This is a genomic window from Microcoleus sp. MON1_C5 (genome assembly GCF_036701875.1).
Classification (GTDB): domain Bacteria; phylum Cyanobacteriota; class Cyanobacteriia; order Cyanobacteriales; family Microcoleaceae; genus Microcoleus.
In genome coordinates, this window is record NZ_JAUBRN010000007.1 from 1 (window position 1) to 115,343 (window position 115,343).

104 protein-coding genes, 2 tRNA genes and 1 pseudogene (1 of these 107 running past the window's edge) are annotated in these 115,343 nt (G+C 45.6%); 55 read left to right on the plus strand and 52 right to left on the minus strand.

What is annotated here, in order from left to right; translation table 11 throughout:
* Nucleotides 1–225 precede the first annotated feature (225 nt).
* Nucleotides 226–1,857, plus strand: coding sequence for an iron uptake porin (locus tag QUA71_RS04995; RefSeq protein WP_333282902.1), 1,632 nt, complete (start codon nucleotides 226–228; stop codon nucleotides 1,855–1,857).
* A gap of 367 nt (nucleotides 1,858–2,224) precedes the next feature.
* Nucleotides 2,225–3,505 (plus strand): serine--tRNA ligase, encoded by a 1,281-nt coding sequence (gene serS / locus QUA71_RS05000; RefSeq protein WP_333282905.1) that lies wholly within the window; start codon nucleotides 2,225–2,227, stop codon nucleotides 3,503–3,505.
* Nucleotides 3,506–3,546: 41 nt separating this feature from the next.
* Here serS and QUA71_RS05005 read toward each other — a convergent pair whose 3' ends face one another.
* Entirely contained in the window at nucleotides 3,547–4,563 is a 1,017-nt protein-coding gene (locus tag QUA71_RS05005) for a hypothetical protein (protein WP_333282907.1), read from the minus strand.
* Nucleotides 4,564–4,809: 246 nt separating this feature from the next.
* Here QUA71_RS05005 and QUA71_RS05010 point away from each other — a divergent pair, with 246 nt between their 5' ends.
* Together QUA71_RS05010 and QUA71_RS05015 are read left to right on the plus strand one after the other, a co-directional pair.
* The gene (locus QUA71_RS05010; protein WP_333282910.1) at nucleotides 4,810–5,763 is read left to right on the plus strand and encodes a hypothetical protein; all 954 of its coding nucleotides are present in this window, start codon (nucleotides 4,810–4,812) and stop codon (nucleotides 5,761–5,763) included.
* 297 nt (nucleotides 5,764–6,060) lie between these two features.
* Nucleotides 6,061–6,243, plus strand: coding sequence for a DUF6999 family protein (locus tag QUA71_RS05015; RefSeq protein WP_333282913.1), 183 nt, complete (start codon nucleotides 6,061–6,063; stop codon nucleotides 6,241–6,243).
* 133 nt (nucleotides 6,244–6,376) lie between these two features.
* Here the strand turns inward: QUA71_RS05015 and QUA71_RS05020 are convergent, their stop codons facing one another.
* On the minus strand, nucleotides 6,377–6,514 hold the full coding sequence (locus tag QUA71_RS05020) for a hypothetical protein (protein WP_333148305.1): 138 nt from the start codon (nucleotides 6,512–6,514) through the stop codon (nucleotides 6,377–6,379).
* 317 nt (nucleotides 6,515–6,831) lie between these two features.
* On the opposite strand from QUA71_RS05020, the gene msrA reads away from it, so the two are divergent.
* The 4 genes from msrA (at nucleotide 6,832) to QUA71_RS05040 (ending at nucleotide 9,042) form a co-directional block, all read left to right on the plus strand.
* Nucleotides 6,832–7,485, plus strand: coding sequence for a peptide-methionine (S)-S-oxide reductase MsrA (gene msrA / locus QUA71_RS05025; RefSeq protein ID WP_190731749.1), 654 nt, complete (start codon nucleotides 6,832–6,834; stop codon nucleotides 7,483–7,485).
* A gap of 172 nt (nucleotides 7,486–7,657) precedes the next feature.
* Nucleotides 7,658–7,963, plus strand: a complete 306-nt coding sequence (locus QUA71_RS05030; protein WP_333282917.1) for a hypothetical protein — start codon at nucleotides 7,658–7,660, stop codon at nucleotides 7,961–7,963.
* 121 nt (nucleotides 7,964–8,084) lie between these two features.
* Nucleotides 8,085–8,426 carry a YtxH domain-containing protein gene (locus QUA71_RS05035; RefSeq protein ID WP_006632275.1) on the plus strand — a complete coding sequence of 114 codons (342 nt, stop codon included), beginning with the start codon at nucleotides 8,085–8,087 and terminating at the stop codon, nucleotides 8,424–8,426.
* Between the two features lie 37 nt (nucleotides 8,427–8,463).
* Nucleotides 8,464–9,042 (plus strand): DUF948 domain-containing protein, encoded by a 579-nt coding sequence (locus QUA71_RS05040; RefSeq protein ID WP_333282920.1) that lies wholly within the window; start codon nucleotides 8,464–8,466, stop codon nucleotides 9,040–9,042.
* Between the two features lie 17 nt (nucleotides 9,043–9,059).
* Here QUA71_RS05040 and QUA71_RS05045 read toward each other — a convergent pair whose 3' ends face one another.
* The 3 genes from QUA71_RS05045 to QUA71_RS05055 all read right to left on the minus strand — a co-directional run bounded on the left by QUA71_RS05045 (nucleotide 9,060) and on the right by QUA71_RS05055 (nucleotide 12,012).
* The gene (locus QUA71_RS05045) at nucleotides 9,060–10,847 is read right to left on the minus strand and encodes a cellulose-binding protein (protein WP_333282923.1); all 1,788 of its coding nucleotides are present in this window, start codon (nucleotides 10,845–10,847) and stop codon (nucleotides 9,060–9,062) included.
* A 170-nt stretch (nucleotides 10,848–11,017) separates the two neighbouring features.
* Nucleotides 11,018–11,518: a DNA-binding response regulator gene (locus QUA71_RS05050; protein WP_333282926.1), complete on the minus strand. Its 501-nt coding sequence runs from the start codon at nucleotides 11,516–11,518 to the stop codon at nucleotides 11,018–11,020.
* A 287-nt stretch (nucleotides 11,519–11,805) separates the two neighbouring features.
* Nucleotides 11,806–12,012, minus strand: coding sequence for a type II toxin-antitoxin system VapB family antitoxin (locus tag QUA71_RS05055; protein WP_333282929.1), 207 nt, complete (start codon nucleotides 12,010–12,012; stop codon nucleotides 11,806–11,808).
* Between the two features lie 338 nt (nucleotides 12,013–12,350).
* Here QUA71_RS05055 and QUA71_RS05060 point away from each other — a divergent pair, with 338 nt between their 5' ends.
* The 3 genes from QUA71_RS05060 (at nucleotide 12,351) to QUA71_RS05070 (ending at nucleotide 15,180) form a co-directional block, all read left to right on the plus strand.
* Nucleotides 12,351–14,330, plus strand: a complete 1,980-nt coding sequence (locus tag QUA71_RS05060) for a DUF262 domain-containing protein (RefSeq protein WP_333282932.1) — start codon at nucleotides 12,351–12,353, stop codon at nucleotides 14,328–14,330.
* 273 nt (nucleotides 14,331–14,603) lie between these two features.
* The gene (locus QUA71_RS05065; protein ID WP_333282934.1) at nucleotides 14,604–14,783 is read left to right on the plus strand and encodes a BrnT family toxin; all 180 of its coding nucleotides are present in this window, start codon (nucleotides 14,604–14,606) and stop codon (nucleotides 14,781–14,783) included.
* A gap of 100 nt (nucleotides 14,784–14,883) precedes the next feature.
* Nucleotides 14,884–15,180: a hypothetical protein gene (locus tag QUA71_RS05070; protein ID WP_333122947.1), complete on the plus strand. Its 297-nt coding sequence runs from the start codon at nucleotides 14,884–14,886 to the stop codon at nucleotides 15,178–15,180.
* A gap of 119 nt (nucleotides 15,181–15,299) precedes the next feature.
* Here QUA71_RS05070 and QUA71_RS05075 read toward each other — a convergent pair whose 3' ends face one another.
* Together QUA71_RS05075 and argB are read right to left on the minus strand one after the other, a co-directional pair.
* Nucleotides 15,300–15,491 carry a DUF4926 domain-containing protein gene (locus QUA71_RS05075; protein ID WP_445243751.1) on the minus strand — a complete coding sequence of 64 codons (192 nt, stop codon included), beginning with the start codon at nucleotides 15,489–15,491 and terminating at the stop codon, nucleotides 15,300–15,302.
* A gap of 235 nt (nucleotides 15,492–15,726) precedes the next feature.
* Nucleotides 15,727–16,638, minus strand: a complete 912-nt coding sequence (argB, locus tag QUA71_RS05080; protein WP_190663671.1) for an acetylglutamate kinase — start codon at nucleotides 16,636–16,638, stop codon at nucleotides 15,727–15,729.
* 250 nt (nucleotides 16,639–16,888) lie between these two features.
* On the opposite strand from argB, the gene QUA71_RS05085 reads away from it, so the two are divergent.
* Nucleotides 16,889–17,680 carry an HAD family hydrolase gene (locus tag QUA71_RS05085; RefSeq protein WP_333282942.1) on the plus strand — a complete coding sequence of 264 codons (792 nt, stop codon included), beginning with the start codon at nucleotides 16,889–16,891 and terminating at the stop codon, nucleotides 17,678–17,680.
* Between the two features lie 105 nt (nucleotides 17,681–17,785).
* Here the strand turns inward: QUA71_RS05085 and mreD are convergent, their stop codons facing one another.
* From mreD to QUA71_RS05100, 3 genes are all read right to left on the minus strand, one after another.
* Nucleotides 17,786–18,352, minus strand: a complete 567-nt coding sequence (mreD, locus tag QUA71_RS05090; protein ID WP_333282945.1) for a rod shape-determining protein MreD — start codon at nucleotides 18,350–18,352, stop codon at nucleotides 17,786–17,788.
* Nucleotides 18,349–19,155 carry a rod shape-determining protein MreC gene (mreC, locus tag QUA71_RS05095; protein WP_333282948.1) on the minus strand — a complete coding sequence of 269 codons (807 nt, stop codon included), beginning with the start codon at nucleotides 19,153–19,155 and terminating at the stop codon, nucleotides 18,349–18,351. Before mreC ends, mreD begins: the two co-directional genes overlap by 4 nt.
* A gap of 87 nt (nucleotides 19,156–19,242) precedes the next feature.
* The gene (locus tag QUA71_RS05100) at nucleotides 19,243–20,250 is read right to left on the minus strand and encodes a rod shape-determining protein (RefSeq protein WP_006632285.1); all 1,008 of its coding nucleotides are present in this window, start codon (nucleotides 20,248–20,250) and stop codon (nucleotides 19,243–19,245) included.
* A 330-nt stretch (nucleotides 20,251–20,580) separates the two neighbouring features.
* Here QUA71_RS05100 and QUA71_RS05105 point away from each other — a divergent pair, with 330 nt between their 5' ends.
* The 8 genes from QUA71_RS05105 to QUA71_RS05140 all read left to right on the plus strand — a co-directional run bounded on the left by QUA71_RS05105 (nucleotide 20,581) and on the right by QUA71_RS05140 (nucleotide 27,658).
* Nucleotides 20,581–20,940 (plus strand): single-stranded DNA-binding protein, encoded by a 360-nt coding sequence (locus QUA71_RS05105; protein WP_190663675.1) that lies wholly within the window; start codon nucleotides 20,581–20,583, stop codon nucleotides 20,938–20,940.
* Nucleotides 20,941–20,987: 47 nt separating this feature from the next.
* The gene (locus QUA71_RS05110) at nucleotides 20,988–21,509 is read left to right on the plus strand and encodes a tetratricopeptide repeat protein (RefSeq protein ID WP_190663676.1); all 522 of its coding nucleotides are present in this window, start codon (nucleotides 20,988–20,990) and stop codon (nucleotides 21,507–21,509) included.
* Between the two features lie 77 nt (nucleotides 21,510–21,586).
* The gene (locus QUA71_RS05115) at nucleotides 21,587–22,192 is read left to right on the plus strand and encodes a hypothetical protein (RefSeq protein ID WP_333282950.1); all 606 of its coding nucleotides are present in this window, start codon (nucleotides 21,587–21,589) and stop codon (nucleotides 22,190–22,192) included.
* A gap of 137 nt (nucleotides 22,193–22,329) precedes the next feature.
* Nucleotides 22,330–23,634, plus strand: a complete 1,305-nt coding sequence (locus QUA71_RS05120; RefSeq protein ID WP_333282953.1) for a TldD/PmbA family protein — start codon at nucleotides 22,330–22,332, stop codon at nucleotides 23,632–23,634.
* A 242-nt stretch (nucleotides 23,635–23,876) separates the two neighbouring features.
* Complete coding sequence (locus QUA71_RS05125; protein WP_333282956.1) at nucleotides 23,877–24,701, plus strand: DUF3153 domain-containing protein; 825 nt, start codon at nucleotides 23,877–23,879, stop codon at nucleotides 24,699–24,701.
* Nucleotides 24,702–24,901: 200 nt separating this feature from the next.
* Nucleotides 24,902–25,291: a LapA family protein gene (locus QUA71_RS05130; RefSeq protein WP_333218580.1), complete on the plus strand. Its 390-nt coding sequence runs from the start codon at nucleotides 24,902–24,904 to the stop codon at nucleotides 25,289–25,291.
* A gap of 73 nt (nucleotides 25,292–25,364) precedes the next feature.
* Entirely contained in the window at nucleotides 25,365–26,180 is an 816-nt protein-coding gene (locus QUA71_RS05135; protein ID WP_333282959.1) for a segregation/condensation protein A, read from the plus strand.
* A 317-nt stretch (nucleotides 26,181–26,497) separates the two neighbouring features.
* Entirely contained in the window at nucleotides 26,498–27,658 is a 1,161-nt protein-coding gene (locus QUA71_RS05140) for an NDP-sugar synthase (RefSeq protein ID WP_333282962.1), read from the plus strand.
* Nucleotides 27,659–27,759: 101 nt separating this feature from the next.
* On the opposite strand, the gene speA is transcribed toward QUA71_RS05140, so the two are convergent.
* The 3 genes from speA to QUA71_RS05155 form a co-directional block, all read right to left on the minus strand.
* Nucleotides 27,760–29,769: a biosynthetic arginine decarboxylase gene (speA, locus tag QUA71_RS05145; protein ID WP_333282965.1), complete on the minus strand. Its 2,010-nt coding sequence runs from the start codon at nucleotides 29,767–29,769 to the stop codon at nucleotides 27,760–27,762.
* 325 nt (nucleotides 29,770–30,094) lie between these two features.
* Entirely contained in the window at nucleotides 30,095–31,252 is a 1,158-nt protein-coding gene (locus QUA71_RS05150; protein ID WP_333282968.1) for a helix-turn-helix domain-containing protein, read from the minus strand.
* A gap of 149 nt (nucleotides 31,253–31,401) precedes the next feature.
* The gene (locus QUA71_RS05155; protein ID WP_333282971.1) at nucleotides 31,402–31,992 is read right to left on the minus strand and encodes a DUF3611 family protein; all 591 of its coding nucleotides are present in this window, start codon (nucleotides 31,990–31,992) and stop codon (nucleotides 31,402–31,404) included.
* A 167-nt stretch (nucleotides 31,993–32,159) separates the two neighbouring features.
* On the opposite strand from QUA71_RS05155, the gene QUA71_RS05160 reads away from it, so the two are divergent.
* The 5 genes from QUA71_RS05160 (at nucleotide 32,160) to QUA71_RS05180 (ending at nucleotide 34,522) form a co-directional block, all read left to right on the plus strand.
* Nucleotides 32,160–32,330, plus strand: coding sequence for a hypothetical protein (locus tag QUA71_RS05160; RefSeq protein WP_333282973.1), 171 nt, complete (start codon nucleotides 32,160–32,162; stop codon nucleotides 32,328–32,330).
* Nucleotides 32,331–32,684: 354 nt separating this feature from the next.
* Nucleotides 32,685–32,978, plus strand: coding sequence for a hypothetical protein (locus QUA71_RS05165; protein ID WP_190663686.1), 294 nt, complete (start codon nucleotides 32,685–32,687; stop codon nucleotides 32,976–32,978).
* A gap of 103 nt (nucleotides 32,979–33,081) precedes the next feature.
* The gene (locus tag QUA71_RS05170) at nucleotides 33,082–33,510 is read left to right on the plus strand and encodes a heavy metal-responsive transcriptional regulator (RefSeq protein WP_190663687.1); all 429 of its coding nucleotides are present in this window, start codon (nucleotides 33,082–33,084) and stop codon (nucleotides 33,508–33,510) included.
* Between the two features lie 456 nt (nucleotides 33,511–33,966).
* Complete coding sequence (locus tag QUA71_RS05175) at nucleotides 33,967–34,305, plus strand: DUF6972 family protein (RefSeq protein WP_333218586.1); 339 nt, start codon at nucleotides 33,967–33,969, stop codon at nucleotides 34,303–34,305.
* Nucleotides 34,295–34,522, plus strand: a complete 228-nt coding sequence (locus tag QUA71_RS05180; RefSeq protein ID WP_445243752.1) for a hypothetical protein — start codon at nucleotides 34,295–34,297, stop codon at nucleotides 34,520–34,522. Before QUA71_RS05175 ends, QUA71_RS05180 begins: the two co-directional genes overlap by 11 nt.
* A 72-nt stretch (nucleotides 34,523–34,594) precedes the next feature.
* Here QUA71_RS05180 and QUA71_RS05185 read toward each other — a convergent pair whose 3' ends face one another.
* From QUA71_RS05185 to QUA71_RS05195, 3 genes are read right to left on the minus strand one after another with little or no spacing between them, the layout of a single operon-like run.
* Complete coding sequence (locus QUA71_RS05185) at nucleotides 34,595–36,352, minus strand: GTPase (RefSeq protein ID WP_333282980.1); 1,758 nt, start codon at nucleotides 36,350–36,352, stop codon at nucleotides 34,595–34,597.
* 13 nt (nucleotides 36,353–36,365) lie between these two features.
* Nucleotides 36,366–38,879, minus strand: a complete 2,514-nt coding sequence (locus tag QUA71_RS05190) for a GTPase (RefSeq protein WP_333282983.1) — start codon at nucleotides 38,877–38,879, stop codon at nucleotides 36,366–36,368.
* Nucleotides 38,880–38,915: 36 nt separating this feature from the next.
* Nucleotides 38,916–40,115 (minus strand): hypothetical protein, encoded by a 1,200-nt coding sequence (locus QUA71_RS05195; protein WP_333282986.1) that lies wholly within the window; start codon nucleotides 40,113–40,115, stop codon nucleotides 38,916–38,918.
* A 217-nt stretch (nucleotides 40,116–40,332) separates the two neighbouring features.
* On the opposite strand from QUA71_RS05195, the gene QUA71_RS05200 reads away from it, so the two are divergent.
* The 3 genes from QUA71_RS05200 to QUA71_RS05210 all read left to right on the plus strand — a co-directional run bounded on the left by QUA71_RS05200 (nucleotide 40,333) and on the right by QUA71_RS05210 (nucleotide 43,637).
* Nucleotides 40,333–41,808: an ATP-binding protein gene (locus QUA71_RS05200; protein WP_333282989.1), complete on the plus strand. Its 1,476-nt coding sequence runs from the start codon at nucleotides 40,333–40,335 to the stop codon at nucleotides 41,806–41,808.
* A complete protein-coding gene (gene xth, locus QUA71_RS05205) occupies nucleotides 41,805–42,590 on the plus strand; it encodes an exodeoxyribonuclease III (RefSeq protein ID WP_333134152.1) in 786 nt (261 codons plus the stop codon). The genes QUA71_RS05200 and xth overlap by 4 nt, the downstream gene beginning before the upstream one ends.
* Nucleotides 42,591–42,761: 171 nt before the next feature.
* Nucleotides 42,762–43,637, plus strand: a complete 876-nt coding sequence (locus QUA71_RS05210) for an SDR family oxidoreductase (RefSeq protein WP_333283207.1) — start codon at nucleotides 42,762–42,764, stop codon at nucleotides 43,635–43,637.
* Between the two features lie 102 nt (nucleotides 43,638–43,739).
* Here QUA71_RS05210 and QUA71_RS05215 read toward each other — a convergent pair whose 3' ends face one another.
* Nucleotides 43,740–44,861, minus strand: coding sequence for an EAL domain-containing protein (locus QUA71_RS05215; protein WP_333282992.1), 1,122 nt, complete (start codon nucleotides 44,859–44,861; stop codon nucleotides 43,740–43,742).
* 477 nt (nucleotides 44,862–45,338) lie between these two features.
* A tRNA-Pro gene (locus tag QUA71_RS05220) sits at nucleotides 45,339–45,412 on the minus strand.
* Nucleotides 45,413–45,503: 91 nt separating this feature from the next.
* On the opposite strand from QUA71_RS05220, the pseudogene lipA reads away from it, so the two are divergent.
* The 3 genes and pseudogenes from lipA to QUA71_RS05235 form a co-directional block, all read left to right on the plus strand.
* Nucleotides 45,504–46,379, plus strand: a pseudogene (lipA, locus tag QUA71_RS05225) (lipoyl synthase); the annotation flags it as partial.
* Between the two features lie 785 nt (nucleotides 46,380–47,164).
* The gene (gene sigC / locus QUA71_RS05230) at nucleotides 47,165–48,430 is read left to right on the plus strand and encodes an RNA polymerase sigma factor SigC (RefSeq protein ID WP_006632309.1); all 1,266 of its coding nucleotides are present in this window, start codon (nucleotides 47,165–47,167) and stop codon (nucleotides 48,428–48,430) included.
* 267 nt (nucleotides 48,431–48,697) lie between these two features.
* Nucleotides 48,698–49,225: a transcriptional repressor gene (locus QUA71_RS05235; RefSeq protein WP_333218594.1), complete on the plus strand. Its 528-nt coding sequence runs from the start codon at nucleotides 48,698–48,700 to the stop codon at nucleotides 49,223–49,225.
* Between the two features lie 177 nt (nucleotides 49,226–49,402).
* Here the strand turns inward: QUA71_RS05235 and QUA71_RS05240 are convergent, their stop codons facing one another.
* From QUA71_RS05240 to QUA71_RS05255, 4 genes are all read right to left on the minus strand, one after another.
* Nucleotides 49,403–50,995: a peptidoglycan-binding protein gene (locus QUA71_RS05240; protein WP_333282997.1), complete on the minus strand. Its 1,593-nt coding sequence runs from the start codon at nucleotides 50,993–50,995 to the stop codon at nucleotides 49,403–49,405.
* A 985-nt stretch (nucleotides 50,996–51,980) separates the two neighbouring features.
* Entirely contained in the window at nucleotides 51,981–52,157 is a 177-nt protein-coding gene (locus tag QUA71_RS05245; RefSeq protein ID WP_006632312.1) for a hypothetical protein, read from the minus strand.
* Nucleotides 52,158–52,613: 456 nt separating this feature from the next.
* On the minus strand, nucleotides 52,614–53,075 hold the full coding sequence (locus QUA71_RS05250) for an SH3 domain-containing protein (RefSeq protein ID WP_190656764.1): 462 nt from the start codon (nucleotides 53,073–53,075) through the stop codon (nucleotides 52,614–52,616).
* A 196-nt stretch (nucleotides 53,076–53,271) separates the two neighbouring features.
* Entirely contained in the window at nucleotides 53,272–54,780 is a 1,509-nt protein-coding gene (locus tag QUA71_RS05255) for an AAA family ATPase (protein WP_333283001.1), read from the minus strand.
* Nucleotides 54,781–54,874: 94 nt separating this feature from the next.
* Between QUA71_RS05255 and QUA71_RS05260 the strand changes: the two genes are divergently transcribed.
* From QUA71_RS05260 to QUA71_RS05280, 5 genes are all read left to right on the plus strand, one after another.
* Nucleotides 54,875–55,774 (plus strand): helix-turn-helix domain-containing protein, encoded by a 900-nt coding sequence (locus tag QUA71_RS05260; protein WP_333283002.1) that lies wholly within the window; start codon nucleotides 54,875–54,877, stop codon nucleotides 55,772–55,774.
* A 127-nt stretch (nucleotides 55,775–55,901) separates the two neighbouring features.
* A complete protein-coding gene (locus QUA71_RS05265) occupies nucleotides 55,902–56,186 on the plus strand; it encodes a DUF5661 family protein (RefSeq protein WP_333283005.1) in 285 nt (94 codons plus the stop codon).
* 73 nt (nucleotides 56,187–56,259) lie between these two features.
* Entirely contained in the window at nucleotides 56,260–56,979 is a 720-nt protein-coding gene (locus tag QUA71_RS05270) for an SDR family oxidoreductase (RefSeq protein ID WP_333283008.1), read from the plus strand.
* A gap of 68 nt (nucleotides 56,980–57,047) precedes the next feature.
* Nucleotides 57,048–58,106 (plus strand): SDR family oxidoreductase, encoded by a 1,059-nt coding sequence (locus QUA71_RS05275; protein WP_333283010.1) that lies wholly within the window; start codon nucleotides 57,048–57,050, stop codon nucleotides 58,104–58,106.
* On the plus strand, nucleotides 58,106–58,360 hold the full coding sequence (locus QUA71_RS05280) for an SDR family oxidoreductase (RefSeq protein ID WP_333283013.1): 255 nt from the start codon (nucleotides 58,106–58,108) through the stop codon (nucleotides 58,358–58,360). Before QUA71_RS05275 ends, QUA71_RS05280 begins: the two co-directional genes overlap by 1 nt.
* 88 nt (nucleotides 58,361–58,448) lie before the next feature.
* Here QUA71_RS05280 and QUA71_RS05285 read toward each other — a convergent pair whose 3' ends face one another.
* From QUA71_RS05285 to rpmH, 6 genes are all read right to left on the minus strand, one after another.
* A complete protein-coding gene (locus QUA71_RS05285) occupies nucleotides 58,449–58,961 on the minus strand; it encodes a YceD family protein (RefSeq protein WP_333283016.1) in 513 nt (170 codons plus the stop codon).
* Between the two features lie 101 nt (nucleotides 58,962–59,062).
* The gene (locus QUA71_RS05290) at nucleotides 59,063–59,536 is read right to left on the minus strand and encodes a R3H domain-containing nucleic acid-binding protein (RefSeq protein WP_333067524.1); all 474 of its coding nucleotides are present in this window, start codon (nucleotides 59,534–59,536) and stop codon (nucleotides 59,063–59,065) included.
* Nucleotides 59,537–59,547: 11 nt separating this feature from the next.
* Nucleotides 59,548–60,696 carry a membrane protein insertase YidC gene (gene yidC, locus QUA71_RS05295; protein WP_333283019.1) on the minus strand — a complete coding sequence of 383 codons (1,149 nt, stop codon included), beginning with the start codon at nucleotides 60,694–60,696 and terminating at the stop codon, nucleotides 59,548–59,550.
* A gap of 203 nt (nucleotides 60,697–60,899) precedes the next feature.
* Nucleotides 60,900–61,292 carry a PH domain-containing protein gene (locus QUA71_RS05300; RefSeq protein WP_333283022.1) on the minus strand — a complete coding sequence of 131 codons (393 nt, stop codon included), beginning with the start codon at nucleotides 61,290–61,292 and terminating at the stop codon, nucleotides 60,900–60,902.
* On the minus strand, nucleotides 61,264–61,668 hold the full coding sequence (gene rnpA, locus QUA71_RS05305) for a ribonuclease P protein component (RefSeq protein ID WP_006632319.1): 405 nt from the start codon (nucleotides 61,666–61,668) through the stop codon (nucleotides 61,264–61,266). The genes QUA71_RS05300 and rnpA overlap by 29 nt, the downstream gene beginning before the upstream one ends.
* A gap of 42 nt (nucleotides 61,669–61,710) precedes the next feature.
* A complete protein-coding gene (rpmH, locus tag QUA71_RS05310) occupies nucleotides 61,711–61,848 on the minus strand; it encodes a 50S ribosomal protein L34 (RefSeq protein WP_006632320.1) in 138 nt (45 codons plus the stop codon).
* 291 nt (nucleotides 61,849–62,139) lie between these two features.
* On the opposite strand from rpmH, the gene QUA71_RS05315 reads away from it, so the two are divergent.
* A complete protein-coding gene (locus tag QUA71_RS05315) occupies nucleotides 62,140–63,237 on the plus strand; it encodes a DUF4365 domain-containing protein (protein ID WP_333283027.1) in 1,098 nt (365 codons plus the stop codon).
* 243 nt (nucleotides 63,238–63,480) lie between these two features.
* On the opposite strand, the gene QUA71_RS05320 is transcribed toward QUA71_RS05315, so the two are convergent.
* Complete coding sequence (locus tag QUA71_RS05320; protein WP_445243753.1) at nucleotides 63,481–63,735, minus strand: HlyD family secretion protein; 255 nt, start codon at nucleotides 63,733–63,735, stop codon at nucleotides 63,481–63,483.
* Nucleotides 63,736–64,012: 277 nt separating this feature from the next.
* Complete coding sequence (locus QUA71_RS05325) at nucleotides 64,013–64,285, minus strand: MarR family transcriptional regulator (protein WP_333283030.1); 273 nt, start codon at nucleotides 64,283–64,285, stop codon at nucleotides 64,013–64,015.
* Between the two features lie 167 nt (nucleotides 64,286–64,452).
* On the opposite strand from QUA71_RS05325, the gene QUA71_RS05330 reads away from it, so the two are divergent.
* From QUA71_RS05330 to QUA71_RS05365, 8 genes are all read left to right on the plus strand, one after another.
* Nucleotides 64,453–65,115, plus strand: a complete 663-nt coding sequence (locus QUA71_RS05330) for a class I SAM-dependent methyltransferase (protein WP_333283033.1) — start codon at nucleotides 64,453–64,455, stop codon at nucleotides 65,113–65,115.
* A gap of 217 nt (nucleotides 65,116–65,332) precedes the next feature.
* A complete protein-coding gene (locus QUA71_RS05335) occupies nucleotides 65,333–66,718 on the plus strand; it encodes a hypothetical protein (protein ID WP_333283036.1) in 1,386 nt (461 codons plus the stop codon).
* A gap of 24 nt (nucleotides 66,719–66,742) precedes the next feature.
* The gene (locus QUA71_RS05340) at nucleotides 66,743–67,453 is read left to right on the plus strand and encodes a M15 family metallopeptidase (RefSeq protein ID WP_333283039.1); all 711 of its coding nucleotides are present in this window, start codon (nucleotides 66,743–66,745) and stop codon (nucleotides 67,451–67,453) included.
* Nucleotides 67,454–67,738: 285 nt separating this feature from the next.
* Complete coding sequence (locus QUA71_RS05345; protein ID WP_333283042.1) at nucleotides 67,739–68,812, plus strand: glucose-1-phosphate thymidylyltransferase; 1,074 nt, start codon at nucleotides 67,739–67,741, stop codon at nucleotides 68,810–68,812.
* Nucleotides 68,813–69,041: 229 nt separating this feature from the next.
* Nucleotides 69,042–69,575 carry a hypothetical protein gene (locus QUA71_RS05350; RefSeq protein ID WP_333283045.1) on the plus strand — a complete coding sequence of 178 codons (534 nt, stop codon included), beginning with the start codon at nucleotides 69,042–69,044 and terminating at the stop codon, nucleotides 69,573–69,575.
* A gap of 10 nt (nucleotides 69,576–69,585) precedes the next feature.
* Nucleotides 69,586–71,715 carry a glycosyltransferase gene (locus QUA71_RS05355; protein WP_333283048.1) on the plus strand — a complete coding sequence of 710 codons (2,130 nt, stop codon included), beginning with the start codon at nucleotides 69,586–69,588 and terminating at the stop codon, nucleotides 71,713–71,715.
* Nucleotides 71,716–71,879: 164 nt separating this feature from the next.
* Nucleotides 71,880–72,950: a glycosyltransferase family 1 protein gene (locus QUA71_RS05360; RefSeq protein ID WP_333283051.1), complete on the plus strand. Its 1,071-nt coding sequence runs from the start codon at nucleotides 71,880–71,882 to the stop codon at nucleotides 72,948–72,950.
* A 93-nt stretch (nucleotides 72,951–73,043) separates the two neighbouring features.
* Nucleotides 73,044–74,126 (plus strand): glycosyltransferase family 1 protein, encoded by a 1,083-nt coding sequence (locus QUA71_RS05365; protein WP_333283054.1) that lies wholly within the window; start codon nucleotides 73,044–73,046, stop codon nucleotides 74,124–74,126.
* Between the two features lie 184 nt (nucleotides 74,127–74,310).
* Here the strand turns inward: QUA71_RS05365 and petG are convergent, their stop codons facing one another.
* Nucleotides 74,311–74,430, minus strand: a complete 120-nt coding sequence (gene petG / locus QUA71_RS05370; protein ID WP_006632329.1) for a cytochrome b6-f complex subunit V — start codon at nucleotides 74,428–74,430, stop codon at nucleotides 74,311–74,313.
* A 180-nt stretch (nucleotides 74,431–74,610) separates the two neighbouring features.
* On the opposite strand from petG, the gene QUA71_RS05375 reads away from it, so the two are divergent.
* Nucleotides 74,611–74,991 (plus strand): c-type cytochrome, encoded by a 381-nt coding sequence (locus QUA71_RS05375; RefSeq protein ID WP_190656795.1) that lies wholly within the window; start codon nucleotides 74,611–74,613, stop codon nucleotides 74,989–74,991.
* Between the two features lie 145 nt (nucleotides 74,992–75,136).
* Here QUA71_RS05375 and QUA71_RS05380 read toward each other — a convergent pair whose 3' ends face one another.
* From QUA71_RS05380 to QUA71_RS05400, 5 genes are all read right to left on the minus strand, one after another.
* Nucleotides 75,137–80,455, minus strand: coding sequence for a DUF4347 domain-containing protein (locus QUA71_RS05380; RefSeq protein WP_333283059.1), 5,319 nt, complete (start codon nucleotides 80,453–80,455; stop codon nucleotides 75,137–75,139).
* A gap of 677 nt (nucleotides 80,456–81,132) precedes the next feature.
* Nucleotides 81,133–81,492, minus strand: coding sequence for an NIL domain-containing protein (locus QUA71_RS05385; RefSeq protein WP_333283062.1), 360 nt, complete (start codon nucleotides 81,490–81,492; stop codon nucleotides 81,133–81,135).
* 155 nt (nucleotides 81,493–81,647) lie between these two features.
* A complete protein-coding gene (gene cysW / locus QUA71_RS05390; RefSeq protein ID WP_333283065.1) occupies nucleotides 81,648–82,526 on the minus strand; it encodes a sulfate ABC transporter permease subunit CysW in 879 nt (292 codons plus the stop codon).
* On the minus strand, nucleotides 82,516–83,376 hold the full coding sequence (cysT, locus tag QUA71_RS05395) for a sulfate ABC transporter permease subunit CysT (protein ID WP_333283068.1): 861 nt from the start codon (nucleotides 83,374–83,376) through the stop codon (nucleotides 82,516–82,518). The genes cysW and cysT overlap by 11 nt, the downstream gene beginning before the upstream one ends.
* A gap of 89 nt (nucleotides 83,377–83,465) precedes the next feature.
* Nucleotides 83,466–84,611, minus strand: coding sequence for a sulfate ABC transporter substrate-binding protein (locus tag QUA71_RS05400; RefSeq protein ID WP_333283071.1), 1,146 nt, complete (start codon nucleotides 84,609–84,611; stop codon nucleotides 83,466–83,468).
* Between the two features lie 365 nt (nucleotides 84,612–84,976).
* On the opposite strand from QUA71_RS05400, the gene QUA71_RS05405 reads away from it, so the two are divergent.
* On the plus strand, nucleotides 84,977–87,133 hold the full coding sequence (locus QUA71_RS05405; RefSeq protein WP_333283074.1) for a WD40 domain-containing protein: 2,157 nt from the start codon (nucleotides 84,977–84,979) through the stop codon (nucleotides 87,131–87,133).
* A 126-nt stretch (nucleotides 87,134–87,259) separates the two neighbouring features.
* Nucleotides 87,260–87,332 (plus strand) — tRNA-Thr (locus QUA71_RS05410).
* Between the two features lie 605 nt (nucleotides 87,333–87,937).
* On the opposite strand, the gene QUA71_RS05415 is transcribed toward QUA71_RS05410, so the two are convergent.
* The 10 genes from QUA71_RS05415 to QUA71_RS05460 all read right to left on the minus strand — a co-directional run bounded on the left by QUA71_RS05415 (nucleotide 87,938) and on the right by QUA71_RS05460 (nucleotide 102,939).
* Complete coding sequence (locus QUA71_RS05415) at nucleotides 87,938–88,678, minus strand: hypothetical protein (RefSeq protein WP_333283077.1); 741 nt, start codon at nucleotides 88,676–88,678, stop codon at nucleotides 87,938–87,940.
* Nucleotides 88,679–89,051: 373 nt separating this feature from the next.
* A complete protein-coding gene (locus tag QUA71_RS05420) occupies nucleotides 89,052–90,503 on the minus strand; it encodes a hypothetical protein (protein ID WP_333283080.1) in 1,452 nt (483 codons plus the stop codon).
* A gap of 363 nt (nucleotides 90,504–90,866) precedes the next feature.
* Nucleotides 90,867–92,000 carry a virulence-associated E family protein gene (locus QUA71_RS05425; RefSeq protein ID WP_333283083.1) on the minus strand — a complete coding sequence of 378 codons (1,134 nt, stop codon included), beginning with the start codon at nucleotides 91,998–92,000 and terminating at the stop codon, nucleotides 90,867–90,869.
* 324 nt (nucleotides 92,001–92,324) lie between these two features.
* A complete protein-coding gene (locus tag QUA71_RS05430) occupies nucleotides 92,325–93,515 on the minus strand; it encodes a tyrosine-type recombinase/integrase (RefSeq protein WP_333059989.1) in 1,191 nt (396 codons plus the stop codon).
* Nucleotides 93,516–93,848: 333 nt separating this feature from the next.
* Nucleotides 93,849–95,738, minus strand: coding sequence for an aminopeptidase P family protein (locus QUA71_RS05435; RefSeq protein WP_333283086.1), 1,890 nt, complete (start codon nucleotides 95,736–95,738; stop codon nucleotides 93,849–93,851).
* A 16-nt stretch (nucleotides 95,739–95,754) separates the two neighbouring features.
* Complete coding sequence (locus QUA71_RS05440) at nucleotides 95,755–96,924, minus strand: pyridoxal phosphate-dependent aminotransferase (RefSeq protein WP_333283211.1); 1,170 nt, start codon at nucleotides 96,922–96,924, stop codon at nucleotides 95,755–95,757.
* Nucleotides 96,925–97,011: 87 nt separating this feature from the next.
* Nucleotides 97,012–100,053, minus strand: a complete 3,042-nt coding sequence (locus QUA71_RS05445; protein WP_333283089.1) for an SMC family ATPase — start codon at nucleotides 100,051–100,053, stop codon at nucleotides 97,012–97,014.
* A gap of 220 nt (nucleotides 100,054–100,273) precedes the next feature.
* The gene (locus QUA71_RS05450) at nucleotides 100,274–101,449 is read right to left on the minus strand and encodes an exonuclease SbcCD subunit D (protein ID WP_333283093.1); all 1,176 of its coding nucleotides are present in this window, start codon (nucleotides 101,447–101,449) and stop codon (nucleotides 100,274–100,276) included.
* Nucleotides 101,450–101,642: 193 nt separating this feature from the next.
* Nucleotides 101,643–101,969 (minus strand): DUF433 domain-containing protein, encoded by a 327-nt coding sequence (locus tag QUA71_RS05455; RefSeq protein ID WP_333283213.1) that lies wholly within the window; start codon nucleotides 101,967–101,969, stop codon nucleotides 101,643–101,645.
* A gap of 76 nt (nucleotides 101,970–102,045) precedes the next feature.
* Nucleotides 102,046–102,939, minus strand: a complete 894-nt coding sequence (locus QUA71_RS05460; protein ID WP_333283096.1) for an ion channel — start codon at nucleotides 102,937–102,939, stop codon at nucleotides 102,046–102,048.
* 112 nt (nucleotides 102,940–103,051) lie between these two features.
* Here QUA71_RS05460 and QUA71_RS05465 point away from each other — a divergent pair, with 112 nt between their 5' ends.
* The gene (locus QUA71_RS05465; protein WP_006634523.1) at nucleotides 103,052–103,372 is read left to right on the plus strand and encodes a hypothetical protein; all 321 of its coding nucleotides are present in this window, start codon (nucleotides 103,052–103,054) and stop codon (nucleotides 103,370–103,372) included.
* A gap of 304 nt (nucleotides 103,373–103,676) precedes the next feature.
* Here the strand turns inward: QUA71_RS05465 and QUA71_RS05470 are convergent, their stop codons facing one another.
* The 4 genes from QUA71_RS05470 to QUA71_RS05485 form a co-directional block, all read right to left on the minus strand.
* Nucleotides 103,677–105,011 (minus strand): hypothetical protein, encoded by a 1,335-nt coding sequence (locus QUA71_RS05470; RefSeq protein ID WP_333283100.1) that lies wholly within the window; start codon nucleotides 105,009–105,011, stop codon nucleotides 103,677–103,679.
* 551 nt (nucleotides 105,012–105,562) lie between these two features.
* Nucleotides 105,563–106,084, minus strand: a complete 522-nt coding sequence (locus QUA71_RS05475; protein WP_333283102.1) for a hypothetical protein — start codon at nucleotides 106,082–106,084, stop codon at nucleotides 105,563–105,565.
* Between the two features lie 289 nt (nucleotides 106,085–106,373).
* Nucleotides 106,374–106,727, minus strand: coding sequence for a hypothetical protein (locus QUA71_RS05480; protein ID WP_190693740.1), 354 nt, complete (start codon nucleotides 106,725–106,727; stop codon nucleotides 106,374–106,376).
* Between the two features lie 387 nt (nucleotides 106,728–107,114).
* Nucleotides 107,115–108,215 carry a saccharopine dehydrogenase NADP-binding domain-containing protein gene (locus QUA71_RS05485; protein ID WP_333283106.1) on the minus strand — a complete coding sequence of 367 codons (1,101 nt, stop codon included), beginning with the start codon at nucleotides 108,213–108,215 and terminating at the stop codon, nucleotides 107,115–107,117.
* Nucleotides 108,216–108,462: 247 nt separating this feature from the next.
* Here QUA71_RS05485 and QUA71_RS05490 point away from each other — a divergent pair, with 247 nt between their 5' ends.
* On the plus strand, nucleotides 108,463–108,645 hold the full coding sequence (locus tag QUA71_RS05490; RefSeq protein ID WP_333283109.1) for a hypothetical protein: 183 nt from the start codon (nucleotides 108,463–108,465) through the stop codon (nucleotides 108,643–108,645).
* 61 nt (nucleotides 108,646–108,706) lie between these two features.
* Here the strand turns inward: QUA71_RS05490 and crtO are convergent, their stop codons facing one another.
* Nucleotides 108,707–110,404 (minus strand): beta-carotene ketolase CrtO, encoded by a 1,698-nt coding sequence (gene crtO, locus QUA71_RS05495; RefSeq protein WP_333283112.1) that lies wholly within the window; start codon nucleotides 110,402–110,404, stop codon nucleotides 108,707–108,709.
* Between the two features lie 26 nt (nucleotides 110,405–110,430).
* On the opposite strand from crtO, the gene QUA71_RS05500 reads away from it, so the two are divergent.
* Entirely contained in the window at nucleotides 110,431–110,700 is a 270-nt protein-coding gene (locus QUA71_RS05500) for a hypothetical protein (RefSeq protein WP_333283115.1), read from the plus strand.
* A gap of 137 nt (nucleotides 110,701–110,837) precedes the next feature.
* Here the strand turns inward: QUA71_RS05500 and QUA71_RS05505 are convergent, their stop codons facing one another.
* Nucleotides 110,838–111,938 (minus strand): tetratricopeptide repeat protein, encoded by a 1,101-nt coding sequence (locus QUA71_RS05505; RefSeq protein WP_333283118.1) that lies wholly within the window; start codon nucleotides 111,936–111,938, stop codon nucleotides 110,838–110,840.
* A gap of 150 nt (nucleotides 111,939–112,088) precedes the next feature.
* Between QUA71_RS05505 and QUA71_RS05510 the strand changes: the two genes are divergently transcribed.
* The 4 genes from QUA71_RS05510 to iscB form a co-directional block, all read left to right on the plus strand.
* Nucleotides 112,089–112,415 (plus strand): YbjQ family protein, encoded by a 327-nt coding sequence (locus QUA71_RS05510; protein WP_190656844.1) that lies wholly within the window; start codon nucleotides 112,089–112,091, stop codon nucleotides 112,413–112,415.
* A 269-nt stretch (nucleotides 112,416–112,684) separates the two neighbouring features.
* Entirely contained in the window at nucleotides 112,685–113,308 is a 624-nt protein-coding gene (locus QUA71_RS05515; protein WP_333283122.1) for a hypothetical protein, read from the plus strand.
* A gap of 324 nt (nucleotides 113,309–113,632) precedes the next feature.
* Nucleotides 113,633–114,784: a sulfate ABC transporter substrate-binding protein gene (locus tag QUA71_RS05520; protein WP_333283125.1), complete on the plus strand. Its 1,152-nt coding sequence runs from the start codon at nucleotides 113,633–113,635 to the stop codon at nucleotides 114,782–114,784.
* Nucleotides 114,785–115,076: 292 nt separating this feature from the next.
* Nucleotides 115,077–115,343, plus strand: the start of a protein-coding gene (gene iscB, locus QUA71_RS05525) for an RNA-guided endonuclease IscB (protein ID WP_333283129.1). Its footprint extends 1,020 nt past the window's final position; 267 of the gene's 1,287 nt are visible here — the first part of the coding sequence; it begins with the start codon at nucleotides 115,077–115,079; its stop codon lies beyond the right edge, outside the window.

Consider the following 115,343-nt stretch of genomic DNA (forward strand, 5'->3'; position numbering starts at 1 on the left):
GGAAGAAGGAAGAAGGAAGAAGGAAGAAGGAAGAAGGAAGAAGGAAGAAGGAAGAAGGAAGAAGGAAGAAGGAAGAAGTCCCCTGCCCCCCTTGGGGGGAAGGAAGAAGGAAAAAGGCAAAGGCAATAATACCAAGGGTTTCAGCGATTAAGAACGTCCTAACAGTCTAGAAGGTAACTGTATTGCTAATTCTGGCGATCGGTTCCTTATGCGGAGCTTTGTCCTATGCACATCCAGCATTTTCCTCACCTGATTACTGCTTTTATACTGGGGTCACCTGCGGTATTTGTACTAACATCATTCCCAATTTTTGCTGCACCAATTGATAGATTAGCTGCTCCTGAACCGTTAAAGACCTTGGCAGAAAACCCCTTCGCGCAGGTGAATTCTGTCTCTCAACTCTCGGATGTAAAACCGACTGACTGGGCGTTTCAGGCGCTGCAATCTCTAGTAGAACGCTACGGCTGCATTGTCGGCTATCCGGACGGCACCTACAGAGGAAACCGCGCGCTGACGCGGTACGAATTTGCAGCAGGATTGAATAGCTGTCTCGATCGAGTCAGCGAACTAATTGCCGCCGGAACAACCAACCTGATTACTCGGGAAGATTTAGCGATCGTCCAAAAGCTGCAAGCAGAATTTGCAACTGAATTATCGGTGTTGCGGGGTCGAGTCGATGCTCTCGATGCACGCACAGCAGAACTAGAAGCGAATCAGTTTTCGACTACGACGAAGCTGAATGCGGAAATTATCGTGGTGGTAACAGATACCTCCGGCAACCGTGTTGGGGATTCGCGCGATCGCACCAACACTATTGTTGCCAACCGGGGGCGATTAAATTTTGAAACCAGCTTCACCGGTCGCGATATGCTGAGAACCCGTTTGGAATTCGGCAACTTGGGCAGGATTGCCGACTATACGGGTACAAATATGACGGCCTTGAACTTTGATGGCAATGTCGATAACACAATCACCGTCCCTCACGTATTGTATGTGACCCCGCTGACCTCTAATCTGGCGCTGACCGTCGGCCCGACAGGTGTTGGGTATCCCGATATTACGGATTTGCTGACTCCTCCCACGATCGCCAGCGATAGTCAGGGAATTCCCTCGAAGTTCGGACAATACAATCCCCTCTACCGCCGGGGAGGTGGCGGTGCTGCTGTCAACTGGACGCTCGCCAAAAACCTCACCCTGACTGTGGGCTATGTAGGCGGAAATCCCAATCTCTCGCAGCAAAGTAACGGTTTATTCAACGGTTCGTACAACGCTCTGGTTCAGCTTGCCTACCGGGGCGATCGCGGAGCAATTGGCGTAGCCTATTCTCGTACCTTTGCGCCAAGCGGTAAAGCCGACCTCACAGGCGGTACGGGCAGTTTTCTGGCTGCGCGACCGTTTGGGGACAATATTGCTACATCCAGTGATTCTGTAGGCGTACAAGGATTCTACCGCCTTGCTCCCCGGTTGCAAGTTCACGGCTGGGGCGTTTATACTCGCGCCAATGCAGAAAATTCCGGTGTTAGCAGCGTTTCTGATGGTAGAGGTGGCGTGGTTTTGCTAAATGTTGACGGCGACGATCGCGCCGATATTGTGTATGCAGCGATCGGGATAAGTTTCCCAGATGTGGGAGGTGAAGGCAACCTACCCGGGATTTTGGTGGGTTTGCCAGGTCGCGTGACGAGCAGTAATGTGCGCCGCGAGCGAGATACTTCTTATCACGTTGAAGCCTTCTATCGCTTTCAGGTCAACGACAACATTTCCATCACTCCTGGTGTTTGGGCCGTTGTTAATCCTGAGAATGACAGCCGCAACGACACTCAATGGGTTTGGTTGCTCCGCACTGGCTTTAACTTTTAACCGGAAGATATTTTAGTAACCTAGTCCTGGACGCAAAAACCCAGTTTCTTGACGTAATTGCCTCATTTGAGACGATAATCGCGAGAAACTGGGTTTTTTAGACTGATAGTGCGTCCAGGGCTTCAATTTCATGCCACACAACAAAAAACCCCTGCCATCGCTGGCTGGGGTAGAAAATTATCAGGGTGCATCTACTAATATTTGCAAGTATAGCAGACATTTGTGGGGTGTCACCCTCCAGGGGTGACACCCAACTAAAATTTTAAGTCAGAATAAATTATGATTCAATATGCCAATGATTAACAAAGCTTCTATATCATCTCGTTCTGTCCCAGCCGCTCTAAAATTTAAGATTTAGAATAAATCTGTGCTAGACCTCAAATTAATCCGAGAAAACCCGCAAGCCGTGCAAGAAAGCCTCAACCTGCGCGGAGGTAACTATGAAATCGAGCCGATTTTGCAATTAGACAAACAGCAGCGGGAGTTGGAAGGCAAGCGATCGCAACTGCAAGCCCGCAGCAACGAAATTGCCAAACTCATCGGTCAAAAAAGAAAATCGGGTTTAACCCTCGAATCTCCCGAAGTTCAGGAACTGCAAGCAGAAGGCAACGCAGTCGGCACCGAGTCGAACCAACTGCAAGCACAGGAAAAAGACCTAAAAGCTCAAATAGAAGCTTTATTGCTACCGCTGCCAAACTTACCGAGTCCGTCAACGCCGATCGGCAAAAATGAAGAGGAAAACGTCGAAATCCGGCGCTGGGGAGACGAATACATACCCCAAAATTCTGGTATTTTACCGCACTGGGAAATCGGCGAAAAATTAGGAATTATCAACTTTGAACGGGCAGTAAAAATCGCTCAGCCCCGCTTTGTCAGCTTAATGGGAGCCGGGGCAGCCCTGGAAAGAGCGATTATTCAATTCATGCTCGATCGCCACACAAAAGCCGGTTATGTAGAAGTAATTCCCCCATTTTTAGTTAACACTGAATCCCTCACCGCTACGGGTCAATTACCCAAATTTGCTGAAGAAAGTTTCAAGTGCGACCAAGACGATTTGTGGCTGATTCCTACTTCAGAAGTTCCGGTTGTCAATTTGTACAGAGGTGAAATTTTGACAGCAGAACAGTTGCCAATTTATCACTGTTCTTATACTCCTTGTTTTCGGCGCGAAGCTGGCAGTTACGGCAAAGATACGAGGGGATTAATTCGACTGCACCAATTTAATAAAGTTGAATTGGTAAAACTCGTGCATCCGAGTACCTCCGAGGCAGAGCACGAAAAGTTAGTGCAGGATGCCGAGGGAGTTTTGCAGGCGCTGAAATTGCCTTATCGGGCGATCGCACTGTGTACCGGCGACTTGGGTTTCGCGGCAGCCAAAACCTACGATTTAGAGGTGTGGCTGCCATCTGCGGGCAAATACCGCGAGATTTCCAGTTGTTCCAACGTCGCAGATTTTCAGGCGCGACGGGCGAATATTCGCTTTAAAGAAGCGGGTAAAAAAGGCACTCAATTTGTTCACGCGCTGAACGGTTCCGGTTTAGCTATAGGCCGCACAATGGCGGCTATTTTGGAGAATTACCAGCAGCCAGACGGGACAGTAAAAGTGCCGGAAGTGCTGCAATCTTATTTGGGTCGCGAGACTTTGTAAGCTGTTTGTCGTCACTCGGCGATTGAAACCGCCGAGTTATCTTACAGTTTAACTAATGCTTCCTTGATATCGAGCCCCAAAAATCTATCCAGCGCTAAATACATCCAATAAACAGATAGCTGATTATCACTGCTAGTCTTCTGAAATCCCAAAGCTAGGGACTGTTTTTCGTACATGGGGTGAATCATCAGCGTGTACAAGTCGCAAAGATTCGGAAAATCTGTTTGCATTTCGCCTAAAGTTTTCTGTGCGTCTTCAAGAAAAGCAATTCGGTATTCTGACAAATACTGCGGATCGATCATCCAACTGCGGACAAATACTGACTGGCAATTTATATCTCCTGGTAGCGCCATCTGGAAAGGATCGATATCGGAAATAGAACTTAAATGAAGCCCTTTACTAGGAGCATTAAAAAAATTTACTTCAGATTCGCTAGCTGTGGGATAAAGTAAGTAAAATCCGACTGGATTGAGATTATCTGAGCGGCGCAAAACTCGCATTCCCTTTGAGTATTGATTGGCAAAAAGCCGCAGGATTTTAGCAATTTTGTGGGGGACGGCGTTAGTGTTGCGGTTCATCCAGTTGTAATTAGTGGCTAATAAATTGGCAACGGGAATCGCGTCGCACCGAGGGTTGAAATCATCTAATTGGAGTTGTACAGGCTGTTGAGGTTCGGCGGTCTCTAAAATTTCTGAAACTGGTTGGATTTGAATTGCCGTAGCGTTACCATCAAAGTGTTTTGCGATTAATCCGAGTGCTGCTAATTTATCTAACATCATTCCGGCAGCGCGATCGCTCCCGCGATCGGAATCGCAGTAAAATAGTTCGGCTGCTTCCCGGTGAGTGCACTGCACTTCTGTTGCTGGCACTTCCAGTTTCGCCAGCGGTGGTTTGAGACGGGGCTGGCTTTCCTGAAGCTGTTTCACCGATAAGTAAACCCAAAGCCGGATAAAGCATTCAGCCCTAGTGCGAGTTACGCCTACTCGTTTCATCAACAGCGAAACAGCCGTGCGGCGTTGAGAAGGAGAATACCAAGTATCTAGTTTTGCAATATCCATTTCAGTCGGGAAGCAGCGAAGGAACTCTAGTTACATATTGGCTCAATTACATAAAACTTCACCCCGCTTCAGGTTATTGGTTGCCGCTGTTGCTCAACTTCCCTGATTTCCGGCGACTCTACAAGATAGCTGGTTCTTCCTTGCAAGTTCACTGCTTCACAAAGCACAATCAATTTTAGATATTTTCTGGCTTGATTTAACAAAACAACCAACCCGACTAAATTAGCAACTTTAGAGGTTTACGTCATGTACAGTGCTTATATCAATCGGATTGGAAAATTTTTGCCGGGAGAACCGATTAATAATGATGAGATGGAAGAGGATCTCGGCAAAATTGCCTCGCGCCCTTCGAGAGTCAGTCAGCCAATTATCAACAGCAACGGCATTCAACAGCGCTACTACGCGATCGACAAACAGCAGCAAACACTATATTCTAACAGCCAAATGGCAGCGTTTGCCGTCCGTGACGCGATTTCTCAGTCAAATCTGGAACCAGGGGCGATCGACTTACTGGCCTGCGCCACTACTTTACCAGACTTATTAGTACCGGGATTTGCCAGCACAGTACACGGGGAACTTTCCGAATTATCTCCCCTAGAAATAGTGTCAACTCAAGGAGTTTGCTGTGCCGGAGTTAGTGCTTTAAATTACGCCACCTCTCAAATCGAACTCGGCAAAAAACAAACAGCAATTGCCGTCGCTTCCGAATTTCCCTCGCGCCTGTTCAAAAACACCAAATTTGAAGCAAAGACTTCAGTGCAAGCGGGAAAACCCCTGCCTTTAGATACAGAATTTCTGCGCTGGATGCTCTCCGACGGTGCCGGAGCATTGTTGCTCCAAAACCATCCTAACGCGACAGGAATCAGCTTAAAAATAGAATGGATTGAGCGAATTTCCCACACCAACGCCTATCCTGTTTGTAGGTATTCAGGATTAGCCAACGAAACATCAACTAAAAGCTGGTTGGGTTATTCCTCTTACCTCAATGCAGCCACAGCGGGAGCTTTTGACTGGCGGCAAAATATTCGCTTGCTGGAAAATGTAATCAAATTAGGCGTTGAAGGTTGGCTGCGGTTGATAAAAGCCGGGAGAGTTTGTCCGCAGGAAATCGACTGGCTGCTGTGCCACTATTCGTCTCACTTTTTCCGGGAACAAATTGTAGAACTTCTGGAACAAGCAGGCTGCATGATTCCTGAATAAAAATGGTTTACCAACTTGAACAGTCGGGGAAATACAGGCGGCGCCTCGATTTATTTAATCTTAGAGGGATTATTCAATTCTGACAAGTTGCAGCCTGGACAGACAATCTTTTGTTTCGTGCCGAAAAGCGGCAGCTTTACAACGGCATACAGGATGTTAACTGCTGTGGAAAATACCCATAAACCTATGATTATATCAAATTTATAACTTTCTTGAGGTTTCCGAATCTTCGACTCTCGAAAGCGTTAAAGCGGAACAACCCAACTCTCCGCAAGCTTATTTGTTGCGGCAGTTAGTATGGATTTGGCTTACGTCAGCGATATTACCGGAAATTGCGAGTGGAATCATGTAATTGTCAACCGCCATCCGCTAGCGCCAAACAGTCCGTTTAATGCGGCACCCGACTTGTTTTTGCACGGGATAATTGCGGAATATCTCTATCAGTATTTAGAACTGCCAAAAGAGATGAGCAATGTTTAAAAGTAGGGTGGTACTTATTTAGGCTGCAACCCCTAAGCACTTACGAATATAAGTAGCGCGTCAAATAACTTTTTGCGTAAGTCCTGAAGTTGGAGATAATGGTTAATTTTTCAAGTAAAATTAATAGGAGAACTCAAGCTGCTGCTAGCTGTGCTTGTTCTGCTGCTTTGGGCAAAGTCTGATTTACCACAATCCACTTGCCTGTAATTGGGTCGCGGTAAGTAATAAACGGATTAGATTTTAAAGGTTGACTGCAAGGTTTAGCGGCCATTTCTACACACTCTCCATAAATGGTATTGAATAACTACTACAACACCATACTTTAAATAATCGGCTGTTTTGCCTAAAATTCAGGTGATTTATACCTCAACAATAGGTGATATTTTAGGTATGTTTTGGTGACATATAGCACGGCCTAATGTGATTTAAAACTGCGTTGGCAGTGAGCAGTATCACCAAAAACCTTCCGTAAAAAAAATCTGCCTTCTGGCTTTTACCTTCTACCTTCAAGAGGGCGACTATTTTTAGTGTAGATCTGATATTATTAAGTAAGGTAAAGACGTTTATCAGAGATCCCCTCACAAACTTATGGTGCTATTTGGATTTGGCAAAAAGTCGAGCCTGCCCTCTCCCCAAGAGGCCTTGCCGGGACGGGCAGAGTCGATGTCGGTACCGGCAACTCACTTTGTTAACGGCAATCCGCTCAAACCTCCCTTTCCAAACGGCATGGAGACTGCCTTGTTTGGCCTGGGCTGTTTTTGGGGAGCAGAACGCAAATTTTGGCAACAAAATGGAGTTTTTTCGACGGCTGTTGGCTACGCGGCCGGGATTACTCCGAATCCTACTTACAACGAAGTTTGCAGCGGGATGACGGGACATAATGAAGTAGTTCTGGTTGTGTTCGATCCCAAAGTAATTAGTTACGAAACGCTGCTCAAAGTTTTTTGGGAAAGTCACAATCCTACTCAAGGAATGCGTCAGGGTAATGATTCGGGTACTCAGTACCGATCGGGAATTTACACGTATTCAGCTAGCCAAAAGCAGCTAGCTGAAGCTTCGCGCGATGCTTACCAGCAGGCTCTGACGGCGGCCGGTTACGGCAAGATTACCACTGAGATTATTGATGCTCCTGAGTTTTATTACGCAGAAAGCTATCACCAGCAGTATCTTGCTAAAAACCCGAACGGTTATTGCGGCTTGGGCGGAACTAAGGTTTGTTTGCCTGCTATGTCTCAGGCTTAAAAATTGACCCAGCTTATGGATAGGGACACATAGTTCAGGAAAAAACATTGTTGTGTCCCTACACAAAAAATCGGGACACAACAATGTTTTGTCCCTACGAAATATCTGGTGGGGCGGGCTAGAAGCCCGCCACAAAAAGCAGAAGATGTTAGTAATTGAACATAGGTAATAAATGCTGACTGCTGTTGTAATTATCAATCTACTAATATCTGGGGTCTGCTTTTATATAGCTGCGAAGGTGTGGAAAATCAGGCGGACGATCGCACGTTTGGAAATTCGGATCGCAGGAATGGAACGCCGCAGCAGCAATGTCCTCAGCAAATCGCCGGATTTCCTTGGTAAAAGGCAGCAAGGTACCCGCCAACTGCGACGGCGCTATCAACAACTGGAATTGCAACTGCAACAGGTTCAGCAACTTTTGGGATTGCTGGGTTTCGGACGGATGCTTTGGTCCAGGCGCAATCGACGTTTGAGGTAAGCTATCCTAAAACTGCCGCCCCTGCTGACTCCGTAGGATTGTCCACCATATTTCTACCTTTGCAAAGGGCCGCGATCGGGCAAACTTGCCTAAAATTGGTGTATGGAGAGAAGTTATAAAAATGTCAACTAAACGTTCAGGATTATTTATTGGCGGTTTGCTTGTGGGTTCTGCGATCGGGGCCGTGACTGGGTTGCTGATAGCACCGCGACCGGGCAAGGAGACGCGACAGATATTGAAAAAATCGGCCGATGCTTTGCCCGAGTTGGCGGAAGATTTATCGACTAGCGTGCAGTTGCAGGCCGATCGACTTTCAGAAACTGCAATCCGAAATTGGGACGAAACTTTGATTAGACTCAAAGAGGCGATCGCGGCCGGTTTGGAAGCGACTCAGCGGGAACGCCAAACACTTTCGGAAGCTGAAGCCGAAGTGAGTCCCCCGTCGCGCCCTCCCATCCGCTAAATGACATGAAATCCCAAACCCCCAATCCCAGATTCAAGTGAGCGATCCCATATTTTGGCTAGGACTTTCGATTTTGCTAGTGGCAGTTAGCCTGACTGCTGTTTTAGTGACTTTAATACCTGCGGTGCAAGCGCTGGCCAGGGCGGCCCGCAGCGTGGAAAAGCTCGCTGACACGCTTTCTCGCGAATTTCCGCCCACTTTGGAGGCGATTCGGTTGACGGGGCTGGAAATTAGCGAGTTGACGGATGATGTCAGCGAGGGAGTACAAAGTGCGGGCGAGGTTGTCAAACAGGTCGATCAAAGTATTGGTAGCGCCAAAAAGCAGGCGCAAAAGGTGCAGGTAACTACTCGCAGCGTGGTGAGTGGGATTAAGGCTGCTTGGAAAACTTTAACTCGGAAGCCGCCGATTTCTGGGACAAATCGCCGGTCAACAGATAGATTGTCGCCGAGTCAAAGAAGTGCGCTTTCGCTAAGGGATTCGGGTTTGGAGGATAGGTATTCTGGGGTTTACGGTGCGGGTGGGAGTAATGGGGAATCGCCCCGGTTGAGGGGTAGCGAGGGTTCGGGTTTGCCAGGGGATGCGGAAGATTTTGAGGAAGTGTCGAAGGATTCTTGATTCCACCCAATTCCCGATCATCCCTCAACAGCACACCTATCCCACCAGCAAGGATTCTTATCAATAAAATCCATCAAAGCATCATACTTAGGCGAATCCTTTTGTTCCACATATTCCAAAGCCCCCCAACTTCCCCACTTACTAAATGAACTCACATCCACAAAGTGCATGAAGAGACTACCTCCAGCTTGTTTCCAACTATTCAGTAATTGGGTGTAGATCTCATACATTTCTGGACGCCTATTTAATTCCATAAAAAACTTGGTCAGTTTTTCGTTATTCTCCACTCCTTCAATACCTACAATATGTTGGCCGCCCTCGTAAACAAATAACTTGAGACCTTTTTTTTGAGCCACATCTAAGTAATACCTAAAGTCCTTCTCCACATCGGGCAAACTATCATTGGATCCCGGGATTAACCCGCCCTCTCTTAATTGCTTAAAAGCTTTGCCAAACCCGCCATCGGCGTCATTCAACCAAGATTCTACTGTGCTGACACTTTCTTTCCCGCCCAAGTTGCCACTAAAATATCCCGCTATAGCATAGGCATCTATGCCGTGTTGATAACAAGGTTTATTGCCCTCAGCTACCCAATAGGGACAATCTAAAGCATAATTTCCTAACTCTCTCCAAGCTCTTTGAGTTCCTAACACGCAGACAACTCGATTGTTTTGATCCCCAAAGACGCCTTTCCATATATCGCACATTTGAGCACTACGCATTCCGTGCCATTGCATAAAAGCATCGCCTTTATCTCCCCACCTCGCTTTACCTTGTTTCAAAGCATAAGTCGCTTGGGGGAATGACCAATTCCAAACCTCATTAGAATACTCTACATTAACTTTCAGCTTGGGATCTAAACTATCTTTGACCATTTTAGCAAAGTTGGTCATATATTCATCCGTCGCCTGATGCGGCATATTAAACCAGGGTTCTGCTTGGACTTTGTTAGATAAATTCACCATAACTTCTATGGGAACATTTCCTCGGTAAGAATAGGATACACTCTCTGGTTTAGGTCGGTTTGACCAGTCTTTTTGTTCTGAACCATTTGTCCCCATCCAGTCCATAAAACGCAAGACTCTAAATTTTTTAATTTTGTCTATAAACAGCGGATTAAATATTTCACCACTTTGATAAAGCTGTTCATCTTGGGAGCGAACAACTTTAATATTGCGGATATAGTTCCCTGTTTTCTTGGGATCGGTAGCAGTAATTATAATCATGATGCCTCCGCCTTGTGTGGCATCTACATTAATGATATCCCTCCCGGGTTTCGACGCAGCCTCATCTTTTTTGGAATCAAAGCTATATTCGATCGCACCTTCACCCTCATAACTAACAATATATTGCCCTGAAGGATAGCGATTGGGGATTTCCCTAAGTAATAGGGTACTTACCCTAGTATATTTAGGAGCTTCTTCGGGAGATGGGAGAGATTTCACCCACCCATTTTCATCAAGATTTAAAAGATTATACTCCTCTGTATCCCATTCACCGTTACAGTTTGGTTGTCCGCTGACGCATTGAGTTATCCATTGTCTAGAAGATTTGAAAGCATCTAAAAAGGGTAATTGTGTGGAGTAGTCAGCAATACCATTAAGCCCAACTCCTAAAGAAGAGCGAGAATTTGACGTATTTTGTACATCTGCACGCACAGCTACTTTGTTATCTACTTGCCGTGCTGCTGTGGGAGCAATATTAGTGGTTAAAGCCCAACATCCGGGAATGAAAATGACAAAAATTAATAAACCCAGCACAAAGCCCAGAGCTTTATTTTTTGATAGGATACTTAATCGAGACATAAATTTGACTAATTTGAGTGTTTTAGGTAAAATCGAAGCGGGTGAGGCAGTTTTAATTTTGATATTTTATCAAAAACTTCCTTCTCAAACTATCAGCTATAAGATTATTAACATTTTTGCCTCTCAGTGAGGGGCGAGATCCCTTTCTGTCCCCAAGTGCGATCGCCCATCTAACCGTCTTTATCCAAATCTTCTGTTTTTGGAGCTTCTGAAGTTGAGGGAAATTCTAGTCGAATATTAATATCAATTGATACTGTACTTTCTTTAAAACCTATATTAACTATTTTTACTAATGCTTCTGTAGGTACAGAATTATTTATTTTAAATTCAGGAGAAGACTGAGTTTTATATCCGGCTTCCTGTAGCCGATCGCAAATATTGCGCCAATTTCCTACAGGTTCGTTAGGTACATGTGCGAGTTTTTTAACATATTGGTATAAAGTCTTACACAGATAAACCTCTGCACTTTTCGGAGTCTGAAACATTTTTTTAGCTATTTCGGCGGGACTGCAACCGGAAAGTAGTCCTCGGAGATAAAGCTTTTCAGTTTCTGTAAGTCCCCTTCGCGATCGGGGAGAGATTTGCCGTTTAGCTTCTGCAAAAGCTTGGTACAGCCTTTCTAAGTCCCAGTGTTTGGCGGCTTCGGCAAATAAGTCTTCTTTTGATGCCATTGTCGGGCGTGGTGAGATGTGGCTAACGATAGCATAACCGAAATTGCTAGCGTTTGTTAGTTGTGTGCTAGCTTTACTTACTGTATTGTTATATACATCAAACATAGTTGAGTTTGTTGGGGCGGTGGGACGCCGAGTCGGAATACTGAGATTCAACAATGGGCGCGATCGTTTTTGACAAGAAATCATTTATTTAATACAAGCAAACACGCGGTAAGTCTCTGTACTTGTCCCGGTTCAACACGAGGAAATAACGTGTCTAATTTTTTTACGCCGGATTTTAATAACTAATTTCCGCTTGTTTGTCGCTGTTGCTTGTAGTTATAATCTTCATCGTAGTCAATAGTACCGAGCAATTCCAATATTTTTAGTTGCTTGCGACGTTGAATGTACTCGCATAAAGCCGCTTCAATTAATGTATTAGGTGTTGGATGATTACTCAAATCAAGGGCTTCTTGAAGAAGAGTTTTGTCAATTTCGAGCGTAGTTACCATGTATTTTCCTCATGCAAGTAGGGTATGACGCAATTGTCACCGAACAATGCTGTATTTTTAGTGTCACACTGAAAATATATCAATGGGCGATCGCATCTGAACTCAGAACTTCCGGCGTGACTCGTCGCCAAGTTTCTCCCCAAAGAAAGAAATCCTGATTCGGCGTAATGCACCAACTTCCATGTATAATTGCCATATTGATTAGATTGTGATGGAAAAAAATATTGGGTTTTCTTGCGTTAACCCAACGGACGAGAAAAGACTGAAAAAATGGCCTTAGTGGTAAACCACTAACATCAAGCCTTAAATAACTTTACTGGAAATATACCTCAAAAAATATGAAAGCATCAGAAACTAAACTACAAAAAATCCTAGAAGGAACCCAACAATATCTTGTTCCGCTATTTCAACGTCCTTATAGCTGGGAAAAACAACAATGGGAAAACTTATGGAATGATCTGATAGACTTGACAGAACAGGAAACTATAACACCTCATTTTATGGGTTCTATTGTCACATTACAAACTATTTCTGTACCTGAAGGAGTATCTAAATATTTATTGATTGATGGTCAACAAAGACTAACAACTATTTTAATTTTATTGGCTGTTGTACGCGATCGCGCCAAACAACAAAAAGAAACAAATAAACTAGCAGAACAAATTAATAATACTATTCTAATTAATCCTTATGAAACAGGTTTAGAACTATATAAACTACAACCTACTCAAGCAGATCGCTGGAGTTTTCATCATATTATCGATCATGGTTCTCCTAATTCTGAAACCTCTTTAATTAATGAGTGTTATCGCTTTTTTGACAAAAAAATAAGTCAGAAAAACATTGAATTGAGCTTGATTAAAACAGCCATTATTAGCGGTTTTTCCTTGGTTAGTATTCTTTTAGACAAAGACGAAAATCCGCACTTAGTTTTTGAAAGTTTAAATGCTAAAGGAAAACCATTAAGTCAAGCTGACTTAATTAGAAACTACTTTTTTATGAAGATTAATGAAGAAGAACAGCAGAAAAATTATGCCAAATATTGGGAACCGATGCAAGCTGCTTTAGGTGATAATTTGACTGAGTTTATTCGTCATTATTTAATGAAATATGGTCGGGAAGTTAAAAACGACCAAGTTTATTTGACATTAAAGGATAGGGTTAATGTCAAAAATGCTTTAGAATCTTTAGAAGATTTAGCTAAATTTGCTGATTACTACAATAAACTAATTAATCCTAGTCAGGAAACCAATAAATCTATTAATAGTTTGCTGATGCGGATCAAACGACTAGAATTAACTACAGTCTATCCATTTCTACTCAATTGTTATGATGATTACAGCGAAGGTAAATTTTCAATTGATGAATTTGTCGAAGTCTTAAAGATTCTTGAAAATTTTATTATTCGGCGTTTTGTTTGTAACCTTCCCACTAACTCCCTAAACAAAATGTTTCCTTCTCTATACAGTCAAATCAAACAAAAAATAGATCAAAATTTTATGGTGGGATTAAAGGAAACTCTTAGTAGCAAAAACTATCCCAAGGACGAGAAGTTTAAATCAATGTTAAAAGAAGTAGAACTTTATGGTGTTAAGAAGTCAGAAAAGGCTAGACTAATTTTAGAATCAATCGAACAATCATTCGGTCATAAAGAAGGGGTATCTTTCAATAATCTTTCAATTGAACATATTATGCCCCAAAAGCTAAATAAAGATTGGGAAAAATCTTTAGGGGAAGATTGGGAAATAACTCACGAACTTTTATTACATACGCTGGGAAATTTAACTTTAACAGGATATAATCCCGAACTTTCTAATCATCCTTTTCCCAAAAAGCGGGAGATTTTACTAGAAAGTCATCTGGAATTAAATCAGTATTTTCAAGAAAAAACAACCTGGAATAGAGAAGATATTGAACAGCGATCGGAAGATTTAGCCGAAATTGGCCTGAAAATATGGCCCTACTTTGGGGAAGGATCGGGACAAGAAAAAGTTGAGGGTATAGTTAGGGGAACAAAACCGAAAGTTTTGTTTGTAAATAGCAAAAAATATACTGTTAAAACCTGGCGTGATGTGTTGGAAACTACCCTAAATATTGTTGCTGATTTAGATGAAGATAAGTTTCAGGAACTTGTTCAAGATTATCCTCGTTTTGTGAATTGGAATGATCAAAATTTAAGATCTTCCAGACAACTAGAAAACGGGGCATTTATTGAAGTTAATTTATCTGCTGAAGATATTAATTCATTTTGTTTAAAAGTTATTGAAAGAGTAGGATTAAGTTCCGAAGATTGGCAAGTTGAAACGTTTCTGCGATAATTGGTTCGCCTTGCAAGATTTCAGGGTGACGTGTGACATAACGCGAAACAGATTGTGTAGTCATCGGAGATTAACAGGACAGATCCATCTTTATTATAGCTTAAGCTAAAACTCGGTAAAAGATTCAGGCCGGTGGTCATCCCAAGTACCAAAGTGGGCCCCTATCCCATCCTAAATCTCACGCGGGCGAGATCCCTTTCATTCCAAAAGTGCGATCTGCCTTATTGTCCGAAAGTGCGATCGCTCTTATTTAAAGAATGTTAATATCGAAGCATGGATAGTGTGTACAGACTGCAAGGCGTTGAGTTTGAATGGGACACAAACAAATTTCAGATTAACCTAGAAAAGCATGGCGTTAGCTTTGAAGAAGCCGCAGAAGTTTTCTTCGATCCATTCTATCAGGAGGGAGATGCAACGGCTAATGACGAACAGCGTAACTTTATCCTGGGTTAGTCCCGCACTCAACGCCTATTACTGGTTGTTTATGTAGAACGCAGCTTCCGAATACGCATCATTTCAGCCCGTCCTGCTACCCGCACTGAAAGGAAATTATATGAACAATTCTGAAGAAGAAATAAAATTGCAATTGCGACCTCGTACAGCGGAAATAGTCTCGCTAAACATTCCAATAGATACTTTAGCATCACTTGAGAAAATAGCGGCAAATCGAGATATGTCTGTAGAAGCATTGCTTAAGTTTTATATAGGGCAAGGTTTACGGGAAGACTTAGCTAAAGTTTTTTCAGAACGCTTGCTAGACAAAACTGCTCAAGTTTTGGCTAGACACCTTGAGTCAGCCGAAGAAATATCAACTATTATTCGAGAAATTCAAGCTGAAACTGCACGTTAAATGATGGCGCGATTTAAGTACAAAACTAAAAGGCGATAGCCCTTATTTTCCGAAAGTGCGTGAAGCGCAGCTATCCCGTAGGGAATCGCCCTTATCTAACTTCTATTCCCCTCACGTTACTAAGCAACTGCAAGTTCATATTGCAGAACTAAAATTTCATCAGCTTTTAACATAGCTATAGCATATTCAATCCCTTGACTATCAGCAAACTCCACTAAATACTGACATTCCTTTCCCGTATCATACACTTCAACAATAGTTCCCACAAGTCCAACTGGCAAACTAGAAATAGATGCGTATTCTGGTTCCACTAGCGCTAATCGCGTATTTGAAATCGGCTTGAGAATCGCAACAGAATCCAAAACTCTAAAGTGTTTGATCATAGTTTAAGAAAAGCTGAAATCCCACAACGGTTAGAATTAGTTGAAGTCATTTCCCAGAAGTACCTTCTCAAGGTTTTTAGGGGCAGGTTTAGTTAGGATATACCCAATCGCAGCCAGTTTACCCCTTTCACGCACCCGCCCTCCCCACACTAGGATTTATACCTTACTTAGGCCTTAAATTCGCGCTGCTAAACTCAGAAGCCACAATCATCGACCCAATCCCCGCATCTGTAAATATTTCTTGCAGCAAAGCATGAGGAATTCTACCGTCAATAATGTGAGCACCATTCACACCCTGGGCCAAACTCCGCACACAACAATTAACTTTCGGAATCATCCCCCCAGACACAACTCCCGACTCAACCAACTGTCTCGCTTCCTGAATATCTAACTTAGCAATCAGACTCTCTGGCTTGTGATAATCCTCCAAAATTCCCGCGGTATCAGTCATCAAAATCAACTTTTCCGCTCCCAAACCAGCCGCAATTTCTCCAGCCACCGTGTCAGCATTAATGTTGTAAGATTGACCTTTTTCATCCGCCGCCACGCTCGACACCACCGGAATATAACCGCTGTTCACCAAAGACTCCAAAATCTGGATTTTCACGCCGCTGACTTCACCCACAAACCCAATTCCTTCCCGGCCATCTGGACGAGCTTGAATCAGATTGGCATCCTTGCCACACAATCCCACTGCTTTGCCGCCAGCTTGGTTGATTAACGAAACAATTTCCTTATTTACTTTCCCCACCAAAACCATTTCTACAACTTCCATTGTCGCCGCATCAGTCACTCTCAAACCATCCTTGAATTGCGGCTCAATTCCTAATTTTTCCAGCCAAATATTAATTTCCGGGCCGCCGCCGTGAACCACAACCGGACGCATCCCCACGCAAGCTAGCAGCACAATATCCCGAACCACCTTGTCTTTGAGATTGCTATCTTTCATCGCCGCACCGCCATATTTGACGACTATGGTGCGACCGGCAAAGTGTTGAATGTAAGGCAGTGCTTCGGACAGCACCTCTACTCGATTAGTGTCCGAATTCCTAACAAAATCGCTTTGTTTGAGCATGGGTAAATTACAAAAGACTAAAAACTCAATTTTAAACTTTAATGGCTAAAGCACATATCAACAGCCTCAAAAATCACTTTTTCCCTGAATTTTATCGACGCGCAGGCTCGATCGATCGCCCTTATTGAACCCAATACTCAAAAAATTAATAGGTTTTTTTAATAACCTTATTTAAAATAATGTATTATAACTTATACATTTTTTGCTAAAGTCAAGAAATGTATAACTCCCTTGATTTACTTAACGTTTTATGTTAAATGCTGTCGCCCAAAACTCCGAAAACCTTCAGTACAAGCTACCCTCAGAGGCTGACTCGTCCCCCCGGATGACGGTATTTTGCGATTTAGACGGGCCCATAGTCGATGTGTCCGATCGCTACTATGCCACATATCAACAAGGATTAGCCGATACTCAAGCAGCTTATCTCGATCGGGGAATCAACCTCAACCTTCAACTACTCAGCAAACAGCAGTTTTGGCAAATGAAACAAAACCGAGTGCCCGATGCTGAAATAGCCAAAAGTTCCGGCTTGTCGGGAGAAGAAATTCACGTTTTTCTCGGATGCGTGAGTCGGATTGTCAATCAGCCAGACTTGTTGCACTTAGATCGCATCCAGCCGGGAGTGCAATGGGCGATCGGACTTCTGCACTCCCGCGGCGTGCGGCTGATTTTAGTCACCCTGCGGCCGAGAAATCAAGCCGTTCAACTGTTACAAAATTACGGTTTAGCCAGACTGTTTACCAGCATTCGCGGAACTCAGATGGCGGATGCCGCCTATCACAACTATACAGCCTTAAAAACTGAATTGTTGGCTGAAGTTGCAGAAGAATTTGAGTCATCGCTGGGTTCGGCTTGGATGATCGGAGATACAGAAGCAGACATCCTCGCAGGAAAAGCATTGGGAATACCTACAATTGCCGTTACCTGCGGAATTCGCAGCCGCTATCAACTCCAAAAGCACCAGCCTAATTTCATTCTCAGCAACTTGATTATTGCCGTTAATCACTTATTAGGTTCCGGCCAACAAGTAATAGTAGAATGACTACAGTTAACAGTAATTAGTTAACAGTTAACTGTTGACTGTTAACTGTTGACTAAGGACTAAGGACTAATGACTAAGGACTAATGACTGATGACTAATGGCTGACTAAGGCTTTTCTACATTCCTGGTCATTTCCCACAAGCGATTGAGCGGAAAATAAATCACCGGAGCCCAAAGACTGCTAAGAATAGCAGAACACAAAGCCACTCGCTGGTGATAGCTCCAAATTTCCAGTAAAGCCCGATCGCCCATAGTAAAAAATTGCAGCCCCATCACCGTTTCCGCTACCACCGCCATCCCAAACACAATTAGCGCCATCGGGATCGGATCTCTCTCAACAATATCTACCGGAATCGACCAGGTTTTTTGCAAAACAACTGTTAAGACTCCTACAACAACTAGACTGACAGCATGGGTGGGATGAGGAGCCGTCATCGCATCTTGAAGAAACCCCAAAACCAAGCCCATGCTAGCAGCTCCCCAAACTGTACGTTTCCGCTTAATACTCCAAGCTACCAACCAAATTAACAGCCAGTTCGGTCCAATTCCCAGCAATTCCATTCCCGGCATCCGAGTCGGCAATATCAGTATGCACAGCATCACAGATAGAAATGTAACTGCGAAGTTGAGAAATTGGCGCAATCGCGAAGACATCCGAGATAAAGCTTTCATTGTTGCTGTGCTCCCTCAGATGCTGCTGAAGATTGACTCGGCGAATCCTGTGGTTCGGCTTGCTTAGAGTGGGGGTAAACCACCGCCCACTCCAGAGCATTCATTGGTGCAGAGAACTCAACAACAGCTTCTGGAGCCGGAGTTTTATTCATATCCACCGAAACCACTTTTCCCACCGGCAAACCAGGAGGGAACAACTGACTGTAAGAAGAAGTTGAAACCACATCCCCAGGCTTGACATTGGGAACATTCTCAAAAAACTCCATCACAGCCTTATTTCCGCCTTTCCCGCGCATAAAACCCATGTGGCGACTGCGGGTAATTCCCACACCCAATTGACTCGTAGCGTCGCTGACTAACAGCACCAAGCTAGTATTAGGAGTAACGCTGACAACCCGGCCTACCAAACCGCCAGGGCCCATCACAGTAAAATCTGTTTTGATGCCATCGTTACTGCCGCGCCCCAAGGTTACTTGCTGCCACCAGTGGTCCGCGCTGCGACCGACAATAGGAGCTACAATTCCTTGAGGTTTCTTACCCGAAACGTAACCTAAAAGCTCTTTTAGCTTCTGATTTTGATTTTCTAATTCTAATAGCTGCGCTTGCAATTCTTGAGTGCGCGCCGAGATGAGTTCCTCTTGCCCAGAGCCGTTGGCGTGAAACGGACGAGTCACCCAATTGTAAACTTCAAATACTGCCGCACCTTGTGTTTGCCGAACTCCCCAAGCGGCAGTTACAGCTAAACCTAGAAGAGCAATTTGCAGCCGCAGATCCCACCACTTTCGGAATGTATTTTTTAGCATAATTTCACTAATCTAAAATTGTTAAGTCAGGATTTTAGATTTGAGATTGCAGCCGTATTTCTAAATCCACAATCCCAAATTTGTTAACTACATATTACGCGACGACTGCCCGCTGAAAACCCGTTCCAACTGTTTGTTTTCCAATACCCTACCAGTTCCCAAAACCACGCAGCACAGCGGATCGGCTGCCACGTGAGTGACAATTCCTGTTTCGTGACTGATCAGAGTATCTAAACCTTTCATCAGCGCGCCACCACCAGCCAGCATAATTCCCCTGTCAATAATATCTGCTGCTAATTCCGGGGGGGTGCGTTCCAAAGTACGCTTGACAGCTTCCACAATTACTGAAAGCGGTTCCGACATACTTTCGCGAATTTCTGGGCCTTTGATAGTAACAGTTCGCGGCAAACCAGACAGTAAGTGCAAGCCCCGCACTTCCATCATTACATCGTCATCCTCTGGAGTTGGATATGCAGAACCCACCTGAATCTTAATTTCTTCAGCAGTGCGTTCGCCGATGACCAAATTGTGAACTTTTTTCATGTATTGGACGATCGCCTCATTGAGTTCGTCGCCGGCTACCCGCACAGACTCACTGATCACCGTACCTTGCAAACTCAAAACCGCAACTTCCGTCGTACCTCCGCCTATATCTATAATCATATTGCCAGTCGCCTCAGCAACAGGCAGTCCAGCCCCGATCGCCGCAGCGATGGGTTCATCAATTAACCGTACTTCTCTAGCACCGGCCTGAGTCGCCGCCTCAATGACAGCACGCCTCTCTACTCCGGTGACACCGCTGGGGATGCCAATAATTATCCGCGGCGAAACTAAGCTTCGGCCTTCGTGAACTCTGCGGATAAAAGTCTTGAGCATCAGTTCCGCCGTATCGAAGTCTGCAATTACCCCGTCGCGAAGCGGGCGCAGTGCTATGACATTCCCTGGCGTGCGCCCGAGCATTTTTTTGGCTTCTTCTCCAACAGCCAGCGGTATTTTTAAATCTTGGTCGATCGCCACTACAGAAGGTTCCTGCAGAACAATACCTTTGCCCGATACATAAACGAGCGTGTTAGCAGTACCGAGGTCGATACCCATATCTCTAGATAACGAAAATCGATTGAGAAGACCCACTGATTCGTACCCCCCCCAAAAACTAAAATACTATTGTGTGCAATAATGTTGTTACAAAAGTGTAACCGAGGTGGATTCTATTACGTTTTTCATCCTGAGTCTAGTCAGAAATGTACATTGTCGAGCTCAGGTTGAGCGCAGACTTGCCAATCATCCACTATCAATATGTTCTGCTAACTGGGTGTACAATCAGGATGAAGCCTCACAAGCGTTGTTCCAAGTTCAGTTTGGAGGCTAATGCGCGTGTGGACTGTTTAACTACATCACCGATCGACCACATTCCCAAAAAAGTTTATGAGTCTTAATGTTGTGACTTTAGTAGGCCGCGTCGGCGGCGACCCGGACGTTAAGTATTTTGAGTCGGGTACAGTTAAGTGTAGTTTGACGCTGGCAGTGAATCGCAGAACCAAGAACAGCGATCAACCAGACTGGTTCAATCTGGAAATCTGGGGCAAAACAGCGCAGATTGCGGCTGACTACGTTCGCAAAGGCTCTCTAATTGGCGTAACAGGCTCTTTGAAGTTCGATCGCTGGCAAGACCGCAATACGGGTTCAAATCGCTCGAAGCCGGTAATTAAAGTAGACCATTTAGATTTGCTGGGTTCCAAACGCGACAACGAGTCCGGTATGTCGCAACACAACAGCGAATTCTAGCGTTTGGGGAATTTGGGAATTAATATTTGTGAATTGGGTGGGTGCTCGTGACTCCAGAAAAGTTAGAAATTGTTCAAACTGAGTACCAAGCTGGGCAAGTAGCTTTTGAGAGTGGCCGGTATGCTCAAGCTGTGCAGAGTTTAGAAACAGCTACCGGTTTAGTCGATCGAAATTCCCGGTTGGGCGGTGAGGTGCAGATGTGGTTAGTGACAGCCTACGAAGCCTCTGGCAATACAGAAAGGGCGATCGAGCTTTGCCGTGCGCTCACCCGCCATCCCCGCCAAGAAACTCGCCAGCAAGCAAAGCGCTTGCTGTTCATTCTCGAAGCTCCCAAACTCACTATCCCTCCTGAATGGATGGTGAAAATCCCTGATTTGGCAGCTTTAGATGAAAATCAATCAATCAGTTTTCAAGCTAATCCAAACGCTGATATCAAGTACGCTAAACCCAAGCCAGTCGTACCAGAGCCTGTAGATTTGAGTCAGGTTAATACGAAAGATAATAGGTTTATCTGGGTGGCGTTAATTGCGATCGGGCTAATTTTAGGCGGATTATTTATTAGTTATTAATCATTTTTTCATTCGCACCAACTCTATCTCTAGGGTGCGCCTCGGCGCACCTCACCCCTACTGAGAGAAGTTAAGCAATGCCTTTTAGCAATTATAAAAGTATCAGCGCGGTCGCCAAAGAATTCCAAATTAATTACCGACGGGATAATTTCAGTGTCGAAACAGAATTTGCAGTCAGCGAGGTTTTTCGGAATGAATTAGAATTGATTTTCAATGACGGAGTATTTGACAACTCGGAAATCGCCATTTGTGAAAATATAATTTATCCTGTATTAAAAGAAGTTTGGAAAAATTATCGCAGTAATTTTCTCCTCTGGAGTCACCAAACCTTAGTCTATAATGAGAATCTGTCAGGAATTCCAGATTATATATTGGCGAAGCGCTCCCCCCTCGGCACAGTAGTTTTTGACAAGCCCTATTTCATATTAGTTGAAGCCAAGAAAGAGAGCGCATTTGATGAAGAATGGGGACAGTGTTGGGCAGAAATGATCGCCGTGCAGCGACTTAACAATGAACCCGAACAAACTATCTTTGGTATTGTTTCTAATGGGGCAATTTGGCAGTTTGGCAAGCTCACATTAGAAATGTTTACTCAAAATAAATTTTTATATACAATTCAGGACTTAGAGCGACTGTTTGCAGCCGTTAACTATGTTTTTAAACAGTGTGAATTACAATTATAGGAGAAGGAAGAAGTAAGAAACGACACTGATTTTGACACGGATACACGGATTAATTATCGAGCATGAGGCAGGAGTCAGATGTTGAATAGCGATAATTGCTAAAATAAAAAAAAGACAAAACCAGAAAGGCGATTATTGTGAGCGATTCAACCGTAGACCAGATTTTGAAATTGGCCTCTCAGCGCGCCGATGCGGCTGAGGTATACTACCTGTCGAGTCAAGACACCCCCATCGAATTTGAAAACAATCGCCTCAAATCCCTACAAACCAAAGCACTGCAAGGCGTAGCACTCCGGCTGATTTACCAAGGCAAAATCGGTTTTGCTAGTTCTACAGATTTAACGCGGATAGAGGATTTAGTAGATGCAGCGATTCAAACAGCCGAAATCGGCGACCCCGCAGAATTTGAACTCGCCTCCAACTTCCACCTAAAAGGCCCGGAAACCACCTACACTCCCCCCACAACTCAAGAATTAGTCGAAAACGGCAAAAACCTGATCGAACAAGTTCACGCCTACAATCCCGATATTATGGTAGATGTCGGCTTTCACGTCCGCAGCGGCAAAGTGAAAATTGCCACCACGCAAGACCTGTATGCCGAAAGAAGCAGCCAAATAGTCAGCGGCTCGATCTCGGGAAATTTGGTCAAGGGAGAAGACTTTATGCAAGCATACAGTTACGACGTTGCGCGCGATCGTCCCCTGGACACCAACAGCATCCTCGAATCACTCCTCGAAAAATACCGCCTCGCCGAACATTCAGCCACCATCACCAGCGGTTCCTACCCAGTATTATTTACCCCCAGAGCCGCCGCTAGCACCCTCGGCGGCCTCTTTGATACCATCCTTTCAGGTCAAGCAGTAGTTCAAAAAGCCTCTCCCCTAGCGGACAAAATCGGCGAAACCTTATTTGACGAACGCTTTACCTTTTTTGAAGACCCCACTTTAGGCCCTTCTGCTTGTCCCTTTGACGACGAAGGTACACCCACCACCCGCAAAATCTTGATAGACAAAGGTACTGTCACCGGATTTTATTGGGATCGCAGGTGGGCAGCTCGCGCCGGTGTACAATCAACCGGCAACGGTTTTCGTGGCGGATTGTCTCGCCCAGGCCCTGATTTGACTAACTTTTGCATTTCCCCCGGAAATACCGCCACTCAAGACTTGATTGCTAGCATGGACGAAGGTCTAATAGTAGAGCAGGTTTTAGGTGCCGGTCAGTCCAATCAGTTAGCTGGCGAATTTTCTGTCAATTTGGACTTAGGCTATAAAGTAGAAAAAGGCAAAATTGTGGGTCGCGTCAAGAATACAATGGTGGCAGGCAGCATTTTTGAAGCGTTTAAAAATTTGGCAGATTTGAGTAGCGAAGCCGAATGGGTAGGCGGTGCAGCCTATTTGCCGAGTATGCTGTTTCAACAGTTGGGTGTAGCTTCGAGGCAATAAGTTCAGTGCGGTTAATTCCAGGTGACGCTGATACTGTTGCTAGAAAAATCTTAGCACTCACATCAAAAAAACCCGGTTTCTGCCACAAAGCATCTGTGAAACTGCCCTTCGCTAGCCCATAAACCGCGTTTATGGTATGCAGTTCGCAAGTCCAGACGTGGAAATAAAAAGACATAAATACTGCCGCAAATTCAACGCTTTGCTAATTCATGCAAATAGGGAAAAACAGGGAAAAAGGTACAATGAAAGAGCAAAATGTCAAGGATGGAACTCGGAAGAAGAAAAAGCACTTTTTCTTTCTTTTACCTTTGGTTTTTTGCCTTTTAACTCTAGTGACTGGATGCGTTCAGTACGATGTCGGGGTTAACTTTGAGAGTCAAACTCGTGGCGAAATCGTGCAGCACATTAAACTGGGGGAAAGGTTGACGAGCTTCAGCAGCGAAACTGTTGCAGAATGGTTGAAAAGCGTAGAAAGCCGGGTGAGGTTGCTGGACGGAAAAACTAAACGGCTTTCCCCCACAGAAGTTCTAGTGAGGATTCCTTTCAATAATGGAGCAGAGTTGCAAGACAAGTTCAACCAATTTTACAATCCGATCGCACCAACCACAAAATATCGGACCGCAAGTCCGCTAGAAACAGATTTGCCGAAGTTTGAATCTCACCTTAGTGTCAAGCAGAATAATTTGTTATTGGTGCTGCGAAATCGGTTGAGTTTGGAATTGGATTTGCGCTCTCTTTCACTGCTTTCTTCTAATGGCAGTCTGCTGCTGAGTCCGGGGGGACTTTTGGAGCTAGACTTTAGCTTGAACACGCCTTGGGGCGCAAAAAGTATTGAAACAGTCGCCGGTGCGCTGGTTCCCGAAACCTATCAGCAAGGAAAACAGTTAGTTTGGAAGCTCAAACCCGGAGAAGTTAACTATTTGGAGGCGATATTCTGGATTCCCAGTCCCGTAGGAATTGGGGCGCTGATTATTGCCTTATTTGTGGCTGCGGGCATTGCTTTGAAATATCAAATATTGCCAGCACTCTTAATCGGCAAGAAACCCCAAAACATCGGTCAAACCTAAAGAGGATATGTCCTGCTGGGGCGGGTTAACCAATCTCTTCAATCAACTCTCACAGTTCCAATAAACCCGCCCCTCCCCGGATATTATGGTTAATTGACCAGATTTGAGCTTATCAAAAAAACTAGCAGTATCTGCCAAAAAACAGTTGACAAATGATCAAGAATTTGCTTAACCTGAATTGAGAATTAGGAACAGAGAAAATGCGAGCGCTAAATTTCTTCTTCATCTTTCTGATTTGCTTGGCTCTAGTATTTTTCAGTATCGAAAATACACAGCCCGTCGCGATTCAAGTTATCCAAGGCGTCCAAGTTAAAGCTCCGCTGTGCGTAGAACTAATTGTAGCGACCGGATTAGGGGCAACACTAGCGTGGCTGTTCAGTCTGTGGTCGAGAATGCAGCGAACCCTCGCGTCGCGCCAACAGCTCCGCCAAGTTCGCGAAAAAGAGCAGCGGATTCAGGAATTAGAACAAAATCTTGAACGCTATAAAGCAGAAGTAGAAGCCAAACAACCTTTGTTAGAAAGTGCAGAACCGATAAGTTTAGAAATAGCAGCCATTGAGGGCACAACTGCTGAAATAACCGCCAATTAACTTGATATGCTCTCTCGTTTTCTCAGAGGGAAAATCTAAAATCTAAAATCTAAAATCTAAAATCTAAAATCGAATGGCCGTTTCCCGAGACCAAGATGGCTTAGAAACGATTTCCGAGGGGATCGCAATTTTAATTGACCTAGCCGAACGGGGAGAAATTGATCCTTGGGACGTTAAGGTAATTGAAGTGTTCGATCGATGTCTGAGCAAGCTTACGAACGCCTGCGATGCAGATCAGAGTAAGGATTTCTCCGATTTGTCCCACTCCGGCCAAGCGTTTTTGTACGCTTCAATGCTGGTGTTGCTCAAAGCAGAAAGTATCGTCCTCTCCGAACCCCCCCCTAATCCCGACTCGGCCGACGAGGCGACGCTAGAAGACGCAGAACACTCAGGCGGGCGACACTTGCCGCAGCATTTAGAGCGGCAATTGCGCCGTCGCGGTGTAGCTCAACTACCGCAAAAGCGCCCGGTGACTCTCCCAGAACTGATTGAGCAGTTGCAGCTAATGAAAGCAGCAATGGAGCAGACTGTGACCCCCAGGCGTCGCCCTACCTCAAAAATGCGATCGCAAGCGGCCCAGGCTATCTTTGAGCTAGCTCACCAAGAAAATCTCGTAGAAACTGCTAGTGAACTCGAACGGTTTCTGGCTCAGCGGGGCCCGGAAATTGACGAGGGTTGGCTGGACTTGGACAAATTGCTAGAGCTCTGGCACCATAACGATTTGCACTCTCCTGTCAACCCAGAACCCCCGGTATCGACTGAGGAAGTTCACTTGCCAAATCATGACCGCGTGGGTATTTTTTGGGCCTTGTTGCTGCTATCGGCTCAGTCTAAAGTAGAGTTGCTTCAAGAGGAGTTTTACCAAGACCTGAAAATCCGCGCGCTTTGAGCTTGCAGGGTATTAGGTTCTCGGGGGAAACTAATAACTATGGCACTGCGTCGGTTAAGATTCCAGACAGAATCTCGCTCTATGGCATTCTGTTGCTGAGTCCCGAATGCGGAGAGCGGGAGTGTGAAGTTCTTGGTGATTCCCGATACCTGGTTTCTTAAATCCAGGTAAATTCGGAATAAATGATTGATAGCCTGGTACGATGTCGCCTATAAACAGGTCAGGATTTTGCTGTGCTCGATCGATTCAACGATCGCAACCGCTAGCATCTAATTGTTGAGTTTATATCAATTAACAGAGGGTTGAGGAAGTTAATAATGAAAGCGATGATTCTGGCGGCCGGTAAAGGCACTCGCGTCCGTCCCATTACTCAGACAATACCCAAACCGATGATTCCCATCCTGCAAAAGCCAGTGATGGAGTTTTTGGTCGAATTGCTCCGCCAGCACGGATTTGACGAAATTATGGTCAATGTTTCCCACCTGGCAGACGTGATTGAAAACTACTTCCGCGACGGTCAAAAGTTTGGGGTACAAATTGCCTATTCTTTTGAAGGGCGGATTGAGGATGGAGAAATGATTGGAGAGGCTCTCGGTTCGGCTGGTGGCATGAAACGAATTCAGGACTTCTCGCCGTTTTTTGACGATACTTTTGTGGTGCTGTGCGGCGACGCTTTGATTGACTTGGACTTGACTGCTGCTGTGAAGTGGCACCGCGAAAAAGGGGCGATCGCTACTATTGTTATGAAATCGGTTCCCCGCGAGGAGGTTCCCAGTTACGGAGTGGTGGTAACAGACGAGTCTGGCAAAATAAAAGCTTTCCAAGAAAAACCTTCTGTAGAGGAAGCTCTGAGTACCGACATTAACACTGGTATTTATATTTTTGAACCGGAAATATTCGATTACATCCCTTCGGGCGAGGAATACGATATCGGTTCGCAGTTATTCCCCGCGCTAGTAGCAGCAGGCGCGCCTTTTTACGGGATTAGCATGGACTTTGAGTGGGTGGATATCGGCAAAGTTCCTGACTATTGGCGGGCAATTCAGAGCGTGCTCCTGGGACAAGTTAAAAATGTTTCTATTCCAGGAATTGAAGTCCGCCCCGGCATTTACGCTGGTTTGAATGTAGCTGTTAACTGGGATAAGGTTGATATTACTGGGCCTGTTTACATTGGCGGGATGACGATCATTGAGGATGGAGCAACAATTATCGGCCCGACAATGATCGGCCCAAATTGTTGGCTTTGCAGTGGCGCCACTGTGGAAAACAGCGTGATTTTTGAGTATTCCCGTTTGGGCCCGGAGGTGCGGTTGGTTGACAAACTGGTGTTCGGGCGCTACTGCGTTGATAAAACCGGGGCTGCGATCGATTTGCAAGCGGCGGCTCTCGATTGGCTGATTACTGACGCTCGCCAAGTTTTACCGACTCAAGACGGAGAGGAGCGGCGGGCGATCGCAGAAATTCTCCGTCCTGAATAATTGGTAATGGCTCAAGGTAAGGTGCGCTAGGCGCACCCTACTTTTACATTGATGATCTCAGCTTTTAATTCTGGTAATGTGCTTAGGTTCCACCCTACATTTTAAGACTGAAGATAAGTATATTGGCTGAGACTCCGCTCGTAATTTTGCAGCAAAAGTTGGGCCTCGGAAAGAGTAATTTTATTTTGCTGCAAAGCTGCTTCTGTCTGACGGCGGATGCTTTCAACCAAATTTTCTGAATCGTACTGTACGTAGCTGAGGACTTCTTTCATAGTGTCTCCTTTCACAACGTGTTCGATATGATAGCCAGAAGGTGTTAGCTGAATGTGAACTGCATTAGCATCGCCGAATAAGTTGTGAAGGTTGCCCATAATTTCTTGATAAGCACCTCCCAAAAATAGCGCCAAATAGTAAGGTTCTCCAGGTTTGAGAGTATGCAGTTCCAAAACCGACTTCACATCTCGCAAATCAATAAATTGGTCGATTTTGCCGTCGCTGTCGCAGGTGATATCGGCTAAAATACCGCGCTGAGTTGGTTCTTCTTCGAGTCGGTTAATTGGCATAATAGGGAACAATTGGTTAATTGCCCAACTGTCCGGTACTGACTGGAAAACAGATAAGTTGATGTAATAAATGGACGCCATCACCTTTTCTAGGTCTTCCAAATCCTCCGATACATATTGTTTTTGCCGCGCGATCGCCTGTATTTTATCGCAGCAAGCCCAGTACAACTGTTCGGTTTTCGCCCGTTCCGCCATTCCCAAATAGCCTAAGTTAAATAAACTGACTGCTTCTTCCTTGAATTGGATAGCATCGTGATAAACTTCTTGGTAATTTTCGGGACTGATAGATTGGTAAATTTCGTAGAGATTGCGCGGAATTTGGTGCGCGTTTTCATCTACTGGTTCTGGTACTTCTCTGGGGACATCGCTAGTACCGAGTACGTCAAAAACTAACACTGATTGGTGAGAAGCGATCGCCCGCCCGCTTTCGCTAATGATAATTGGAACCGGGATTTTGCGCTCGTCGCAGGCATCTTTCACTCCCGCTACTACGTCGTTAGCGTAGTTTTGCATATTGTAGTTTTTGGAAGCGTGGAAGTTTGTTTTAGACCCGTCGTAGTCAACGCCGAGTCCACCGCCTACGTCCAAGTAGTTCATATTAGCTCCCAATTTAGCTAATTCTACATAAATGTGGCTGGCTTCTCGAATGGCATCTTTGATGACACTAATTGAGGAAATTTGAGAGCCGATGTGGAAGTGCAATAACTGCAAACAATCGAGCATTCCAGCTTTTTCTAGTTCGCCGACTGCACGGATAATTTCAGGAATTGTCAAGCCAAATTTTGCCCGATCGCCCGTGGAACCTCCCCAGCGGCCAACGCCTTTGGTAGTGAGTTTTGCTCGCACTCCCAAAATCGGTTTAATTCCTAATGCTTTGCTCGCGACAATTGCGAGTTCTACTTCCTCTATTTGCTCCAGTACAATTACGGAAGTTTGCCCTAGCCGCTGCGCCAAAATAGCAGTTTCGATGTATTCGCGGTCTTTGTAACCATTACAAATTAACAAAGCGCCTGGGTTTTTTAAGGTCGCCAAAGCTATCATTAATTCCGGTTTGGAGCCGGCTTCGAGCCCGAAGTGATGGGGTTGACCGAAACGCACCAAATCTTCAATTAATTGTCGGTGCTGGTTGCATTTAACTGGAAAGACACCGCGATAGACATTTTTGTAATTGTACCGAGCGATCGCTCTGGCAAAACACGAATTTAAGCGCTCGATCCGGTCTTCCAAAATATCAGAAAATCGAATCAGCAGGGGCAAAGCCAAATTTCGCTGTTTCAGGGATTCTACCAGTTCGCACAAGTCGAGGGAACCGCCGCGATCGCCCTTGGGAGAAACTGTAACGTGACCGGCTGCATTGATCGAAAAATACGGTTCGCCCCAACCTTGAATGCGGTAGAGTTTCTCACTATCTTCTATTGTCCAAGATTTTTGTGGCAGTTGAGCCGCCGTTACCAAAGCACTGTCTGGTGCGGCCAAACTCGTGACTGTTGGCGAGTGAGTCGATAGGGGATCGAGATCGGAGAAAGCAGCGGTGGCTGGGGAACTCATCTTATCGGAAACCTCTTTGAGGAGTGGTCAAATAGATAGTTTATCGCACATATCGGGTTTCCTGATGCAGTAGAAAAATCACTTTGGGTACACGGCCCGGCGATTTTAGATTTTAGATTTTAGATTTTAGATTTTTAGATTAAAGATTTTAGAATTGACTCCACAGATGGATGAAAATCGGGGATTGAACTAAAATCTCAACCGTGATTGCTCTCCAGGACTCATTTCTTCAAGCAAGTATCCGTATGTAGGTGAACTCGGAAACCGGGTTTGCGAGTTCACCTGCGCCAAGAGAGTTGTCGGACGATCGCTCGCCCGACACACACTAACCAAAAATCACCTCCGGCGGCGCCATGTCAGCCCCCATCATCAATGCCCCGTTGCTAGACTTCTTCAAGCCCGGTTGAGGTGCTTTTTCTGGGGTCTTCTGAGCCGGTGCAACTGAGGCTGGCGGTGTCACCTGCGTTGGAGGTACTGCCTGTGCTCCTGGCACCACGGGTTGCTGCGACAGCCAACCCAAACCCCCTACAGCCCCAGCCATCAAAGCGGTGTAGCCGATGTACAAATGCACCGGACGCATTTGAAAGCCTTCGCTTGAGTCGGAATCAGAAACAGACACATTCATACTGGGAATTGGACTCGGAGCGGGTTTGGGCAAAGCATTCGCCATAGCGCTGCCGTCTAGTCCCAAGGCGTCGCCGAGTCTGCGGATAAAACCTCTAACGTAAATATCTTGGGGCAGTTTGTCGATTTCCCCATTTTCGATCGATTCGATGTGATGCAGCGGCACGAGAGTTTGACTGTGGAGTTGCTGCAGGGATAGGGAGCGAATTTGCCGTCCCTTACGCAATTCTCTACCCAACTCCCGCAGGCACTCTTGTCGCTGTTGAACGGCTAAAGCTGCTTCTTCTTCCTTGGTGAGTTTTTTCGGCTTCTTGGGAAAACCGAACCCTGGGAAGGATTTTCCGGGGACGGTGACAGTTGCAGGTGGAGCCGACTCGACTTTAATGTCGTCTTGGGGCGCCTGTTTGCTGTCTTCGGAAGTGTTAGTGTCTCGATCGGAATTTTCTGTGTCGGACTCGATTTGGGGGGGGGCTTCCACACTAGCGCTGCGCCAATAGAAGACAGGAACAGCTACTGGTGGCTCCAATTCTTTAATTTCTGTCACCGTCTCAATGGCGGGACTTAAAGCAGTAAAACTCTCTTGGGCTACTTGCGGTTCAATTTTGTTTTGTTTGGGAAATCGGTCAAATGCGAGCTTGACGGCTTCTCTGCTAACTGCTCTAATTAAAATTTCGGCAGCGGAAGCTGCTTCGCCCAACATTGTTTGCAAGCTAGCTAGAGCGTGGCTATAGGTGTCGCTACACAGGAGTTCAGCTTCTATTTGACCCAGGACAGAACGAAAACTTTCTTGAGAAATTTCAATAGTTGGGTGATCTGTCACCCCAAAATAAGCCTCTGGTTTCAGTGCCATGATATTCATTTTGTCTTCGTAGAAGGTATCTGAGTACGTTCTTCGACACGTTGGCAGTGATTCCGGATGTCGGTTGGGGGAGAGTGGGAGAGTGAGGGAGAGTGAGATAGTGAGGGAGTGGGAGAGTGGGAGAGGTGCAATTCCCACTTATTGATTGTCTATTGCTTGTGGATGCGATCGAGCAAAAAAAGAGCCCCGAAAATCCCGACAAAATGGGCAACAGTGGCGTGAGTATTGGCGAGTACCACAAATATATCTAGGGGCTGAATAAATCGGCCCACATCAACTGCGGCACCGAACAAGGCTTGCGGCTGAGCTAGAGATTTGGCTAAGAGAGTGCCGCTGATGGCTTCTGCGCCGATCAGCGTCAGCACCATTCCCGATAAGTTGCTCCAAAGTGCCAGCCGCACTTCTTTGATGGTGTCTGCTTTTTTGGGACGGACAGCGTTAGCGGGCGATCGCAGTTGTCTCGACAAGCGGGTGAAGCGGAAAGAGCGATATACGCTGTAAGCGAGTACGGCCAGCCCGCAAATGGCAAAAAATACGCCCCCGCCGGTGCCGGCACTGGTTGAACCCGCAGCGGCGGTACCGCGGGGGATGGCGAAGGGGATGGCAAAGAGCAAAATGATCGCCGCTACCACCCCTAGCACTACCTGTACCCAGAAGCAAACCCAGCCTGTTGTACGAAGGGCAAAGGCTACTCGCTGTACCGCGACAGGAAGCTTATCGTTATCTAACTGATTAGTCATATTTTGAGCGGGTATAATTAATTGGCATTAGTTGGCGGCAGTTTTTTCTCTTCGGGGACGGTTGACGGCGGTTAACCCTCTTTATAATAGAAGTAGCAATGTTTAAGATTTGTAACTAACATTGGATTTCACATTTGAATAGCGTCGATCGCCAGGTACCCACAGCAATGACACAACTACAACCCACCGTCTCTCCCAAACTGGAACAGCCAAAGTTTGGCTTCAACAGCTACGCGGAACGCCTTAACGGTCGAGCCGCGATGATCGGTTTTTCTCTAACTTTAATTATCGAGTATGTCACAGGCCAGGGCTTGCTGTCCTGGTTAGGTCTCAACTAATTTTAGCAATGGCGCGGTCAGCCTTACACTTTGTCTTGACTCGAACGGCAGCGGGTGTTAGTTCTGCTGACCGCGACAAATTCGGGAATTGATTAAAATATTAATTACAAACAAGCCGATCGACTTCTCTGTCGAGAGAGATCTGTTCCCGAATGCAATAGCTGGCTTTTGGAGGTGTATATGGGGTGGAATTTTGATTTGACTAGCTTGGCAATTTTGCCTCGCTCCCGTACAATTCCCCACAGGCGAGAAGATTAATTGAGGTGAAGCTAGTCTTTGAGCTAGAAATCCCGATCGTTCCGCCAACTCTAAGTTTTAGAGATTGTAAATAAATATAGAACAGAGTAAAACCAAATGAATGCTTCGTGGACGCGACTTTTGAGGTCAGCTTACCGTAAAGAGCCAATTACCAGCTTTGTTGTGACAGTGGGCGTTGTCGATGCAGCCATCGGCAGCATCGGTGCCAGTGGCTCTTTATTGGCTTTTGGGCTGGGCACTGCTGGGGTGGCGATGGCTCTCCGCTGGTGGCAATTTTACCGCTCTGGAGCCGAACAACCCGCACCTGCTCCTGAATACTATCTTCCTCCTCAGTCTTCTAGACCTCAGTTGCCCGTGCTTAATGTGTCTAAAAAAAATCCTCCTTATTAAGATTACCGGGCAATGGTGACTGGGCGAGGTGCCGATCGACTCTCTGGATCTGAGGCACTCAAAGATAGGGCAAGAAAGTCTTTCGATCTTGGATGCTTGGTTTATGAATATTTCTGTTGCCGAGAAACTGTACAAAATTGGCTCTGTAGCTGCCTGTAGTGGTTTGTCGGTGAAAACTGTTCGTTACTATGAGGAGATGGGCTTGCTGTCTCCTGCGGTAAAGCGCTCGCCCGCTGGTTATCGCTTATTTGGCGAAACGGTATTTAACAGGTTGGCGTTTATTAAACGATCTCAGACTCTGGGTTTGAGCCTTCAGGAGATTAAGGATATTTTACAAGTTCGCGATCGGGGGGAGTTGCCTTGCTCTGAAGCGAAGCAGCATCTCACGGCTAAGGTAGAGGAAATTTCCGTGCAAATTGCAGCCTTAGAAACTTTGAAGAGCGAGTTGCAAGGCATTCTCAACTGCTGGCAAGAGCAACCCTCCCAGGCGAGCATTACTCGCACGATTTGTCCGAACATTCAGCGGGATTGAGCAGCGGAAAGATACAAAAAAAGAAGGGAAGGAATTATCGGTTTCCTTCCCTTGATGGTTTTGTTGGTGGTTTTGTTGGTAGTTTTGTCGATCGTGTTGAGCTTTTAACTGTTTTCGCAGAGTTTGCTGTTGCTTTTTGAGTTGCCGAGCCCTGGCTGAGCCGCCTTTACCTTTGGAGTTTCTACCCTCGCTGCGAGGAGACTCCCAACTTTTTAGTCTCATGTTTTTAATTGTATGCACTACTTATATACTACACCGCTAGATTTTCACTGTCAAGTATTTTTTAGAGCGATGTTTTCTAGTATCAACTTTTGACTGATGGGGATTTGCTACAGACATAGCGATGGTGCGCCCATTGCCTGCGGCTGGTTACGCCTACGCGCTTTTTGACAATTTGGGACGTAAGGGCGATCGCATGATTTAATTAATCATACTGGTATGCTCAGTAATTAATTAATGAGTGGAATTAATCGCCAAATCACCCTTGACAGCAGGCACATTGCTAAACACTTGCCAGACACGCCACAAATGAGAAGACTGCTTAATAAAGGACGTGCTGCTCATATTTTTAACGATGAGGCTACTATGAATCAGGTAGCTCAAGCCATAATAGAAGATGGAGAATTTACAGGTACGATTCGGGGCTACGATCGTTATGGTATGTTTTTTGCTGAATCAATAGGTTATAGAGTTGACCCGGATGGTAGCCGTCTTTTACTTTATTACGGAGAGATAAAAGTTGATGCAGAAAACCGATACCACGTTACGCCTCGAAGCCGATTTAGTGAAGAATAACTGGGAATTCACAGAGGTATGGATCGATCCAACTCTTTCACCGCCTTATCTGCTTTTGTTACTAAGTGACGCTGAGGGAAATTGTCGGATATACGATCCGGCTGAGGGTTATAAAGTTGTGTTTTCTAGTCAGAGTTATGATGAGGCGCAGTATTGGCTGTTAGAGGATGAGTATGAACCCGTAGAAGGGCGGCTGAGAGTGTCGGAGTTAGTTTGAATGATGCAAGTTGAAGGGGCGATCGCACTTTGTGACAAGTTGGGACGTAAGGGCGATCGCTCTTTATCAGATTCAAGTATTCGGATTAACTGTTGCATTGGTGATGTACTGGATAATCGTGTCAAAATCCTTACGGATTTCTGCCAATTGTTTTACCCAAGTATTAGAAGCATAAATCACTTCCTCTTCCTTCTGGCGAGCGGCTGCAATTTTCTTCTCAATCTCTCCGTAAACCTGTTGCTCAAATTCAAATAGCTGTATTTCAATTTGATTTTCCAAGTCTTGTGCTGTTGATTGAAATTGACTCGTAATATCGCGACGAACATCAGACATTTGCCTTTCTCGCTCATGTTCTTGTCGCATTTGTAAAATATCTACTCCTACCGAAACAAGTGCTAGAGCCGGCCCCAGGAATTTAGCAGCATTGCCGATGTTTTTGGCCATACCAACCGCCTGCCAAGGCTTAAACTTAAAGCCGACAAATTTTCCCACAGCCACAACACCTTGATGTAGACCGCTTCCTGCTACATCTATAGAACGTAGAAATCCTTGTTCAGCAGCGGTTTTTGCAAAACTCCTCGATGCCAAAGTGGTCAGCTTCACCCCGGCCGTCTCACCGATGCCTTTAAGCAAGTTAACTTGGCTTTTTAATCGCTCCATATCCATACCAGCCCCGAGATTTTGGGCTGATATATTTTGATTTTTATCTAGGCAAGCAACAAAACTCTTGACTAGATCACCTTCTAGCACTTTTTCCACCTCCTGCGGGATATCTTCAACTGCTACATTAAGAGCTTCTTGCAGTTTGGTTTCTGCTTTCTCATAGTGCTTCTGTACATTCAGTTCAGCTTGTTTATGAAGCCTTTCAAAGTTCTGATCGCTACCTACTGCTGCGGCAAGAGTGTTACCTTCGCTAGCAACTCCTGATGACATCTCAAGGGCTATATTTTTAACTTTAGTTCGCAGGCGATCGCGCTCTTTACGCACTGTGCGAGATAACCGTGTCAGCACTTCAAAAAAAGCAGAATCTTCGCTAGAGTTGCGAGTAAAGCTCAACTGAGCCTCATCAACGCAGCTTAGAGCAATTCGGACAGGTGTATCAAAACGAGCAAGGGAGCCACGACGCTCTACAAACTGATTGAGAGCATCAATAAAAGTTGAAAAACGGCTGATTTCCGTCAGAAAATCATCTTTGCCGTCAATGCCTTCACAGTAGTCTTTTGCATCAATAAAGCTGATAGGAAATTCATCAAGACTGTAAGGCTTCAGTGCCTCGGCAAGACTTGTGCGGTAGTTGGCCATCTTTTGCTCCTCTTCTCCTGCTTCATCAGACATTTTATTGATAATCAGCATCATTTTCCAGCGGTAGCCTTTTTCATAGGCTAACTTCTTGAAATTCTCTGCTGTCAGTGAGTCAAAGAGCATATAGGTGAGGCAGAAAACCAGCAAGTCTGATTTGTTGATCGCCTCATAAGTAATCTCATCGTGATCTTCGCGGTCTGTAAAAAGTCCAGGCGTATCAATTAGCTTGATGCCGTTCCAGTCATAATTGGTAGTTTTATCAGTAGCAATATCAGCATCAATACGGATATCGCGCTGTCCTGTCATGCCAGAAATGATGGTTGATTTACCTGCACTGTACTGCCCCACAAAAGCTACGCCGAGAATCCCCTGCTCTTGATACTCTTTTAATTCATCGTCCACTTTTTGGCGGATAGCTGTTAGTTCCGATGTATTTCCCTGCTCCAGTAAGCTCTTAAATTTTACTAGCGTATTTTGGAAAGATGCACCGACTTCCGCAGCTTTAAAGTTGGGGTTGTTCTGAGTCATGGTAGTTTAGTCCTTATTTGGGAGATTTGAGATCGCTAAAGGAAATATCCTCTTGAAGGATGTGTTTAATATCCTCTAATGATTTTAGTTGTTGAACTTGGGATTTTGTGACAATCTTCATGTTGCGCCCGAAATCTCGTTCGACTGTAGCAATGGTTTGGTTGATATACTCATCTGTCAGAGTTTCATGTTTTCCAGCACACCAGTCAAGGATTCGCTTGGCATAAGCACGATTTAGATAATTTTCTGAATCCGATAACTTCTTTTTTGCTTCTTCAAGATGAGTCGCGAGCCCATCTAGTCCTGCTATCAATTCTTCAAAATAGATATTGATATTTTTGGTTACAAAATCAGAATATTTACCAAATTCCCGCTGAGTATGCTGTAGAGTGTTTTGCTTCTGAGTCTTGAGCTGAATTTCCAATGAAGTTGAAATATTTTGAACAGCCTCGCGTCGCTTTTCATCTCTGGATTTAAACATTCCGGCAATCCCGCTAACCACAGCAGTTAAAATCCCGATAGCGGGGGCAAAAGGAAGGGCGACGAAGAACGCTATAATTCCTGCTATCCCTAGAAGGTTTCCACCAATTCGGACAAAATCTTGAAAATTGTTTGAATCCTGCTCATTAAAGATGAAATCACTGCTGCCAAGTTGAGATATTAGCTGTAATTCATTTCCTATTTCCTCAAGAGCTTCCTGAACTTCCTTATTAAATTTTTTGCTAGCCTCTTCATAAGCTATTTTTAATCGATTTTCAAATCGAAGGGATTTTAGTTTTTGTTCCCATCCCAGCTTCATGGTAACTTCGTTACGGTTCCAATGATCTTCTGCAAAAGATGGAACGGCTTCTATAGCATCTTGAAAAATCCTCTCGATTTGTTGCAATAAAGAGTCTTTAGCATCCTTAGCTGCTGTTTGGATGTTCTTTTGGATTTCCTCACGCTTATTTTTCAGCGTCTCTGTCCATTTTTCATAGACTAAAGCTTGTTGATTAACCCACTTATAAGGATTATCAATAGCGCCTACGGTAGAACCTAGCAGAGTTTGAGAGCGACGAATTGCCCCATGATTAACCAGAGATACACGGATTAAATCAAGAAAATCCTGTATCCGACTTGCCTTAAAAAGCTCCTGTTTCTTCTTTGCGTGTTCTGGTTTGCGGGAAAGCTGCGCCGCCAACAGCATCACAGGAACAATATCGAAATAGTCATTAGCATAATGCTCACGAGCGTAGCGGCGGATACGTTGAATGTGCCCACCAATACCGCTTTGACCCTCCATAACAAACTCTTTATCAGGGTTCTGTAAAAAATGCTCCAACCGTCGAGGATCGCTCAGATTTTTCTTGATATTCAGCAGAATAATTAGTGGCTTAGCTTTTTCCTTCAATAATCGTAAGAAAGCAAACTCACTTTCTTGGATACTGTCATTTGTCACCACATAACAAATCACATCTGACTCGTCGATAATACTTTTAGCAATTTCTTCATCACTTTTGCCACCCGGAGCCCCAATCCCAGGAGTATCAATGATCCGAAGATTCTTCCACTCATACACCCGATTCAACCGAGTTGTGCGCTGCTTGCCTACACCGATCGCATCCCACCCATCATTTGTAACGATGGCGTGAAGAGTGCTTTTTCCTGCCTTAGTTCTGCCCATAAAAGTGATGCTGAAATGATTGAGAGCGCGTTCCTTGGCCCGAAGCGACTCCCGTACACTCTTAATTTCTTTAATAATCTCGGCACTCAGAGAGTTTCTAGTATCCTCAAGTTGCTTTGCGACTTCCTTAGCAGTAGTAGCTTGATCTTTACCACCTGTTTTATGTTTGATGTCTTCGATAGCAACTTGAATATTTGCGTCCAAATTGTTAAGTGCTGATAAAGTGCTTTTAAGTGCCAATTCTGCAAATTTGTAATCCTCATCAGCGATGACTGCACACTGACGAATCGCCTCGTCATATTCTTGCCCCGTTAACAGAATTTCTCGCCGCAGTTGCTCAACTTTTTCCTCACACCCAGTGAGCTTTGCTACATTATCCACCAATGCGCGTGAAAGTAGAGAATCAGCCCCTGCAAGGAAACGCGCACAGAAAGAGACTTTCTGTTGTTGGTTGTGTTCGCCTATGAATCGGGTATCAGCGAAGGCTCCTGCTTCTGCAAGCTGTCGCTGTACTTCTCCCGGTGACCAGTTCCAAATCCCTGCTACTTGTTCCGCCATCTCCCGCTCTAATGCTGAACAGAAACCGTCAACATAGGCGATAACCAACATTTGGGACATGGCCTCACTTTGCTCACCGGGCGACACTTTCCGAGCTAAATCTTCTACAGAAAGGTGGTTTTCATCTTGAGCCAGAATTTTTTCCATCTCAGCTAGAGTGCGTTGAGAAGCGCTGATCTGCATTGCTAGTTCGCGTAGTGCTTTCGACTCTTCACTATGAATCTGCTGATCCGCACAGACCATGTGTGTGACTAATAGGAATGGGTAGTCTAGGTGTTCGGTGGTTCTTGAGCTTAGGTCAGACATTTTAATTTCTTCAATATTTGGATTGGTTACAGTAAGTCAATCACCCAAAGACACGTTTAGCTCCCAATTTTTATCCTTCATCTCTTGATATGAGTAGGTCAGATCGCCTCGCCTACCGATCTGAATTGTGTAAAACTCTGCTTTTCTTATACCATTCACTTCGATAGAAAATTGGCAGTGGTTATCAGATATTATTTTACCTATGCCTAACTCTCCAGTCGCAATAGTTTCTCCTTTATGATCTTTTACTAGCACCTGCCTACCACTTTTAATATCCCCGTAACCTCCTTTTCCATTACAAAACTGACCCACTCCACCGAAGAAGTCATCCTTGAGTGTTAGTGATCCTTTAATATTGTGATTGAAACCTAAAAAAGGTATTCCTTTAAAGGTTATAGTTGCTAAGACAATAACTCCTACTACAATCCAACGTTTTTGACGCTCGGGATTTTCATTAATATAATTTTGGCCGATGTCTAACAATTCTTTAAATTTTCGTTCTCTAAGCAAATCAATAATCGGAGTCAATAGATCAGTCAAATTTGCAAATTTATCTGTTGATAATTTTTTTGAATCTGAACTAACTTCTGCCTTTAGCTCAAACTCTCGATTCCACGCCGGAAAATCCTCACCCGCCTGCTGCCCGTAAACCTTCACAGAAGCGATCGCGCCCGCCTTCAAATTCGTCAACTCCCTGCGGACAATCCTGATAGAAACCTCCTCATCAGGAACCACATCCGACTCCAGCATCACTTGCAAACAACCGTCTTGCAAACTCGCAGTCGCCGTAATTCCCTTATTTTGCAACGGAAGATTTAACAAAGATGCGATCGCCTCCACATCCCCAAGCTTAGCCCGTTCCTTCAAACTAAGCTGATTTGACTCCGTATTCTCACTAGAACTTGCCCGCCCCTCTGTGACATTTGCAACAGGCAAATTTTGCCCCGCCACTTCAAACTCTTGACTCCACGCCGGCACCTTCGCGCCCGTCTGTCGCCCGTAAACCTTGACTTTCTCAATGGATGCAGCCCCCAAACCAGCGATCGACTTACTCACCCACGGGGCCAAGACTTGCTGACTAGGCGCTTCTGCCGCTTCCAGCATCACCTGTAAACAACCATCCTTAAGGGAAGCTGCGGCGGTGATGCCCTTGGCTTGTAGCTGGCGGTTCAGCAGAAGCGCGATCGCCTTTGCATCTCCCTGTTTCGCGAGTTCCAAAATATTCGGTTGTGTCATAACCGTTAGATACCAGTAGCGCTTAGCATAACCTTTTACTGTCTTAAGTATAAATTCTTTCCTAAATACCAAAGCTTGTCAAGCCATATAAAGTCATATTTAGTAGTTGTTTTCCATCCCAACTAGGTCATAAAAAGTCACATTTAGTTGGTTGCTACTGAAAAAGTCATATTTAGTTGGGTTACAATCAGGTCAACCCCTTGCATCTGGCTGACCGATGGACGTTGAAGAAGCCTTAGAATTTGTTGACTATCTAGCTTTGACTACTACGGGAAAACATTTAGATAGTCTGCAAAAAGCTATATTACGTGGCGCTTGGAACAATCAGAAATATAAAGAAATTGCACAGCATCACAACCGTTCAGAGAAATACGTTAAAGAGGTTGGCTTTAAATTATGGAAACTTTTATCAGTTGCATTAGAAGATGAAGAGGTTTGCAAAGCAAATTTTAGAGAAAAATTTGAAAATTGGCGATTTTCCAATATCTCATGTTTCGGGAAAGACTATATACAAATTGGTAGCGTCTCCGCTGAGACTTTGCACTCCCTAAAAATCTCACAACCTGAACCGCAAGACAAGGATAGATTTAACGAAAAAACAAGCAATTCCGAACCGAAAGTACATTTAGATTTAGCTGATGCACCAGAACCTAACCTATTCTATAACCGCACATCCGAACTCACCACCCTCGAAAACTGGATTTTGGGCCGCACCCGCCTCATCACCATTTTAGGCTTATCCGGTATTGGCAAAACCGCCCTTACTCTCCAACTAATCTCACAAATTCAACACAAATTCGATTACATCATCTGGCGAAGCCTCCGCAATGCGCCACCCCTGGCCTCACTCGAAACCGACTTAATTAAATTCCTCTCCCAGCAGCAAGAAACTAACCCCCCCAACCCCCCCTTATCAAGGGGGGGCGAAGAGATTCAACCTCTTTCTCCCAGGCGCGGCGAAGAGATTCAACCTCTTTCTCCCCCCCTTAGCAAGGGGGGGTTGGGGGGGGTAATCAACTATTTACGATCGCACCGCTGTCTGATCATCCTCGATGATGTGCAAACAATCTTCAGCAGCCAACAACTCGCAGGAAATTACCAACCCGGATATGAAAATTACGGCGCATTCTTTAAACAAATAGCAGAATCATCCCACAACAGTTGCTTAATTCTCCTGAGTTGGGAAAAACCCAGAGAAATCGCCGCATTAGAAGGCGAAAACCGCCCCTGCAAATCTCTGCAACTCAACGGTTTAGGCGCGGAAGCACAAGAAATATTCAGAGAAAAAGGTTTAGCAGAACCGGAGAAATGGTCAGAACTGATCGACCTTTACCGAGGCAATCCCCTATGGTTAAATATAATTGCAACTATGATTCAAGACTTATTCAGCGGTAGCGTTTCCGAATTCCTCTCCTATGATACCCTATTCTTAGGTGACTTAGAATCTCTCCTGCACCAGCAGTGCGATCGCCTAACCGCATCCGAACAACAAGCTATGGGTTGGCTAGCAAGTACCCCCGAACCAGCAGACATCTCAAAAATACCAGAAAACCTGCAAATATCACGAGCAGAACTATTAAATGTCATGCAATCTTTAGGACGACGGTCATTAGTTGAAACAGTACAACAAAATGGGCGATCGCACTTTACGATCGCGCCCGTAATCAGAGAGTATATAACAAACAAAAAATGAAAATCGCCACCTGGAACGTCAACTCAATCCGCACCCGCCTAGAACACGTTACTAGCTGGCTGCAAACAAACTCCCCAGACGTTCTTTGCCTCCAAGAAACCAAAGTTATAGACAAAGACTTCCCCCTAGAACCCTTCACCAACCTCGGCTACAACTGCTACATTTCCGGTCAAAAATCCTACAACGGCGTTGCCATTTTTAGCCGATCGCCCATGTCGGAAATCAGCAGCGGATTTGCCCCCCTTCTCGGCGACGAAACCGCAGGTATTTTTGACGAACAAAAACGCCTAATAGCCGGGGTTATAGACGATATTTGCATTATTTGCGTATACGTTCCCAACGGTTCCGAAGTTGGCAGCGAGAAATATGAGTACAAACTAAAGTGGCTCAAACTGCTGCAAGAATACCTCAAAATAGCACTAGATAAATCCCCTAACTTGTGCATTTGCGGCGACTTCAACATCGTCCCGGACGATCGAGATATCCACAATCCCAAAGCCAATGCTAACTCCGTCGGCCTATCAGTAGCCGAGCGCCTCGCACTCACAGAAATCATAGAATTAGGATTAAATGACCCCTTTCGCAAATTCACATCAGAAGGAGGTCATTATAGCTGGTGGGACTACCGCGCCGCCGCATTTCCCCGCAACAACGGCTGGAGAATCGACCACCATTATCTCAGCCCTCCCCTGTACGAACAAGCAAAAAACTGTACAATAGATGTTGCTCCCAGAAAATTAATCAAACCCAGCGACCACGCCCCCGTAATTGTCGAAATTTGATTTATAAGTTATAAGGTTAATAGAAACTGAAATATTGCACCATTCTCAATAAGCCTTTTATGGGCGGGCAGGATGCCCACCCCACAAGAAAATTCACTCTTTGTGGAACAGGCATCTTGCCTGTTCTTGAGAAATGTGCAAGATGTAAGTAACAACCAACAACTAAAAATCATGTTCTTAGTAACCGGAGCAACAGGCGCACTAGGCCGCCGAATTGTACGAGAAATCAGACAGCAAGAAAAGCCTGTCCGCGCATTCGTTCGCCTCGCATCTCGCTACTCAGAACTAGAAAACCGAGGCGCCGAGATTTTTATCGGCGACTTAAAACAAGACAAAGATATTAAAAAAGCCTGCCAAGGAGTGCAATACATCATCAGCACCCACGGCACCGGCGGCGATGTTCAAGCAGTACACTACCGCGCTAACATAGAATTGATCGACTGCGCCAAAGAAGCCGGAGTGCAGCACTTTGTCTTTGTGTCGGTACTGGGAGTCGATCGAGGATACGAAGATTCCGCAGTATTCAAAGCCAAGCGAGAAGTTGAAAAATACCTGCAAAACAGCGGATTGAATTATACAATCTTGCGGCCGGCCGGTTTTGCTTCCAGCTTGTTACCGCTAGCAGAAAGATTTCGAGAAACCGGACTTTACCTGCTGATTGGCGACGGCAAAAACCGCACATCTGTTGTCAGTACCGACGACTTAGCCAAGATTGCCGCAGAGTCGCCAACAGTCGAAGGCGCCCGCAACCAAATTCTGCGAGTCGGTGGCCCGGATGTGCTGACAAGGGATGACATTCCCCGCATTTTTGCACGCTTATTCAATCGCGAACCGATGGTAATCAATCCGCCCCTGGTTGTGTTTGACGGTTTGAGAAATGTCTTGGGTTTATTGAATCCTCAAGCTCAAAAAGACTTAGGAACTTTGCGCGTATTGCTGGGTAACGAGTATTTCTGCACTCCCGAAGAAGTGCAAAACTTGGAATCAATTTACGGCATGAGAATGGAATCCTTAGAAAGCTTTCTGCGGCGCAATTTGAGCGTTTAAAATGCTAGTTATTTTCGTTACCAGGCATAGCCTGGTAATGAATATCCGGAGGCTCGGCCTGCGAACGAGCGAATGTAGCGCCAAATCGCAACTGAAAACCATTTAAGCAGAAATAGGTAGTGGTTCAGCACCAATATAGCGGGTAACTGCGATCGGGGGAGAAGTCGGCTTAGCAATCAAATAACCTTGAACCAAAGTTGCTCCCCGTTCCCGCACCCACTCAAACTCCTCCAAAGTTTCCACACCTTCAGCAACAGTTTTAATTTCTAATTGAGCAGCAATTTCTAACATCTTTTCCGTAATGAGTGCCTTATAATAATCTTGATGGACGTTGCGAATCAATTGCATATCCAACTTAATAAAATCTGGACGCAGTTGGTGCATCAAATTTAAATTAGAAGAACCGCTGCCAAAATCGTCCAGGGCAATTAAAAATCCCGCCTCTCGGTAAAACCTCAGAATCTTAATCAAGTGATCGATATCAGGAGGGTGCTGAGATTCCGCTACTTCAAAAACAATATTGCTGTGAGGAATTCCCGCTTCATCAATAGCCTGTACTGTTCTTCGCAGGCACGTAGCGGGATCGTAAACTGAAGTCGGAGAAAAATTAATAAAAAGTAGTTCTTTGAGATCGTAAACATGGGCTTCGCGGATAGCGCGAGTCCGGGCTAAAACATCTAGTTGAAAAATTAGGCCTGCTGATTCTGCTTGGGAAAAAATCCGACCCGGATAAATTAAGTTTCCTTGCTCGTCAATTCCTCGGAGCAGGGCTTCATGGGCAAAAATTTTAGAAGTATCTGAGGTATAAACAATGGGCTGAAAATGTGTAGTAATGCGTTCTTGGGACAATAAATCTAACAGCCAATCAGAGTTACTAAAATTAATAAAAGAGTCTAAGGAAGTGCTGCGATAAAAATCGCTAAGTTTGGGCTGTTCAACTTCGGCCATCCACAAAACTTTTGTCTCTTTCAACTCTTGAGTTGTCAGCACCGATGATGCTAGAGCGTTAAAATTTTCTCTCGCTATTCCCTCAAGGATAACGTACAAACACTTGCTCTCTTCTAAAAGCTTGAATTCAAGTTTAGCCTTAGCGAGTGCAGAAATAACCTTGGTCAGCGTATGATATACTGGAAACCACAGGTATAGACCTCCGCTGCCCTCTATTTTTGCGGGTAGTGTTTCGCAGCGAGAGCATGAGCCGAAGGCTTTGCCACTTATTTGCATTGGAATATCCTCCGGTTTTGGGTTAATTTAAGACACGCTAACAATTAACTTTTATTATAAGCTCATTCACCTATTAATTCATCTATCTCAAGATGTAAATCGTGATGAACTTGTATTTAAGAATTCTTGCAGTATTTATACTTGCCTCCGGTTTTAAACTTTGGTCAAAGTTTTCAGCATTGAGCAAGTACGTGTGATTAAACACAGTCCCAAATCCTCACAGAGGGAGAAGGCAAAGACTTGTTGGCTACTCTCTACTGCTGCTGTGATTCTTTACGCCTTATTCTCTAATTCCCTCTGCCAAAACAGTCGCTACAGTTAATTTTTTACCAAAGGCAAATTAACACGCCCGTGAAGCGCAGCTATCCCGTAGGGAATCGCCCGATCCATTAATTTATCCCAACCACAAATATACACAGCCGGACGATCGCCCAAAACAAACTCACTTGCTGCAGAATATCCAATTTAATTTTATAATCGGGATGACAGGATTTGAACCTGCGACCCCCTCGTCCCGAACGAGGTGCGCTACCAAGCTGCGCTACATCCCGAAATTAGTCACTATATTTTTAGCTTATCACATTCAAGTTAAAATTTAGCAAGCTCGTATATAATGATTTGTAAAACACTACTCAGGCGGAGACAGACGTGACAGTTAAGCCCCAGTGGTTGCGAGTTAAAGCCCCCCAGTGGGAGCGCGTCGGCAACGTCAAAGAAATTTTGCGGGATTTATCCCTGAATACGGTTTGCGAGGAGGCGTCGTGTCCGAACATCGGCGAATGCTTCAACGCAGGTACTGCGACATTTTTGATTATGGGCCCGGCTTGTACCCGCGCCTGTCCTTACTGCGACATCGATTTTGAGAAAAAGCCCCAACCATTAGATCCCACGGAACCCCAAAGATTGGCGCAAGCGGTGCAGCGGCTCAAACTCAACCACGTCGTGATTACCTCTGTCAACCGGGACGATTTGCCGGATGGGGGCGCGTCTCAGTTTGTCGAGTGCATTCAAGCAGTGCGATCGGCAATGCCCGATACAACTATAGAAGTTTTGATTCCCGACTTGTGCGGCAACTGGCAGGCTTTAGAAATCATTCTCGCAGCCCGGCCAGAGGTACTCAACCACAATACCGAAACCGTAAAGCGACTTTACCGCAAGGTGCGACCGCAAGGAAAGTACGATCGCACCTTGGAACTATTGCAGCGAAGCCGCGAACTCGCACCTGGGGTTTACACCAAATCCGGCATCATGGTGGGACTGGGGGAAACAGACGCCGAAATTCGGGAGGCGATGCAGGACTTACGGGCTGTCGGCTGCGATATTTTAACAGTTGGACAGTACCTGCAACCGACTCAAAAGCACTTGAACGTAGAAAACTTTGTGCCTCCGGAACAGTTTGATGCTTGGAGAAAGTTTGGCGAATCTTTGGGATTTTTGCAAGTTGTCGCTTCTCCCTTAACTCGCAGTTCCTATCACGCCGAACAGGTGAGGGAACTCATGAAACTTTACCCACGCTAGCAATTTTAATTTGAGTTGACTCGCGCCCGATCGCACCATTCTCACTAAAACCCGCTTAACCCGGTAACAGCGAGGAAAAACCTGCGCTTACTATGCAGGCAGAGTGCAAAAAACCCGGTTTCCGATCTTGGTGATCTTGGAAGATTTCACCGGGCAAGCAGCAGCCAACAGCAAAACAATTATCGACCGATCGCCCCCTCAAAGTCGCGACTTACGCAAAAGACATCCAGAAACCGGGTTTCTTCCTCAAACTTCTAGGTTTTAATCCAGAAGTTTTGTCGAGAAACCCGGTTTTTGCGTCAGTCGCTAACTCGGTACTGCGGACTGTAAAAACTCTGAAGCTCATATTCTGTAATGGATTAAACTTCTGCGTTCACTAGGATATTTTTAATCTAGAGCGCCGAGTTATATAAAGTTTTATTAAAAAAATGGCTAATTTTCCGAAGTGATCGGGAACCTGCTTATCGGTGATGAAGATTAACTTAACTTCTGACTAACGTCACTTGTTTCTAGCCAGTCACTATCTATACTAGCTACATAAACAAAGAAGTACAACACACTTTCCGGGCATTCAACCTGTTACATCAGAAAGTTCTTAGCGTTTTCCAGAATCTTGGTAAAACAAGTGGGGCAGCAAAAGTTCGATCGAACAACAGCAGAAAAGTCAGGAAAGTTAGTAAAGAAACACAAAGCGGTGATGCTTCGTTTTAACAAAGTGGGCATCATAATTATAAATAACCGCTAAGCGTAGCATCTTTTCACCCGGAGCAACTGAGAAAATCACTATGCCAGCCACCTCTTTTTACGCTGAAGCTGAATTCGACGAACAACTGCGAGTCAATCCCTTGCAAGGTGATGTGTTGGATGAAGATGCTGAAGAAGCTGGAGACGAACTGCTCGACCAAGACCCAGCAGAGACAGAAGATGCAGACCCAGCAGCAAAATTGCAAAAAAATGCCAGCCGCCGCACTACAGATTTAGTGCGCCTGTACCTTCAAGAAATAGGTCGGGTTCGTCTCTTGGGTAGAGACGAAGAAGTCTCGGAAGCTCAAAAAGTTCAGCGCTATATCAAATTGCTGGAATTACGCAACACCGTCGCCTCCCAGGAAGAAGGGCTAATTGGGCGCTTCGTGCATTTAATAGAAGTGCGCGATCGGTTAGCAGCACAGTTGGGGCATAAACCTTCCCTGGAACGCTGGGCATTAACCGCCGGTGTCGGTGACGTGCCAGAACTCAAGCGAATTATGTCCGAAGGCAAGCGCCAGTGGGCAGAGTTAGCAGAGATGACAGTAGAGGCGATCGAAAGAGTTCAAGCCGAAGGCGTCGAAGCGAAAGACCACATGATTAAGGCGAACCTGCGCCTGGTGGTTTCGGTGGCGAAAAAATATCAAAATCGCGGTTTAGAATTGCTCGACTTAATACAAGAAGGTACTCTCGGACTGGAGCGAGCTGTAGAAAAGTTTGACCCGACGCGGGGCTATCGGTTTAGCACCTATGCCTACTGGTGGATTCGGCAGGGAATTACGCGGGCTATCGCCACTCAAAGCCGCACCATTCGCCTCCCCGTCCACATCACCGAAAAACTTAACAAAATCAAAAAAGCCCAGCGCAAAATTTCTCAAGAAAAAGGTCGGACAGCTACGATCGAAGATATCGCTGTCGAGTTGGACATGACGGCGCCCCAAGTCCGAGAAGTTTTGCTGCGAGTCCCCCGTTCTGTTTCTTTGGAAACTAAAGTGGGCAACGAAAAAGATACAGAGTTGGGCGACTTGCTCGAAACCGACAGCATCTCCCCAGAAGAAATGCTGATGCGAGAAGCTCTGCACCGCGACTTGCAGCAACTGCTGGCAGATTTGACCAGCCGCGAGCGAGATGTAATTCTGATGCGCTTTGGTTTGGGCGACGGACACCCCTATTCGCTGGCAGAAATCGGTCGCGCGCTCGACTTGTCCCGCGAGCGAGTCCGCCAAATTGAAGCCAAAGCTTTGCAAAAACTCCGCCAACCCAAGCGTCGCAACCGCGTGCGCGACTATCTGGAGTCTCTGACTTAAATTTTGCCGGCCAGTCAGCGCGATTAATCAGGGAGCAAGGCATTCGGCACTTGTGCAGAAGGCATGAGGCATTCGGCAGAAGTAAAAATATTTACTTCTAAACAACTTCTCTGTCCTCTGCAGCAAGTCATAAAGCTTGTTAAAAGTCAAAAAATATCAAAAACCAAATTTTTTCCTCAATCTTTTTTCAATAAGCTGCGATATTTGCAAAATATCTCGATCGTTGTGTATTATTGTCAATAGGCAGACTTTCTTGAGAGGGTCACTATGGCACTTTATACCGCGTCCTCATTCAAATCCGAACTCAATGACAAAGGCTGGCGGATGACTCCCCAACGGGAAACCATCTTGCACGTGTTTCAGAACCTCCCCAAAGGCAATCACCTGAGTGCGGAGGATTTGTACACTTTGTTAAAAAATCGCGGAGAAAACATTAGCTTGTCCACCATTTACCGAACTTTAAAGTTAATGGCAAGGATGAGCCTCCTCCGCGAACTCGAACTCGCAGAAGGTCACAAACACTATGAAATAAACCAGCCTTACCCGCATCACCACCACCACCTAGTCTGCGTTCAGTGCAACAGAACGATCGAATTTAACAACGACTCGATTCTGAAAATTGGCATGAAGCAAGCTGAAAAGTCTGGGTTGCACCTGCTAGACTGCCAGCTAACGATTCATACGGTTTGCCACGAAGCTTTGCGGATGGGATGGCCGTCTTTGGTTTCCAGCAATTGGTCTTGTCCGAGGTCGATCGCCCACAACGGCAGCAGCGCCCCGGATTCAGTCGAGTGATAGTACACTATTTTCGCATTTCAAGTACGGCTTGTTACAAGTTTTAACAAAAATCGGTAGCCCAAGTGCGATCGCAGTTACGCAGAAACCGGGTTTCTTAAGAAAAATACATCATTTCAGGAAGGAGTTGGACAGCAGAAACCCGATTTCTTTGATGTAGCATCCGCAAGCCTGGGGCTAAAAAGTTTGGCTCAACAAATCGTCGCTGCTAACCCCGTAACTGCGCTGAGCTCGATCGAGGGCGTCTCTCGTCGGAGTATCAAAAACTCCGCTGATCGAGCCTGTGTAAAAGCCGAGGTCTTGCAGCCGCCTTTGTAATTGCTGAATGCTCGATCGAGAGTTCAAACTACTGCTAATTGGAACAGCAGGAACAGCAGGAACAGCAGGAACAGCTAACCGCCCTGCTAATCCGTTTTGGATCTCCGCCAAAGTTGCCGGAGTGGCAATACCCGTCGCCGGTGACAAATTGCGTTCCTGCTGAAACGACAGCAGTGCAAACTCGGTCTCGGCTCCAAATACTCCGTTCACCGGGCCGGGGTTTTTGCCCAGACTTCTGAGCGAAGACTGAAGTTGTCGGACAGCAGGCCCAGTATCGCCCCGTCGCAGACCAGTGGCGATTTGCGGCACAGGCGCTGCTGCCTGCCTGTTGCCTTGCCGCAAAGCCGATCGAGTGCTGCGATCGACCCTTCCAGTCCCGAACAGCCCGCTATCTCTCTGAAAGCGGATCAAAGCTGCTTGAGTTGGTCGATCGAACCAACCGTGAATCTGGCTCCTGTAATAACCCAATTCTTGCAGCCGCCGCTGCACAAATTCTACTTGTCGGCCTCTGTCGCCCAACTCCAGAAAATCTCCGGAATTAGTCTGTTGGTCATTTTCCTCAGTCAATGAGGTAATTTGAGCTGCCCTCATCTGGGCATCGATAGCAGTCAAAGTAGCAGTGTCAGCGCAGCCGTCAGAAACCAGATTGTAATCTTGCTGAAAACGAGTCACAGCGTAGAGAGTGCGTTCGCGAAACTTGCCGTCAACGCCGCCTTCAAAATAGCCCAAAGCTTTTAATTGCCGCTGGATCAAGTCTACCGTCGCCCCTGTGTCCCCGAACCGCAGCCCTTTGCAACCGCCATTTCCCGAAATATTCCCTGGAAGCGTAACGGGGGGAACAGGCCGGGTGGAACCAAACAGCAAAGCTAAAGTTTGCCTATCGGCAACTCCCGTCACCCGCAGTCGATTAATTCGCTGGAAGTATCTAACCGCATTTTGAGTAACTTCGCGAAAACTCCCTGTGGGACGCGCGCTGAAGTAGCCTAGCTGCTGCAACCTGCGCTGGAGAGCAGAAACACCTGCACCTGCGTCTCCAAAACGCAGCTCCCGATAATTTGTATAAATAGTATTAAAAGGTCGATCGTCCCTGGCAAAACTGTTGAGGGCTATCACAGTAGCTCGATCGGGCCTACCAGTCAGCGACAGTTGATAGTCTCGCTGAAAGTTAGTCAGCGCTTGTTTAGTAACCGGGCCGAGTTGACCAGTCGAAGATCTGGGAAAATAGCCGAGATCCCGCAACCTGTCTTGAACCGCTCGCACATTCGGATAAACCGGATCTATTTGAGCAAAAGCCGAACCGGCTGCACTCAAAACCGACAGCATCAAAGCCAGAGACAGCAAACGGACGTAAGTCTGACTCGATAGGTTTTGCCACTTGATCTCATCAAAAATTTTCGACTCTGCGGGTGCTTCGCAAACAAGAGCAAGTTCGAGGTAAGCAAGAGATTCCATAATTTTTTAGTGTGAAATTGTGGGTGGGTTGTGTGAGCAAGCTGCCAAAAATGATTTTTGGCACGCTTGGCTTGGATTCTACCAACGCTAAGTTCTACATGAAAAGCGCGAAGCACCCGTTTTTTTTTTTAAATACCGTCAAAAATAATTACAGGTAATAACCAAGATAGCATCGCTGCTTCTAGAGACGCGAGACTCAGCAAAAAAGTTTGCAGGCATAGTCTTAGCCTTTAACGCCAAAAGAGAATAAGTTGTGGGGTAGTGCTGGCTAATATTTTATCTGGCTGCCGCTGAAATTACCACAAGACTTGCGAGCAGGCTGTCATCACCTTAATTTGTTGTCTGGTAAAGAGCCTGAAATCGCAGGTTTTTTGTTAAGAAACGCGCCTTCTTCATGTGGCGATTGCGTCTAGGAAAGTACCGCTGATTAACCAAAAAACTAGCCACTAAAAATCCCCACTTTTGCTAGTTGCAAATAGGGCGGGGATTTTTTGATAAGTTGACTTTGTAGTGAAATACCTAACACTAACCTTGCGGTGAGCGTGTAGGCTTCGTGTCTTATTTGCCGTTGCTCTGTTGGGGATATCCATTGGTGAATATTCGTCACTCAAGACGATCCAAGTCTTACACAGCATCTTTGGCTTTGCAGCCTTTATCCCTTCGTAGGGAACCCACGCAGAAACCCTGTTTCCCAAGGCAAAAAACTATTCCGTATGACAAACTTGGATTGTATTTCACATGTTTGACGTATCCCAATAACCAGCGGTTTGTCTTTTCCCCTTTTCTCTCGCAGTTATCCTTGGTAAGCATACTAATGCTACTGTGACCTGTTGTTTGCAGCCGAGTGGGTGGGTCGCAACCACTTATATCTTACCATCTTTTTGTGAGAAATCAGGAAATTTTTGATTATTTCATAGACCTTGCTTGGCTTATATCCCAACGCCCAATTGAGTACAATTACAGCGTGGGACTTACGCCAATTGAGTTAAATTAAGCCGAACCGATCGCAAATTACAGCTACTCCCGCTGCAAAAACAGTAATTGCGATGGCTACCAGCGGGTTTTGCCCTCTGCTCACCGCAAAAGAGGTAACGACCCCAGCTCCCAAAGCCGCAGTAACAGCAGCAGTCGCTAAATCTCGATCGGGACGTTTGTCGTACATATTTTTTATTGTTGGTAGCTGTTAAGCTGAAAACTTACATCTTGTAATCCAAGCTACCACTCTTGCCTCTGCGCCAGGGACAACAGCCTGGGTTTTGCAACTAACCTTAAAATTTTGCTAAGTTTCTTAACATACTCTCCTGAATAACATAAGTTAGGATTATGTATTTTCGAGTTTTTCTGTTGAGTTTTAGCTGTTGAAACCTTTTGTCTGCTGGGCTTTTATGTCAAATTCAGGATTTTGCAGGGGCGAGCGCACCCGCAGTGTCAGCGCATCAAACTGCTATCCCAAATATCGTAAATAAATTTAACTTGACTTTTATTTATAAATATGTATCTCGCTATTTGGAACTACAGACAGGGAAAAACCCAGGGTTGGTAAACAACCTGCACACTACAATTGCTTCGCTGCCCTCACAATCACAGGAGTATATTTTTTGTCTATTTTGTCTAAGTCCTACTCGCCCTCAACTCTTTCAGTATTGCCACCTTTGACCCAACCTTCGCGATTGCCATCCTCAATCCGAATTCGCTGCCACTCTTTGTCGGGCGACTCTTCCAAAACTACGACTTTTTCCTTGTAACCAACACCGCCAATGCGGTTCGAGTCTCGGCTACCAGTATCCCGGAGAATTAAGCCGATCGGCTGAGTCACCACAGCTCGGTAAGCTCCCGGTTCCAGGGGTTTCGGAGACGGGGCATCGCTAGATGTAGAAACTGGGCTAGCCTGGGCTGTTGACTTGGGCCCAGCGCCGGCAACCTGAACTGCTGTTTTGTCGTTGGGAAAAACAGGTTTTTCGGGCACAGTAGTTAGCTTAGCGGCAAAGTAAAGTGCAGCAGCCACGCTAGCACCTGCCATCAGGACGATCGCGAGCAGAAAACCCACTAAAAATTTGAAAACGCTATATACACTGTTCATAAAACCGCAAATGAAGGAAGAAGGAAGAAGGAAGAAGGAAGAAGGAAGAAGGAAGAAGGAAAAAGGAAAAGGGAAGAAGGAAGAAGGAAAAGGGAAGAAGGTTGACTGTTGAGTGTTGACTGCTGAATGTTGAGTAAAATCTGGTAACTGCCAACTGACAACTGGTTACTAACTACTGACTACTGACTTCAAAAGCTTAACCTTGAATCCGGCGGCTCAAACTGCCGTATCTAGAAGCAAGGCGAGCTTTCCCCGCAGCGGCCCAATCTTGGAGAAACTGGATTTGTTCTTGAGCCGTTCTGGCTAAAGGCACCATCTGACTAGCTGATTCTAAAATATCATCTGTGGTAAAGTCTCGATTTTGGCTAAACCCAATGTGCATTGCTTCAATCAAAGTTTGCTCGATTTCGGCCCCTGAAAAATCGGGAGTTTCGTAAGCCAAGCGCTCTAAATCGTAATTTTTGATGCTGTGCGATCGCAACCGCAACAAATGTACCTCAAAAATCGCCCGCCGTTCCTCCTGGCTGGGCAAACCGACAAAAAATATTTCGTCAAACCTGCCTTTTCTCAGCATTTCTGGCGGCAAAGACTGGATGTTGTTGGCTGTTGCTACCACAAACACCGGGGAAGTTTTTTCGGCCAACCAAGTAATAAAAGTCCCGAACACCCGACTGGTTGTCCCGGAATCCCCTTTACCGTCTAATCCCGCAAAAGCTTTGTCAATCTCGTCAATCCACAGCACGCAGGGGGCCAAAGCTTCCGCTAGCTGAATCATTTGCCTGGTGCGGGATTCTGATTCCCCGACTAATCCGGCAAACAAGCGCCCGACATCCAACCGCAGTAAAGGCAAATGCCAGTGGTGGGCGATCGCCTTTGCTGTTAAGGATTTTCCGGTTCCTTGAATTCCGACTAACAACAAACCTCTGGGATGCGGCAAACCGTATTGGCGGGCTCGTTCGGTAAAAGCACCGCCGCGCCGCAGCAGCCATTCTTTGAGATTGTCCAAACCGCCGATATCGGAAATATTTTCGCGGGCTGGGTAAAAATCCAGAATTTGAGTTTGGCGAATTGTTTGGCGCTTTTCTTCTAAAATCAGTTCCGCGTCGTCGGGATGGAGTTCGCCTCTGGTGGCGATCGCCTTTGCCAAAACTCGGCGGATTCGTTCGAGCGACAGCCCTTGACAGGAGCGCACTGTTTCGTCCAGCAAACGCCCTTCAATAGCTTGTCCGGTAGCCCCTAATAGCCTTTCTACCTCAATTTTGATTTCCGTCGCCGCAGGCAGGGGAAACTCCAAAACAGTCATCACTTCGCTGAGGTCTTCCGGGATGGAAATTAAAGGAGATACAATGACAATATTTTTGGGTACAGATTTGAGGAGTCTCGCCAAATTCCGCAGCTTGCGGGAAATCGAGACATCTTCCAAAAACCGCTGAAAGTCGCGCAGAATAAAAATTGCCGGCGCGGAGGCGGGCAATTTTTCTAGAAATTCCAAAGCTTGCAGCGGATTGCGCTTGCCAAAACCGGTATCGTTGGGATTGCCTTGGTAGCCATCAACAAAATCCCAGATGTAGACAGCGCGAGAACCCTGTTTTTTGGCGCATTGGGCGATCGCCGCTTCTACGCGCTCTTCTTCCCGTGTGGGAATGTAAATTAGTGGGTAGCGCGATCGCAGCAGTAGTTCAAACTCGTCGCTAAAAATAGTCATTAGTCAGTTGTCAGTGGTTAGTTGTTAGTCAGTGGTCATTAGTCAGTGGTCATTAGTCATTTAAGGTGGCAAAATACTTACTAAACTACTAAACGTGATTAGAGAACGCCTTCCAGTTTATACCATTCACGATGTAGCGCTTTCGACGCCAGCAAAAGCTTTTGAGGTTATAGGCTTAGAAGAAGCTTTTACGCTGGGGAAAAGAAATGTATTTTCTGCTCATCGTCACGATTACTATGAGGTATTTTGGATTACTCAAGGGTCTGGCACGATCGCGATCGACTTTACCGACTACGAGATTCGTCCTGCAACCCTTTGTTTTCTCTCCCCAGGTCAGGTTCATGCCTGGACGATCGCCGAACCGATTGTGGGGTATCTACTCTCGTTCACGGGCGAGTTTTTCTTAACGGGAGTACAAGACCCCAACGAACTGGCAGAGATGCCGCTGTTTTATACGTTAGGCGATGCACCACTTATCCAGTTGAATGATGAACAAGCTGAGACGTTCCATAACCTGGTGCACAAAATCGAGCAGGAATACCAAGCGTCCTTCCTGGAGAGGGATGCCATGTTGCGCTGCTATTTGCGTATCCTCCTAATCGAAGCGAAGCGTCTATACAGTCCAAACACCACACTGCATCAGTTTGAGGCTGGGTTCTTACTAACTAAGAAACTTTTGGCGCTGATTGAAGTTCACTACCTCACTACTTTATCGGTCGCCGAGTACGCAGACCTGCTTCACGTCACTGCGAATCACCTGAATGAAACGATCAAACGAACGATGAACAAGACTGCTGGAGAGGTGATTCGCGCCCGACTGTTATTAGAAGCTAAACGCTTGCTGCGCTACTCAGATATTGCCATCTCCGAGATCGCTTATCACCTCAACTTTGAAGACCCCTCTTACTTCAGTCGCTTCTTCAAAAAGTACACACGCCTTTCACCCAGAGACTTCCGCGATTTGTTGAAATCATCTCCTCAATTTGAACCATAAAAAGTACCAGCAATCCTCCTCTCTGTCCTAACAGTCACCGTTTCTGCTTCGTTACCTTTAGAAAGTAGGTAGGAACAGCAAGTCTGAACCCCCTAAAAGCATTAATAATTTGTTTGGAGAAAACATCATGCGGAATCAAGAATTCACCTCCGAAGAAGCACGTCGCATTGGTGACAGTTTATCTGTTGATTGGGAAAAATACGACTTAGAGCAGTTCCGGCTGGGACTGTTTGTAGAACTGGAACACGGGATGAAAGATCCCTCTACAGATGTCACTCACGATGACCTGCAAGCGACTGGGAAAATCGCGATCGCCCATCTAAATGACCTGCCCGACTACTACACCAGACTGTACGCGATGTTTGCTAAAGCAGAGCAAGAAAAAAGTGAGGCAGAGCAGCAAAAAGTCTAGTGATTGCGACGCGAAAGAAGCTATCTGGCGCAGAGCGCGCGATCGAGTCAAGCAATTTGAAGAAGGAAAGATCATGACATCACTCGAAGGCAAGAAAACTGTAGTAATTGGAGCAAGTTCCGGCATGGGACTGGCAACGGCGAAAGCAATCGCAGAAGGCGGGGCAAAGGTATTTTTGGTGGGGCGATCGCTCGCATCTCTCAATCGTGCGGCTGAAGCGGTCGGTTATGATGCCCAGGCAATCCCGGCTGACATTGCTGATGAGGATGCGATCGCTGCATTGTTTGAGGAAGTTGGAACCTTCGATCACTTAGTTATCACAGCAGCGGATCTGGCATACGCTCCGATTCAAGATTTTGACAGCGCTGATGCTCATAAGATCGTCAACAGCAAGATTTTAGGAGCGTTCTACGTTGCCAAACATGCGGCATCCCGCCTGAACAAAGATGGCTCCATCACCTTCTTTGCGGGGGTGGCAGCCTGGAAACCGTCTCCCGGAGCGTCAATGGTTGCGACGGCGAATGGAGCGATCGCTGCCTTTGCCCAAACGCTTGCCCTTGAACTCGCGCCTGTTCGGGTCAACGTCGTTTCACCTGGAGTCGTTGAAACGCCCTCTTGGAATGGGATGCCGGAAGCCGAACGTCAGGCTTTCTTTACCGATTTGGCTCAAAAACTTCCGACTCGCCGAATTGGGCAACCAGAAGATTTAGCCGATGCAGTGCTATTTCTGATGAAAAACAGCTACACCACCGGAACTGTGCTGCATGTGGATGGCGGACATCGTTTGATCTGACCTTGTATGACGGTATTTAGGCGCAACGAAGTCAGAATTTGCAACGGACATTATCAGTAGGAGACGTAATGAAAAAACACACAGCTTTAGTCCTCGGCGGACAAGGGATTATTGGGCGGAATCTGATTCACTACCTGGAGCGTCAGGAACACTGGCAGGTCAAAGCGGTTTCTCGCCGTGCGCCGTCTTTCGACACTACAGCAGAGTTTCATTCGATCGACCTGCTCGACCCCAATGCCATTGCCGCTTACTCCCCCTGGCTGGCAGACATCACCCACATCTTCTACGCCGCTTATCAAGAGTATGCAGATACAACCGACCAGAGAAGCGTCAACCTCGGTATGCTCCGCAACATCGTGGAAGCAGTTGAGCGGGACTCAGACAGGTTTCGCCATATTGGTTTCATTCAAGGCGGTAAAGCTTATGGGGCGCACTTTGGGATGTATAAAACGCCCGCCAAAGAAACTGACCCGCGCCACTTCCCACCCAACTTCTACTACGACCAGGAGGACTACCTGCGGGATGCCTCTAAAGGCAAGCGTTGGAGTTGGACAGCACTCCGCCCCGACATCGTTTTCGGTTTTGCTGTGGGTAATCCGATGAACCTGGGCAACGTGCTTGCCGTTTATGCGAGCCTGTGCAAAGAGCTAGGCGTACCTCTACGCTTTCCTGGTACGCCCACAGCCTATGGCATTCTCGCCAACGGTACGAGTGCGTCTCTATTTGCCAGGGCAATGGAATGGGCGGCCCTGAATGAAGTGTGCTATGGCGAAATCTTTAATATCACGAACGGCGATGTATTCCGTTGGAGCCAGGTTTTCCCAAAAATTGCCGCAGCCTTTGGCATCGACTGTGTAGAGCCACAGACCTTTTCGTTAACTGAAGCGATGCGCGACAAAGGTCTGGTGTGGGACGCGATGGTGAAAAAGTACGGTCTTCAACCCAACGCGCTGAATGCTCTAGCCAACTGGCAGTTTGGCGACTTCATCTTCAAGGTCGAAGTCGATGCGTTCTTCGACGTGAACAAGGCACGCCGCTTCGGCTTCCACGAGATGAATCTGGACACTGGTGAAGAAATTCTGAAGCTGATTGGGCAACTAAAGGAACAGAAAATTATCCCCTGCTGATGTTTCAATCAACCTTCAAAGAGAGAAAGAAATCGAGCGTCAATGTTTCTTCCGTTTCAGGATTGGGAGGAGATTGGAACCAAATTTTTTACACAGCAGCGAAAGGTGCAGTTACCAACTTCACGCGATCGCTTGCAATGGAATTGGGAGGTCAGGGCGTTCAGGTCAACGCGGTTAACCCCAGTTTTACGTTGACAGAACTCACCCAGGACATGACCCAGAACGAAGCTCTGACAACTTTGCTCTTTAGCTAAACCCGCCTCTACAGGTATTTACGATCGTTTAACCCGACTTGATATTAGCTAATGACTGCTGACTAATGACTGCTGACTAATGACTCGACTAAGGCAATTGTTGTTTAAGTGACTTCAGAGATGCCCAGCGACTGTCCGATACAGCTTCTGAGATTTCTGTCTCTTCTGCCTCATTTAAATCTATTCCCGGACATTCAGCATCGCATAGCTGCTTGTGCGGCAGTTCCAAACACATTTGCTCGTACACCCAATCGCTGGGAGAGAAATAGCCGGCAGGGGACAAATTTTCCACCAAATCTTCAAAATCAACTTCAAATTCTCCTGAAGTTGAATCAGGCTGATTCGGTTTTTCTTCCAGCCAGATTAGTTCAGATGATTGGAGTTTCAAACGGTGATTGTATTGTTTCAAGCATCTGTGGCACGTGAGAGTAACTATTGTTTCTGCTTTCGCCTTCACCTCAAGATAATTCCCTTGGTGAGCCACTTGCAGTCGCCCCCGCACCGGAGTAAGAGTTTCTAAATCGGGGATAAATTCTTCAAAATCAATGACCTCTTTCCGCTCAGTTTTTGTGAGTAGATGAGGGATATAAATTGTCTCCATAATCTTTTACCTTCCTACTTCTTGAATTCAAAGGTCAAAAGGAATAGTTAATTTTTAACTTCTTCCTTCTTCCTTCTTCCTTCCTTCTTCCTTCTTTAGCGTCAGCGCAGCCGCACTACCAAACGCCGATCGGGTTCTTGCCCTTGACTGTAAGTTTCTATGTCCTCACATTCGCTCAAAAAGCTGTGGACTTGACGGCGTTCTGCCGAAGACAGCGATTTTATTTCAACTTCAACTCCCGTCGATCGGGCTTGATCTGCTGCGTACTCTGCCATCGAGCGCAATTCCTCTTGGCGGCGGATGCGATAGCCATTTAGTTCAACTGTATAAGGAATTGACTCCTCTACTTCCTGACCTATATTCTGAACCGTGTTACAGAGGTATTGAATGGCATCTATTACATTACCGTTTGGTCCGACTAAGATTGCAACTTGTTCTCGAGTCAGATTGCTTTCATCTATTGTCATCCAATAGCAATCTTTTTGTTGTTCGCATACCACTTTTGAAGGAATTGCGGACAGTTGTAGCAATTCTTCTAACCATGCCTGTCCGCGCTGCATTTGAGAGTCTTTCATTGTTGTTAAAATCAAGCCTTTTTCTTGGCACGCTTTGGCTCAAAGGGAAGGGCATCTAATCCCTGATCTTTTTTGGTTTTCGCCTCTGCTTCGTCTACTATTTTTTGCAGGTTTTCCGGCAGCGGTTCTCGCGACAAAATAAACGCTTGAACTGTCTGGAAGATGTTAGCAATCAGCATATACATCAACACGCCGGCGGGCAGCGGGAAGAACAAAAACATCCCTGAAAATATCACTGGCGTCAGTTTGTTAACTGTAGCCTGTTGGGGGTTGTCGTTTGATCCTTGTGCTTGTCCTGAAAGGGTTTGGTTGATGTACAAACTGATGCCGAAGCCCAGGATCATTACCAAAATATCCCAGTGGAGTGTACCGTCTGAGTCGATCGCGCCAACGCGGCCTAGAGCTTCAATAAACAGGAATCCTTTGTTAGTAGCCAATCCGGGGATTGTGCCTTGAACTGTGGCTTCACCGGGCGCTAAGGCGGTGATGTTGCCCTGTTCATCTACCTTGACCACTTCTTCGCCTTTGATGACTTTCCAGCCGGGTTCAAAGTCGATTTCGCTCTTATTTTCTGCAGCTAAAACTTTGAGAGGTTTGCCCTCTGGGGTTTGAAAATTAATCTTGGTTGTTTCGCCGACTGCGAGTTTGTCGCCGCCTGGAATTACGCCCACCACAGGAGCATGAATAGTACCTGTGACGTAAATATTCTGTGGCGGTGTAGCAAAAGCTTGCGGTTGAACAGTTTCGATTTGTTCTTTGGGCAAAACTTGAACGTTGACGGTGTAATTTATGTCAGAAAACGGCGAACCCCTGAGCGTTGCAAACAGTGCAAACAGCACTGGCATTTGCAGCACCAAGGGGAAGCATCCTGCTAGAGGATTACCAAATTCTTTGTATACTTTGCTCATTTCCTCCTGCTGTTTTGCAGGATTTTCTTTATAGAGTTTTTGAATTTGATCTACTCGCTCTTTCATCAATGGCTGCGCTACTTTCATGCGCCGCATATTGCGAAGAGAGCCTGCATTGAGAGGATAAAGAGCAAAGCGAATCACAAGCGTCAGAGCTACGATCGCTAAACCGTAGCTTGGCACGATCCCGTAGAAAAAATCTAGGATCGGGAGCATGAGGTTGTTGGAGAGAAACGAGATACCGAAATCCATTCGCTTTGAGTTAATTTAGGTGCTCTATGTTTGCTGTTGAGAACTATTTTTACCCGCTGAAGGCGAGCCGCCTCAATTTTTAGGGTTTTGTCTCTATCTTAGGACATTGCCCGTCGATCGACCGCCCAGTCTGCGGGTTTGTTGTAATGAGTTTGCCAATACTCGCACTCACTTTACCCTGATTTGAGGGCGAAGCGGTTCGGTTATTTAGCTTGGGCCGCGTTTGCTTTTTGAGCGGCTACGGGCAGTTTTTCGTTAATGTAGTCATACATTGCTCGAAATTTCGGCATAGCTCTGAGTTCCAAGCGGCTGCCATTTTTCATGGTGAGCACCATGTCTCCGTAAGTCCCGAAACCGCGAGGTACTGTGACGATTTTGACTATATCTGAGTAGATAACGTCTGTGCGATCGCCCCCCATCCAACCGCTAGTTACGGACACTCGGCGGCTCGTGATCCGATACCGCAGCCACAGAGCCCGGACAATTCCTCCTACTGCTAGGGGGATTCCGACGACTGTCAGCCCCAGGAGTAAATTGAGGATCAAGTCTCCCGGCGCGGGGCCGCCTTCATAATATACTTCCTCTCGAATTCCCATCTAGTACCTCGGCTTCTACCAACAACTGCTCTAATTCTTGCAGAATTTCTGCATAATTGCACTCTTGTGCGATCGGACGCACGACAATTACTAAATCCCACCCGAACCTTAATCGGGGCAATAGCTGTCGCAAAGCTGCCCGAATCTGACGCTTAATCCGGTTGCGGACTACAGCGCGTTTGCTGACTTTCAGGCTGATGGAAATGCCTGTGCGAGTTGGCTGCAAGGATTTTTCGGCTGTCGGTTTGGCAAATTCGGCGCTTTTTGGTTTACGCAGAGCTCTTAAGCTGAAATGGGCCGAGTTACGGCGCATTCCCTTGCGGTATACGGCGCTGAAGTCTTTTCGGTGCTTAAGTCGGTTTGTCTCGGGCAACATGGCGTAGGGCGATCGTTGAGGCCTCTCAACCTTGATGCAGTGCTAGACCGCGAGGCGGTGGCGACCTTTGCTGCGACGAGCTTTGATTACCAATCGACCGGTTGCGGTACGCATTCTGGCGCGAAAACCCGATGTTCTTTTTCTTTTGCGGCTGGTTCCGTGCAGGGTTTGCTGTGTCATTTTGATTTCTCCCGGCTTGTTACTTTACTTTTGATTAATATTCACAATCTTCTAGTATACCATATAGTTGTTTTCTTGGCAATAAAATTTTTCACAGTTGAGATGTAATGAGAGTAAGAGTGAAGTCGCGGTATTTTTGTATTATATTAAGTATTATATTATACCGAAACTGCGATCTAATTATTAGTTAGACAGACAAAACCATCTTCTACTTAAAGTATTTGTATTCATATTTGCTTTCGCCTTAGATAGCGGTTTAGTTAAGATTGTGAAAAAAGCTCCATTACCGTAATGACAAAGTTACCTAGACGTACAAACTCTCAGAGAATTGGTGGAAGTGCTGCTGACCTTCTAAATTCTGTTTTCACTAATTTTTGTAATGTTATTCCTGTTCCACAAGATCGGGATATGGGGATTGATTTCATTTGTGAGCTTATTCAAGAAGAGTACCCAACTGGAAAGTTATTTAACGTTCAATGCAAAGGTACAGAAGAGTCTGAAATCAAAGGCGATTCACTTCGATTTTCTATTGCTGTAACGACTCTTAATTATTGGTTAATCCAGCCAAACCCAACATTTTTAGTTGTAGTTGATCTTCAAACTTGCAGTTTCTATTGGTCTTTTCCAAAGGATTTTCTTAGCTCGCTTAATAAAAACTGGCAAGAACAACAAACGGTTACGATTCCAGTTCCTCTTCAAAATCGTTTTGAGCAAGATGTAGATGCACTGCCTGCTCAATTGGTATCAATAGTTAATATGCAAGCTTCAGCTACTCCTCGGCAGGGCGATTATCTTGGAACATTGACGCTGGAATTTGACAGGTCATCCTCGCCAGAGAGAATGACTATCAAAGGATTAATGCATTACTACTTAGAAGGTAGTCGAATCGCTAATGCCAAGTGTGGATATGGAAGCCCGGGTTCTACAGTTACAGTCTATGCACAAACATTGGGTGGTGAAGGATATAGTAAGGAAGTTAAAGCTATAGCTTGGGGTGAGTTAAAAGGAGGAGAAGCTATCCTACTGCAAATGCCAGTTGAAAGAAATTATATTCTTAGTCATGAAACCTTTGAAAAAATATGTTATTTACTAAGCCTTGACTTTACTAATTGCGAGCTACACAAAAATCTCATGTCACGCGGAGGTTATCCTGGGGGAAGCATTTCAGTAATAGTAGACGGAAGGCCTATTTCAGCAATAGCTTGGTATGAAATACCACAAGGTAAATTAAATCTTTTCAAGGTGGATGGGCAGTGGTATGCCATTAGCCTTGTGGCTAGTAAAACAGTTTCTACGGAAACAAGGGAAAGGAGGACGGGTAGTTATCTGCATCCAGATCCGAGAAGAGATATACTTTGGCACTATTTTGATTTGTCTGGCCGTAAATAATCTTTACCCTTGAAGTTTCCAAACACGCTTTAAATTTGACTAGCTGGTGAAGGAGATTTCGGTTGCGTTTTCACTACCATATCCCTAACTTTCCAAGATGATATTGCAAGGGCGATCGCCCTTAACGGAAAAAAATCAAATCCCAGACTTTTCAAACTTTTCAAAATCCCAGAAGTCGGGGATTTCCTCTCCTATTCACAAAAAATCAAATCCCAGACTTCTAAATTCATCCGTGTTCTTCCGTTATTTCAGTTCAACATTTACCGTAGCAGACATCCCCGGTGCAATTCGCGATTCATAGCCTTTAATGCTTTCGGCATCAAACACAACTTTTACCGGAATCCGCTGCACAACTTTGGTGAAATTGCCCGTAGCATTATCGGGAGGCAATAAGGAGAATTGAGCGCCAGAAGCAGGGGAGAAACTATCGAGATGACCTTCAAACTTGCGACCACCAAAAGCATCTAATTTGATTTCTACTTTTTGGCCTGGTTTCATGTTTGCCAGTTGCGTTTATTTGAAGTTAGCAACTACCCACAAATCGTTACTTACGATCGCCATTAACGGAGTTCGCGACCGCCCCCGTTGCCAGACTTCAACGGATTTGTAGCCGATTTGTCCGGCGTGCGGTGCTATTCGTATAGGAAAGTTGCACTGCTTTTTTTTAGAGTGCGTAGTATTTTGCGGTTATTTGTAATGTAGTGGAGGTAGATGCTGCTGCGCTTTACTAATAAAGATTGATTTGTCGGTTTAGGAAAGATTGACGATCGCCCCATCAATCAGTGGGCAAAAGAGTTCTCGATCGGCCTTGTGAAATCCCCTCGACAGCTCGATATCGGATTTCAGCTACCAGCGGGGGCAATACGTCTTGCAGTTCCCTGCCGGAGTCTGTCAGCCAAAGGCGCCAAATGCGGCCATCGCGACTGTCTCTCTCTCGGCGGACTAGGCCTCTTTCTTCCATGCGATCGATCGCGCCTGTCAACGTCCCGCCTACGTGTTGCAGTTTGTCGCCAATGCTGGAAGTCGGCAAACCGTCTTCTGGCCACAAGCAGCACAGTACCAGCCAGTGAAAAGCGGTCAGCCCAAAGGGTGCCAGCAGGTTTTTTGGCGATCGACTGCTACGCTAAAACCGGGAATCCGCCTTCTGCCGGATATGTTAACAATTCTTATTGTTCTTAAACTAGAAAGAGTAAATCTAGTTTGCAATCAGAATTTATGTTGCTTCCACCCGACCAACGCACCAAGTTAGACGACACCGACGACAATTTGTTCTATTCCGCTCCCCGGTTTGTGACTCACGTAGACGATGGATTCATTGAGCAACTCACCGGATTATATCGGGAACGGCTGAAACCGAATACTCGGATTTTTGATATGATGAGCAGTTGGGTTTCTCACTTGCCCGACGAGATGCAATTTGCCCATGTCGAAGGGCACGGCATGAATGAAGAGGAGTTGGCCAAAAATCGCAGGCTGAATCATTATTTCGTGCAAAATTTGAACGCAAATCCCAAATTGCCACTGCCGGATGCAGAATTTGACGCGGTTGTCAACTGCGTTTCGGTACAGTATTTGCAGCAGCCGGATGCGGTTTTTGCCGAGATTCACCGGATTTTGAAGCCGGGGGGCGTAGCAATTATGAGTTTTTCCAACCGGATGTTTTATCAAAAGGCGATCGCGGCTTGGCGGGAAGGTTCCGAGGGCGATCGGGTAGAATTAGTCAAGGGTTACTTTGATTCTGTCAAAGGAGCGAATATACCCGGATTTAGCAAGCCGGAAGTAATTGTTCGCAAGCCTAACTTGCCGAGTTTTATGCAAATGCTGCGAATAGCAAGCGGCGACCCGTTTTATGCGGTAGTTGCTTACCGCCAAAGTTAGTAATAGGAGGTTGAGGTTTCGCTGTCGATCGACCCCAACCCAACTGTGAATAGGGCAAGCATCTTGCCTGCCCTACAAAACGTAAACTATCTTGACATTTTGTGGTTGCCACCAGGGGGTCGCGTCACTATTATATATATTCAACCCCATAAAAGCGATGCAATTTTTAGAACGATTAAAGCCGATCCCACGCGACAAGAATGTCAGAGTTTTTTTAATGTATTTTCTTTTGCTGGCTCTGCTGACGAAAGCCGATATCCAATCTGTTGCTGATGCTTCTAGAATAGCCACTATTAAATCTTTGGTGGAATATCAAACTTTTACGCTGGATAACTCTCAATTGGGAGACTCCAAATTATTTACCATCGACAAGTATTTTTACAACAACCACTTCTATTCGGATAAACCGCCGCTGCCAGCACTTATGGGAGCGGCAGTTTATTTTTTATTAAGAAACCTCTGCGGTATTGATTTGTCGAATAATTTGGGATTAACTTATTATGTCGTGACCTTGACAACTGTGGGAATCCTCTCTTGTATAGGTTTAGTTTATTTTCACAAAATTTTGATAGAAATATTTGAGATAGAGGAAGGGTGGGCGAATTTAACAACATTTTTGGCTGCAACGGGAACTTTGATTTTGCCTTATTCACTTACTTTTAACAATCATAGCCTCGCTGCAGTATGTCTGATAGTCAGTTTATATTACTTATTAAAATTTGAAATTAACGACATCCGAAATGTTATCCTTTGCGGTATTTTGGTATCAATTGCGGGGAATATTGACATCACGTGCTTTTTATTTATTCCTTTTTATCTAGTTTTTTTTACAACCAAATCAATCAAGGCTGCTTCTGTATTTCTCCTATCATGTATTCCTTTATTAGTAACTTATTTCGGCTTAAATATATATCTTTCGGGCAGTATAGTCCCGCCCGCAATGAATGCCGCGCTGTGGGAGTACCCGGGATCTCTTTTTAGCAAGGAAAATCTGTCAGGACTGGCGACACAGAAGAGCTTTTTAGGGACGCTGAAATATGCCTTTACCTTGTTTTTAGGCAATCGAGGATTGTTCTCGCATACTCCTCTTTTGGGCTTCTCAGTTATTGGTGTTATGGCAGTTTTGAGACAAAGAAGATTGCCGTATAAAACTCCCTACCTGTACGGTATTCTGGCGTCTGTAGCTTTCATGCTAATCTATACCTTCCGCACAGTTGGATATGGCGGCTATTCCTACGGCGTCAGGTGGTTTGTCGCTCCTATGTTTATATTGTGCTTGCCCTTAAGTCACGTTATAAACCAAGTTAGAAGCTCGCGGTTGCTGAAAAAGTTTTTTGTAGTTATTGCCTGTATGTCGATCGCAATTTCTCTTGTGGGGACTTACAATCCCTATCCCAACGATTCTACCGGGAAAGTACGCCTTTGGGACGGTTATGTTTCGGGATATACGTTTGTGATTAATGCCAATAACATCGCCAATCACTCCTCAGTTATGTATAAATTAAGCTTCACCGTCAGCGGTGTCGCCATATATTTTATGTTGCACCAGTTATTGAAAAAATTAAAGCAGACTCCCAACATCCCTCCCGAGAATGCAGTGTAATGAAGTAAGGCAATCTATCTAATTATGAAAGCATATCAGCAAATAGCAATCGACGAATGCGGCGAACCTTTAGTCCCTATTCCACCAGAACATTTTGCCTTTGAAATTCCACACCCTTATCAAAAGTTGGGTGCTCCCTATCACAACAGCAAAGCAGATTCGCCTTACTATTTGCGGCAAGGAGTGGTAGATAGTTTAATCGCCGCTCAAACTGAGCTACAGCAAAATTATCAAAATTGGAAAATTCTGATATTTGACGCTTATCGACCCGTGGAAGTCCAGCAATTTATGGTGGATTATACTTTCAATCAAATTGCCCTAGCTCAAGGCTGCGAATTTCCGGTTTCCGAAGACAAACGCCAAGTAATTATAGAACACGTATATCAATTTTGGGCCGTACCGAGCCTCGATCGCGCGACGCCTCCTCCTCACAGTACAGGTGCAGCTTTAGATATAACTTTAGTGGATGAAAATAATCGGCAAATTAATATGGGTTCTCCGATTGATGAAATATCAGAACGTTCTTATCCGGATTATTTTGGTAATAGAGATCGCGAACCAGAACAGCAATATCACCGTCACAGGCAAATCTTAAAAAATGCGATGATAGCTGCGGGTTTTCAGCAGCATCCTAACGAATGGTGGCATTTTTCTCTGGGGGATCAGATGTGGGCTTGGTTGACAAATCAAAACAATAGTGGTAGTCAATTTATCGCCCGATACGGCCGCTATTAAAACGGGACGCAATTAAATCTGGACTGGCGCACTCGCAACCTTGAGAAACCGCGTTTATTGACAAAAAACCTCAGCTTTTAGGTGCTTTATTCGGCAAAAAACCAAGTTTCTGACACTCTATGCGTCCCGGACTATAAAAGCTCGATCGGCATAAATCATTTGTATCATAAGACACTACAACTATTGCCAGCGGGGTAGCGGTGGTTTAAAATCAACGAGAGCGAACAAGTGCAGGCAAATCGAGCCAGCACCGCAAACCCTAAAGGATAACTCAGAGTTCACCCAATGAAAGCACTCATCCTCTCTGGCGGCAAAGGAACACGCTTGCGTCCCCTCACCTATACGGGTGCTAAGCAGTTGGTTCCTGTAGCAAATAAGCCGATACTGTGGTACGGAATTGAAGGAATTGTGGCGGCTGGGATTACGGATATTGGGATTATTATTAGTCCTGAAACCGGAGAAGAGGTGAAGACGAAAACAGGAGATGGATCTCGCTTCGGTGCAAAAATTACTTATATCTTGCAAGAAAAGCCGGCGGGACTCGCTCACGCGGTGAAAATTGCCAGACCGTTTTTGGGCGATTCTCCGTTTATTATGTATTTGGGAGATAACTTAATTGAAAATCAGCTAGATCCGTTTTTAGAGATTTTTAACACGCAAAAACTAGACGCTCTGATTTTGCTGCGTCCAGTTCCCAATCCCTCTGCTTTCGGTGTGGCAAAAGTTGATGAGAAAGGAAGAGTTTTGGAGTTAGTAGAAAAACCCCAAGTCCCGCCATCGAATTTAGCACTGGTGGGGATTTACTTTTTTGCTCCTACTATTCACGAGGCGATCGATCAAATTCAACCTTCGCCCCGGGGCGAACTCGAAATTACCGATGCCATTCAACAGCTCATCAATCAGGAAAAACACGTAGAAGCCTGCAATTTAGAGGGTTGGTGGCTGGATACGGGGAAAAAAGACGATTTGCTGAGTGCAAACCAAATCATTTTAGATAGCCGTATCGTAGCTTCAACTGAATTAAAAGTAGACGCCAAAAGTCAAATTATCGGGCGAGTGCAAATAGGGGAAGGAACGGAGGTCATTAATTCTACAATTCGCGGGCCAGTGGTAATTGGGGAAAATTGCCGCATTGAAAATTGCTTTATCGGGCCTTACAGCAGTATTGCCGATCGCGTGACGATGATTGATGCTGATATCGAACACAGTGTAATATTGCAAGGGGCGAAAATACTTGGCATTCACCAACGAATTGTTGACAGCGTGATCGGGCAGCGAGCTCAACTAACCATTGCGCCGGCTCGTCCAAAAGCTCTGCGGTTTCTGATTGGTGATGACAGTCAAATTGAGTTAGCTTAAATTGAGATATTGCCAATATCGGAAGCAATAATCCTGATTTAACAAGAGATGAATTTTCTTGTGGGGTGGGCATCCTGCCCGCCCTTGAGCAGGCATCTTGCCTGTGCACAATTACTTACAATTATTCACACAGCAAAGATGGCTGTTCACCATTAGTTACAATGAGTGAAACAGCAAATATGCCTGTTCCATAATAAGTCATAGTAAGTTATCTAAAGGAGAGGAAAGTTTGCACTACGAAGAAATACCAACTCAAAAGATAATAGATAGATTGCGGCAAACTTTGGAGCCGCGAATTGGTATTGCTGAGCCGCCGTTGTTGGGAACCGAAAATAGTGCGATCGCCCGAGATGAAGATGACGAAGACATCGCCCTTTTAAAGACCGGTTTCGACATTTATAACATCCCCATCACCTCTTACCAAAGACGGCTGGGTTCCGCAGTAATTGCAGTTAGAAAAATAGTCCGAAAATTGCTCAGACCCGTACTCGAACGACAAGTAATTTACAATTTTGCGAATACCCGCGTCGTTCAAACATTGAGCATTCAATTGCAAAAATTGCAAGAAAATCAACAAACTCTAGAGAAAAAAATTCAATCCGAATTCAGCAGCGCATCTCCCGAAGTTACAGCACAGCTTGAGACTCAACAAAATGCGATCGCAGCTTTTCAGTCTGAAATAGAGCAAATTAAAGCAGTGCAGCAGCAACATACTGCTATTTTAGAGAAGATTACCGCTGAATTGCTCGCTCGACAACAATAAAGCATCAAAGATGACCACACTGCCCATATGCTCGTTAATTATAGTCAACTATAACGGTCTGCGCCACACGAAAGATTGCTTAAAATCTCTACAAAAACTTGCGTATCCCGAACAGCAACTAGATTTAATTGTAATTGATAATTGTTCTCAAGACGATTCCGTTACTTCCCTGCGCGAACTATTTCCAAAAGTTCGCATTTTTGTCAACTCCGCCAACAACTTTGCTAAAGCCCTCAACCTCGGCATCAGCGAAGCAAAAGGGAAATATATCGCCTTTCTAAATAACGATGCTACCCTTGACAGTCACTGGTTAGAGATTCTTGTAAAACGGCTAGAAACTAATAAAGAAGTAGGTGCGACTAGCGGCAAATTGCTGTTTAAAGACGGGCGAATTAACAGCGCAGGTATTCAGCAATTACCTAATTTTTATTGGCAAGATGTCGGTTTTGGCGAAAAAGATTCGGGACATTACGATACAGAACGGGAAGTCGAAGGGCTTTGTTGGGCGGCGGTGCTTTTTCGCAGGGAATGTCTCGAAGATGTGGGGCCGATAGATGAAGATTTTGTCATGTACTTTGAAGATGTAGAGTTTGCCAAACGCTGCCACAAACGCGGTTGGAAAATGCTTTATACTCCCGCAGCAATCGCCCATCACGAATATCGTGGTTCGAGTAAAGGAAGCAAACTTACCGAGTATTTCTGCAATCGCAATCGGTTTTTGTATTTGGCAAAACATGAACCGTTGCAGTTAGTCAAAGGAATTCATACTTCGGATTTTTTTACTAACAAGCAGTACGATTTGCTGTTCGAGAGTTTATTTGTAGCGATTAAAAAGCTGCTTGATTATCAGAAACCAGAAATCATTGAAACTGTATTGCCACAGTTGTCGGAAAAGTTGGCGGTGATTTACAGTCGGAGGAAGATCGATCGCATTTTGTCTCGATTGCAGGTGGTTCGGGGCGATCGCAAAATGTCGATCGCCATTTACGATCACGGACTGCATTTTATTGGTGGCGGTCAAAAATACGTCGCTACCATCGCCTCGCTGCTACAAAATGAATTTGACATTACTTTTATCGCCAACAAACCAGTTGCTATTTCCGACTTAGAATCGTGGTACGGACTCAACCTTTCAGGATGCAAAATTAAAATTCTTCCCTTGGCGTTTTACGAGAAACGCGGAATGCAGTGCATCGATTCCAGCATCATCGTGGAAGATATGGAAAATCCCTTTGATGAAATTGCCAGAGAAAGCAAAAACTACGATATTTTTATCAACGCGAACCAACTGGAAAAAGTCAAACCACTGTCGCCGATCTCAATATTTTTCTGCCACTTTCCCAATACCTTCCGCAACTGTCACTTTGCTGTCGATGACTACACTTTCATTATTGCCAACAGTCAATTTACTGTTAAGTGGTTGGAGAAACGCTGGAACCTACAGCCAACTTTTATGCTTTATCCGCCCGTGGAAATGGCAACAGTTAAAGTGCCGAAAGAAAAAATAATTTTGGCGGTGGGACAGTTTGAAGCTGGGGGCACAAAAAAGCAAATTGAACTAATTAAAGCTTTCCGCAGTTTGTTAGGAGATTATCCCGAAGAATTTCAAGGATGGCGGCTCATTTTAGCCGGAAGTAGCATTCCGAAAAATCCTTATTTAAAGACGGTTCAGAATTTATTGAAGCAAGATTCAAGGGCGATCGAGCTAAAAGTCAATGCTGACTTTGATGATGTAAAATCACTTTATGCTAGAGCGAGCATCTTTTGGCACGGCTGCGGTTTGGGTGAAGTCAATCCTCAAAGACTTGAGCATTTCGGGATGGCAACTGTAGAAGCAATGCAAAACTGTTGTGCTCCGATTGTTTTCAACGGCGGCGGCCAACCGGAAATTGTCGAACATGGGCGATCGGGCTTTTTGTTCAATACCGTTGAGGAACTGTGCCAGCATTCACATCAACTAATTGTTAATCCCGATTTGCTAGCAGAATTTCAAGCTGGTGCACAGCAACGCAGTCAGAACTTTAGACGCGCACGTTTCGATAAAAAAGTCAAGAGTTTTTTTGAGATTCTTCACCAAGAGTATGCTACAATTCGGCTGCCAAATCCTGCCGATATAGCTCAAATGCTCGATCGAACTTAAAGGCTAATTAAATAGTCCACCAGGGCTTAAAACCCCTAGCCAAAAGCTAAAGTCCTCTTGCAGAGGACTAATATCAAAGTCGATTTTATTACCGTTTTCTTCAGTCCGCGCAGGCGGACTTTGTATGTGTAGTTGCGACTTCCAGTCGCCGGATATCTAAAATCATGTCTAATTCACTGTTAATCAATTTGTCCTTCTTAACACCCGAACCCACGGGAATCGGGACTTACGCCGCTAATCTTTTCCCGCAACTGCAACAGCTAGAACCCACATTACTTGTTTCCCAGCAAATTGAAAATTATACTTGCTATCAAATCCCCGACACTCTAACACCGAATCGCGGCCCGAAAGGACAAATTAACAGGCTGCTGTGGACTCAGTTTGAGTTACCAAAAATTTACCAAAAATTGCAGTCCACCCTGATGTTTTCCCCAATTCCCGAAGCACCTTTGTATTCTGGCTGCCGCTACATCGTCACAGTTCACGATTTAATTCCTTTGCGATTTCCCCGACGGTTTTCTCGTTTAACAGCTTATTTCCGCTACTACATACCGCAGGTTTTGCGGCAAGCAGAACACATTATTTGCGATTCTCAAGCAACGGCGGCAGATGTTGCTAACTTTTTCCAGATTCCGCGTCAGAAAATGACCGCAATTCCCCTAGCTTGCGATAATATTAATTTTAGATATCTCGACTTGCCCGCCAAAAATTATTTTCTTTATACCGGCAGACACGATCCTTACAAAAACTTGGAAAGATTGATTGCTGCATTTGCGAGTTTGCCCGATCGCGCAAATTACGAATTGTGGCTAGCTGGGCCTCCCAATGCCTACACGCCGCAGTTGACAGCACAAGTTGAAAAATTAGGTTTACAATCTTTGGTAAAGTTTCTCGGTTACGTTCCCTATTCTAAATTGCCCATACTGATGAATCAGGCGATCGCCCTAGTTTTCCCTACACTTTGGGAAGGATTCGGCTTACCAATTTTAGAAGCAATGGCTTGCGGCACACCCGTCATCACATCCAACTTGTCATCGATGCCAGAAGTAGCCGGAGACGCCGCCTTATTAGTCAATCCTTACAGCGTCGGAGAAATAGCCGAAGCCATGCAAACAGTAGCCACCGATTCAAAAGTGCGATCGAACTTAAAAACTGCGAGTTTAGCCAGATCCTCTCAATTTAGCTGGCACAAAACCGGAAAAGCAACCGCCAACATCTTACAGCAATATCTTTAAATCTTCCCTCTCTTCCTTTCTCCTCTCTGCGTCCTCTGCGCCCTCTGCGGTTAAAAAAATCCCAGCAAAAAACCGCAATCTACATATTATCCCATGCCCAATCCCCAATCTAACTTACTAATCAACCTCTCCTTCCTAATTTCCAAACCAACCGGCTTAGCCATCTACGCCAAAAACCTATTTCCCCACCTAAAATCCCTCAATCCCACATTACTAACAGCAAAAAATTTTCCCAATAGCAACTGCTACCAAATCCCCGCCAATCTAACACCAGAACAAGGAACCAAAGGACACATCAACCGATTGGTGTGGACACAAACCAAACTTCCCAAAATTTACAAACAGCTAAAATCTAACCTGTTATTTTCCCCAATTCCCGAAGCTCCTTTATTTGCAGGTTGCCGCTATATAATTACAGTACATGACTTAATAGCGCTGCGATTTCCCCGGCGCTTCGATCCTCTGACACCTTATCACCGCTACTACATTCCCCAAGTGCTGCGGCAGGCTCAACACGTCATTTGCGACTCAGAATCAACAGCCAAAGATATCGCTAATTTTTGCAATATTCCTACTACTTTAATTACGCCAATTTTCCCCGGATACGATACCAGTTTTTTCCGTTTTTTAGACTTACCAACAAGCAATTATTTTCTTTATATCGGCCGCCACAATCCGTATAAAAACGTGCAGCGAGTTGTAGCAGCCTTTGCTGCTTTGCATCATAATTCCGAGTACGAATTGTGGATAGCAGGTTCGGAAGACAAACGCTATACGCCACTGCTGAAGGCGCAGGTTCAAGAATTGGGATTGGTCGATCGAGTAAAATTCTTAGATTACCTCCCCGCAGCCGACTTGCCCAAAGTCATCAACCAAGCGATCGCGCTGGTTTTCCCCAGTCTTTGGGAAGGATTCGGCCTCCCCGTGCTTGAAGCAATGGGCTGCGGCACTCCTGTCATCACCTCTAACCTGTCTTCAATGCCCGAAGTGGCGGGGGGTGCCGCCTTATTAGTCAATCCCTACAGCGTCGAGGAAATTGCCTCTGCTATGCAAGAGCTTGCAGTCGATGCCAAAGTTCGATCGCACTTGCGGGAGCTCGGTTTAGCCAGAGCAAAACAATTTAGCTGGGAAAAAACAGGGCTGCAAACTGCTGCTATTCTCGATCGATATCTTTAACGAAGGAAGAGGGAAGAGGGAAGAGGGAAGAGGGAAGAGGGAAGAAGGAAGAAGGAAGAGGGAAGAAGGAAGAGGGAAGAGGGAAGAAGGAAGAAGTCAGTAGGTAGATTAATGCCCCATGCCCCATGCCCAATTCCCAATTCCCCCTCCCCCTGACAGCCTGAGTGAGGGACTGTAGCCCCTTTTACTTATTGATACCCAACTGATCGCCGCGCTTGTACTGCTGATAAGCCGCAAAAAACAGCCCCGCCAGAGTAACAAAGATTAGACCCAGAACAATACCTGAAAGTAGCGGTTCTACCATGAGAGCTCCTTAACGTTAAGATTTAACAACCTATTTTTAATATTACCAGCACTTATACAGATGAATTTTCCCAAAAGCAGCCTTCCGTGGGTCTCAGAGCTTGCTCTCCCCGCTGCGAACGATTAAGCTATGTTATGAGAAATAAATTTTCTTGTAGATACTATTTTTAATTGAACTCCTTTGAATAACCAACTTGCCAGGAATGAAATTAAAAACCCGATCGAGCGACTTGCCATATTTGCGCTAGCGGTGTTGGTTGCCATCATGTTGGCGAGTATGACAATTCGTCAGTTTCAAGTCGCCGATCCTTACGTCAAAAGCGTACTATCCCTGACGGGCAACCCGTTTCAGGGTTCCGCCATCTTTCAAATGAACTGTGCGGGGTGTCACACATCGGTTTCAGAAAGTCAAGTCGGGCCCAACTTGCACGGAGTGTCCGAGCGCAAATCCGAATTCGATCTGATCCGGCAAGTCACCAGCGGGCAAACCCCACCAATGCCCCAGTTTCAGCCGAGTCCCCAAGAAATGGCAGACTTGCTAAAGTATCTCGAACAAATTTGACCAAAGAAGGGGAACGGAATTCGTTCCCCTTCTTTGGCAGAGCCTCTAAACATGGGTTTAGAGGCTCTGCTTTCGGGTAGTCCCTCTCTGCTGGGACGACAGGCAAGTGTAGGAGCGGTTGCAACTGCCGAGTTCGATCTGCGGACTAAACCAACAAGCTAAAACTCTGAGCTGATAACTGGCTCGGCTGCACGCCCGTCACTATAGCCAAAATCTGGTCGCTGTTAGCAAGCCCGATCGCCGTCGAGCCATTAGTTTCGGTCAATAACAGTTGATTGAAGTCCAAGCCTCCCACCAACTCGATCGAATCCACTCCTTCGGTGAAGTTGAAAATGGTGTCAATTCCTCCGCTCGCTGACAAGACAAAGCCATTGCTGCCAATGCCGCCGACGAGGGTATCGCTGCCAATGCCACCAAAGAGCAAGTTATCGCCGGTGTCACCAAAGAGCAAATCATCGCCGCTGCCGCCAATTAAGGTATTGTTACCCTCGCCGCCGCAGAGAGTGTCATTGCCTTGATCGCCAATTAGCACGTCATCGCCAGCGCCTCCCAAAATTACGTCATCGGCTTTGCCGCCGTACAATACGTCATTGCCTTCGTCACCAGAGAGAGAGTCGTTGCCGCGATTGCCATAAATCGTATCGTTACCGCGATCGCCAAAAATCAGGTCAAACCCTTTGCCACCGTAGAGAGTATCGCTATCAATGCCTCCGTAGACAGTATCGTTGGCAATATTGCCATTGATGTAGTCCCCGCCCCCTCGACCAAAGATCAAATCGTTGCCGCTCAACCCCAAGATAGAGTCATTGCCGACACTACCCACGATCGTATCGTCGCCGTTAGGGCCATTGATCACATTACCCGCTGAAGAAGTGCCGGGTTCATTGGGAGTAGCGATCCTGGGGAAGTTCTCAGGGCAAACCAAATCTGTCGGTACAGGCGTCGGCGTCGGTGCAGGTGTCGGTGTCGGCGTCGGTGCAGGTGTCGGTGTCGGCGTCGGTGGCGGGGTCGGAGTCGGCGTCGGTGGCGGGGTCGGAGTCGGCGTCGGTGGCGGGGTCGGAGTCGGCGTCGGTACAGGTGGCAGTGGTGGCGGGGTCGGAGTCGGCGTCGGCGGCGGAGTCGGCGTCGGCGTCGGCGCTGGGAAGTTCCCGAAGTTGATGCCAGTGACAATAGCGCCCGAAGTTAGGGTGATGTCGGCGGGTTCGGGTGTGCTTTGGGTAAACCCAGTTTGGTTTACCTCCCGGACACGGTAGGTTCCCGGCGTTAGGTTCGCGAACAGGTAGTTGCCGCTGTTGTCTGTGGTAGTAGTAACAGGAGCAGGAGCAGTTCCAGCTACGACATTGGTTAACTGAATTTGGAAATTGGGTAAACCCGGTTCTCCAGCATCCTGAGTGCCATTGTTGTTGGTGTCTTGGAACTTCAGGCCTCGGATCGCCCCGGGTTGTGGCAGGAAGTTGCCGAAGTCTATGCCCGTGATGTTATTTGGAGGATTAACAGTAACGGGGGCGGGGTTGGGGGTCGTCTGCGTCCAGCCGTTTTGCGGGACTTCCCTTACCTGGTAAGTACCTGCGGGTATATCTCGGAGAGTGTAGTTGCCCGCTGCATCAGTGATGGTAGTCGGTTCGCCCTGCTGAAACAATCCATCCGGATTGATACTGTCGAGAAATATTTGCCAGTTAGCTAGCCCCAATTCTCCGGCATCCTTAACGCCGTTGTTGTTGAGGTCATTGAATTTTTGACCGCTGATTGTGCTCGACTGGAAGTTACCGAAGTTGATGTTAGCGATGTCTTGACCGCTAGTGACAGTGATGTCGGCCGGGTTGGGGGTAGTTTGCGTCCAAGTAGGCTGCAAGACTTCCCGCACCTTATAGGTTCCGGCTGACAAATCGGAGAATTTGTAGTTGCCGGCGGCATCGGTGAGGGTGTTCGGTTCCCCGGTGTCGAGAGTGCCGTTGTTGTTGGTATCGAGGAAGAATTGCCAGTTGGGTAGTCCTGTTTCTGCTGGCGCATCTTGGATGGCATTTTTGTTGAGGTCATTGAACTTCAGACCACTAATCGAGTTGGGCTTGAAGTTGCCGAAGTTGTTGTTTTGGGAGTTTGTACCGCTGGTGACGGCGATCGTAAACGCGCCTGAAAGGGTAGGCGTCGCTGGGTTGACGGGGGGTACAGTTTGCGTCCAGCCAGTTTGTGGCACTTCCCGCACTGTATAAGTGCCGGCTGTAAGGTCGTCGATCTCATACTGACCCGTAGCATCCGTGATTTCGCTTTCTTCATCAGCATCGAAGGTGCCGTTATTGTTGGCATCCACGTAGATTCTCCAGCCTCCTAGCGGTTGTTCTGCTGGCGCATCTTGGATGCCATTTTTGTTGAGGTCATTAAATTTGATCCCGCTGATTTTGCCCAACTGGAGGTTGCCGAAGTCTTGAGCCGTAATGTTTGTGCCGCTGACCGGGTTAATTGTATAAAAAGCCGGGCCGGCGGTTTGTGAGAAACCAGTTGGCACATCTTCTCTCACAAAGTGCCTACCGGAGCCGACGTTGGCAAAGCTATACGTCCCAGGAGCCGCAGGCGCGGTTCCGGTAACTTGAGAGGCGATTTCCGCGTCGCCTGTATCTAAAGTGCTGTTATTGTTAGTATCTTTGAACAAGCGAACGGTAGTGCCGTTGAGCGGCGTGTCATCTGCAGAGAAGCCGTTGCCTGTGAGGTCGGTGAATTTGGTGCCGCTGACGGTGATGTTTTGGAAAACGCCGAAGTTTTGGGCGGTTACGGGAGTACCGCTTTGGGCGCTAACGAGAATTGCGGCAGCGGGGAAAGAGATGCTGGAGTTGGCTGGGGCCGTGGCTTGTATCAGGTAATTGCCGGGGCCGATATCAGCGAATGTGTAATCTCCGGTTCCCGCAGTGGTTTGTGCAGTGCCGACAACAGTATCTGTGCCGACTTCTAGCGTACCGTTGGCGTTGGTGTCTTTGTAGAGGTTGACCGTGACGCCGTTTAATACGGTGTCGTCGGGCGTGAAGCCGTTGCCCGCGAGATCGGTGTAGGTTTTGCCCGCGATCGATGTTTTCTGGAAATTACCGAAGTTGGCACCCGTGACATTAACAATACCCGTATTTGCCGGAGTCGGGCCGAGAGTCTGCACCCAAGCAGTCGCAGGCGTTCCAGCGGGGGGCGCTTCTGTAATCGGAGTATCGGTTTTTACGTCGCGGAGGATGTAAGTGCCGTCGGCTGCGGTAGTAGCGCTCTTCGTGCCTACAGAAATCACCCAGCCCGCAAGACCTGGTTCAGTCGCCGCGGCACCTTGCAGGCTATCCCCGTTAAGGTCGTTGAATTTAACCCCTGTGACGATCGGGCCGTATTCATAAGCACCGATATCAACAGCAGTGCCGATCGTCCGGGGAAAGCCAGCACCCCGCTGGTCAGTCGCGCCCGCAGCAGCCGCAGCGGTGGCATCCCCAGTATCGATCGCCGGATTAGGAGTCGCAGTGCTGTCAGCCAAAGCATAAGTCACGGGAACGCCTGTAGCCTGGTTCAATCCTGGGGTAGGGGCGATGACATTTGCTAGAGGAACGGTCAGTTGCTGGGCGACAGGTAAATTGCTGCCAGCAACATTCCCGATCAAATTGTTGATACTGGTGGCGGTGAATGTCCCAAACACGTCAGGATTCACGCCGCCCAAATTCCCGGCCACGATCGAATTTAGGACATTCACAGTACCGCCGTTAGTAGCAATACCCCCGCCCACAGCAAGAGCAGGGGCAGTTGCAGTCGCAGTGTTAGCAGTGATGGTGTTGTTAGTCAGAGTTGCTGTAGCGCCGCTGTTGACAAAAATCGCGGCCCCCGCGCCCTGGCCCGGTGTCGCCCCCGCACCGCCCGCCGCGCCTCCGGTTGCTGTGTTGTTGAACAAAGTGCTGTTGTTCAGGGTCAAACTACCAGTATTAACAAAAATTGCGCCTCCCAAACCAGCACCGCCGCCGCCACCGGCTGGGCTGCCGGCGCCGCCCGGGGCGAAAGCTCCGAGGGGCGTGCTGGCTCCGCCTACTGTACCGCTGCCACCTCCGCCACCGAAGCCCCCAGCGCCACCGTTGCCGATCGCACCGACCGCAGCAGGGGCAGTAGCCGTACCTCCAAAACCGCCAGCGCCGCCACCGCCACCAAAGCCACCAGCACCGCCTGCACCCCCAGCCCCGCCAGCGCCGTTGCCAACAACTCCAGTACCGCCAGCACCGCCAGCACCGCCAGCACCGCCCCCACCGCCGATGACGCCTCCCGCACCGCTACCGCCTGCGCCGCCTGCGCCGCCTGCGCCACCTGCGAAGGTAGTGCTGCCACCGGGACCGCCCGGACCGCCTTGGCCGCCGGGAACGCCCGCTCCAAAAGTATTGTTAACGCCAGGGCCACCACTACCAGCGTTGGGTGCAGTAGCAGTACCAGCAGCACCAGGACCGCCCGCAGTTGTAAAGTTGAAGCCAGCAGTGCCACCGAAGAGGGTGCCGAAATCAGCGCTGCCACCGGCACCGGCTGGGGCTACCGCTGCTGCTGCCCCGCCGCCTCCTGTAGCGGTGTTGCCAGTAAACGTCACGCTGTTAACTGTGACAGCGCCGTTGTTGATAAATAGTGCGCCTCCCATGCCGGCCCCACCGCCACCGCCGGCTGTACCGACACCACCCACGGCGCTACCGTTGGCAATTGTCAGGTTAGAAATGCTGACTGCTGCATTGTTGTCTACAGAGAAGCCCCGGTTAGTGTTGAGATTTAGGGTGAAACCGCCACCGGTCAAGGTGATGGGGTTAGTGATTCTGGGCAGAACCTCTCCGGCGGCTAAGGTGATGTCGCCAGTAATGGCAATCGTGTCGGTGTCGGTCAAAACATTTGCCACCAGAATCTTATCGCGCAGTTCCCCAAATGTGGCGACTAAAACTGCACTGTAAGCTTCCCTCGCCTCAGCCGAAAATGCCAAAGGTGTTTCAATGTTTCCCGTAGTTACTTGGAGTTCCCAGTCTCCACCCAACGCAGCATTCCCAGTCAAGTTATCGGAAGCGGCAATATTTGCTCCCGTGAGCTGGCTCAGCCTTTCCACGAAAGCCACACCTGCTTCTGTGGCGGCGACGTTGCAACCGTAAAGCAGAATTTCGGGTTTAGCTGTAATTGGAGAGTTAGAGTTTGCCTCAGTTGTTGGCAAAGCAAACCATGTTTCTAAATAATTGCGGTAGCTTTCAATGTTGCTGAGATTTAGTTCTGTGGCTCCCAGTTGCAAGCTGGCTGCTGCGCCGTGAGACAAAATGTGGACGGCTGCAATGTTTTGCCGCTGTTTAAGTGTTTCGGCGATTTGCTCGATGCCGTCGCGATCGGCTTTCAGAATAACAATTTCTGTATCGAGATTGACCGTTTCTGTTAAACTTTCGCAATCTTTAACTTGTGAATCTGCAAAAACTATCTGGTGTTTCGGTTCTTTATAGAGTTCCACGTTTAAATTCTCCTGGTACACGCACACATCAAATTCATATCACAAACCAACCGCAGCAGCGATCGAGCTTTTTCCCGTGAATGCGGATGAGAGTCGTTGGCGAAGCCCTCGAAGAGGAGCGCCCCTAACTTTCACCTAAATTAAATATTGACAAAAACGTTTTTTTATGCTGCCCTGCCCTAACAGAGTTAGTTTGATGGTTGAGAAGTTTTAAAGGGGAATATTGTTCCGGCTGTTTCCCAAAAAGTTGGACAAAACTTGCGCGCTGTTTTATGCTCTACCCGAGATAGATAAAGTACCAGATTTTATAAAAATTGTCAAGCAAATAATTAACCGATGGCGATCGATATTTGTGAGTCAAGAGTTATCAATCACGGTTATTAGCTGTAAGCTGATATTATTTGGTAGTTGTTGGCTGCTAAATGATATGTATGTGCGATCTAACAACCGCAATCAAATTGCTTGGTAATAAGGAATACAAGTCCTCTGAGTTTTATGAGGACTTGCATTCCTCACTATAAGCGTGATAACGGAAATTTTACAGGAATAGATAGGCTGACTCATGACTAACATTCCTGGAGGCTATTAGACTCAATAAACCGGCTAGAATAAAGAAAATTCTGCCTGTCAGTCTAGAATATTAACTCTTCCAGGTGGGTGCGTGCAAGACTCACTAATTACCAACTTTCTTCATCGGGATGATTGGAATTGCTCCAGATTTCCACATCTAAATCATTGAGATAAATTAGAGCCGTTTCAATCTGTTTACTTGTACCGTTAAGTTCCAAGTCAAACCAACCGTCATCTAAAGTTTTGACACCCAACAAAGCGGCATTAAAATTCACCGTCAAACCGTATTCAGAAATCAGGTTAGATATCACAGGTTCCTGATGGTACTGTTTAGGAACACGAATGCGAATGCGGGTTTGAGTTGGTCTGCTGTCAGCACTATCAGATTTGGGAAGATCTGATTCTTGGGTTCTGTGAAAATTGCCGCTCGCCTCAAATTCAGATTCGCTAGTGTTGTGAGCTAACATTTGGGCCTCCTAATGTTTGTTTCAGTTTACATTTTGCACCAATATCTTGTAGGGTGCAAAGCTGCGATATTTTCCAGCTTCCAAGCAGATTGTCCATAGATCCGCACCCTACTAATGACTAACAACTTCGTACCCTACAGCCTAATGACTGATGATTATTCTTCAACCTCCTTAATGCTAGTTTTTCGTTCCAAAATCTCCTTAAGCACGAGGGTAATAACTCCTAAAAAACCTAGAATTACCGCCGCTGAAAATGCGGCTTGCGTCGCGTACTGCTTGTAAGCATCCTCTACAAACAAAGGCAAAGTTTGGGTTTTTTTAGCAATATTTCCCGACACCACAGAGACGGCTCCAAATTCTCCCATTGCTCTAGCATTGGTCAAAATTACTCCGTAAAGCAATCCCCAGCGAATACTGGGAAGCGTGACATTCCAGAAAATTTGCCAGTCATTTGCTCCCAAAGTTTTCGCCGCCTCTTCTTGATCTGTACCCACTTCTTCCAAAACAGGAATTACTTCGCGGGCTACAAAAGGCAAGGTAACAAAAGCAGTAGCCAGCACCATTCCAGGGAAGGCAAAAATAACCTTGATATTGGCGGCCTCCAGCCACGGTCCGAACCATCCTACCCGACCGTAAAGCAGTACAATCATTAAACCTGCAACTACGGGAGATATGGCAAACGGCACGTCTAAAATGCTGATTAATAGCGTGCGCCCCCGAAATTTATTGCGGCCAATTACCCAGGCTGCACACAAACCGAAGACTGTATTTACAGGCACGACAATCAGAGAAATCACCAGGGTAAGTTGCGCTGCGTGCAGAAAATCGGGCGAGGTTAAGTTAGAAAAAAATGGCTCAAATCCCTTTCGGAAAGCTTGGTAAAAAACGTTGACCATGGGGATAAATAAGACGAGAGCAAGATAGCCGCTTGCAATTCCGATTAAAGTGGGTTTTACCCAGGCTTTCTCCTGACTCCGACTAGAACCCGCAGGCGGAAATTTGTAATCAGCGGGTGAATTGATATTAGCCGTCATAGCGTCTTCTCCATGCTTGTAATAGATTAATTGCGAACAGCATTGCCAGGGAAATACCTAACAGGATAGTGCCGATAACTGTTGCTCCTGCATAGTCGTACTGTTCCAATCTTTGAAAAATTAATACGGGCGCGATTAAATCTTTGAAGGGTATGTTAGAAGCTACAATTACAGTAGAGCCATACTCGCCAACCGCTCGCGAAAACCCGAGGGCAACTCCGGTTAAAATAGACGGGAACAGCGGCGGTAAAACTACTCGCCAGAAGGTTTGAAATTGAGAAGCACCCAAGCACCAAGCTGCTTCTTCGATGTCTTTTTCCATCTCGTTTAAAACTGGCTGTACAGTCCGCACGATAAAGGGCAAGGAAATAAAGATCATGGCTATTCCTACGCCCAAGCGAGTAAATGAGATCTTGATTCCCAAGGGTGCAAACAGCCCGCCGATCCAGCCGTTATCGCTGTAAACTGTGGCGAGAGTTAAACCCGCGACGGAGGTTGGTAGTGCAAAAGGTAAATCAACTGCTGCATCGACAACCCGTTTTAAGGGAAAGTCGTAGCGGACTAATACCCAGGCAATTAATGTGCCAAATACTCCGTTAATTAATGCCGCAATTAATGCCGTAACGAAGGTGACATCGTAGGCGGAAAGGGCGATCGGACTGGTGGCAATTGCCCAAAATTCGGCGGGGTTTGCTGTGCTGGCTTTCAGGAGCATTGCTGCAACTGGGAGCAATAGCATTAAGCTGAGGTAGCCTAGGGTGATTCCCCAAGGTAAGGTGATTTTGCTGATCGCCTTTTTGATATTTTCGATCGGAGATTCAGGGTTGCTGGTTGGAGATGATACAGCCATAAGTGAATAGTTTTGAGTTGCCAAGAATAGTGAATCTTTTAGATACCCGACAACTTCGAGGAAGTCGGGTATCTGAGCTTTGTGTTTTTTTACTGTTTAATTGAACCTTGGATTTTGTCAAAAACAGCTCCGTCATCGAAGAATTTCTGCTGAATATCTCCCCAACCTCCTAAGTCTTGAGCTGTAAATAGGGTTTTGATGGGGGCATATTTTTTGACAAATTCTGGTTCCGCGGCTACTGTCGCATCTACTGGGCGGAAGCCTACTTTGGCAAATTCTCGCTGAGCTTCTGGGGTGTAGAGAAACTTGACAAATGCTTCGGCGACTTCGCGAGTACCGTGTTTATCAACGTTTTTATCGACAATGGCAATCGGATTGTCGATCGAAACATTGACTTCGGGAATACTATAAGTCGGTTTTTCGCCTTTCTCACCTGCCAGAATAATCTCGTTTTCGTAGTTAATTAAGGCGTCGCCTTGCCCTTGTTTGAAAAATACATCAGTGGCTTCGCGGGCATCTTTAGTCAGAATCGGGACGTTTTTGTAGACTTTGCTAGTAAAGTCTAATGCTTTGGTTTCGTCTCCTCCGGTTTTAACAACCGAGCCCCAAAGTGCGAGGAAATTCCAACGGGCAACGCCTGATGTTTTGGGATCGGCAGTAATCACTTTTACTCCGTCTTGGCTTAAATCTTCCCAGGTTTTGATGTTTTTGGGATTGCCTTCGCGGGTGACTATGGCTCCTACGGATTTACTGACTATGCCTTCGTTGGGAACTTCTTTTTCCCACCCAGGTTGAATTAGTCCGGCTTTTTCGATTTTTGCAGTGTCGAGGGCGAGGGCTAGGTGTACGATGTCTGCTTCTAAACCGTCAATTACAGCCCGAGTTTGGGAACCGGAACCGCCGTAGCTTTGGTTAAAAGTGACGGTTTGACCCTTTTCTTTTTGCCACTGTTCTACGAATTTGGGAATTATGGCTTCGTGGGCGGCTTTGGTGACGGCGAAGGATACTAGGGTTAATTCTACGTTGCCTTTGTTGGCTGCTGGGCTAGCACCGCCTGGAGTGGCTGCGGGGTTGTTGGTGCTTCCCTGGCCGCAGGATGCAACGGCCAGACTTAAAGTTATTCCGACTAAAAATAGCGACACAAATCTTTTGAGGGCAGTAAATGATTGATTTGTGCTGGCTGATGGCTGTTGTGGCCAGTGAAGGTGTTGATTTAGGCGTTGCCACGGACTCATTATATTTGTTCCTCTAGAAAAAGTACGGTTATTGGGTCGGAATACCGTAATTATGGTTGTGAAGTACGATTATAGACAAGAGCGAGTCAAATGGCAACAAAAAAAATGAATTGGGGGAACTCAGGGTCGATCGCATATTCTGATGTCTTTTCCCTCGGTGCTTTCGATTCAGATTTGGGGTAAAATGTAAAGTGTATAAATACTATTATTGAGTTAAGGTGCTCAACTTGCGCGGCTGCACGATACGCCCTACGATTACCATCGGCCGCTCGCTCAAATGTAATAGCCCTGCCAAGAGTCCCCGCCCCAGGGGGATATGTCTGACTCGCGCGATCGCCCTTAAGTAAGAAAAAGTTTTAACTGGTATGTCCTTACCCCGCCCTGTCTCAGACACCCTAATTGAACTGTTGAAGCCTGTAGCCTCTGAATTGGGAGAAAGATTGGGAGCAAGCGCTGTCAACGAACGCTATGCAGAAATTGAGCCGTCGGGTTCTTCAGCTTTGAACCAGCAAATCAAAAAAGACCCCCGCTGGATTAAAGCACAAATGAGATATTTGCAGCGGCAGCAGGCCAGAGAACAACAATTAATCGCCCTCGCCGACGCAGAAGAATGGGCAAAGGAAGAACGTGTTAATCGAATTAAGGCACAAGAATTGAGAGATAAGCGGGCAATTAGCCGGCTTTGCCGCGACTTAATGCGAGAGTTTCAATCAGAAGCAATTCGAGTTAAGCTGAGTGAAATTCAAACTATTTGGGACAGGGACAACTGGTTTTCTAATTTGAGCAGGCAGGAAACTGAACAGATTTTGCAGCAGCAGCAGCACCGATTGCTGCTGTTAGTTGCTCCCGCAAAAATTAGCGAAGATTGCCCGGATTCGTTTCGCCACAATCTAAATATCGAGCTGCCGGCTAAGTTAAGAGCTTTTTTGAATCAGCACTACCCGCAGCACGGAGATGTGTGTCCGGTGCAGTTTTACGGAGACTATTTCAAAAAATCGATTTCTGATATTGATGTGGAGCGGTTGCAGAGTGTTTTGTCTCCTGTACCTACAGCTATACTGTACAGCGATATCAGCGATTATGAAGTTAATTTTCATGTCGGTTTTTGGGGAATCATAAATCAGAGCGTTTCTCTAGTGGCGATGCAGCCTTGGAATTGGGAAGAGGTTTATCACCAGTTGGAAGCGCAGGGGAAAGATGAAAAACTGAGCCTGCGGATTATTCGGCAAATAATTGTGACTATTCACAAGTTATTGGCGGCTTTTTTAGCTGATTTGTATTATTTAAATATCGATTTTACTCACGAACCTCAGTTATTTAAATTAGAGGCGGAATTTGCTCAGGAATGGTTTTCTAAAGATTGGGCCCAACCGTATATTGAAACTCTTAAAGAAATTCAGGAGCAGCAGCGAATAGTCTATAAGGGAGAGATGCGGCGGCTGGCGCTTCGAGAGGCGAAAGCTAAGGCGGAACGCCAGCGTTTGGAGGAAGCTGAACTCAAACGCAGAGAGGAAGCTGAGGCGGCATCTAAGCGGGTGAAGGAATTAGCTCACAAATTAAAACATCAGAAATGGCGGTGTGTATATACGCTGCCAGGACATTTATCGTTTGTGAATTCTCTGGCGATTAGCCCTGACGGTAAAATTCTGGCTAGCGGTAGTTGGGATAAAACTATTAAGATTTGGAATTTAGAAACAGCGGAATTAATTGGCACTCTGACGGGACATTCCGATCGCGTAAATTCCGTTGCTATTAGCTATGACGGAAAAATGTTGGTCAGCGGCAGTTCGGACGAAACAATTAAGTTTTGGAATTTGCACACCGGTGATTTGCTGTGTACTTTTCCGGGACATTCTATGGAGGTGAATTCGGTGGCGATTAATCCGAAGCGCCAGGTAATTGCTAGCTGCGGCGGGGCTGATAATACGATTAAGCTTTGGAATTTGCGGAGTGGTGAGTTGCTGCGGACTTTGAGGGGTCATTCTGACAATGTGAATGCGGTGGTTTTTAGCCCAGACGGTAAAATATTGGCGAGTGGCAGTTCGGATGCAACGAGCAAGGTTTGGGATGTGGAAAGCGGCAATTTGCTGCGGACTCTTTCGGGGTTGAATGTTGGGGTGAATTCTGTGGCGATCGCCCCAGACGGTCAGATTCTTGCTAGCGTCAGCAATGATTATACGATTAAGCTGCGGAATTTGCACACGGGCAGTTTGTTGCGGATTTTAAATACTAATTCTGGAAGGGGAAAGGGTGAAACGAATTTAGGAACGAATGAGGCGGTGCATATTTTGCAGAATTATGTGAGTCGGGGCGAGTCGGTTGCTATCAGTCGGGACGGTTTGACTTTGGTGAGTGGGTGCGATGAGAATACGATTAATATTTGGAATTTGCAGACGGGGGAGTTGTTGAGCGCTCTTAAGGGACATTCGGGTACGGTGTACTCGGTGGCGATCGCACCTTCGGGCAATTTGCTCGCCAGCGGCAGTGCGGATCAGACGATTAAGATTTGGCGCTGCGATTAGTTAATTGGCAGTGGGCAGGTAATTTCGGTTTTGCCCTTACGGGGAGGGGTTTTGAGGGAATTTGAAAAAAAAAATGGCTGGGGGGGTTGCGCTGATGACTATAAGTTTGCTATATTAATTTTCACTGCTGGTGTAACTCAGTTGGTAGAGTAGCTGATTTGTAATCAGCCTGTCGCAGGTTCAAATCCTGTCACCAGCTTTATAGCTCAAACCAAGGTTAGATAAGACTTCTAGCCTTCTGCTCATTTCTAGGTATGAAGTGGGTCTAAAACCACAATACCTGTTTCATACCCAACTAAGCTCTTAAAGCTCGGCTTTATAAGTAAATCAAAATTCTTTAGATAGAAAGATAATTACTGCCTAATAATTCTACTTGCCTAGACGCTAAGCTGTCACATCTCACTCTATCCCTCTTAAATCGAGTTTTAAGGCTCCTCTACACAATAAATGTAGATTCATACCCATACGTGCCTTATCGCTCCATATAGCTCAATCTAGAGACATCTAATATGATTTATTTTAGTTATAGAATCTTGACTTTGCATTAAAATGAATTATGTAATAGAAGCACATAGGGAAAGCGGGTTACTCTAACCTCAACCATCTATGGCTATCGTCTCTACTCTGTTCCTATAGATTCTCATATTTCATATATACTTTGCTATATCACTTTCTGATATAATGTCCTATCTTAGTAGTGTATAAAAAGTGCGAAGTAAACCTAAGCTAGATAGGGATTTAGAGCTGGTTGGCTATCTAGTCGGGTAAGGGTTCATTAGTAGATCGTGGCGTTGGCTCGACTACTTACACATCAGGAGTAGAAGGAGTTACCTGTATAGATTCAATCGCTGGTGTTGCTGCTGCTGATAGTGTAAACTGGCTCACGTTGTAGTGTTTCTTTAAGTGTACCGAGAAGTCCTCAGAAAAACCTGAAATGTATTCCTTAAAGATAGCCACCACACGGTCTAGATCAATCTCCATTGTTTTGGAATATTCGCCCAACTCTACAAACTTAGAATATCGCTCTTGCTGATAGGCGATAAATAAAAACAACATCTTTACTAAAGCAGGAGTATACCCTTTTTTAGCTGAGACAATTTTAAGATGCTCGACAAACTCATCAGTGCATAGCCATTGACTAAACACGTCTGACACCGATCCGGCTTCAATACCAGGAAACGCTGTAAGTAATGGTTTATACGTGTAGCTATTAATGGCATTGAATTCTTGATTGCACACCATTGTTAGCTCAAAGTTTTTCTTCATAGTAAAGGTAGCCAATACTCTGCTAGTAGGATCTTTAGCATCCTCTTCATTGCCTCCACGTTGAAAACAAAAAGTTAGCTGTTGACCGAGATCCGATGTAGTCAGGCGAACCGTCAATGTATCTGTTTTAGCTTTGGCTACTTCCTTGAAAATTTTAGTCTTGACCAATTGCCCGTTAACTACTTTTTCTTTTTCAGTAACACGAGCTTTAACTACTTGTAATTGAGTGTACTCGTGGCTGACTTGGAAACTACCGATATCTTTTCCGAAAGATGACATGATCTTTTTTCCTTTGTGAGTGTTTCCAGTTTTCTCATTAGAGGAGGTCTTTCGACTCTACTAAGTGATGCTAGTTAAGGTATAACAGCTTATTAGAAAGGATTAGGGCAACTTACCGGGTAAGCCCTAGGTGATTTTTTGATAGCCATAACTTGAATCCTCTACTTTGTTTGTTTTGTGGATATCTACTAATAATCTGTTAATTAAGGTGTAGCAGTTGAGTAGAAAGAGCTAGGGTATTCACCACACGTACCCTAACTGTTTCTCTTTAGTTTTCTGTCATTACATTGACTGTTGGAGTAGAAGGTGACGTGGTTGGTTCTACTGCTGTTTCCAGTATCGCTAGAGAGGTCTGTTCAGTTGGTTGGACTACTTATAGAGGTAATATTTCGTCTACTGGGTAAATTCGTTTCATACGGGGGGTATCCCCTACCAAGCCGGATATTAGAGCCTTATAGGTTTTTACTACCTCGTCTAGCGATACTTGCATATCATTCTCTAATAACGCGGTTTCTGTAAATTTATCTCTCAGTTCCGGTGCATAAGCCAGATACCGCAGTAATAGCTTTACTAATGCAGGGAGATATTCGAGTTTACGAGAACGTAAACTTAGGTCTTCGGCAAATTCTTCACTCGTTAGCCATGCCCAAAAAAATTGCTTTAAAGACGTACTCACAATCACATCGTAATAAGGACTTTCAAAAGGAATTGCAATGCGTGTAGATAACTTATCAAATTCCGGTAAAGGTTTCCACTGAATAGATCCGTTATTCAGTAGGATGAAAGTGGCAACAATTACGCTATCATGCTTAAAGATTAGATGCTGTCCACTAGCATCCGTTTGCCAACATATATACAACTTTTGGGGGGATTTTCCCTTGATTTTTGAATAAACTACTTCTCCTTTCTTATTCTTTTTGCACTGGCCAAGGATGTAATTCCAGTGGATTTCTACCTGACTTTCACTCGCGAATGATCCAAATAATCCAAAGTATTTACGAATATTAAGACCCGGTTTATCTTCTTTCCTTATACGTTCATCTTCCTTGTCTAACTTAACACCTATGTGACCTAGTGTTATAGCAAAATCCCTGATTTCACTTTTCCCTATAGGTTTACTTTGAAATTCATCAAAGGTTAAACTTTCTTGTGCTACTTGATATTCTTTTTCCCAATTAACATAACGTATTATTTGGATGACTTTAGAGCGAACTTCCTCGAAATCCTTATTAAGAGCGACCTCTTTATTTAATAAAAAAAACACATAGTAAAGGGTATCTTCCAAAATATATTCACTAGCGGGAACGCATAAGTAATCAACTATATTTGCCAAAACTCGACACTGTATCTCAGATAATTCATTATTATTGTTATACAGAGATAAAGCAAGTTTGCTAATAGATTCTCTTTCGCGTTTAAACAAACTCAACCATGACTTGATATCAATTCTATATTGCTCGACTAAGGTTTTACCTTGAAATTTGCAATTTTTAAGTTGAATTTCTGAGATATTTTGATAAGTGATTATCCCTCGCTCAAGAATTCTGTGAAATTTAATCTGGAACTTTTCTAAGCTTTGTTCTCTACTTTCTGAATCAGTGTCTTGGTTACTGGTATTGGTATTGTTTTTTGTTTTCAAGTCACAACCTTTGCCTGTATCCTTGAAATGAGAGAAGTGAGAAACTCTCTTTATACATGGCTTAAAAAAGACAAGTTCTCTACATACATCACAAATTAGACCTAGCTCTTCATAGGATTGATCGTTGAGTCTATCATCATCAGGTGTAAATTTCTCATCTAAGAACATAGACATTGCGAATTCCATAAAACTTAACCCCCTTGTTTTTGGTAATTATCATTATGAATTTAACAGTCATCCTCTGGCATATACTGTGACTTAAATCACCTAATGGTCTGAAACCCTAAAATTCTATAGCAATAGTTTTAGCTATTTATCAGTAGGTGACTTTATCCTAAGAAGTGTAACTATGTAACTATGTAACTGTAACTCAACTAACTTTAACACCATTGGATCTTTATTTTCTCCGGGTCTATCAATTAACTAGATTGACCGATCGCTCTAAAGGATTAGTTAAAATTTTACAGTTACACGGTTACACAGTTACAAAATAGCTGAACCCCCTGATATATAAAGGATTCAGCTCGTAACTTAACCGTAACTGAGCAATTACCTAGTTACAGCCACAGGTACTTGCCAGTATTTACCCGACTTACCGTTGACTCTACTAGCTTTAGTGGGTTTTTCTAAGCCTAAAGCTGTCAGAATATTAGTAATCCTTTCTTGATCTTTTTTAGTCCAAGACTTAGGTTCTTTTCCTATAGCCTGAGTTAAGACATCGCCCAAAACAAAAGGCTCTTGTCGTTTCTCTACCCAATCAGCTACTATATCTTCCCACATATCATTTGCTTCATATTTTTTATTTAGGGCATTAAGCATTTCTTGCTCAGTTTCATTTAAGTAGATAGGATAATTATCTTTATAGGCTTTAACAGCACTAGCCCAAATCAAATCTCTATTTTCTTTTACCCAGTCAATATCTATTTTCTCGTTTACATCTAAGCACCAAAATCTTCTATTACCTGTAGGATCAACTAAAAACTTATCTTTGTTCGTTGTACCTACCAGAATAAACTGTCGAGGGATTGTAACAGTATTCCTATCATAAGGCTTGCGATAGGTGTCGCTTGTTTTCGTAATAAACCCCTTTAATTTACTTAAGAGATAAGGTGTAAGACTATCTTCACATTCTCCTAGCTCAATAATCCACTTACTATTGCAAACCATCTGTTCATCTTTGCTATAAGCTTGCAAAGTCATAGAAGTAAATAAGTCCTCTCCTGCTAATGCTTTGAAGAAAGAAGTCTTATAAAACCCTTGAGAACCTTTAAGTATAAGTACAGTATCAAATTGACAACCGGGCTGAAATACTCTAGCTACTGCACCTACTAAAGTCTTAGGTAAAAATACTCCTTCTAAGGAATCAGGGTCAATATGTAGGACTTTCTCATTAAGCTCTCTAAAAACATCTTTGTAGTGTATATCTGGGAACTTAGACTCGCATTCACTTAAGTAATCCTCTAAGGGAGAGAAGAGATTTTTACTAGCGTAGATTTGGGCTAGTTCATTGATATACTTATCATCTTTTAGGACTGTCTTATGGTGGAGACAAACCTGATACCTAAACTTAGGTAAGTCAAATAGTTCTCCATCCAAGTAAATATCCTTGGTGACTTTGTTAAGCTTTAACCGATCAGCAAAGTTATTAGCAATAATTGCTTTGGTTCCTTGGTAGTTCGTCATATTAAAAAATCGTCAAAAATAGAGAGAAAATGATCATATAAACACCCCGAAAATGTTCTAACGGAGATTGCTATCGCACAATCGCTAGAAACCGAGAATCTCTAAGTTCTTGCTTGTAAGACAAGAAAATAAGAGACTCCTAAATTGTCAAGGTTCAGTGTTTACCTATTACTCATTATAGAAAGTCGTTAATTGAATCGACCGAATAATCAAGGTCAAAATAACCGTAATATCATGTTCGGTTTACCGTACCAACGCACATCAATGAAAAGGATAGAAGTTTTTCGCCTCTATCCTCTTAATTTTCTGTTTTATTTACGAGACTTACAACTCAGGTAATGTTAAATCCTTCTTAGCTGCTAGGTAGTGGTCGAGAATAACTTGAGGACTATTGCCTACCAGTGCTGCTACGGTAGATGGATCATAACCATCCCGAATTAAGCGAGTGATGAATGAGTGCCGAAGATTATAACAGGGTAGGTATTGGCTAATTTTTCCAGACTGGTACAGTTTGATTACTACAGGACGCCATTGCCGATTGAGAAAATTATCTTGATTAAGATATCCTCCCTCTACACTAGGAAAGACTAAATTATTTTCATTTTGACGTTTAGGAATGCGTCTTAAGAGGCTAAGAAGTTGGTCATTGCAAGGGAAAATTCGAGTATTGTAGGTTTTAGTATCCTTTAACTCTCCCTTTGAGTAGGCTTTGCTAACCACTATCACAGTCTTCCCCTTTCTTTCTTTGATATCATTCCAATTGAGAGCTATTGCTTCCTCTGGTCTGAAACCTGTTAAAGCTAGAAACTCTACATAACCAGAGTAGTAGGAATGAGAGTAAGCACTAGCAGGTGAACAGAATTCATTACTTGAGAATGACTGAATAATGCTTTTAACTTCTTCAGGCTCAAAGCATTCTTTAGAACGTTTACTTTTTTGTCCTTTAGGCAGTTGCTTTTTGAGATTGTGATAGGGATTATCACTGATTAACTTAGTTTCAACAGACCAGTTGCAGGCAGCATTGATGTTAGCAATTGCTTTTTTTAGGGTGCTGGAACTGTAATGCTCCAATAATTCCTGCAATAGTAAGTGAGGATTGTCCAGGTCAAGAGCTTCACTGGAAACTTTAGCTAAGCACCTCTCTACTTCTTTCCAGTCTTTTTTTTGAGTTGTTTTAGCTACTCGCTGTAGATTGGCTTCCTTGTAGTGTTCCCAAACATCAGCTAGATTAAGCTTAGTTACCCGTTGTACAGGTGCTAGTGCTTGTGCGTGTTTAGGAGAATATTTAGCTAGACTCTCATCGAAGCGTTCCATTAGGATATCGCTGTTGATTTCTTGAGCCTTAGCACTGGCTACCTTGAGAGTAGTATCAGTATCAGCTTTACCGACGGTTATCACGTAACGCTGACCATTGAACCGCCAGCGAATACGATAGCTACCTTGGAATCGCTCTACCGACACCTTACCGTACTTAGCTACTACACCATCTTTAGTGTTATCCTGGTTGATGAACATGATTTTGGGTATGGGTAAATTTCATACCCGCCTCATACCCAGTTTCTTGGACAGAGGGTATCTAGTAAAGCTTCCAGGCGTTGGTTTACCTCAAAAGTAGTTAAAGCTACCTGATTTGTAATCAGCCTGTCGCAGGTTCAAATCCTGTCACCAGCTTTATAGCAGTTTTGAATCAGATTAAATAATCGGATTAAATAAAGTAGGGACACGGCAGTGCCGTGTCCCTATCTGATATAGGCTATTTTGTACCTTTGGGGCGGGCTCGCGTGCCCACCCCACAAGAGTTTTAATAAAAATAGGTGCACAAGTTAAATGTGCGACAAATTACAAGGCTTAACCTAACGCAGCGCAGGCTGTTTTCAACCATTCAATTGTTGCTGCATCAAGTACGGGTTCCAGTTTCTCGACTACCGAAGCATGATAATTATTCAACCATGCGAGTTGAGTCTTTGACAGCCGATCGACATTTATCAATTTGCGCTCAAACGGAATATACGTCAGCGATTCAAATCCGTACCAAACCGAACCGTTTTTTGAGGGCATTTCCCTGACAACATAGAGATTTTCGATGCGAATTCCGCCCCATCCCGGTTCGTAATATCCCGGTTCGATGCTAGTTACCATTCCGGCTTCTAGGGGATACTGTACCGATTTGCTGATGCCGTTTGGCCCTTCGTGACCGGCTAAAAACGCGCCGACTCCGTGCCCTGTACCGTGTCCGTAGTCGAGCTGTTCTTGCCATAATACCGCACGGGCGATCGCATCTAATTGCGCTCCCGTTGTTCCTTTGGGGAATTGCTGCATTGCACAGTTGATGTGCGCGATTAAAACTGTGGTGTAGTGTTCTATTTGTAGCGCCGTCGGTTCTCCGATACTTATTGTTCTCGTATCGTCGGTTGTACCTGCTAAATATTGCGCGCCTGAATCCAGCAGCAGCAATTCTCCGGGTTTTAAGGTGACTTCTGGGCTGGGGGTTCCGTAATGTACGATCGAGCTATTGGCTCCCGCACCTGCGATCGTTCTAAAAGTTAAAGTCTGAAAATCAGTTTCTTCCTGGTAAAATCTTTCGATGCTTTCTTTAACATCAAACTCCGTCAAAACCTTACCATTTTCTAGCTGTTCAGTCAACCACTTTAAAGTCAAAGTTTTCGCTCGACTTGCTTTGAAATTGGCTGATTTCATCTGCTCGATTTCAACCGGATTTTTGCGAGCTTTCATCCCTTCTACCGGATGCGTCTCAAAAACTATTTCGATGTTGTATAATTGCGCTTCTTGATGGTTTAATATTAACTGGTACGTGCCTGCTGTGCTGTGTTTCGGGTCTAAAAGTACCCGAACTTTATGTGGTAAATTTACGCAAGTTTCTAATGTATGCGGATAGTCTGCGTAGGGAAGCAAAGTTACATCCGCCCGCAATTCTTGCTTGATTTCTAGTGAAATTCGTTCGGTATTTGTAAACAAAAATGCTGAATCTGTGGTGACAATGGCATAGGATATGAAAATGGGAATGTGGGGAATATCCGAGCCTCGGAGGTTGAACAGCCACGCTATTTGATTGAGGTTGGTAATCGGAAGCACATCGATGTTGGCTTTTTGCATCGCTTCCCTGACTCTGGCTAATTTTTGGGCGGCGGTTTCTCCGGTCAGGGATACAGGTAAGCTAAATATGGGCTCTGCATCAATCGCGGGTAAAGTCTCTGCTGTTTGCCAAGGAGTTTGCGATCGCACTTTGTCTGTCAAATTATCCGGGATTGGTATGAGCTCAATCTCCGCATTCGCGAATTTTTTCACCCAATTTTGATATTGCTCTGTCGCTACAGTAAACGGGTCAAAACCCATGCGAATTTTAGTTGACTTTTCTGCCGATTCTACCGCCAGTTTTTCTAAAGTTTCAATTAAGGTTAAATTTCCTTCTAAGCCGAGTTTCGATATTTGAATAATTCCAGTATCGACTTGCAATTCGGCTTGTTCGTAGTAGCGGGAATCCACAAACAACCAAGCGGAATCTTTACCAACCAACAAATCGCCGGCGGAACCAGTAAAACCGCACATCCAAGCTCGCCGCTGCTTGGCTGCTGGAACTGATAAATTTAAGTGTTCGTCAACCGCTGGGATGAAATAGCAATCTAATTCATAATCGGCCATCAAATCGCGCAAGTCTGCCAGTTTTGCAGCGGAGGTATCTTGGATATTTGTATTTGCTTTTAAGTTAGTGGCAACCATTTTGAAATTTCCTATTTTACTTGTTTAAAATTGTCTTCAAACCTTTAACTAATCTCCTAATACCTGCGGTGGCGGTTGCTTTTTCCAAAGCACCGTAAGCAACACGCAAATAGCAGCCACTATCCATGCCGAAGGTTGTACCGGGAAGCACTGCTACGTGATATTCGCGAATTAATTTTTCTACTAATTCCATTGTATCGATTTCAGTATCAACTTTCAAGAAAAAGTAGAATGCTCCGCAGGCTGGGGAAATTGTACACAAATTTTGGATGGTATTGAGTTCGTCTAATACGAGTTGTCGCACAGAGGCGATCGCCCTTACATAATTATCGCAGTAACCTCTACCAACTTGCAAGGCTCCCAGCGCTGCATACTGAGAAATTACGGGCGGACAAATTAAGATTGTATCTTGAATCTTTCTCACTGAAACGAGCAAGTGTTCTGGGATTACCATATACCCGATCCGCCAACTCGCGAAACCGTAGGCTTTGGAGAGGCTAAATAGAGAAATTGTATGTTCGCTGCTGTGGGGAAAAGCGGCGGGCGAACAGTGTTTGACGCCGTTATAAGTAAAATATTCATAAGCTTCATCGCTGATGTGATAGATGTTGTGCTGGCGACAAATCTCGTTAACTTCCCGCAGTGCTTCGGAAGGATAAACAACACCAGTGGGATTATTTGGGGAAATGGTAACTATGGCTCGCGTTTTGTCGGTAATTGCTTTTTTTATAGCATCGATATTAAGTTGATATTTGGCGTCAGTTTCTACTATCACAGGTCGGCAACTTGCCATAATTGCCGCCATTTCGTGGTTGAAGTAATAAGGTGATTGGATAATAACTTCGTCTCCCGCCGAAGTGATAGCGAGAATGGCGTTGGTAAATCCCATGTTGCTGCCCGCAGTAACGACAATGCAGTTTTTGCTGTTAATTTCTATGTCGTTATCTGTTTTTAGTTTGGCTGCGATAGCATCTTGTAATTGTGGAATTCCTTCCACGGCTTTGTATTTGTGATTGTCGGTATTTGCGAAGAATTCGGGAATTCGGTCAAATGATTCTTGTGGCGGATTGTAGTAAACTACGCCTTGTCCTAAGGATATTGTTCCCGGATTTTGGCGGATCAGTTCGCCAACTACTGGAATTATTGGCGACTGTACCGATTGCATTCGAGTCGGGTGATTTTTCATCATATATTATAGGTAATTGTAGGGGCAGGTTGAGTGATAATCTACGTGCTTCAGCAAGTTTACTATTTCACGCACGCGCCTCTCACTTCAGGATCTATGTACTTCTATTTTAGAACCTTGGGGTGATTTAGAAACTTTAACTTGTGCGGGCAATCTTTCGCCCAATTCTCGAACGTGGGTAATCACTCCAATCAGCCTTTCTCGCTGCCGCAAAGATTCTAAAATTTGAGTAACGCTTTCGAGAGTTTCGGTATCTAAAGTACCAAATCCTTCATCTAGAAATAAGCTGCCCAAGTGAGCTCCTTGAGACAGCTTTTCTGACAAAGCTAAAGCCATTGATAAGGAAGTGGCAAAGGTTTCGCCACCGGAAAGAGTACGCACTCGTCTAGCTTCGCCGCCGTTCCAATTATCTGCTACCCAGTATTCGCCGTCTTGGTTTATTAGTTTGTAGCGATTTTCGGTTAATTCTTGCAAAATTAAGGTGGCGCTGCCGACTAATTCTGCTTCTAAATGTTCTAAAATGTATGATTGAAATTCGTTGGATTTGAGGTTCTGCGCTAAGGTGTGATAAGTTTGCTCTTGTTCGGTGAAATTTGTGATTTGCTGTGACAGTCTTTCGGCTTGTTCGAGATTTTGGGCGGCTACTTGAATCCAAGCTAACAGTTCGGCGCGGTTGTTGTTGGCTTGTTTGAGGTTTTCTTGGGCGGTATGTTTTGCCGATCGCACTTGTGCTAATGTATTCTCATCGGTAGTTCTGCCTGCGATCGCCTCGCTCAAATCTTTCGCCCGCGTCTCTAACTGAATTTTTGATTCGCGGTGAGAGCGAATAGCATTTTCCCATTCTGATTGTTCCTTAACTGTCGCAACCGCTGCTAAAAATGTCTCTTCTGTGAAATCAACCGCTGTTAATTTTGTGGCCCAATCCAGGTTTAACTGCTGTTTCTGGGCTTGGGCTTGTCCAAAAGCTTCTCCCGCTTGTTGCTCTCTCTCTGCTGCTTGAATAACCTTATTTTGAGCAGTTTGATATGACTTTTCGGCAACTTTCAGCAGATTTGCCAAGTCTTGCTTGTCTTGTTCTAAGACTTTTGCTAAATTAGCATAAGGTTGATATTCGGTAATTTGATAAAGCGCATTTACACAACTTTGCAACTGCTGCTGGCGGCGGTCTGATTCGGCGATCGCATCTTGATATTCCTGCTGTTTAGCTGCTTGAGTCGCCACCGCAAAATTGAATCTTTCCTGAAAATTATCATATTCCAATGATGCCAGTTGGAACTGCTGTTCGGTTTCGCGGTATTGGCGATCGCTCTCTTTAAGGATTGCCAACTCCTGCTGCAACCCCAAGCTTTCCCAATGAGGAGTATCCAAAACTTGAGTAATTTCCTGCTGCAATTCGGCAACTTTATGCGCGGTTAATTCCAACATTTGAGCAATTTCCGACTCTTTTTGCAGGCAGGCTGAAACTGCACTTTTTCCCTCAGCCGCCAACCTTTGAGCATCTTGAAAAACCTTATTTGCTGTCGCCAATTTCTGCCGCAAACCAGCGACATCGACAATATTAGAATTCGGCAAAGGAGGGAGGCTCTCGCTCTCAGGATGCACCCCCCCGCACACCGGGCAAGTATCGCCAGAATTCAGCGACATTCTGATAGCAGCAACACTCTCTAAACGTGCCGCTTCCGCATTAGCGGTTTCCGCCGCTTCTAACTCGCGGGCGCACTCTTTTAGCCTGAGTTCAACTGCTTCTAAATTAGCGGTAACCTCCACATAATTTTGTTGAGCGCTTTCCTTCTGGATCAGAGATTTATCCAACTGTTCTTGCTGAGTCTTTTGCTGCTTGGTAATTAGCTGAATTTCCATCAATAAGGGTGAAATTTGCTGCAACTGCTCTAAACGCTTTCCTCCCGGCGCATACTGTGCGAGCTGTGCCGCTGCTTGAGTAACTCGAAAACCCGCACTTTGAATTTTAGTGTTAGCAGCTTGCAAGTCTTTATCTGCTGCCATAAAAAAGCGGAGTTTTTCCTGTTGAATTTTTTGGGCAAGCGCAACTTCTTTTTCTAATTGAGCGCGCTGTTCTTCATATACTTTAGCAGCAGCTAGAGCATCTTCCCGAGCCTTAATTTGTGGCGCTAGCACCTCTTCTTTCGCTTTGGCCGCGTCAAGTTGCTGCTGCTCTACTGCTAGCTCAGAGCGAGCTTTAATTAACTGCTTTCGCGCTGCCACCGAGGCACTTGCGGCAGTTTCATACTGACTGCGAGCCGATCGCACTAAAGCCCAATCTCCCTGTAAATGATTGGCAGCTTGCGCTCTGTCTAAACGCTGTGCTAAAATTGCAACCTCAGCAGAATTAGCATTTAATTGGGTCAGTTCTTGTTGTAGCTCTTGCCAGCGAGCGATTTGCGAAAATAGCTGTTCCTCTTCATCTAGATCCTTCTGAGCTTTCATCACAGCGCGCTCGAACTGGGGCAACTGCTGCTCTAAAATCAAAAGTTGCGATCGTCTTTGAGCCACCTCATCAGCCGTCGGCGCACTCAAATCCGCTAGCTGCCTTTCCACCATTTCCCGTTCCTGTTTCAGCAACTTTGCGAGTTCATTTGTTTCCTTCCGCATCTGCTCAAAAATCTCAAATCCCGCTAGCTGCCGCAAAATTTCCCGGCGTTTTGATGTATCCCCTTTAATAAACTCATCAAACTTGCCTTGAGGCAGAACAATTGCTCGCGTAAAAGTATCAAAATCCATTCCTAAAATCTGTTCAATCGTATTTTGAACAGCAACAATACTCGTCCCCAAAGTTTCCCATTGACCATTTTGCCAGTTGTCCAAAATCACCTTATTTTCGGGAGATTTGGGACGGAAACGCCACCTGCGCGTCACCCGATACTGTGCCGAACCCACAGCAAAACGCAACTGCACTTTTAAATTTTCGCTGCCTTGACTTGCCAAATCACTTACTTGTTTGCCGCTGCGAGTTGTCGTGCCAAAAAGAGCGTAAGTCATGGCATCTAACAGTGAAGATTTGCCCGCACCTGTAGCACCAGTAATTGCAAACAAATCGAGTTGAGAAAAATCTAAACGCTGTTCCTGGCGGAAGCTGGTAAATCCTTCGAGAATAAGTTCGAGTGGACGCATACTGATTTTAGTTTTAGGATTTGGGGTTTTAGATTGTATTACTCTTTACCAGGCTCCGCCTGGTAATGCAGATCGGGAGGCTCTGCCTCCAATTTTCCTATTTGCCTGGTAACGCATATCCGGAGGCTCTGCCTCCAATTTTCCTATTTAAGCGCGAGGCAGAGCCTCTGGATATTTCCAGACGGAGCCTGGGAACCAGTTATTGTATCTTTTTACCCATTTAATTGTTAACTGTTTCCTTAAACTTCTTGTACAAATTTTGAAATTCCTCCAATACTGTCGGTTTCGGTGTCGTTCCCAAGCGGTTTTGATAATAGTTGCAAAACTCTGCTGCCGGATCGAAATTATTGGGATCGATATTAGTTATTTCTGTTGCTTCTAGCGCTGCATCTGGATAGCGCGGTTCAATTAACAGCGCTTGAGAACAAATTTGGCGCACTCGATCGGCAAGTCCGATTTGCGGACTGTCCAGTTCGACAATTACTTTCAAGAAACCCGGATGATACTGATGAGCTTCTAAAGTTTCATCGAGATTGTCGTTATGACATTTAAGCACTTTTAAGGGCTTGTGGCAAGCCACCGGCTTAAATTCCACCTTTGCCTGACTTCCCGGCTCAACTTCTATCAAGCAAAATCCTTTTTCCTGTTCCGCTTCTCCAAAATCTAACTGAATCAAAGAACCGGAATAATAAGCGGGAGAAGTCTCAGAAATCCGCTGGTGAATGTGGATGTGTCCGAGGGCGACATACTGAGCTTCCGGCGGCAGAGTTTGCGATGAGAGCAGGTATTTTTCTCGCGTGTAATAAGCGACTTCGGATTTTGCCAATCGAGCGCCGTCAATGCTCATGTGTCCCATGAGAAAATTGACAGTATTGTCTCTAAAATCCCTGGTTAAATCTTCGAGTAAATATGCTACTATTTCGCGGTAATCTTTTCGGCGATCGGCATCGCCCGACTGCCATAGAGAATTAGCATCTAACAGTCTTTGTTCGGAAGCAAAAGGCATCGCTCCCACGCAAAGTTTACCGCTCTTTGTATTAAGAGTAATTGTGCCGCCGTCGGCAGAAAGCCTGGGTTTGCCTAAAGCGCGAACACCGGCGAGGGAAAGCAATTGCGCGATGCTGTCGATGCGGGATGCCGAATCGTGATTACCGGCGATCGCAATTGCCGGAATTCCTGCCGCTTGGAGTTCGCAGAAAAAGTTATAAGCAATGCGTTCGGCGTAAGCGGGAGGGTTGGGTACGTCGAAAATGTCGCCCGCAACGAGCACAGCATCGACATCCAAGGCTTTTGCTTGCTTCAAAATCTGTTCGAGGGCGATCGCAATTTCAAAAGTGCGATCGATCCCTCGAAAACGTCGCCCTAAATGCCAGTCAGCAGTATGAATTATTCGCATAGTACGAGGAGTATTTTGTTTATGTTAACTGAGATGTTGTACCATTTTCAAGAACGGGCAAGATGCCCGTTCCACAAAGAATAAATTTCTTGTGGAACGGGCATCTTGCCCGTTCATAAAAGCCTGATTTAAAATGGTAAAATATCTCAGTTTTAATACTTTGTGCGATCGCGGTATAAATATCTGCCACAGTTTATGCCTCTTCCTGTTCTCGAATTGCTCTTTCAATCTCATCAGGATATGCCTCAGCATAAGCCCAAGCATTCGCCAAGTCAGCCGCACGCAGAGTCGGATAGTCTTCTAGGAGTTCAGCTTCAGAAATACCTAAACGGCGAGCATTCACCAGCACCCAAACAGGAATTCGCGTTTCTCTGATGCAAGCATCGCCGCCGCACACGCCGGGAGTCTTTTGAATTCCCGACCAAAATTTTCTTAAACTTTGGGCTAGTAATTCTATAGCTTGAGCCTTCTCTTCGGGAGTTAAAGCCAAGAGCTGCGGTTGCAATTCTTTCAGTGTCATGTTCGCAGTTATTGAGTTCATAAATATTAACTTGTTTTGCCATACAGGTATTCTAGCACTGGCTCAATTAAAACATTCATTCCACAGGTTTCACATCGTGAAACCGAGTATAATCAACCACCCGCCCTCCCGTCGCCGATTTCAAAAGAATATCTACAAACCGCATATTCCACATAATTTCTGATGCCACAAAAGAATGTCGCGCGTGAATAGTTTGCGAAACTGTTTCGTCAATTCCTGTTAACGTAATTACAATTTCCGCTTGCTGTTCCATCAAGTCTTGGGCAGTAAGTTGGTACAAAGGACTGCTCTCGTCAATTGCGTGCATAACAGTCCAAGTTAAGGCAAAAATCGGAGAGTGACTCCGCATTAATTCCAAATCGTAAAAACGCCGCATAAATTCTCCTTCCGCTGTTACCTCGTTGCGGATCAAAGTAGCTCGCTGCTGCGCTTCTAAAATTTGGTTAAAACGCTGATTTGCAGTGCGGTACATCAGAGTCGGAACGCCGTTGAAAGGAGCGATCACAGCTACGCGGCTGAAGATAACTCTAGCTGTTGGTCGAGAAAATCTAGCAAAAGCCAGTCCCGTAATCATTGCCACTCCCCACAAACCAAAAAGCGCTTGGATCGCGACTATAGTATTAGCGTAATCCGTGCGCGGATACATAGAGCCGTAGCCGATCGTCGCCATTGTTTGCACGCTGAAATAAAAGGCATCTGGGAAAGAACCCGGCCGCGCGTTAGCAATGCAATCTCCTCCCGCCAAGTAAGCTAAGGCAAATAAAGAATTCGTGACTGTATAGGAGAGACAAATCAGCATGAAAAATCGCGGCCAAGAAAGAGTTAGCAGGCTGTGGTAGAGGTCGGCAAAATGCAGGCGCGGTACTCCCAACTTGACAATATTTAAGGGGAATTGTCCTTGGCGGCTGACTAAACGAGCCTGTTGCTGGCGGTTGCGGGGAATTTTCATTGCGATTTGTAACTCCGGCTGTTTCAATTTGTAACTATTGCTTGGAGCGGGAAAACTTATCCTTTAGACTGATGTCTGATTCCAAAAATTCGGATACAAGCGGAGTTTAGAAATGGTTGAGCTTAACTGGCATGACTATCTCGTTATGGTTTCTTTTGTGGCATCTATTGCGGGTCTAGTCCTGCTGGGTGATAATCGCAACTCACCGCCAACGGACGATCGCACTTTGAGCGAAGAAATCCTAATCAAGATGAGCTTTACTTACTGGATAGTGTACTGCATCTCTTTTTTCGGGCTGAAACTTCACCTACCAGAGGATAGCTGGTTATTGCTCAGTTTGAAGCTGACTACGGTTCTTTCTTACTTGTTGACTGCTTCTAGCATACTCAGCCTGCCGCTGCAACGCATGGCTGTCCGACGAGTTGAAGATTAACAAAAGGTGTTTGTAGTGAGGACTTCAGTTCTTTCGATCGCGGTGAAGAAAAACTAAAGTCCTGACTGCAAAGCTATTTGAGTTATATTACCGGGCAATAAGCTCACAGCTAGCTGTGAGCTTGTTTAATGGTTTATTATCTGAGGGATGCAGACTAACGCGCCCAAAATGGCTAGGGTCGATCGCACTCATACTTGAAATTGCCACTCTGTTTCTGCTGTCCCTGGGCTGCGGCCATCTCATCGAGTATCCCTTGGCGAAGCCGGCGCATTAGGGCATACCAGTATCCCACGAACTTAGCTAGTTAGGATTTAAAGCCTTTAGAGCTTTTCTTTTTCTCCTGCGGTTTGGACTTTGATTTGTTAACTTCGCCTAAAGCTTCCTGAAATAAGTTGTGCAGGTGCAAGGGAACGCTGGCAATTTCCGGGAGTTCGGGTTCTAAGGGTTTTTTAAACTCTTGCAGCAGGGCATCTAAATCGCGATCGAGCTGAAAATTATTCCGCTGCAATACAGTTTGCAAAATTTGTTCTAATTTCGCTGGATTAACTTTAGCTAACCGCTGCCAAATCCAGACATTAATTCCAGGATCTTCTAGATAGTTACGCACCAGCTTCTCGTAACCGGGAACGGTTGAAAAGTCTTCGGCTGCTAGCAGTGCAGTAAATTGAGCGTAGGTAGACAAAAAAGTTTGTCCCCAGCGAGGATGAGAAAGTGCTGTCACCTGTTCGGCTTTCTTGAAGCGATCGGGCAATTCGACTTTGGGCATTACCATTTTTGAGTGAGGATTGCTATCGATCGCTACCTCAACTGAAGAAGGATCTGCACCGGCTGCTGCTATAGCTGCTGCTTTAATTTCTTCTGCATCGACTCCAGCATCTTCAACGATATCCGCCAGAGATTTACTTTCATCAATGCCGATATCAGCTAGGCGTTTTTTAGTGATGAATTCCTGAAATTCAGTCAACTGTTTATTCAGGTGATATCCCGAGAGCGTCAATTCATCACTGCCAAAAAATTCGGTAAAATCTTCATGGTACTTTTCTACTGACTGCCAAGCTTGCTCTAACAATTCCGGCGCATCGCTGTACAGGTTCTTTTTGTTATTTTGCTTGAAATTGCCGATCGCCACCGCCAACTTCGGCTTACCCAATTTCCCCCTCAGAATGGGAGAGCTCGAAAGTATCCACCAGTCATCAGTGAGGGGAGCGATGCGAGCCAGCAAGATTTCTCCTAACTTAAAGCGAGACATTTCTGCAAGAAAATTAGGACTGTTGGGCTTGACAACGTAGTGCTTAGCCGTCAGCCAGTTCATCAGTTCAAACTTGTCGGGGGAAAGTTGAGTGATTTCAAATAAGCCCGTGAAGCTTCTGTGCCGCCAACTTTCTAGCAAACTGCGATCGCCCTCGGTTAAATCCGGCTGACTTTCGACAAATAGGTCGATCGGCGTTTTGTCTCCGACTTTACCTTCGACTGTAAAACTGTCAATCACTTGATTTTGCTGAGCAATGTCGTAGCGCTCGCCGGTCGATCCAGCAGCAGCATAAGCTTCCAAAGCTACCGCCAACTCTCCTTCAGCATCCAGCACAAAGTCAATTAAATTTTGCTTGAGTGTCCAAGCTCTTTCCAACATTTCATCCACAATTTATACCGATTTTGAATGAGAGGATTTAGATTAACAATTATCGGACTTGAAGCCACCGACGCTTTACGATCCGGCTGCGATTGCAGACAGCGCATCGCGAACAATGACAAAAATATGCGATCGATGCCTCAGTCCTGAATAAGTTTAATTTTAAGGCTAATAGTCAAAAAAAAATGCCCATCTCCAACCGAAGCATCCCGATTTGGTAAAAAGCGTTTATTAGGAGCGCGATCGTCCCGCACAGCAAAGCCTATACGTCTCTAGCCAGTTCTCACAGCGAACAGTCCTGTGAAATAAAAATCGTGCTGAAAAAGGCGATTTCAAGGGAGCATAAAAATACCCTCTCCGATGTAGAGAGGGGCTAAAAATCCCCAAAAACTTTGCTAAACTCGCTTTAAAAACTGTGCCACCTATCAACAACAGTCCAAGACGCAGCAGCCGGGTTTTTTTTTATCAAACACTTCCCTCCATTCCGGTACCCGGCTAAAAATAACCGGAACGCTTGAGTTTGTGTGCGTCCAAGACTGAGAAATACTTGGCGTAAGCCCTTAGCGGCCGTCTTTGTCAATGTCGCCAGGAACAGCGCGTTCCACCCGATCCCAAGCGTCGCGCGTGGCGTGCTTCGCTTTGTCCCAACTCACATTAGATTTACCGCGATTTGTTTCGTAGTCGCGCTGCAAATCCGGTTCAATCTCGTGGAATTGCTTACCAGTATTGCCATAGCGGCTGTATCCCTCATAACCGGTGCGGTATGCAGGCTGATAGTCTTCGTAAGTCGCGCTAGTGTCCACGTAAGGACGGGAACTGTAGTTGCTTTGCCAGTAAGCATCTTCTACCGTGGGGTCGATCGCCTCGGCCACACCTTTGCCCACCAAACCGCCACTAAACGAACCCACAACAGCGCCTACAACTGCTCCTACAGGCCCGCCGATGGCACCGCCGATCGCAGCACCCGCAGCACCCGCACTCGCCGCACCTATACCAGTTCCCACTGGATGAGCCCCTGTTTCCCCGGAAAGCGGGTCTAGGTTAGCATCAGGTTCATGTACCGTTTTTTTGTCATCGCTCATGATATTTTTTTCCTTTTATCTGACTGTAACTATTATTTAATTTACTTTTTTAATTCCTCTCTCTTCATCTTCCCTAAGGATGAATCTGCTAGCTTAAATAAAATGGGAAGGAGAAAATCGCTCTGGATGCAACAAGTGGTTTCACCCCCTACTCTAAAGCGATAAGGTGCGCTGTCCGGCGCACCCTAGAGAATTATTTTCAAGTGAGTCCTGATAGCGGCTCAATTGTCTACTCACCGAAGCTCTGTATTTACCAGCAACTTGAGTTAGATAGAAATCTGTTGATTTATTAGTTGCCCGTGACCTTTTCGATCAACTCTTCAGCTTTTTGAACTATGCCTTCTTGCGGGTGTTCTCCCTTGTACTCTTTTAAGCTTTCGTCGTAAATTTTCTCGACGTTTGCAGGATTTTGAGCAGTTTTGACTATTTCATCGTAAGATCCTGCTTGGGGATTGAGATCCTCGAAACTTGTTGCGGGTTCAGTAATTGTAGCTTCTTGCGGCGCGTGAGTCTTGTCTTGACCTGCGTAAGCACCCTGACTGGGTATTACCGCTAGACCTACCAGACTAATCAAAGCCAGCGTACAGACTAGCAAAATGCTTTGAATCAATGTTTGTCCGAGAGCTTTTAAAACCCGCTTCATATCAACTTCTCCTGGTATTTTTCCGCAAAAATTATGGTGTTTGTCGCCCCTTCACTGCGATCGCACCTTGACAACCTTGGTTCAAGCGCAATCTTTGTCGCAGCTACCGCATCTAGAGCGAGCGAAAAGGGATGTTTCCCATGATGTCCAATATCTTAAGCGCCTGCTTGTTACAATTCCTTCTACCAAAAGATAGATTAGTTAGACAAGCGGAACTCATCTCCTATGAGGGGCGATCGCAATTCCTGCGAGGAACCCTATCTAGGGGTTTTCCCATCAATTACGAAGCCCCTGAGTCTTCTCTTTCGGCGCGTCTTTCGCGTCTTCGCAGTTCGGGAAAAAATCCCATTTACCAACATTTTAAATTGCTATAAATAAGCTAAGGAACTACAAAATAACCTGCTCTATGTCGAGGTTTCTGTTCTGCATAGCTCCTTCAAATAGCTCAGTAGAAAGAGCTTGTTCTACCGACCAAACTCCAGGTTTTTCCAGTTTACCTTCTAACATTAATTGAGCGATGCTGCCAGTACCAATGCCAGTAGCGACGGCAGCATTGGGGTGTACCGCTGTCGAGCAAACTTTAGCCGGTTGACCGTTTTTGAGACCGGTTACTTGCGATCGCACTGCCACACCAACCCCACTAAAACTATTAGTAACACTTGTCATCCCATAACTGACGTAGGAGAGAAATTCAATCACGGAGTTATTTTTGAGCCAGCTAGCAGGCCAATACTTGGCTACAAACCAGGTAAGGTGATTGTAAAGGTCGGGAGACGTACCGAATTTAGTCACAACTGATTTGACGGCGAATGTTTCGGGCAAAGTGATTGCTTCCGGCATATCAAACCAGTAAACCCCTGTTTTGCCGTAGGGCGCGGGAAATTCAATTGTTTCGCGATTGCTGTAGGGTTTTACTTGGTGCCACTTGCGATCTTCCCAAACCTCAAAAGGAGTTTGCAAACCTAAAAAAGTGGTTCTCATGACGGTAACGCCAGCGCCGCCCGAACCTCCGACTACATAACTCAAATGGATGTGTTCTGCTTCATCTAATTGTTCCACATCTCGGCGCACCATGCTATTAGACACACCGGGGAAAATGCCCGTATTAATAATAGCAGTAATCCCAGCATTTTTAGCGGTTTCGCGCAATTCTAAAGCCTTGCGAGTAAAACTGCGGCTGTCACTGACATCAGTATAATTAACACCTGCTTCGATGCAAGTTTTCAGCACGCCGGCGTCTCGGTAGTGAAAAGGCCCCGCACAGTGAACGACAAGATTAGACTCTGAAACTGCTTTTTGCAGGGCTGCACTGTCCGCTAAATCAAAAGTTTGGTACTGCACCCGCTCCGGCGGCAATCCCGGTCCAATAGAGGCTTCAGAGTTGCGTCCGGTAACAGTAATTTCCGCGTCGGTGTAGGTAACAAGGTCTTGGGCAACGCTGCTGCCAATTCGTCCCCGCCCGCCGACAATCAAAACTCGATTTGCCATCGCTAAAAAAAGGGTAACGCCATTTCTCAGTTTCTCAACTTGGGACCGGCGTTTTCATCCGCATAAAGTATGAATTGAGGAGAATGCGAAATCCTGGGGAATCGGCGGCGATGCCCCGATCCGGAGATGGGGAGCGACTTCTACCAGCGACTTGCCTGTTCTGCTTTCATTAGAGGCTTGGCTGCGACACTAATTTAAAAAATGCCTTCACCGTTAACTTGTTCTTCTAATATTGAGAATTTTCTCAATGGAATATGCTCTCAGATGCAAAAACATTTTAACAGGTTTGATGGAACCGGAACCGCCACCACCGATCGCGAAAGATGCACAAGATTTAGAAAAGGTATTGAGGGCGATCGCCAATCGTTTTCCCCTCACAGGAAATCTAACCAGAAAAAGTTCTCGCACTCGCACGCTGATAAATCAATAGAAACAAACGCAGATGTGATTCATCTGCGTTTATCTGCGTTCATCTGCGGTTGCTAAAAATCTTACTTTTCATTACTCCGAAAGACAGACTTACCCTTCGCTTTCAGAGTATTAGCCGCATCTGCCAAAGTCTGCGCGAAAGGCTGCTGCGAGTGTAGGAAAACGCGAGCCGTATTGCGTCCCGGCATCCCCGAAATCGAGCCGCCCGGATGCGTTCCCGCCCCCGTGAGGAACAAACCGTCGATCGGCGTTTTGTAATTCGCCAACTCCGGTAAAGGACGGAAAAATATCATCTGATCTAGCGTCATATCAACGTGATAATAATTTCCCTTCAAAGCCCCCAAACGCTCTCCCAATTCCGCCGGACTTTCCACGTGGCGGCCGATAATTGCATTTTTGATATTGGGTGCATATTCTGCTAATTTATCAATGCAGCGATCGGCAACTTTGTTTTTCAGCTCATCCGTCCAACCCGTACCGTGCTGGCCGGTTCCTTCAGCATTTTCGATCATGTAAGGAGCAAAAAATTCAATCCAAGCCGTATGATGTCCGGGGGGAGCCATTGAGGGGTCTAGTACCGTCGGAAACACCACATACATCGATGGGTCAGAGTCGGGGATTCTGCCGATGGAAGGGTCGCTGTGAGAAAGTTCAACGTGTCTCACCGAGTCTGCAATTAAAACCGACCCGATTAAATATTCGTCCCGATGATTCCAGCGCTCGAATCTAGGCGCTTCATTGAGAGCTAAGTCTATTTTGAGAATAGTCTCGTTGTTGTTAACAATTTTGCGCTCCAATCTTTCCCGCAAATCCGGGTCGGCACTGTCAACATCGCCCGAGTCCATTAAGTGCAGAAACAAGCGCTTAGCATCAATATTAGAAATGACACCTTTTGTAGCGCGGTATTCTGTGCCGCCGGCAACTCGAACTCCCACAGCGCGACCATCATCAACTAATATTTTCTCTACGTGCTGGTCGGTAAGTACGACACCCGAGTATTTTTTCACTACATTAAGCAGCGCTTGCACTAATGCACCTGTCCCTCCGCGCGGTCTTGCCATGCCGGGATTGTGCCTCATTGCCAGCATAATTGCGCCTACAGCCAGGGTTTTTTGCGAAGGAGGGGCGCCGAGTTCTGAGGCGAATCTTGCGAGGGGTGCTTTGATAAATTCCTCGTCAAACCACTCGTTTACAATGTCTTCAGCGCTGGTCAGCATTGTGCGAATAAAGTCCAGCGTTTTGTTGGGGGAACCGATGACTGACAATAAATCTTGGATCTTTGAAATATCGTAGTTGCCCAGAATATCTATGATGGATTTTGGTGGCGCATTAAACATCGGAACCATTGCACCTAAAGCCCGCTGCCAAAAGTCTGTATATTCGGCATATTTTTTAGCATCCCGCTCGTTGTAGCGGGCAATTTCAGCACAAGTTTTTTCTACAGATTTGTGCGCTAAGAAATATTTGCCGTCGGGATGCGGACAAAAGGCAACTGGATCGCAGAAAAGATATTCTAAACCGTGTTTTTCCAGTTCTAATTCTTCTACAACTGGCCCTAAATGGATAAATTCGTGGTCGATCGCGCACATATTGAATTTAAAATCCGGCAATTCGGGAATCGCAGCTTCGGTAGTTGCCGCGCCGCCGGGAACCGAACGTTTTTCTAACAACAGGACGGTATATCCCGCTTTGAGGAGATAAGAGGCACAGACCAGTCCGTTGTGACCTGCTCCGATGATAATCACATCATACGTTTGCATAGATAAAGCTCTGGGGATGGGAGATTTTGCTTATTTTACAAATGTTAACAAGTTTGCTGTCTCTACCAATAGAAATAGATTCATTTTCAGGAACCCGTTTTAACATCTTACAAAAGATGGAGTTTTTACCAAATGCTACTGTGCGATCGGCCTTATTTCCTCTTGAATTTACCCGCGCGATCGCCCTTCTCAAATCGCGCCAATATTGTACACTATTTAGCCACATTTATCTGCATTCAATTAAAAACTTAAGCAAACGAAGGAAGAAGGAAGAAGGAAGAGGAAAGCGGGAATAGGGAATAGGGAATAGAAACAGTTTTGAGATGGCTTTTTTCCTCGCGACGCGGCGAGTGGAAGGAGTTAAGCCCTAGGAAAATTACTTGCTCCACACTCAAAACTGCTAGCCCATTACCAATTAGTCCATTGAGAAATCTTACTTTAGTTGCTGGAGCGCCGCCTCAGCTTTTTGTACACCATCATTGTTGCCTTGCTGGCGGTAAGTGTCGAGGGCTTGTTGAAAAGCTTCAATTGCTTCGGATTTGCGATCGCGCGCTTTGAGTGCCGTACCCATATTGTAATAAGCTTCGGCTCTGTTTGGATCGAGCTTAATCACTCGCCCAAAAGTGGCAATCGCTGCTAAAAAATCTTGTTTTTCCAGTTGAATTTTCCCGATTCCTGCGTGTGCTTCCACTAAATTCGGTCGCACCTCAATAGCCCGCTGATAAGCTACCAGCGCTCCGTCGAAGTCGTTTTGAGCCTGGAGAATTTCGCCAATTTCTAGCTGCACTTCTGGATTGCGGGGCTCCAATTTGGCAGCTTCTTCAAAAGCTGCTAGCCCTTCGGAAGTATAGCCGGCACGCAGCAAAGCAGTGCCTAATTTTAACTGGACACCTGCTTGTTTGGGAGCGAGTTCGGCTGCTTGTTGGAGCACGGTAACAGCACTGGCAAAATTTCCCTGCTGGATCAATACTAAACCCATTGAAGAATAAGCTTGCCAATTTTTCGGATCGAGGGCGATCGCCTCTTGGTATGCTTTAAAAGAACCGCTGTAATCTTTTTGCTGAAAGAGTACCACTCCGAGACCGATCCGGGCATTGACATTTTTGCGATCGAGCGCAGCGGCGCGGCGGTAAGCTGTGGCTGCTGCGGGATAGTTTTGCAAATTCGCCATAGCATATCCTAAGGCGTATTGGAAGTCAGCATTGTTGGGTTCCAGACCGATCGCTTGTTGGTAAAATTCCACTGAGGCTTGATAGTTGCCTTGACGCGCTTCTAAATAGCCAATACCAGAAAAAATGCGGGGGTTTTCCGTATCTAAACGTGCCGCTTCCTGATAAATGGCGATCGCCTTACTGTAGTCTCCTAAATCTACCAACTCGCGCCCTTGTCGCAGCAGAGCATCTAAATTTGAATTATTTTCAGGGTTGACTTCAACTGACGTTTCTGCTGAGAGCGCTACCTGCGGCGCAGCGACAGCGAATCCTGCTACTAACAGCGTACTGAATATCAAGAGACTTTGTTTGTGCACGGCCATTTGTTTCAATGAGTGTGTGGAATGAAAGAGCGAGTTGCTGTCAGCTTAGCAAGCTGACAACTTATGGTTTACCAGGAATGTTTGAGCGGCGAGATGTAGTAAATCTACAGAACAAGACCAACTCAAAATTTTCGCGACTGAGGCCAACTGATGATTGTAACAACAACTGATATCATCCAAGGAGCAGAAATTCAATCTTACCTGGGAATTGTCACTGCTGAGGTGGTTTACGGCACCAACGCCCTGCGAGATTTCTTCGCGGGCATTCGCGACATCATCGGCGGGCGCACCGGCAGTTACGAGGAAGTTTTTCTCAAAGGACAGCGAGATGCCCTCGCGGAACTGGAAAAACGGGCCCAGCGCCTGGGCGCCAATGCCGTAATCGGCGTGGAAGTGGACACAGGCACGATTAATGTAGACTCGAACGGGGCTTTGCTGCTGATTACTGCCGTTGGAACGGCTGTAAAATTGCGTTAAGCTGTCTTTCCTGTATACGTCCGCATTTCCTGTATACGTCCGGAAACTTTTCTAACGGGATAAAATATTCATCACTTATCAGTCATAAATCATCAATGATTCGCTAATAGCGGCGGGCTGGTGGGTGATGACTTTTTCGTTTATTTCTTCAGACATAGAGACTGGTTCTTTCCCCAGGCAGATATACTTTCTATCAATCTCAGCCATAATTCATGCTTAGTTGAAAGATGGTTAAAAATTAAAGCAACTCTCAGAGGAAAGAAAAACCTATGTCATACGTAAATAGACCTGTAGATAACGTTGGTACCGAACCCGTAGTTGTGAATTCAATGATGGAATACCACGATCGAGTACGTTGGGGCCCGATTTTTTCTGGTTTGGTAATTGCGATCGGCACACAACTGGTGTTAAGTGCATTGGGCGCTGCGATCGGGTTGAGCAACATTGCTAGTTCAGGAGCTCCGCGCAGTATTTCAGGGGACGTGGGTACCGGCGTCGGAATTTGGTCAATTATTAGTTTGTTAATTAGCTTGGCGGTTGGCGGTTGGGTAACTGCTCGCGCTTGCGGCCCGATGAACCGCAACACAGCACTTTTAAACGGAGCAATTTTGTGGGCAACTACCTTAACAATTGGCTCTTGGCTGTTAGCAAATGGCGTGGCCGGTACTTTTGGCGTAATAGCTGCGAATGCGGGAGAAGCAATTAATCAAGCGCAGCAGGGCGGGGTCGATTTGCCGAACCGAGCACCTAACGTATCTGCTCAGGATGCTCGCAATCTTGCTGGTAATGCTGCAAAAGCTGGTTGGTCGTTCTTGTTCGGCTCGCTATTGGGTTTAGTTGCTTCGATGGTAGGAGCATCTGCCGGTGCGCGCACTCCTCGGAATTACTCGTAAAAGTTTCGTCAGACACGGAAAGTTCTATATTCATGAAAGCACTTTTTTTAAGGTGCTTTTTTGTTGGTTTCTCGTTCCCAAGTTCTACCGGGGAACCCATTTCTTGAGGCTCTGCCTCCAGGTTTTTAAAGCTAGTCAGTTCTAACTGTTTAGCGAGCACGGCGGGCGGGGGTGAGTTTGGACTCTTTGTCATGGTAGCGCTAGGTTAAAACGATTTATTAAAAAAATATTAAGAAAACTGAAAACTCTAATTTGATGACTTTATACTCCTAAGAGTAACTACGCAAACTTGATAGAAATACCGTAGTTACAGAAAAAGTATCGGTGAATCAACAACAAGTTTGGCAAAATTCAGTGACTTCGATCGTTCAGTCTCTAAAATTTGCGATCGCAGCCAGTTCCCAATTGGTGCGATTTTCAGGGCAATTTCTCAAAAAAGCCCAGCATCTAGGACGCTCAGTCCAAGCGTACATCGTCTTGTTTTTACTAGGTGTAATTCTAACTGCGTCAATTGCTGCTTGCTCAGCAGCGAGTGGGGCCAATCAAAGCGAGGTCAAGCTCAACCTAGTTTCCTTCTCAGTGACGAAAGCGGCCCATGACCAAATCGTCCCTAAATTTATTGAAAAGTGGAAGAAAGAGCACAACCAAAACGTCATTTTTGAACGCAGTTATGGCGGGTCTTTAGCGCAAACCGACGAGATCATTGCCGGCAAACAAGAAGCCGATGTGGTGCATCTTGCCCTTCCATTGGATGTGGTTCGCATCGAAGAAGCTGGTTTGATTAATTTGGGCTGGGAGGACAGAGTTCCTAGACGGGGAGTAGTTAGTCATTCTGTGGCGGCAATTGTCACCCGAGAAGGCAACCCCAAAAATATTCAAACTTGGGCAGATTTAGCCAACGAAGATGTAAACGTGATTGCAGCAAATCCTCAAACATCGGGTATTGGCGTTTGGCAATTGTTAGGTCTGTGGGGGTCAGTAACCCAAGAAGGAGGCGAACCTGAACAAGCCCTTGATTTTGTGGGCAAAATCTATAAAAAAATTCCCACCCTAACCAAAGATGCCCGCGAAGCCAGCGACTTATTCTTCCAACAAGGTCAGGGAGATGCCTTAATCACCTATGAAAATGAAGTGATTTTAGCTGGAACGAACGGACCAAAAACCAGTTACTTTGTTCCTCCCCTCAATATCTCTATCGATAATCCCGTGGCAATAGTTGATAAAAACGTTGATAAGCATGGAACGAGAGAAGTGGCAGCAGCCTTTGTCGATTTTCTCTATTCAGACGAAGCTCAGCAAGAATTCGCCAAATTAGGCTACCGTTCGGTCAATCCCTTTATCGCTCAAAGCGGCCAGGTGCAATTTCCCCCAATTAAAACTTTGTTCAATGCTCAAGATTTAGGAGGGTGGCCTTCGATCAAAGAGAAGTTTTTTGCAAACGGTGCCATCTTTGACCAAATTAAGGGAAAGTTCTGAACCTAAACGCCTAATTCACTTTCTTTTTTCCAAACTTACACTCAAATGCTGTCAACAACCCACCACTGACCCTACGGGTACAGTGGGGGCTTGAAATACAGCCCTAGTTGACCAGACTCAGGTAGAAATACCTCCGTTTAAGGCAAGTGTTAAAGTTCCTACCTTGGGATGCGTAGCTAGTTCCAAGCTCTAGAACTCAAAAGTTAAACAGTCATTTGGGAGACAGTGCTTTTGAGATAGTACCGACCTTAAACATTGTCAAAGCTAACATTACCCGCAAGGAGACTCACGAGTGAGTAAAGTTTTCGTTTTAGACACCAACAAACAGCCTCTTAATCCTATCCATCCAGGTAGGGCAAGAATGCTGTTATTTCAAGGGAAAGCTGCTGTATTTCGCCGCTACCCTTTCACCGTGATACTGAAGGAGGAGGCGATCGACTCAAAGATAGACTCGCTACGAGTCAAAATTGACCCTGGAGCGAAAACCACTGGGCTAGCACTTGTCAACGACAGCACTGGAGAAGTTGTGTGGGTAGCCGAGTTACAACATAGAGGGTTT

Bases quoted from the DNA above. Each gene is read 5' to 3' on its own strand.
- QUA71_RS04995 (WP_333282902.1), top strand. From the start codon at position 226: ATGCACATCCAGCATTTTCCTCACCTGATTACTGCTTTTATACTGGGG.
- QUA71_RS05005 (WP_333282907.1), bottom strand. From the start codon at position 4,563: ATGGATATTGCAAAACTAGATACTTGGTATTCTCCTTCTCAACGCCGC.
- QUA71_RS05010 (WP_333282910.1), top strand. From the start codon at position 4,810: ATGTACAGTGCTTATATCAATCGGATTGGAAAATTTTTGCCGGGAGAA.
- QUA71_RS05015 (WP_333282913.1), top strand. From the start codon at position 6,061: ATGGATTTGGCTTACGTCAGCGATATTACCGGAAATTGCGAGTGGAAT.
- QUA71_RS05020 (WP_333148305.1), bottom strand. From the start codon at position 6,514: ATGGCCGCTAAACCTTGCAGTCAACCTTTAAAATCTAATCCGTTTATT.
- msrA (WP_190731749.1), top strand. From the start codon at position 6,832: ATGGTGCTATTTGGATTTGGCAAAAAGTCGAGCCTGCCCTCTCCCCAA.
- QUA71_RS05030 (WP_333282917.1), top strand. From the start codon at position 7,658: ATGCTGACTGCTGTTGTAATTATCAATCTACTAATATCTGGGGTCTGC.
- QUA71_RS05035 (WP_006632275.1), top strand. From the start codon at position 8,085: ATGTCAACTAAACGTTCAGGATTATTTATTGGCGGTTTGCTTGTGGGT.
- QUA71_RS05045 (WP_333282923.1), bottom strand. From the start codon at position 10,847: ATGTCTCGATTAAGTATCCTATCAAAAAATAAAGCTCTGGGCTTTGTG.
- QUA71_RS05050 (WP_333282926.1), bottom strand. From the start codon at position 11,518: ATGGCATCAAAAGAAGACTTATTTGCCGAAGCCGCCAAACACTGGGAC.
- QUA71_RS05055 (WP_333282929.1), bottom strand. From the start codon at position 12,012: ATGGTAACTACGCTCGAAATTGACAAAACTCTTCTTCAAGAAGCCCTT.
- QUA71_RS05060 (WP_333282932.1), top strand. From the start codon at position 12,351: ATGAAAGCATCAGAAACTAAACTACAAAAAATCCTAGAAGGAACCCAA.
- QUA71_RS05065 (WP_333282934.1), top strand. From the start codon at position 14,604: ATGGATAGTGTGTACAGACTGCAAGGCGTTGAGTTTGAATGGGACACA.
- QUA71_RS05070 (WP_333122947.1), top strand. From the start codon at position 14,884: ATGAACAATTCTGAAGAAGAAATAAAATTGCAATTGCGACCTCGTACA.
- argB (WP_190663671.1), bottom strand. From the start codon at position 16,638: ATGCTCAAACAAAGCGATTTTGTTAGGAATTCGGACACTAATCGAGTA.
- QUA71_RS05085 (WP_333282942.1), top strand. From the start codon at position 16,889: ATGTTAAATGCTGTCGCCCAAAACTCCGAAAACCTTCAGTACAAGCTA.
- mreD (WP_333282945.1), bottom strand. From the start codon at position 18,352: ATGAAAGCTTTATCTCGGATGTCTTCGCGATTGCGCCAATTTCTCAAC.
- mreC (WP_333282948.1), bottom strand. From the start codon at position 19,155: ATGCTAAAAAATACATTCCGAAAGTGGTGGGATCTGCGGCTGCAAATT.
- QUA71_RS05100 (WP_006632285.1), bottom strand. From the start codon at position 20,250: ATGGGTATCGACCTCGGTACTGCTAACACGCTCGTTTATGTATCGGGC.
- QUA71_RS05105 (WP_190663675.1), top strand. From the start codon at position 20,581: ATGAGTCTTAATGTTGTGACTTTAGTAGGCCGCGTCGGCGGCGACCCG.
- QUA71_RS05115 (WP_333282950.1), top strand. From the start codon at position 21,587: ATGCCTTTTAGCAATTATAAAAGTATCAGCGCGGTCGCCAAAGAATTC.
- QUA71_RS05125 (WP_333282956.1), top strand. From the start codon at position 23,877: ATGAAAGAGCAAAATGTCAAGGATGGAACTCGGAAGAAGAAAAAGCAC.
- QUA71_RS05130 (WP_333218580.1), top strand. From the start codon at position 24,902: ATGCGAGCGCTAAATTTCTTCTTCATCTTTCTGATTTGCTTGGCTCTA.
- QUA71_RS05135 (WP_333282959.1), top strand. From the start codon at position 25,365: ATGGCCGTTTCCCGAGACCAAGATGGCTTAGAAACGATTTCCGAGGGG.
- QUA71_RS05140 (WP_333282962.1), top strand. From the start codon at position 26,498: ATGAAAGCGATGATTCTGGCGGCCGGTAAAGGCACTCGCGTCCGTCCC.
- speA (WP_333282965.1), bottom strand. From the start codon at position 29,769: ATGAGTTCCCCAGCCACCGCTGCTTTCTCCGATCTCGATCCCCTATCG.
- QUA71_RS05150 (WP_333282968.1), bottom strand. From the start codon at position 31,252: ATGAATATCATGGCACTGAAACCAGAGGCTTATTTTGGGGTGACAGAT.
- QUA71_RS05155 (WP_333282971.1), bottom strand. From the start codon at position 31,992: ATGACTAATCAGTTAGATAACGATAAGCTTCCTGTCGCGGTACAGCGA.
- QUA71_RS05160 (WP_333282973.1), top strand. From the start codon at position 32,160: ATGACACAACTACAACCCACCGTCTCTCCCAAACTGGAACAGCCAAAG.
- QUA71_RS05165 (WP_190663686.1), top strand. From the start codon at position 32,685: ATGAATGCTTCGTGGACGCGACTTTTGAGGTCAGCTTACCGTAAAGAG.
- QUA71_RS05170 (WP_190663687.1), top strand. From the start codon at position 33,082: ATGAATATTTCTGTTGCCGAGAAACTGTACAAAATTGGCTCTGTAGCT.
- QUA71_RS05175 (WP_333218586.1), top strand. From the start codon at position 33,967: ATGAGTGGAATTAATCGCCAAATCACCCTTGACAGCAGGCACATTGCT.
- QUA71_RS05185 (WP_333282980.1), bottom strand. From the start codon at position 36,352: ATGACTCAGAACAACCCCAACTTTAAAGCTGCGGAAGTCGGTGCATCT.
- QUA71_RS05190 (WP_333282983.1), bottom strand. From the start codon at position 38,879: ATGTCTGACCTAAGCTCAAGAACCACCGAACACCTAGACTACCCATTC.
- QUA71_RS05195 (WP_333282986.1), bottom strand. From the start codon at position 40,115: ATGACACAACCGAATATTTTGGAACTCGCGAAACAGGGAGATGCAAAG.
- QUA71_RS05200 (WP_333282989.1), top strand. From the start codon at position 40,333: ATGGACGTTGAAGAAGCCTTAGAATTTGTTGACTATCTAGCTTTGACT.
- xth (WP_333134152.1), top strand. From the start codon at position 41,805: ATGAAAATCGCCACCTGGAACGTCAACTCAATCCGCACCCGCCTAGAA.
- QUA71_RS05210 (WP_333283207.1), top strand. From the start codon at position 42,762: ATGTTCTTAGTAACCGGAGCAACAGGCGCACTAGGCCGCCGAATTGTA.
- QUA71_RS05215 (WP_333282992.1), bottom strand. From the start codon at position 44,861: ATGCAAATAAGTGGCAAAGCCTTCGGCTCATGCTCTCGCTGCGAAACA.
- sigC (WP_006632309.1), top strand. From the start codon at position 47,165: ATGCCAGCCACCTCTTTTTACGCTGAAGCTGAATTCGACGAACAACTG.
- QUA71_RS05235 (WP_333218594.1), top strand. From the start codon at position 48,698: ATGGCACTTTATACCGCGTCCTCATTCAAATCCGAACTCAATGACAAA.
- QUA71_RS05240 (WP_333282997.1), bottom strand. From the start codon at position 50,995: ATGGAATCTCTTGCTTACCTCGAACTTGCTCTTGTTTGCGAAGCACCC.
- QUA71_RS05245 (WP_006632312.1), bottom strand. From the start codon at position 52,157: ATGTACGACAAACGTCCCGATCGAGATTTAGCGACTGCTGCTGTTACT.
- QUA71_RS05250 (WP_190656764.1), bottom strand. From the start codon at position 53,075: ATGAACAGTGTATATAGCGTTTTCAAATTTTTAGTGGGTTTTCTGCTC.
- QUA71_RS05255 (WP_333283001.1), bottom strand. From the start codon at position 54,780: ATGACTATTTTTAGCGACGAGTTTGAACTACTGCTGCGATCGCGCTAC.
- QUA71_RS05265 (WP_333283005.1), top strand. From the start codon at position 55,902: ATGCGGAATCAAGAATTCACCTCCGAAGAAGCACGTCGCATTGGTGAC.
- QUA71_RS05270 (WP_333283008.1), top strand. From the start codon at position 56,260: ATGACATCACTCGAAGGCAAGAAAACTGTAGTAATTGGAGCAAGTTCC.
- QUA71_RS05275 (WP_333283010.1), top strand. From the start codon at position 57,048: ATGAAAAAACACACAGCTTTAGTCCTCGGCGGACAAGGGATTATTGGG.
- QUA71_RS05280 (WP_333283013.1), top strand. From the start codon at position 58,106: ATGTTTCAATCAACCTTCAAAGAGAGAAAGAAATCGAGCGTCAATGTT.
- QUA71_RS05285 (WP_333283016.1), bottom strand. From the start codon at position 58,961: ATGGAGACAATTTATATCCCTCATCTACTCACAAAAACTGAGCGGAAA.
- QUA71_RS05290 (WP_333067524.1), bottom strand. From the start codon at position 59,536: ATGAAAGACTCTCAAATGCAGCGCGGACAGGCATGGTTAGAAGAATTG.
- yidC (WP_333283019.1), bottom strand. From the start codon at position 60,696: ATGGATTTCGGTATCTCGTTTCTCTCCAACAACCTCATGCTCCCGATC.
- QUA71_RS05300 (WP_333283022.1), bottom strand. From the start codon at position 61,292: ATGGGAATTCGAGAGGAAGTATATTATGAAGGCGGCCCCGCGCCGGGA.
- rnpA (WP_006632319.1), bottom strand. From the start codon at position 61,668: ATGTTGCCCGAGACAAACCGACTTAAGCACCGAAAAGACTTCAGCGCC.
- rpmH (WP_006632320.1), bottom strand. From the start codon at position 61,848: ATGACACAGCAAACCCTGCACGGAACCAGCCGCAAAAGAAAAAGAACA.
- QUA71_RS05315 (WP_333283027.1), top strand. From the start codon at position 62,140: ATGACAAAGTTACCTAGACGTACAAACTCTCAGAGAATTGGTGGAAGT.
- QUA71_RS05320 (WP_445243753.1), bottom strand. From the start codon at position 63,735: ATGAAACCAGGCCAAAAAGTAGAAATCAAATTAGATGCTTTTGGTGGT.
- QUA71_RS05330 (WP_333283033.1), top strand. From the start codon at position 64,453: ATGTTGCTTCCACCCGACCAACGCACCAAGTTAGACGACACCGACGAC.
- QUA71_RS05335 (WP_333283036.1), top strand. From the start codon at position 65,333: ATGTATTTTCTTTTGCTGGCTCTGCTGACGAAAGCCGATATCCAATCT.
- QUA71_RS05340 (WP_333283039.1), top strand. From the start codon at position 66,743: ATGAAAGCATATCAGCAAATAGCAATCGACGAATGCGGCGAACCTTTA.
- QUA71_RS05345 (WP_333283042.1), top strand. From the start codon at position 67,739: ATGAAAGCACTCATCCTCTCTGGCGGCAAAGGAACACGCTTGCGTCCC.
- QUA71_RS05355 (WP_333283048.1), top strand. From the start codon at position 69,586: ATGACCACACTGCCCATATGCTCGTTAATTATAGTCAACTATAACGGT.
- QUA71_RS05360 (WP_333283051.1), top strand. From the start codon at position 71,880: ATGTCTAATTCACTGTTAATCAATTTGTCCTTCTTAACACCCGAACCC.
- QUA71_RS05365 (WP_333283054.1), top strand. From the start codon at position 73,044: ATGCCCAATCCCCAATCTAACTTACTAATCAACCTCTCCTTCCTAATT.
- petG (WP_006632329.1), bottom strand. From the start codon at position 74,430: ATGGTAGAACCGCTACTTTCAGGTATTGTTCTGGGTCTAATCTTTGTT.
- QUA71_RS05385 (WP_333283062.1), bottom strand. From the start codon at position 81,492: ATGTTAGCTCACAACACTAGCGAATCTGAATTTGAGGCGAGCGGCAAT.
- cysW (WP_333283065.1), bottom strand. From the start codon at position 82,526: ATGACGGCTAATATCAATTCACCCGCTGATTACAAATTTCCGCCTGCG.
- cysT (WP_333283068.1), bottom strand. From the start codon at position 83,376: ATGGCTGTATCATCTCCAACCAGCAACCCTGAATCTCCGATCGAAAAT.
- QUA71_RS05400 (WP_333283071.1), bottom strand. From the start codon at position 84,611: ATGAGTCCGTGGCAACGCCTAAATCAACACCTTCACTGGCCACAACAG.
- QUA71_RS05405 (WP_333283074.1), top strand. From the start codon at position 84,977: ATGTCCTTACCCCGCCCTGTCTCAGACACCCTAATTGAACTGTTGAAG.
- QUA71_RS05415 (WP_333283077.1), bottom strand. From the start codon at position 88,678: ATGTCATCTTTCGGAAAAGATATCGGTAGTTTCCAAGTCAGCCACGAG.
- QUA71_RS05420 (WP_333283080.1), bottom strand. From the start codon at position 90,503: ATGGAATTCGCAATGTCTATGTTCTTAGATGAGAAATTTACACCTGAT.
- QUA71_RS05425 (WP_333283083.1), bottom strand. From the start codon at position 92,000: ATGACGAACTACCAAGGAACCAAAGCAATTATTGCTAATAACTTTGCT.
- QUA71_RS05430 (WP_333059989.1), bottom strand. From the start codon at position 93,515: ATGTTCATCAACCAGGATAACACTAAAGATGGTGTAGTAGCTAAGTAC.
- QUA71_RS05435 (WP_333283086.1), bottom strand. From the start codon at position 95,738: ATGGTTGCCACTAACTTAAAAGCAAATACAAATATCCAAGATACCTCC.
- QUA71_RS05440 (WP_333283211.1), bottom strand. From the start codon at position 96,924: ATGAAAAATCACCCGACTCGAATGCAATCGGTACAGTCGCCAATAATT.
- QUA71_RS05445 (WP_333283089.1), bottom strand. From the start codon at position 100,053: ATGCGTCCACTCGAACTTATTCTCGAAGGATTTACCAGCTTCCGCCAG.
- QUA71_RS05450 (WP_333283093.1), bottom strand. From the start codon at position 101,449: ATGCGAATAATTCATACTGCTGACTGGCATTTAGGGCGACGTTTTCGA.
- QUA71_RS05455 (WP_333283213.1), bottom strand. From the start codon at position 101,969: ATGACACTGAAAGAATTGCAACCGCAGCTCTTGGCTTTAACTCCCGAA.
- QUA71_RS05460 (WP_333283096.1), bottom strand. From the start codon at position 102,939: ATGAAAATTCCCCGCAACCGCCAGCAACAGGCTCGTTTAGTCAGCCGC.
- QUA71_RS05465 (WP_006634523.1), top strand. From the start codon at position 103,052: ATGGTTGAGCTTAACTGGCATGACTATCTCGTTATGGTTTCTTTTGTG.
- QUA71_RS05475 (WP_333283102.1), bottom strand. From the start codon at position 106,084: ATGAGCGATGACAAAAAAACGGTACATGAACCTGATGCTAACCTAGAC.
- QUA71_RS05480 (WP_190693740.1), bottom strand. From the start codon at position 106,727: ATGAAGCGGGTTTTAAAAGCTCTCGGACAAACATTGATTCAAAGCATT.
- QUA71_RS05485 (WP_333283106.1), bottom strand. From the start codon at position 108,215: ATGGCAAATCGAGTTTTGATTGTCGGCGGGCGGGGACGAATTGGCAGC.
- QUA71_RS05490 (WP_333283109.1), top strand. From the start codon at position 108,463: ATGGAATATGCTCTCAGATGCAAAAACATTTTAACAGGTTTGATGGAA.
- crtO (WP_333283112.1), bottom strand. From the start codon at position 110,404: ATGCAAACGTATGATGTGATTATCATCGGAGCAGGTCACAACGGACTG.
- QUA71_RS05505 (WP_333283118.1), bottom strand. From the start codon at position 111,938: ATGGCCGTGCACAAACAAAGTCTCTTGATATTCAGTACGCTGTTAGTA.
- QUA71_RS05510 (WP_190656844.1), top strand. From the start codon at position 112,089: ATGATTGTAACAACAACTGATATCATCCAAGGAGCAGAAATTCAATCT.
- QUA71_RS05515 (WP_333283122.1), top strand. From the start codon at position 112,685: ATGTCATACGTAAATAGACCTGTAGATAACGTTGGTACCGAACCCGTA.